Here is a 115,103-nt window from a genome sequence, read left to right as displayed (position 1 = left end):
TCGAAAGGCCCGTGAAACCGATGAAGACACTGATTGTGCTGATCGCCACGCTGCTCGGCGCGCTGGTCGCGATGACCATGGTTTTCGTGCGCCAGGCGTTCTACCGCGGCGTCGAAAGCGCCGAGATCATCGAAAATCTGGGTATGCCGGTCTACGCGTCGCTGCCCCACTCTCGTCAACAGGAGCATCTGGACAAGCGCGACCATGCCGGCAAGGAGTCGAAGTTGCTGAGCATCGCGGCGCCCGCCGAGCTGGCGATTGAATCATTGCGCAGCCTGCGCACAAGCCTGCACTTCGCCATGCTTGAAGCACGCAACAACGTGCTGATGATATCCAGCCCGACACCGGGTGCCGGCAAATCGTTTGTATCGAGCAATCTGGCGACCATCATTGCCCAGACCGGCAAACGGGTCCTGCTGATCGATGCCGACATGCGCAAAGGCTATCTGCATCGCCTCTTCGGGCTACAACCCAAACACGGGCTGTCCGACACACTGGCGGCGCGTTTGCGCTGTACCGAGGTCATCAACACCACCCGTGTCCGGCATCTGGATTTCATCTCCTGTGGTTTCGCCGCGCCCAACCCCTCGGAACTGCTGATGCATGACAACTTCCACAAGATGCTTGCCGAACTGTCGCCGCTGTATGACCTGATTCTGATCGACACCCCGCCCATTCTGGCCGTGACCGACGCGACGCTGGTGGGCCGTCAGGCGGGCACTTGCCTGCTGGTGGCGCGCTTTGGCATGACCACCGTCCAGGAAATCGAAGCCAGCAAACGCCGTCTGGGTCAGAACGGAATCCTGATCAAGGGCGCCATTTTCAACGCGGTGGTGCGCAAGGCCACAACGTCCGACTACGACTGCGCCGCCTACGGCTACAACTACCACCCCGCGCCCCGATAGAAGGGACGCTGCCTGCCGCTGACCGAGCTGTTTCATTTAAAAGGAATTAACCATGTCCCACTCCGACCAGGATGTCCGCTGGTACCTGATCCAGACCAAACCACGGCAGGAAGCCCGCGCCGAAGAACATTTGCGGCGTCAGCAGTTCGAGTGCTATCGACCGTTACAGGCCGATGCAAAAAAAACCGGTACCAGGGTTCAGGCCGGCGAGCCCTTGTTCCCCGGCTATCTGTTCATTCACATGGATCAGGTGCAAGACAACTGGTACCCGATTCGCTCCACCCGCGGCGTCTCGCGCATCGTGACCTTCGGTGGTCATCCGGTGCCGGTTCGGGATCATCTGATCGAGCAGATCCGCCAACGACTGGCCACGCCCGCACCGAAAACTCAGTTTGCCCAAGGCGACACCGTGCTGATTACGCATGCCAGTTGGGGTGACGTCGAGGCCATTTTTCTGAGCAAAGACGGCACGCAGCGGGCGGTTATTCTGCTCAATATGTTGCAGCGCCAGCAAAAAGTGGTGCTTCCCATCAGCAGCCTGTCGCGAATCGAAGCCCGCGCCTAGCACTGGAATCCGCAGAAACCTGCCGCACGACGTGTGCCTGAAAACATGTGTCGCATGCCTACTCCACCAGCCTCGGAACCACACCATGCCGCGCCAGACCACCCTGGTGACGCTCACCTATGGTGACCGTTTCAGCTATTTGCACACCCTGATCAGCCGCTCGCTGGAAAGCCCGCTGATCGGCCGTGTGATCGTTGTCAGCAATGCTTCCACCGCGCCGCTGCAAGCGCTGTGCGATGAGTGGCCTGATCGGGTTGAGGTGATCTGGCTGCCGCACAACACAGGCTCGGCGAATGGCTATTCGGTAGGCATCAAGGCCGCGCTGCAAGCCGGAGACGACTGCATATGGCTGATGGACGATGACAACGCACCGACCGCGCAGGCCATCGAGGTATTGCATCGATCCTTGTGGGAACGACAAACAGTCGAGGGCCAGGACAACTGCGCGGTGCTCGGTTTTCGCCCCACCCACCAAGCCGACATCGCCGCAGGTGTACCGCTGCAATACGCGATCCAGCGGCGCTCAAGCTTCTTCGGTTTTCACATCGCTCAATTGCCGTACAAGATCTGGCGGCGTCTGCCCTGGGGCCAGCCCGACGCGACCCGGCTGATGCCACAGCGCGTGCAACTGCCCTTTGCCACTTACGGTGGGCTGCTCGCCCATCGCAGCCTTTACGAAAAGATCGGCCTGCCACTGGATGCTCTCAAGCTGTACAGCGATGACAGCGAATACACCTGGCGCATCACCGACGGCGGCGGAAAGCTGTTTCTGGTGCCCGACGCGCGGCTGGACGATCTGGAAGACTCCTGGAACATCAAGGCGCGGACCCGCAATGTCTATGAAAGCTACCTGCTGGGCGGATCGGATCTGCGCGCTTACTACGCAGCGCGCAATCAGGCCTGGTTCGACAGGCATGTCTGGGCAGCTTCCACACTCAGCTATCGGCTCAATCGCCGGGTCTTTCTCTGCCTGCTGAACCTGTATGCCTGGCGCTATGGCGCGGCCCAGCGTCTGGACCTGCTCAACGACGCCATTCGCGAGGGCGAAGACGGCAGGCTGGGCCTGAACAGGGCCTACCCGCTATGAAAATCCTTTTCATCAACAGCCTCTACGCACCCGATATCGGCGGCGGCGCAGAAATCATTCTGCAACGCACCGTCGAGGGCTTACAGCAGCGTGGGCACAGCGTCGCGGTACTGGCCACCACCGACCAGCCTGGCTTGCAGCTGGCGGAGGTCAATCGGGTGAAGGTCTATCGGGCCGGCCTGCTCAACCGCTACTGGCACTTCATGGCCCAGCGCCCAGGACGACTGGCGCGGTTTGCCTGGCACTGGCGTGATCGCTACAACGCGGACATGCGCGAGTACGTGGAGCGCGTGATGGAACTGGAGCAGCCGGAACTGGTGGTCTGCCATAACCTGACAGGCTGGTCGGTCTCGGCATGGGACCAGATCACCCAGGCCGATTGCCCGATCGTGCAGGTGCTGCATGACTTCTACCTGCTCTGCCCGGCAAGCACGATGTTCAGAAAAGGCAAAAGCTGTCAGCGCCAGTGCACGACGTGCACACGGTTGCGCAGCCATCATGCACAACAGTCGGAACAGGTCAGCGCGGTGGTCGGTGTCAGCCGCTTCATGCTCGACACGCTGCAGGCGCAGGGTTATTTCAAGGGCGCGAGAGGGTATGTGGTGCATAACGCCAGCCCGTTTACGCCAGCGCCTCGCGAGCAACCCGGAGCGCCTGTCGATACCGCGCCGTTGCGCTTCGGTTACCTGGGCACACTGTCGACCAACAAGGGGCTGGAGTGGCTGATCGAGCAGTTCCAGCGCCTACCGTTCAAAGCCACCCTGCAGATTGCCGGGCGCGGACAGCCATCCGACGAAAAGCGCTTCAGGGCCATGGTCACGTCCCCCGACATCAGCTTCGTCGGTTTTCAGAGACCCGAGCATTTCTATCGCCAGATCGACGTGGCGATTGTGCCTTCCCTGTGGAATGAGCCATTCGGCATGGTCGCGGTCGAGGCGTGCGCGCACTCGCTGCCGGTCATCGCCAGCCGCATGGGCGGGCTCACGGAAATCATTCAGGAACCGCTCAATGGCTTGCTGTGCAGCCCCGATGACCCCGATTCACTGGGGCTGGCGATGCTCAGGCTGCATCAGCAGCCCGAACTGCTGGCACGCCTCGGCAGCCAGGCACGCAGCAGCGTCGCGTCGTTGATGAATCTGGACCTGATGCTGGACCAGTACGAAAGCATCTTCGCCCAGACCTTGCAGGACCGCAGCACGTAGCACCTGGCACAAAACACGGCGAACGGGCGCAATTGCCCCCTTTGACGACATCAAGGACACGGTGTGGCACCCGCCAGCCCACTTTCATCAGCAGGACGCTCAAGATGATTTTCATCAATGCACGGTTTCTTACCCAGGACATCAGTGGTGTACAGCGCTACGCAGAGCAGATGTGCCGAGCGCTGAAGCGACTGCGCGACGATCTGGTATTCGTTGCCCCGCACAACATCAGACTGCATGACTGCGCCAGCGCACTGGAGGCGCACTGCATCGGGCGCTCCATCGGGCATGCGTGGGAGCAGATCGACCTGCCGCTGTACCTGAAACGTCGGGGCAGTCCGCTGCTGATCTCGATCAGCAACACCGGGCCCATGCTGTATGGCAACCAGATTGCGACTCACCACGACATCAACTATGTGCGCTACCCGCAAAGCTACACCCGGCTGTTCCGGCTGGCCTATCGGACCATCACCCCGATCCTGCTGGCGCGCGCCAGAACGCTGATCACCGGCAGCAGCTTCTCGCGCAGAGAAATATCCTCGTTCTATGGCTACGCCGAGGACAAGGTGCTCGTCGTACCGGCTGCGGTCAGCGACGATTTCATACCGGGGCCGACCGCTGTGAATCGTCCAAAATACCTGTTGGCCGTGTCTTCGCCGGCCGTGCACAAGAATTTCAGACGCATGATTCAGGCCTTTCTCAGCCTGCGTGGCCACACGGATCTGCAGCTGCACATTGTCGGCGCAGCCAGCGCGCTGTTCGCCGACCCGAACCTGCAACACCTCGCCTGCCGTGACCCGCGTATCCGTTTTCTGGGGCGCCTCAGTGACGCCGAGCTGATCGCGCAATACCAGGGCGCGACCGCGTTCGTGTTCCCGTCGCTTTACGAGGGCTTCGGCATCCCGCCGCTCGAAGCCCAGGCCTGCGGCTGTCCGGTGCTGGCGGCCAATGCCGCATCGATCCCCGAAGTTCTGCAGGGCAGTGCGCTGTATTTCGACCCGCTGGACGTCAGCCACATGGCCGCAGCCATGCAGCGCATTCTGCTGGATGCGCCCTTGCGCAAGGCGTTGCGCGTCCAGGGCCTGCAAAACGTGCAGCGCTTTTCCTGGGAGCTTTCCGCGCAACGCCTTTCCCAGCGCATCGATACGTTGCTGGCGTCTGACCCCGTGCAGCAAAGCAAGCTGCACGTCGCTGCCGACTCACCCAGCGGCAAACCCTGAACCCACAACAGCAACGCCAGGATGCGCGCCGTCGCGTCCGCAGTAGCGCGGGCCATTACAGCAAGGAACGCCCATGAGAATCGCTATCGTCCACGACTGGCTGGTGAGTTACGCCGGCGCCGAGCGCGTGCTCGCGTCACTGATCAACGTCTGGCCCGCTGCGGACCTGTTTGCGGTCATCGACTTCCTCAGCGATCAGGACCGCGCGCACCTGCATGGCAAGGTCGCCAGAACGACGTTCATCCAGAAGCTGCCCGGCGCGCGCAAACACTATTCGCGCTACCTGCCGCTGATGCCGCTGGCCATCGAGCAACTGGATCTGTCCGGCTATGACCTGATCATCAGCAGCAGCCATGCGGTGGCCAAGGGCGTGCTGTGCGGCCCGGACCAACTGCACATCAGCTATGTGCACTCGCCGATCCGCTATGCCTGGGACTTGCAGCACCAGTACCTCCAGGAATCAGGGCTGAACAAGGGAGCCAAGGGCGGTCTGGCACGCCTGATCCTGCATTACATGCGCCTGTGGGATCAGCGCACATCGACCGGCGTGGACGCCTTCATTGCCAACTCAGGGTTTATCGGCGCGCGCATCACCAAGGCCTATCGTCGCGACTCCACCGTCATCTACCCGCCGGTGGACACGCTCTGCTTCACCGCCCAGGGCGCGCGCGGGGACTTCTATCTCTGTGCCTCGCGAATGGTGCCTTACAAACGCATGCCGATGATCGTCGAAGCCTTTGCCGCCATGCCTGACAAACGCCTGATCATGATCGGCGACGGACCGGACCTGCCCAAGGCGCAGGCCATTGCCAGCCAAGTGAGCAACGTGACGCTGCTGGGTTTTCAGCCAGGCAGCGTGCTGCTCGAGCACATGCGCAGCGCCAGGGCGTTTGTCTTCGCCGCCGAGGAGGATTTCGGCATCAGCCCGGTCGAGGCCCAGGCTTGCGGTACGCCGGTCATCGCCTTCGCCAAGGGCGGCGTCATGGAGACCGTGCGCGGCCTGGATCACCCGCAGCCGACCGGCGTGTTCTACCGACAGCAAACGGTCGCATCACTGATCGCCGCCATCGGCGAATTCGAAGCAGCGCAATCACGCATCTCTCCCGAGGCCTGCCGGGCCAATGCCGAGCGGTTTTCGGTCGCGCGCTTCGAGCAGGAGATCAAAGCCTTCGTCGAGGACCGTCTGGCCCTCTCACACGGGGTTCATCTGGCGCGCCCGCCTCAGTCGCAACGGGTCGCCCAGGCATCACCCGGCCTCGGCAGCGAGCTGCCGAACCGTGTCGTCCCCCTGAAAATCGTCTGAGCGAGCCCTTCCCATGCGTACTTCAGTCCGCGGCATTCTGCGTGCCCACCAGTCAGCGCTTTCGCTCGCCCATCGCTTGCTGGACCTGACCGTCATTGTGCTGATCGGTTACTGGCAAACCGGGCTGACAGTCACCGACAGCACAGAAGCCTGGTCGCACATTTTCCTCGCGGTTCTGGTGTTTCACTGGGTCAGCGAGTATCACCAGTTGTATGGCTCATGGCGCGGCGAGCGCATCCTGCGCGAGCTGACCAAGGTCTTCAGTTACTGGGCGATGACCTTCATCACTCTGCTGTCGCTGAACAGCCTGCTGCTCAACCAGACGCAATTGCCCGATAACGGCCAGATGAGCTGGTTCGCGCTGGCACTTGCCGTGCTATGCGGCTACCGGCTGCTGATCCGTCTGGCCCTGCACACCCTGCGTCGGCGTGGCTTCAACACGCGTCGGGTGGCCATCGTCGGCACCGGGCAGGTCGGCGAGCGGCTGGCCCGGTCCATCGCCCTGGCGCCCTGGATGGGCCTGATCCTGCTCGGCTTCTACGACTCGCACCCGCAGCAGATGAATCTGCAGGCACACAAGCGCCGCCCGCGAGTACTGGGTGACCTGCAGCAGTTGATCGACGATGCCCGCGCAGGCCGCATCGACAAGGTGTACATCACCCTCGCCTTCAGCGCCGAACCGCAACTGCGCGAGTTGATTACCGGCCTGAGCGACACCACCGCCTCGGTGTACCTGATTCCGGATGTGTTCATGTTCGACCTGCTGCATGCGCGCAGCGAAAGCATCAACGGCCTGGCCAGCATCAGCATTTTCGACTCGCCCATGGACGGCGCCTGGAGCCTGGCCAAACGCGCCGAAGACATCGTGCTGTCGAGCCTGATTCTGTTGCTGATCGCTGTGCCGCTGCTGATCATCGCGGCAGCCATCAAGCTCACCTCCGCCGGGCCGGTGCTGTTCCGCCAGCGCCGCTACGGGCTGGACGGTCGCTCGATCATGGTCTGGAAATTCCGCAGCATGAGCGTCCAGGCAAACACCGATGTGGTGCTGCAGGCGACGCGCAACGATACACGGGTAACACCGCTGGGCCGCTTTTTACGCCGGACTTCGCTGGATGAGCTGCCGCAGTTCTTCAACGTGCTGCTCGGCGACATGTCCATCGTCGGCCCACGCCCCCATGCCATTGCCCACAACGAACAGTACCGCAGGCAGGTCAGCGGCTACATGTTGCGCCACAAGGTCAAGCCGGGCATCACCGGCTGGGCGCAGATCAACGGCTGGCGCGGCGAGACCGACACGCTGGACAAGATGCGCATGCGTGTCGAATTCGACCTGGAATACATCGAGCACTGGTCGATCTGGCTGGACCTGAAAATCATTCTGCTGACGCTGCTCAAGGGGTTCGTCAACAAGAACGCCTTCTGATGCCTGCGCTGACCTGAGCACCCACCGAACACCCTCGGTACGCAACACGAAAGGAGCAATGCCATGAAAGGAAAAACGTCATGAATCGAAGCTTTACTGCGTTACTGCTGGTCAGCCTGGCGCTGCAAGGCTGTGCATTCGCGCCGGGGCAACATATGACGCCGGATGACGTCACCCTCGACACGCCGGACGAACCCCGGGCACAGTTGATCGAGGTCACCCCGAAAACCCTGCAGCAACAGCAATTGCGCGCCACCGCCGAGGCCAAAGCCCTGCCGCAGGTGCTGCTCGACTACAGGACTCCGGAATACGTGATCGGTGCTGGCGATACCTTGCTGGTCACCGTGTTCGAACACCCCGAACTGACCGCGCCGGGCTCACAGGACCAGCTGGATGCCAACACCCGGGAAGTGCTCAATGACGGCACGCTCTACTTCCCCTATGTAGGCAGAATCCGCGCGAGTGGCAGAACGGTCAGCGAGGTTCGTGAGCAGTTACGCATGGGCCTGGCGCCGCAATACACCGAGGTCAAGGTCGACGTCAAAGTGCTGCGCTACAACAGCCAGCGAATACTGCTGTCCGGCTCTTTCAAGGTTCCCGGCCCGCAACCGATTACCAATATTCCGTTGAGCCTGGTGCAGGCGGTGAGTGTCGCCGGTGTTGACCTGACCGATGCCAACCTGGCCGGGCTGACCCTGCGCCGCGAGGGCAAGGACTACCTGATCGACATCGACTCGCTGAATCGCCGCGATTCGCAACTGAGCCGGATCTTCCTGAAGGACGGCGATTACCTGCACCTCAACAGCAACTCGCGAAACAAGATCTACGTGCTGGGCGAGGTCCGTAACCCTCAGGTGATCTCGTTCGGCACCACGCGCCTGACCCTGCTCGAAGCGTTGGGAAACTCCGGCGGCCTCAGCCCGGACAGCGCAGACGGCGATGCGGTGTACGTCATACGCGGTGCGGAAAACTTTGCCCAGGCGCCCTCCACCGTCTACCACCTCAATGCCAAAAAGCCCACCGCCTACCTGCTGGCGGGACAGTTCGAACTCAAGGCGCAGGACGTGGTATTCGTCGGCCCCGCCGATATCACCCGCTGGAGCCGCTTCATCAGCCAGTTGCTCGGCTCGGCCAGCGTGATACAGACCGGTGCGGCCTTTCGCAACTGACCCGGGCGGCCATTCGCCGATCTCCCTGCACGCCGTTGTGCAGGGATTTTTTTTGCCCGTCGCACCGCGCCAGACTGTTGTCGGAGCAACAGCGGTTCAACAGTTGACGGCTTTTGCATCAGCGCGGCGAACCCTCTCCTGCGGCATGCAACAGACGCAGGCCCAACGGCTGCGGGCCATAGCCAGACACACAAGAAGGCTGGCACATAAGCTGCTTTGCACATTTACGCTTATCGCAAGGACATCCCATATGCGCGTCGTTTCACTTTCAGGCAGTCCCTCCCCCAAATCCCGTTCCGGCGTTGTGCTGGCCCACGCCGGCCGCTGGCTGCAGAGTCACGGCGTTGAAGTCACCACATTGCGCATACGCGACTTCAATGCAGAGGACCTGCTTTTTGCCCGTTTCGACAGCCCGCAGGTGCTAGAATTGATCGAAGCGGTCAGCCAGGCCGATGGCCTGCTGATTGGTACGCCGGTGTACAAGGCGTCATTTTCCGGCGCGCTGAAAACCTTGCTCGACTTGCTGCCAGAGCGCGCGCTGCATGGCAAAGTGGTCTTGCCGCTGGCCACCGGCGGCAGTATCGCGCACATGCTGGCCGTGGATTACGCGCTCAAACCGGTGCTGTCGGCGCTCAAGTCGCAGGAAGTGCTGCACGGCATCTTCGCTATCGATACCCAGGTCAGCTACGACGACAACGAACTAGGCGGTACGCTGGACGAAATTCTCACCGAGCGCCTGCATGAAGGGCTGGAGCATTTCCATCACGGCCTGCAACGCCGCTTGCAGGCGCGTCACAAGCAGGCTGGCGGACATTTGCAGCTGGCGTTGTAGCCCCGGAATATCCCCGGAATCAATGTTCGATAAACAACGGATACAGCGAGGCCACCAACAGCGCTGCCATGACGCCGTTGAAAATACGTAACCCGAGCGGATCGCGCAGCACATTGCGCAGCAAACTGCCAAAGCCTGCCCAGACGCCCACGCTGGGCAGGTTGATCAGCGCAAACACTGCCGAAATCACCACCACGTTGTAGAAGTAGCCCTGCATGGGGGTGTACGTGCTGATCGCGCCGATCGCCATGATCCAGGCCTTGGGATTGACCCATTGAAAGAGCGCGGCGCTCATGAAACTCAGCGGCTTGCCCTCGCTGTCGAGGCTATCGGAGGCCGGCCCCGAGGTGGCGATTTTCCAGGCCAGGTACAGCAGATAGGCAGCGCCCACGTAGCGCAGGATCGTATAGAGAACCGGCCAGGCCTTGAACACACTGCCCAGACCGAAGCCGACGGCCAGCACCAGAACGAAAAAACCGACACTGATACCCAGCATGTGCGGCAGGGTGCGACTGAAACCGAAATTCACGCCCGAGGCCAGCAGCATCATGTTGTTGGGGCCGGGAGTAATGGAGGTGACGAACGCGAAGAGTGTGAATGCCAGAAGCAAATCGAAAGAGAGAACCATGCTGCCTGTCCGGATCAGTGAGTCAGGTACTCACCCTATCGAAGGCGGTGCAGGAAACACACGGACAGTTGACAGCCAATTACTGCAGTACAGTTTTTACGCAAAGCACTTTTCAATCAGACTGTTAACCTTGTGGCTGCTGACCGGTGACACCCAGATCGACGCTCGTTTCGCCTTTTTCATCGAAGTCCCGCGCCTGCTGGATCTGCGGATCTGCCATCAATTGCGCCTTGCGCGCCTGGTACTCATCAAATGACAGGCCGCGACGGTTGAGGTCTTCAAGGGCCAACTGATGGCTTTCTTCAGCGCTGAACGGCCGCTGCTCGACAGCATGGTGAGTGGAGCAGCCGGAAACCAGCGCAACAGTGAATGTCAGGACAAGCGCAAGGGCAAGCATACGGTTCATCGGGGGCCTCCGGTGGGGGCTTCATTTCAGGAATGAAGCAAGGTTACGCCTGCCCCTGACACAGCAAAAATCATCCGCCGTGATAGTCGCTATCGACTGTTGCGAGCATTCTCGATCAACACCTCGCGCAACGCCTGAGCCGCAGTTGAAAGCTTGTGATCGGCGAGCATCATCAGGCCGATACGCCGCTCGATAAGCGGCTCCACCAGCGCCACGCAGCAGGCCCCCAGTTCCTGCATCTGCCCGATGCACAGTGACGGCACCGCGCTGACGCCCAGGCCATTGGCAACCATGCGCCCGATGGTCGACAACTGATGGCTCTCGAACGCGACCGCCAGCTTGCCGTGGCGCGGCTCGATGGCCTGTTCCAGCAGCAAACGCACTGCCGACGGGCGTTGCAGGGCGATGAAATCTTCACGCAGCAGTTCTGCCCAGGTAACCTCACGCCGCTCGGCCAGCGGCGACTCCCGGGGCACCACGGCGACGAAGCGGTCCATATAGAACGGGGTGAACGACAGGGCACTGTTCGACTCGGGCTCAAAGCCGATACCCAGTTCGACACGGCGATGGCGAACCATTTCCAGCACTTGCTCATTGATCACGTCATGCACCGCCACATTGACGCGCGGGTAGCGCCCGCGAAACACCTTCAAGGCCGCGGGCAGCAGATTGCCGGCAAACGACGGCATGGCGGCCACCGACACCCTGCCCATTTGCAACGTAAAACGCTGGCGCAGCAGTTCTTCGGTATTGTCCCAGTCGGCCAGCAACTGGCGCGCCAGCGGCAACAGGGTTTCGCCCTCGGGCGTCAGACCGACGTTGCGCGTGGTGCGCGTCAACAACTGTCCGCCGAGGTCCTCCTCAAGGCTCTTGATCGTCAGGCTCAAGGCCGGTTGCGACACGTTGAGTCGCTCGCCGGCCTGAGCGAAGCTCAGGTACTGCGCGACGGCCAGAAAAGCACGAAGCTGCTTGACGTTCATATATTTGCTTTTCTTATGAATTGATCAGAAAAACAAAATTAACAAATCAGTCGCACCGAGAGAAGATGCAGGTCACCCGATCCTCCGGCAGCGCGACTGTCGGTCAACAACTATAAAAGGCGGATCATCATGGCTGGACTCGATAAACGAGTAGCGACCTACGAAGAAGCCCTCGCCGGGCTGACCGACGACATGACGGTACTCTGCGGCGGCTTCGGCCTGTGCGGCATCCCGGAAAACCTCATCGCGCAGATCAGGCGCATGGGCATCAAGGGCCTGACCGTGGTCTCCAACAACTGCGGCGTTGACGGCTTCGGACTCGGTATCCTGCTTGAAGACCGGCAGATCCGGAAAATGATTTCGTCCTACGTCGGCGAGAATGCCTTGTTCGAAAAGCAGTTGCTCAGCGGCGAGCTGGAAGTCGAACTCACGCCACAAGGCACTCTGGCGGAGAAACTGCGCGCCGGCGGCGCGGGCATTCCGGCGTTCTATACCGCCACCGGTTACGGAACGCCGGTCGCCGAAGGCAAGGAAACCCGCCAGTTCAACGGCCGCAACGTGATTCTGGAAGAGGCCATCACCGGTGACTTCGCCTTGATCAAGGGCTGGAAAGCCGACCACTTCGGCAATGTCATCTATCGTCATACCGCACAGAACTTCAACCCGGTGGTGGCCACCGCCGGACGGATCACTGTGGTCGAGGTCGAAGAAATCGTCGAGCCCGGCGTGCTGCTGCCGACCCAGATCCACACCCCTGGCATCTACGTCGACCGGGTCATTCAGGGCACTTTCGAAAAGCGCATCGAACAGCGCACCGTCAGAAAATCCTGACAGCGCAGCCTTGGCCCTACAACCATAAAGAGGCTTCAGACGATGGCACTTTCCCGCGAACAAATGGCTCAACGCGTCGCCCGTGAACTCAAGGACGGTTATTACGTGAACCTTGGCATCGGCATTCCGACCCTGGTGGCCAACTATGTACCCGATGACATCGACGTCATGCTCCAGTCGGAAAACGGCCTGCTGGGCATGGGCGCCTTCCCGACCGAAGACACCATCGACGCGGACATGATCAATGCCGGCAAGCAGACGGTCACCGCGCGCATTGGCGCCTCCATTTTCTCGTCGGCCGAATCCTTTGCCATGATCCGCGGCGGCCATGTCGACCTGACAGTGCTCGGCGCCTTCGAGGTGGATATCGAGGGCAACATCGCTTCGTGGATGATCCCCGGCAAGCTGATCAAGGGCATGGGTGGCGCGATGGACCTGGTGGCGGGTGCCGACAACATCATCGTCACCATGACCCATGCGTCGAAGGACGGCGAATCCAAGCTGCTCACCCGTTGCAGCTTGCCACTGACCGGCGCAGGCTGCATCCGAAAGGTGCTGACTGATCTGGCCTACCTGGAAATCGAAAACGGCGCGTTCATCCTCCGCGAACGCGCGCCGGGGGTCAGCGTGGAAGAAATCGTGGCCAAAACCGCAGGCAAGCTGATCGTGCCGGATGACGTGATCGAGATGAGTTTCTGAGTGCGGACATCCTTGATGCGTCTCTCGCTGCCACACGCCCGTGTGGCCTGCGTAACGGTGTGACGCGGAGCGTCACGAACTGCATTCCCACGCGGAGCATGGGAACGATACTCATGGCCAGCCACCATCGTTCCCACGCTCCAGCGTGGTAACGCCGTTCTGGGCGCTCTGCGTCCGCAATAGTCGGCTGTTGAAGTCACTCCCCGATAATAATTACAAAAAGAGGTGCCCCTGATGGCCGCCAACATAGAAGAAAGCCGCTCCGCCCGATTTGCCTTGCGCTGTGCTGCGTGGGCTGAACGCTGGTTTCCCGATTCATGGGTATTTGCCGCACTGGCGGTGGTCATCGTCACGCTGGCGACGCTGGCCATCGGCGCACGTCCGGTCGAGGCCGCCAAGGCGTTCGGTGACGGGTTCTGGAGCCTGATTCCGTTCACCATGCAAATGGCCTTCGTGGTCATCGGCGGTTACGTGGTCGCCAGCTCACCGCCTGCGGTACGCCTGATCGACCGCCTGGCCCGGGTACCGCGCAACGGCCGTTCGGCGGTGGCCTGGGTGGCGCTGATTTCCATGCTCGCTTCGCTGCTCAACTGGGGCCTGTCGCTGGTGTTCGGCGGCCTGCTGGTGCGCGCCCTCGCCCGCCGCACTGACCTGCGCATGGATTACCGTGCAGCTGGCGCCGCGGCCTATCTGGGCCTGGGCGCGGTCTGGGCGCTGGGGCTGTCGTCTTCGGCCGCGCAATTGCAGGCCAACCCGGCCAGTCTGCCACCGTCGATCCTGGCGATCACAGGCGTGATCCCGTTCACCGAAACCATCTTTCTCTGGCAATCCGGGGTCATGCTCGCCGCGCTGGTGGTCATCTCACTGATCGTTGCCTACGCCACCGCGCCTGGCCCGAACAGCGCCCGCGACGCCAAGGCCTGCGGTGTCGACCCGGCCTTCAACCTGCCGCCGCTGCCGCCCCGCACACGGCCCGGGGAATGGCTGGAATACAGCCCGCTGCTGATCATCCTCATGGTGCTGCTGGGGGTTGGCTGGCTGTTCAACGAGTTTTCGAGCAAACCGGCGATCACGGCGATTTCCGGGCTCAATACCTACAACTTCCTGTTCATCATGCTCGGTGCCCTGCTGCACTGGCGGCCGCGCAGTTTTCTCGATGCCGTCGCACGGGCGGTGCCCACCACCACCGGTGTGCTGATTCAATTCCCGCTATACGGCTCGATCGCCGCGCTATTGACCACCGTCAAGGGCGGCGACGCGCAGACCCTGGCGCATTACATCTCGACGTTCTTCACCAGCATTGCCTCCCACGATACTTACGCGATTCTGATGGGGGTCTATTCGGCCATATTGGGCTTTTTCATTCCGTCAGGCGGCGGCAAGTGGATTATTGAAGCGCCCTACGTGATGCAGGTCGCCAACGACCTGCAGTACCACCTCGGCTGGGCAGTACAGATCTACAATGCAGCCGAAGCCTTGCCCAACCTGATAAACCCGTTCTACATGCTGCCGCTGCTGGGTGTGCTGGGCCTGAAGGCGCGTGACCTGATCGGCTTCTCGTTCGTGCAACTGCTGGTCCACACGCCGCTGGTGCTGTTTCTGCTCTGGGCACTGGGCACCACGTTGGCCTATGTGCCACCGGTAATGCCCTGATACCTAGACGTCGAACGCGTAGTCACGCTCGACCCGGCAGATTCGCGTGGTAAACGCCTGATACCAGTGCGCACGTCCCTGCTCGCGGACCTGGGCATGATCGGCTTGCTGTTTCCAGGCGAGAATCGCGGCCTCATCGCTCCAGTAGGACACGGTGATGCCCAGGCCGTCGTCACCGCGCGCCGACTCCACGCCCAGAAAGCCGGGCTGTTGTCGGGCCAGGCTGACCATGCGCTGCGCCGCCTCTGCATACGCCTGATCATCGTCAGGCGTACGCAGCGAGGTAAACACCACGGCGAAGTAAGGCGTGGCAAACCGGGCGGCCATCATGCCGGGTTGCTCATGCAGGCGCGGACAAACGCGGCCACCACAGGCGGCGTCTGGCCCTGCAACGCAGCGCGCTCGGGCTGGAACAGTGTGGCGACGTAGAACGGGTGCCCCTGCAATTCCATACAGCGCACTTCGCCCTCGGGACCGCGCCCACTGACCTTCAGGTGCTCGCCGAACAGCGCCGACTCCAGCTCGCGGCGCAGGCCGTAGCGGCAGTGATAGCGCTCTTCGATATCGAGCCTGCCATAGGCGTGGGCAATCAGCGTGTCGGGGTGCAACTGGATCGCTGCCACCGATTCAACCAGCGAGCAGCTGAGTGGCTCGATAATCACGTTTGCCGCGTCCGGCGCAGTTTCGCCATGCTCGGCGTCTGCCCATCCCAGCCGGTTGCGGGCGTACTCGAGCAACGCGTGCTGAAAGCCCCCGCAAGTCCCCAGAAACGGTACCCGATGCTCGCGGGCGAAACGGATGGCGGTCAGCGCGCCCTGCATGTCCCGATAAGGGCTGGCCGGGACGCACCACAGGCCGTCGAACTCCGCGAGGTGCGCACCGCTGCCGATCTGCGGGGTCGGCAGCCATTCGATATCAACCGCTACCTGCCCCCCCGCCGCCCTGTGCAAGGCCAACGGAATGGCCTGATGCGCGGGGACATCCGCACTGAAGTCCCCGACCAGACCAATCCGTATCCCGTTGCGTGTGTTATCTGCTTTGCCCATGCCCTGCTCCCTGTTTGATGTCGTACAGCCCGGGCGGACTATAAACAGGCAGCAAAACCAGCAGAATGGGCGTTACAGCAACGCCTCGCGTGCAACTGTGCACGGTTGCTCATTCAGTCACAGGCGTCAGCACCGGTTGCCCGGCGAAAAACGCCAGCAGGTTATCGTTGACCCTCTGCACACTGTCTCTCGAAGCCTCGGGAGACAGACCTGCCACGTGCGGTGTCAGCACCACATTGTCCAGCGTCTTGAGCACATCCGGCACAGTCGGTTCATCGTCGAACACGTCCAGCGCAGCACCGGCAATCTGCTCATGCTGCAGTGCACTGACCAACGCCTGGGTATCCACCACGCTGGCGCGGGCAATGTTGACCAGAAACCCCTCAGGGCCCAGTGCTTCAAGCACCCGGGCGTCGATCAGGTGCTGCGTGCCGCTGCCACCGGGCGTGGCGATGACCAGAAAATCCGACGCGGCCGCCAGTGCCTGCGCCGTCGCATGCCAGGTGTAATCGCAGTCGCTGCGCGGCTTGCGGTTGTGGTAACCGATGACGATATCGAAAGCGGCTGCACGCCTGGCAATCGCCAGCCCTACCGCTCCCAGACCGACGATCCCCAGACGCTTGCCTGCCAGTGACGGGCGTACCACCTTGCGCCATTCGCTGCGGCGCACCGAGGCATCGGCCTGCGGAATGTCGCGCACCAAAGACAGCAGCAACGCCAGCGTATGATCGGCCACCGTGGCGGCGTTGACGCCTGCACCATTGGTGACGACGATGCCCCGCGCCTGCGCGGCAGGCAGATCGACCTTCTCGTAACCGGCGCCGCTTACGCAAATGATGCGCAGCTGCGGCAGTGCATCCATTTCCTCGGCGAAAAATCCCAACGGCCCGCGTGTCACTACCGCGCTGATGCGCTGCCCGTGCGTGGCAATCGCCGCGGCGCGCAGTTCGGCCGTCGGGGCGCGAATCAACTGAAAACCGCTGCTTTCAAGAATCGGCAAATACGTGTCCAGGTTTTCCACCAGCACCAATACCGTTGTCATGCGCGCTCCCGTTCGATCAGCAAAACGCTGACCTTAACGCGACTCGACGCGCTTGTGCAGCGTCGCTGACGCCGGAACTGAAAAAAGCCTTCCCGAATACGCCGGGCGTTCATAAAGTGGACGCATTTGCCGGACAGACTCATGAGCAAGCTGACCCGGCAATCACCCAGGTGCGCTATCGTTGCGTGCAGTGACGCAACCAGCGGCTCGGGCTGGCGCGCACGCTGTTCATAAAACAGGCTTTCTCAAAAAAACAAGGAAACACCCGCCCATGCAAGGATTTCCCACCACCCTGTTGAAAAAGACCCTATTGGCTGCGGCTGTGATGTCGGGCCTGATGCTGTCGTCAGGCATGGCAGCGGCGGCGGACGCCCCAGGCAAGGTGCTGAGCGAGAAATACGGCCTGCCCTGGCCGGCCGTGATCGCCCATCGCGGTGCTTCGTTCGACGCACCGGAAGAAACCACCCCGGCCTACACCCTGGCGCGGGACCTGGGCGCGGACTACCTGGAAATGGACATCCAGCGAACCAAGGACGGCGTGCTGATAGCGCTGCACGATGACGTGCTGGAACGCACCACCAACATTGCTCAAGTGTTCCCGACACGGGTGAAAGACCCGGTCAGCACGTTCACTCTGGCGGAGCTCAAGCAACTGGACGCCGGTTCGTGGTTCAACAAGGCTTACCCGGACAGGGCTCGCGACAGTTACAACGGGTTGCAGATCCTGACGCTGGATGAGGTCATCGACATCGCCGAGGGCGGCGCCAACAAGCCGGGGCTGTACATCGAGACCAAGGTGCCGAACAAGTTTCCAGGTGTCGAAGCCGACCTGAAAAAACTGCTGGCCAAACGCGGCTGGCTCGAACAGCGGCCTGCGGCAGCGGCCGGCCATGTCAACGTTGCGCACATGCCAGGACGCGTGGTCCTGCAGACGTTCGAGAAGCAAAGCCTGGAACTGCTGCAGAAAGAAATGCCGAAAGTGCCCAAGGTCATGCTGCTGTGGATTGGCGAAGGCTCGATAGAGCCCAAATCCAGCGTCGCGTTCAAGGACTCGGGGGCCAAGGACAAGGCCAGCTATTACGCGACCCAGGAAGTCAAATCACCGCAGGAGTTCGAGCAGTGGATTGACTGGGCGAAGGCCCACGGCGCCATCGGCACCGGCCCTTCGTCGCAACTGGCCAAGGGTGGCGACCAGAGCTACATGGACCTGGTCAAACCCTGGATGAACAACCTGACCCACGAGAAAGGCATGGTGATCCATCCGTACACGGTGGACGACGCAGAGGACTTCAAGCGGATCAGCCATGATGGCGCGGACGGCTTCTTCACCAACCGCACCGCCGAACTGTTGAAGTTCTACGGGCGGCCAGCGAAAGAAAGCATTGAAACGATTCTGAAGCGCAACGGTTACTGATTCAGCGGCTGGCCGCATCCTGCGATGCGGCCAGTCAATCAGAAGTCGACAGTGCCCGACAGTTTGAGGGTACGCGGCTCGCCCTGAGTCAGGTAACCACCATTGGCTGATGCCCAATAATCCTTGTTCATCAGGTTCTCGACGTTGGCGCGCAGGGTCACGTCCTTCTGCGCGACGTTGAAGGTGTAGCGTGCGCCCAGGTCGAAGCGGTTCCAGGTCGGGATGCTCAGGTTGTTGGCAGCATCGACATATTGCCCGCCGGTGCGCAGCATGCGCGCATTGATGGCCGCGCCTTCGATGCCGGGAATATCCCAATCGGCACCCGCGTTGAACTGGAAGGTCGGCACACCAATGGCCCGATTGCCGTCGTTGCTGCCGCCGGCCGTACCGCTCACCTCGGTGTCCATCAGGGTCAGGCCGGCCAGTAGACGCAGGCCGCTGACTGGCTGGCCAAAGACGTTCATCTCCACGCCGCGGTTGCGCTGCTGACCATCACGGACATAACGCGACCCGGTGCCTTCCAGAACCTGGTAGCCGTCAGCCGGTTGCTCGATGCGGTACACGCCCAGGCTCGCGCCGAACGTGCCCATGTCCAGCTTGACGCCTGCCTCGACCTGCTTGGAGCGCGCCGGCGCAAAGACCTCACCGGGGTTGATGGTCACCGTGTCGGGAGCCGTCGGCCCCTGGGCAAGGCCCTCGATGCGGTTGGCGTAGAACGACACATAGTGCCAGGGCTTGAATACCACCCCGTAGACCGGCGTGGTGATCGCTTCGTCGTACAGCGCATTGCGCGGGCCGCTGCCGTATTCATACCCCTGAACACGCAGTTGCTGGCGACGCAGGCCTGCGGTCAGCAACAGGCGATCATCGAAAAAGCCCAGCGTGTCGGAGAACGCCGCACTGCGCATACGGCTCTTGCCGACAATGCCGGGATCGTTCAGATCGCCTGCGGTGAAACTGTCGAGTGCCGGGCGCTCTTGGGAGACAGGCTCGTAAAGGTTGTTGCTGGAGGTGCCGCCGAACAGATACGCACTGCGCTGTTCGGTCCAGATGCCCGACAGCCCGAAGTTGAGCTTGTGACTGACCGCGCCGGTCTGCAGCTTGCCGTTGATGCCGGCCATGGCCGTCTTGTTGTCTTCATCATGCGGGATAAAGGACGGTGCGGCCGTGGTATTGCCTGCGGCATCGTGGACGGTTGGCGAGCCATATACGCCGACCTCGCGAGTGTGCTTCGCGCCCACTGCGGCATACAGCGTCCAGTCTTCGTTGAGGTCGTACTCGGCGCGGCTCATGCCGAAGGTGTCTTCGGTTTCGGTCCAGGTCCAGTTTGGCGCGTAATTGGTATCCGAGTCCGGAGCATGCGGCACGCTGGTCAGGGCGCTGTCGACAAACACCGTATTGCGGCTCTGGTTGATGCGCTGCTTCTGGTAGGCAAAATCGCCGGACAGACGGAAGTTGTCACCTCGGTAATCAAGCCCCAGCGCGAACAGCTTGCTGCGATGCTCTTCATCCTCGACGCCGGTCTCGCCTTCGCGCTGCGACAGGTTGAGACGCGCGCCAAAGCGATTGCCTTCGCCAAAGCGCTGCCCCAGGTCGAGATGCTCGCCGACCCGACCGTCGCTGCTGATGTCGGTGGTGAAACGACGCGTCGGCGTATCCTGCGCGCGCTTGGGCTGCAGGTTCACGCCGCCGCCAATCCCGGAGCCGGTCGGGGTCACGCCGTTGATGAAGGCGTTGGGACCCTTGAACACTTCAACGCGTTCCAGCGCATCGGTCGATATGATCTGGCGCGGCAGTACGCCGTAGAGACCGTTGTAGGAAATATCGTCGGTGGTCAGCTTGAGGCCGCGAATGACGAAGATGCTCGAGGCGTTGGCATAGCCACTCGACTGACGCACCGATGCATCATTGAGCAATACGTCGCCGACGGTTTCGGCCTGTTGGTCCTCGATCAACTGTTCGGTGTAACTGCTCATGGTGAACGGCACGTCCATGATGTCGGCATTACCCAGAACACCCAGTTGCCCGCCGCGCGCCACCTGCCCGCCAGCATAAACCGGCGGTAGCGCGTGAGGATCGGCCTTGTCGGCACTGATGTCGGTCTCGCCCAACACCACAGGGCCGTCCTGCCGACCGGCAGCCTCTGCAGCGGCCCAGGCCGGAGATCCAATGGAACAGCAAAACGCGAGCAACGTGAGGCGCATCGGGAACGATGGGGAGTTCATCAATAGGTCCTGCAGACAAGTTGAACGAGATCGGAAGCAACCGTCCTGGACATCACCGATCGGGTGGATGCGAAATGATATCAGATGTTACTGGTAATGCTTATCATTTGTTTACGCATGAAAAGTGAGAGGCGAGCAACGCCACGCGGGTCGTTCCCGCGCCCGGCGTTAAAAATCAGCGCGAATGGCGACCCGTGGCGTTCCGCAATGCCTTGAAACAGGTTGGCGACAGCCACAGGAGGGCGACTGTCGTGTAAGCTCACAGGCTATTGGTTTTCCCATCGAGAGGCCTATGCAGTCCACTTTCCGACGCTCGACCCTGGCAGCACTTCGCGGTTTTGCCCTGCAGAGCGATGCAATCTCCATTGTTCCTTCTGCCGCCGACTATCGACGCTGCCTGCTGGAAAAGATCGCTTCGGCCACCCGGCGCATCTACATCATCGCGCTGTACCTGCAACAGGATGAAGCCGGCCAGGAGATTCTCGACGCGCTGTACGCTGCCAAATCCGCGAGGCCGGAGCTGGATGTGGTGGTGCTGGTCGACTGGTTCCGCGCGCAACGCGGCCTGATCGGTGCCGGACGCCAGCCCGGCAACTCGACCTGGTACCAGGCGCAGAACCTCGAATACGATCAAGAAGTGCCGATTTACGGCGTGCCGGTGCAGACCCGCGAACTGTTCGGGGTGTTGCACCTCAAGGGCAGTGTGGTCGACGACTGCGTGATCTACAGCGGCGCCAGCATCAACAACGTCTACCTGCACAAGCTCGATAAATACCGTCTGGACCGTTATCACCTGATCGAAAACGCAGCACTGGCCGACGCTTTCCAGAATCTGGTGCAGCGGGAAATACTCTCCTCGCCGGCCGTGCACCGCCTCGATCTGCAATCGCCGCCCAGCTCACGCAGTTTGCGCAGCGAGATCCGCGCGTTTCGTGGCGACCTGAAACGCGCCGCCTACGACACCTCGGCGGGCGAAAAGGAAAACGGCGACATGCGCGTGATTCCGCTGCTTGGCGTCGGCCCGCGCAACAATCTCAACCGCGCCATCTGCGATCTGATCGCGTCGAGCAAGATTCAGCTGACCATCTGCACGCCATACTTCAACCTGCCGGTGGCCGTCACTCGCGAAATCAATCGGGCGCTCAAGCGCGGCGTGCAGGTCGACATCATCATTGGCGACAAGACCGCCAACGACTTCTTCATCGATCCGGATGAGCCGTTCAAGGTGATCTCGGCCCTGCCCTATCTCTATGAGATCAGCCTGCGGCGCTTTGCCCACAAGCATCAGAAGGCAATCGCCCAGCATCGCCTCAATGTGCACCTGTGGAAACACGGCGATAACACCTTCCACCTCAAGGGCATCTGGGTCGACCAGCGCTACACCCTGCTGACCGGCAACAACCTGAACCCTCGCGCCTTCAATCTGGACCTGGAAAACGCCTTGCTGATCGACGATCCGAAGGGCCAGTGGAGCGAGCCACGGGAAGCGGAAATCGCGCATTTGATGCGCAACACGCAGCGCGTCAACCAGTATGACGAGCTCGACACACTGGCCAACTACCCCGAAGGCGTGCGCAAGTTTCTCAAGCGTGTCAGCCGCGTGCGGGTCGAGCGACTGCTGTACCGGATTCTCTGAGCACTCAACGTGCGGCCGGCATGCGAGCTATGATCAGGCGTGCCGGCCCACGTATCCCCTTGCAAAACCCGGACAGTGGCCTTGCCTCAAGGCCGTTTCGCACCCAGTTGCTTCCACATCTTCTGCGTGATTTTGCGCCGGTTGCTGTAACCGGCCCACGGGTCGTCCTTGAGCCGCTTCAAACGCTGCTCAAGGTTGGTGATGTCCCACTGTGCCGAAGACTTCAGACCCGCCAGCTCATCCAGCGCGATCGGCACCGAGACCGGCAACCCTGGCCGGGCGCGTACTGAGTAGGCGGTTACGGTGCTGCCGCCGCGGCTGTTGCGCAGGTAATCGATGAAGATTTTTCCGACGCGGTTTTTCGGCCCCATGGTGGCGGTGAAGCGTTCCGGCAGCTGACGGCTGGCAAACTCGGCGATGGCCTTGGCGAACGCCTTTACCGTGTCCCAGTCTGCCTGGCGCGCCAACGGCACAATGATGTGCATGCCCTTGCCACCGCTGGTCTTGAGGAAAGCCTCCAGCCCCAGTTCTTCCAGCACGGCGAGCACCATTTGCGTGGCCTCGATCATGCTGCGCCAGGGCAGTGCCGGATCGGGATCAAGGTCCAGCACGAAATGGTCCGGCGTTTCGATTCTGTCACGCGTCGCGCCCCAGGTATGCAGCTCGATGGCGCCCATTTGCGCAGCACCGACCAGTGCCGGCACCGAATCTATTTCCATCAGCGCGGCATGCCCGGGGTCCAGGGCACGATCCAGTTGCCTGATGTGCGGGATCGCCAGATGTTCGGCATGCTTCTGGAAAAACTGCTCACCGTCGATGCCCTCCGGACAGCGCAGCAGAGCCACGGGACGCTTGTTCAGGCAGGGCAGAATCCAGTCGGCGATGGACTGGTAAAACTGCGCCAGTTCGATCTTGCTGGTGCCGGACTTGCTGTCGATGACGCGGTCCGGATGACTGATGCCGGTGCCCGCCACATCAACTTTTCCCTGCGCGGCCTTTTTGCGTGCCTTGGGCGCTGCCGTTGTGGTTGGGGGCTGGCTGGCCACTTTGGCAGGCTGAGCGTCTTCACGCACCACGTCCTTGGCGGGCTTGTCGCTACGCAGCCCGACAAAGGCAGCCTGGCGCACAATGCCTTCGCGGGTCCACTGGGCGAACTCGGCTTCGCAGACCAGTTGCGGCGCCACCCACTGCACGCCACGCGCCTGGGACGCGGAGAGCTTTTTGACCAGCGGTGATTCCTTGCGCTGCAACTTCTTCAGCTGTTTATGCAGTTGCTCAAGGCTCACTTCAGTGAATCCGGTGCCGACCCGCCCGGCATAGATCAACCCGTCCTCACCGGCATTGACCGCAAGCAACAAGGCCCCGAACGCCGATCGGCTGCCCTGAGGCGCCGTGTAGCCGACGACCACGAATTCCTGTCGCAAGCGGCATTTGAGCTTGATCCAGTCGGCATTACGCTTGCTGACGTACGCACTGCCGGCACGCTTGCCGATCACCCCTTCCAGGCCCATTGCCGCAGCACTGGCGACAATGTCCTGATGGCCTGCCTGAAAGGCATCCGAGTAACGCAACAGGCGACTTTTCTGTGCGTCGAGAACTTGTTTCAAGGCATCACGACGCTGCTCAAGCGGCACTTCACGCAGGTCCTCCGCGCTCAGAAACGGCATGTCGAACAGGTAATACAGAATGTCCTTGCTGTTGCCCGCGTCAAAGGCATTCTGCAGGCCCTGGAAGTCGGGCAGCCCCTGCTCATCGAGAACCACCACTTCGCCGTCGAACCAGCTGTCGCGCAGCTTCATGCCCTTGAGCGCCTTGACCAGTTCCGGCAGCCGCTCGGTCCAGTCATGCCCGTTGCGGGTGAACAGCCGCACATCGTCGCCCTGAATACGAGTCAGCATGCGGTAGCCATCGAATTTGATTTCGTACAGCCAGTCACCGGCTGGCGGCGCCTCCACCAGCGTCGCCAGTTGCGGCACAAGCGTGTCCGGGAAAGCCGATTTCGCTTTCCTGCGCGCCGGCTTTGCAGCGGGCGTTGACGCTTTTGCTGCGGCGGGTGTCGCGGCCTTGGCTTTGGCGGCGCTGGCCCCGGACTTTTTCGAGGTGCCGCGTTGCTTGCCGACATGAGCTCCACTGATCACGCTTTGCGGCTGCTCATGGGTGATGTCGTACTCGGCAGCAGGTCGCGCGACGTCATCCTTTTCCTTGATCAGCAGCCACTGTTCCTTGCTGCCGCTGCCCTTGAGCCGGGTACGCACCAGCGCCCAGTCACCGCTGAGTTTCTCGCCGACCAGGGTGAACTTGAGTTTGCCTTCCTCGTAGGTCTTTTGCGGATCACCGTGCGGCTGCCAGACACCCCGGTCCCAGACAATCACATCACCGCCACCGTACTGCCCCTGCGGAATACTGCCCTCGAAGCCGGCATAGTCCAGCGGATGGTCTTCGACATGCACCGCCAGACGCTTTTGCGTGGGGTCCAGGCTCGGACCTTTGGGCACGGCCCAGCTCTTGAGCGTGCCATCGAGTTCCAGTCGAAAGTCGTAGTGCAGGTTCCGTGCGTCATGCTTCTGGATCACGAAACCGAGCGCGCCAGGCTGCGACTTGCCTTTGCCCTTACGCTTGCTCTCCGCAGGCTCGGAGGTGATATCGAAATTGCGCTTGCGGGTGTATTCACTGGCGGGCTTGGCCATCACCGGTCACTCCGTAGGGCTCAAGAGGCTTTGCTGGTTTTCTTGCGCGCGGCGGGCCGCTTGGGCCTGGGGCTGTCCTTGTCGGCCGGTTTTTCCTTCGCCGCAGGCTTGCTCGTCTTGGCTTTACCGGCCCCGCCCTTGCCCGCCAGACTGCGTCGCAGCAGGTCGGTGAGGTCGATGACATCGGCACTCTTGCGTTCTTCCTCGGCCGGATCGGTCTCGACATCCTCGATCTCGCCTTCGTCTGCCTTGGTCTTGACCAAGTGCATGATCTTGTCCTGAAAAGTGTCGCGATACTGCTCAGGCTGCCAGTCAGCGCTCATGTCCTTGACCAGACGCTTGGCCATGTCACGTTCGCTCTTGTTCAACTTGGCGTCGGTCACCGCGTCGCTCAGTTCCAGTGTGTCCAGTTCACGCACGTCGGCAGGCCAGCGCAGGATCACCATCACCAGCGCCGACTCCAGCGGCATGACCGCCGCCAGGTGTTCGCGGGTATGCAGCACGACGTTAGCCAGCGCGACCTTTTTAGTATCGACCAGGGTTTCGCGCAATAACGCATAGACTTTCTCGCCGCGCTTGTCGGGCGTCAGGAAATAAGGCGTGTCGATGTTCTGCAAAGGGATCTGCTGGCTGTCGACGAAGGCGAATATGTCGATGGTCTGCGTCGATTTGGGGTGCGCGGAACGAATTTCCTCCTCGCTGAGTACCACATAGCGATCCTTCTCGTATGCCACGCCCTTGACGATGTTTTCGCTGGTGACTTCCTTGCCGGTGACCTTGTTGATTCGCTTGTAGCCGACCGGGTCCATGCTGCGTTTGTCGAGCCAGTCGAAGTCGACACTGGTCGACGTTGTCGCCGAAACCAACGCGACCGGTATATGCACCAGCCCGAAGCTGATTGCGCCCTTCCAGATTGCCCTTGCCATGGTCTGACTCCTGTTGGTCCTGGAAAGGTGACAGGGCCGGTCGGAGAAAAGTTTCGGCCGCCTGACGAGCGCCGGGAAACCCGCTGTGCTGAACGAGTTTTTTATCCTGAAGAATCAACTGTCAACGTTTTGGCTCCTGATAGCCGGGATAGGGATCCGGGTCGTACCTCCGTCAAAGCCTCGTAGTGCAAGGGCTGCGCGAGGTTATGCAAAGTTGCCCGGCCCTTATATGCATTTAGGGTCTAAAAATATGGTTTAACGTTCTTTTGCGGAATAAAAAAGACGTTCTATAAATGGCCCCACCCCGAACGCTGTTGGTGAGGTGTCTGCCAACCGACAGCGGGTCCCGTCAGCTTTCACCTGGCTGATTACTTCCAAGGATTTGTCATGAACGTTTTCTGGTTTCTTCCGACTCACGGCGACGGCCATTATCTGGGCACGACAAAGGGCGCACGTCCCGTCACCCTCAACTATTTGAAACAGGTGGCGCAGGCCGCCGATGACCTGGGTTATTACGGTGTATTGATCCCCACCGGTCGCTCCTGCGAGGATTCGTGGGTCATCGCCTCGGCGCTGGTGCCGCTGACCGAGCGCCTGAGGTATCTGGTGGCGATCCGCCCCGGGATCATCTCGCCGACCGTCTCGGCACGCATGGCCGCCACGCTGGATCGTCTTTCCGGCGGCCGGCTGCTGATCAACGTGGTGACCGGTGGCGACCCGGACGAAAACCGTGGCGATGGCAGCTTTCTCGACCACAGTGAGCGCTATGAAGTTACCGACGAATTTCTGAAAATCTGGCGCCGGGTCCTGCAGGGCGAAGCGGTCGACTTCGAAGGCAAGCACTTGCGCGTGCAGAACGCCAAGGCGCTTTACCCGCCGATTCAACAACCCTACCCGCCGCTGTACTTCGGTGGCTCCTCCGACGCGGCGCATGACCTTGCGGCCGATCAGGTGGACGTGTACCTGACCTGGGGCGAGCCTCCGGCAGCCGTAGCGCAGAAGCTCGCCGATGTACGTGAACGGGCAGCGCGCAAGGGACGCACCGTGAAGTTCGGCATTCGCCTGCACGTGATCGTGCGCGAAACCAGCGAAGAAGCCTGGAAAGCCGCCAGCACGCTGATCGAACACATCAGCGATGACACCATTGCTGCAGCGCAGAAGTCCTTTTCGCGTTTTGATTCCGAAGGTCAGCGGCGCATGGCCGCGCTGCACGACGGGCGCCGCGACAACCTGGAGATCGCGCCCAACCTGTGGGCCGGTGTCGGCCTGGTGCGCGGCGGTGCAGGCACGGCGCTGGTCGGCAATCCCGAAGAGGTCGCGGCACGCATCAAGGAATATGCCGACCTGGGCATCGAGAGCTTCATTTTCTCGGGTTACCCGCATCTTGAAGAAGCCTACCGCTTCGCCGAACTGGTCTTCCCGCTGCTGCCTGAGCCTTACGCCAGCCTCGCCGGGCGCGGCATCACCAACCTGACGGGCCCGTTCGGCGAAATGATCGCCAACGATCTGCCCCCGCAGGCCAAGTGATGTCCGGGCAACTGCTGACCTTACCCCACTCGCCTGCGCTGGCCACCTCGATCAGGGCCACTGCGCAGGTGTTCGAAGACCCCAAGTCGCGAGCCCTGCTCGCTCACGTACGCCAGGTTGCGCCCAGCGATGCCAGTGTGCTGATCATCGGCGAGACCGGCACCGGCAAGGAACTGGTTGCTCGCCACGTCCACGAACTGAGCGCCCGCCGCGACAAACCGTTCGTGGCGGTCAACTGCGGCGCGTTCTCCGAGAACCTGATCGAGGCGGAGTTGTTCGGCCACGAAAAAGGCGCGTTCACCGGAGCGATCAGCGCCAAGGCCGGCTGGTTTGAAGAGGCCAACGGCGGCACGCTGTTTCTCGATGAGATCGGCGACCTGCCCATGACCTTGCAGGTCAAATTGCTGCGCGTGCTTCAGGAGCGTGAAGTGGTGCGTCTGGGCTCGCGAAAGAGTGTGCCCATTGATGTAAGGGTGCTCGCAGCCACCAACGTGCAACTGGAAAAGGCCATCAACGCCGGGCATTTCCGCGAGGACCTTTACTACCGGCTCGACGTGGTTAATCTGGAATTGAGCCCGCTGCGCGAGCGGCCGGGCGATATCCTGCCCCTGGCCCGGCACTTCATAGAGGTCTACAGCCAGCGGCTGCGGCATGGTCCGGTGCGGATCAGCCCCGAAGCCGAGCACAAGCTCAAGACCTACAGCTGGCCAGGCAATATTCGCGAGCTGGAAAACGTCATCCATCACACCCTGCTGGTGTGCCGTGAAGGTGTCATTCAGCGTGATGACCTGCGCATGTCGAACCTTAGAATCGAGCGTCAGGATGAACACAACCCGCCTGACGAATCCGCCGAGCAACTGCTCAACCGGGCGTTTCAGAAACTGTTTGAAGAACAGGCCGGTGCCTTGCACGAGAAGGTCGAAGATACGTTGCTCAGAACCGCCTATCGCTTCTGCCACCACAACCAGGTGCACACGGCCAGCCTGCTGGGCCTGACCCGCAACGTCACGCGCACACGTCTGATCAAGATTGGCGAACTGGCGGTCAACAAACGCAGGCCGGGTGAAAATGTCCAGGGCGACCGCATGCTGCACCTGTCGGTGTGAAGGCGCAGACCGATGACGCGGAGCGTCACGAACGGCATTCCCACGCTGGAGCGTGAGGAACGATAGCTGTCCGGAAGAACACCATCGTGCCCATGCTCCGCGGCGCTGCGCCAAGAGCTGACGCAGAGCGCCATGAACGGCATTGCCACGCTGGAGCGTGAGGAACGATAGGTGCTCGCGAGAACACTATCGTACCCATGCTCCGCGGCGCTGCGCCAAGAGCTGACGCAGAGCGCCATGAACGGCATTGCCACGCTGGAGCGTGAGGAACGATAGGTGCTCGCGAGAACACTATCGTACCCATGCTCCGCGTGGGTATGCCTTTCCGGACGCTCTGCGTCCTCTTCTGAGCAGGCGGTGCCTTACGACAAATGTATCGCCAGCGCCTTGGCCTGGATCGCCACGTCGGTTACTGCGGTGCTTTCCCACCACATGCCGCGCAATGGCGGGCCCATGGCGAACAGGCGTGCCGAGTACTGACCGTGTGCGTCAAGTACTGCGCCCGCAGCGTCGGCAGCGATGCCGAGTGCCAGCGGGCCGGGCTGGATCAGCCCACGTGCCAGCAACTGCCGGGGCAACGGGCGATCCACGCGTCGCCAGTCGTACTCGATGCCGGTGGAGTTGATCAGCGCATCGCCGGTGATCTGCGTCGGCTGACTCTCACCGCGCCGACGCACGCTGATCTGTACCTGACCTGACGGCAGGCTGGCCACGCCCTGCAACGAGGCCGCGTCAATACTCAACCGCCCTTGCCTGATCAGCCGCGCCAGCAGCGCAGCGCTCGGTGGCGGGGAGCGATGGTGGTGGCTCTCCCACCAAGGCCTTACATGACGGACGAACTGGCGGCGCTGCTGATCGCTGGCCTGATTCCACAGCCGGCCGACGTTGGCGCGCACAGTGTCCAGCGGGGCCTGCCAGTCAATGCCGCTCTCGATGGCCAGCTCGCACTGTTCGCGCACTTTGCGCACCAGTTGCCGAGTGCTGCGGATACTCGGGTCCTGAGCGAGAAAATCAGACCATTCCGGCGGCTGACGCCGGACATGCGGCAACAGGCCGTGCCGGGAAAAGATCTGGATGGGCCCACGATGTCCGGCCGTTTCCAGCGAAACCAGCGCATCGACCATGGTCAGCCCCGAGCCGATGATCAGCACCCTCGACTGCGGATCGAGCTTTCTCATCACCGCCACATCCCAGGGGTCCAGTGCTGCCGTGTTCAGCTCGTTCGAATCACGTCGCGGGGTGCGTGAAGCCGCGTACATGCCGGTCGCCAGCACAGCCCGGCTGCCATGCACCTTACGACCGTCAGCCAGCGAGACACTCACGCCATCTGCATCGACCTGCAGGTCCACTGCCTCGCCGGGCACATGCACGGCGGTCGAGCCAAAGGCTTCACCAGCGCTTCGGGCTTCACGCAGTCGCTGCTGGACATAAAGCCCGAACACACCGCGCGGCGGGAACAGCTCGGCGACCGGGACCCTCTGCTCGGCGGCTTCAGGCCAGCCACCGGCAGCCAGATAGTCAGTCAGCCACTGGGTGAGGTCATCCGGGTTGTCCGGATCGACGCTCATCCGTGCAGCGTTGCCATTGAGTGTATGGCCCGGCTCCGTCGCACTGTAGGCCTCGCCCCTGCCGAGTTCGCTGCGGGTTTCGATGATCAGGATTCGGCGCCGGCCCGGTCTGCGCAGCAGTTGCGCCGCCAGCATGGTCCCGCTCAGACCGCCGCCGATGATCAGAATGTCAGCCGTCTGGTGGGAATCTTCGATCATCGAACAGTGCCTCGCTGGGGTGGCTGTAAAAGAATGGGAAGGTCAGAGCACGACGTTACGCACGAAGCGCAGGGGCACATCGGCGTCGTTGCAGTAGCGGTGCGGCTGATTGCTGGGGAACATGAAGAACTCGCCCGCCCCTACCTGCTGCATGGCCGCAGGGTCGGCAAAGCGCAACGTCAGATGCCCTTCGACGACGTAGACCTGTTCACTCCAGCCATCGGGATCGGCCTCCGAGACATAGGCGTCCCCAGGCTGCAGACAGAATTCCCACAACTCCACCTCGCGCCGGGCAACGGCCCTGGCCAGCAACACCGCTTTGCTGCCCGCGATAGTACCGGCCCATGCCAGCTCGTTGATGCGGCTGTAATCACGATTTTCGGGCGCCTGGATCAGGTCGCTGAACGCCACTTCCAGGGCTTCGGCCACGCGGTCCAGAGTCGCCAGGCTGACGTTTTTCTCGCCGGCCTCGATAGCGACCAGCATGCGTCGGCTGACCCCGGACTTTTCCGCCAGCGCCGTCTGGCTGAGGTCCGCACTGGTACGCAGACGCCGCACGTTCTGGCTGACGTGCTGCAGCACCGGAGGGCGCTGGGAATTTTCTTTGTGCATGCTGGTGCTCACATCAAACCGTTGCGCATTATACTGCCCAGCCCAGGGACACTGTCAGGGTGTTCAGCCTCTCATCGCGCACATGGCAATTAACAGGAATCCGGAGCTGACATGAAGTCTATCAGCCGCATACCCCGCATCAGCAAGGCAGAAGCCGTACTGATTCTGATCACCATGCTCTGGGGAGGCACCTTTCTGCTGGTCCAGCATGCGATGACTGTCAGCGGGCCGATGTTCTTCGTCGGTCTGCGCTTTGCCGCCGCAGCGCTTATCGTAGCGCTGTTTTCAATGCAGGTGCTGCGCGGTCTTACCTTTCTCGAACTCAAGGCCGGTGTCTTCATCGGCACCGCGATCATGCTCGGCTACGGCCTGCAGACGATCGGACTGCAGACCATCCCCAGTAGTCAGTCGGCGTTCATCACGGCACTCTACGTGCCCTGCGTGCCGTTGTTGCAATGGCTGGTATTGGGCCGGCGACCAGGGTTGATGCCGACACTGGGCATCATCCTCGCTTTCACCGGGCTGATGCTGGTAGCCGGGCCGCAGGGAGCGTCTCTGCAACTCAGTTCCGGCGAGATCGTGACACTGATCAGCACGGTGGCCATCGCCGCCGAGATCATCATGATCAGTGCCTATGCCGGTGAGGTCGATGTGCGTCGAGTCACCGTGGTGCAACTGGCCACCGCATCGGCGCTGGCATTTCTGATGATCGTGCCCACCCAGGAACACTTGCCGGAGTTTTCCTGGTTGCTGGTGCTCAGCGCTGTGGGGCTTGGGACCATGAGTGCGGCGATCCAGATCGCCATGAACTGGGCACAGAAAAGTGTTTCGCCGACCCGCGCCACGGTGATTTATGCCGGTGAACCGGTCTGGGCCGGCATTGTCGGAAGACTCGCCGGCGAGCGTTTGCCGGGCATCGCCCTGCTGGGTGCGGCATTGATCGTGGCCGGGGTGATCGTCAGCGAAATGAAACGGCGTTCTGCGCCTGATGAACACAACACTGTCGACGAAGAGGAAGGACAACAAGGCGCGCGCAAAGCTGAATGAACAGCGGGTATTGCCAGCCATGAAACACCTTGTTTCCTCGGAACTGCGTCAACGACCTTTCGCTGCATTAGAAGCAATTATTTACTGAATTAAAAAAGCAGACACTTTTTGTAGGAAATTTCGGAAACCGTCCCTTTGGTATCGGAGTGTCTGGCACGTATGATGCTTGACATTCCCCTGCAGATTAGAAGCCTATGTCCCTGATAGTTCTACTGCTTCTGCCTTTCATCGGCAGCTGTCTGGCGGCCTTTTTGCCGCACAACGCGCGTAACGCGGAATCATTTCTGGCCGGTCTGATCGCTCTCATCGGCGCTGTGCAGATGGCCTTGTGGTTCCCGCAGATCGCCGACGGCGGCGTGATTCGTGAAGAGTATTTCTGGCTGCCAAGCCTGGGCATGAACTTCGTTCTGCGTATCGATGGCTTCGCCTGGCTGTTCTCGATGCTGGTACTGGGCATCGGTGCGCTGGTTTCGCTGTATGCCCGCTATTACATGTCGCCGGACGACCCGGTGCCGCGCTTCTTTGCGTTTTTCCTGGCCTTCATGGGCGCCATGCTCGGTCTGGTGATGTCCGGCAATCTGATTCAGATCGTGTTTTTCTGGGAGCTGACCAGTCTTTTCTCGTTCCTGCTGATCGGCTATTGGCACCATCGGGCCGATGCCCGACGCGGCGCTTACATGGCGCTGATGGTTACCGGCGCGGGCGGTCTGGCGCTGCTGGCAGGCATGATGATCCTCGGCCATGTGGCCGGCAGTTATGATCTTGACCGTGTTCTGGCCTCCGGCGACGCGATTCGTGCGCACGCCCTGTACCCGGTGTTACTGACCCTGATTCTGATCGGCGCACTGACCAAAAGCGCCCAGTTCCCGTTCCATTTCTGGCTGCCGCACGCGATGGCCGCGCCCACGCCGGTGTCGGCGTATCTGCACTCGGCGACCATGGTCAAGGCCGGGGTCTTTCTCATGGCGCGCATGTGGCCGGCGCTGTCCGGCACCGAGCAATGGTTCTGGATCGTCAGTGGCGCGGGTGCCTGCACGCTGATTCTCGGCGCCTACGCGGCCATCTTCCAGAACGATCTCAAGGGGCTGCTCGCCTACTCGACCATCAGCCACCTGGGCCTGATCACCCTGCTGCTCGGCCTCAACAGCCCGCTGGCTGCGGTGGCCGCGGTGTTCCATATTCTCAACCACGCGACCTTCAAGGCGTCGCTGTTCATGGCCGCCGGCATCATCGACCACGAGAGCGGGACCCGCGATATCCGCCGTCTCAGTGGCCTGATAAGGCTGCTGCCCTACACCGCGACGCTGGCGATGGTCGCCAGCGCCTCGATGGCCGGCGTGCCGCTGCTCAACGGCTTTCTGTCCAAGGAAATGTTCTTTGCCGAAACCGTGTTCATTTCCGCCACTGCATGGGTCGAGATTGCCTTGCCGGTGATCGCGACCATCGCCGGGATCTTCAGCGTTGCCTATTCGCTGCGCTTCACCGTCGATGTGTTTTTCGGTCCGGCGGCCAAGGATCTGCCCCACTTGCCCCACGAACCGCCGCGCTGGATGCGTGCGCCGGTCGAACTGCTGGTGCTGACGTGTCTGGTGGTGGGGATTTTCCCGGCGCAATCGGTCGCTCCCCTGCTCGCCGCCGCTGCGCGCCCCGTTGTCGGTGGAACACTGCCCGAGTACAGCCTGGCGATCTGGCACGGCTGGAACCTGCCAATGGTCATGAGCCTGGTGGCGATGGCGGGCGGTATCATTCTGTACCTGTTGCTGCGCAAGCCGCTCAAGCACGAGCGCATCACCGCCCCGCCGCTGGTGGGACGCCTCAATGGCAAGCGCTTTTTCGAGCGCAGTCAGGTGGTGATGATGCACTGGGCACGCCGTTTCGAACGCAAGGTCAGCACTCGCCGCCTGCAGCCACAACTGTTTCTGCTGGTGCTCGCGGCGGTACTGGGCGGTTTCATTCCGATGTATTTCAGCGGCCTGACCTGGGGCGACCGACCGAAGATTCCGGGTTCCGGGGTGTTTGTCACGCTGTGGCTGATCGCGATTGCCTGCGCCATAGGTGCGGCTTGGCAAGGTAAATATCACCGTTTGGCGGCACTGGTCATGGTCAGCGTCTGCGGGCTGATGACCTGCATCACCTTCGTCTGGTTCTCGGCCCCTGATCTGGCGCTGACGCAACTGGTCGTGGAGGTGGTGACCACCGTGCTGATCCTGCTCGGTCTGCGCTGGCTGCCACGACGCAATGAAGACGTCGCCCCGCTCAGCGCACGCCTGCGTGCCCGTACCCGGCGCATACGCGACTTCGGCCTGGCAGTGCTCGTGGGGCTGGGCATGGCGATACTCTCCTACGCCATGCTGACCCGCCAGACGCCCAACGCCATCTCGTCCTTCTACCTGAGTCGCGCGCTGCCCCAGGGCGGCGGCACCAACGTGGTCAACGTGATGCTGGTGGATTTCCGCGGCTTCGATACGTTTGGCGAAATCACCGTGCTGGCGGCGGTCGCCATGACAGTGTTCGCCCTGTTGCGACGCTTCCGCCCACCGAAGGAAAGCATTCTGCTGCCCGCCCAGCAGCGCCTGCTGGCCCGTGATGTGGTGACGGATCTGGTCAACCCGCGCAGCGCCAGCGATACCGCGCTCGGCTTCATGATGGTTCCGGCAGCGCTGGTTCGATTGCTGCTGCCGATTGCCTTCATCATCTCGATGTACCTGTTCGTCCGCGGCCACAACCAGCCCGGCGGCGGGTTTGTCGCCGGGTTGGTGATGTCGGTGGCGTTCATCCTGCAATACATGGTGGCAGGCACCCAGTGGGTCGAGGCGCAAATGAGCCTGCGCCCGCTACGCTGGATGGGCACAGGCCTGTTATGCGCGGTGCTGACCGGCGCGGGCTCGATGCTGCTGGGTTATCCGTTCATGACCACCCACACCGCCCATGTCGATTTGCCGATCCTGAGTGACATTCACATCGCCAGCGCGCTGTTCTTCGATGTCGGCGTGTACGCCGTGGTGGTCGGCTCGACGCTGTTGATTCTTACCGCACTGGCGCACCAGTCGGTGCGCAGCCATCGGCCGACGCAGTTGCCCAAGCCTGTCGCCAACCCGCAAGGAATCCTCTGATGGAAGAAGTCATTGCAATCGCCATCGGCGTGCTGGCCGCCTCGGGCGTCTGGCTGATCCTGCGGCCACGTACCTTTCAGGTGGTCATGGGTCTGTGCCTGCTGTCGTACGGGGTCAACCTGTTCATTTTCAGCATGGGCAGCCTGTTCATCGGCAGAGAGCCGATCATCAAGGACGGCATTCCTCAGGACCTGCTCAATTACACTGACCCGTTGCCACAGGCGCTGGTGCTGACCGCGATTGTCATCAGCTTCGCCATGACCGCGCTGTTTCTGGTGGTCTTGCTCGCCTCCAGAGGCCTGACCGGCACCGACCACGTAGATGGCCGGGAGCCCAAGGCATGAGCTGGATGAACCAACTGATCATCGCGCCCATCCTGCTGCCGCTGCTGACCGCCGGGCTGATGCTCTGGCTGGGTGAAAAGCACCGGCCGCTCAAGGGCCGTATCAATCTGTTTTCCAGCATCCTCGGGCTGGGCATTTCCGTGGTGCTGTTTCTCTGGGTGCAACACAGCGGCAGCAGCGGCTCGATCGGTGTCTACCTGCCGGGCAACTGGGGCGTGCCGTTCGGCATCGTGCTGGTGGTGGACCACCTCTCAGCGATGATGCTGGTGCTGACCGGGATCGTCGGGGTCTGCGCCCTGCTGTTCGCGCTGGCTCGCTGGGACAGGGCCGGTGCCAGCTTCCACGCGCTGTTCCAGATCCAGCTCATGGGGCTGTACGGTGCGTTCCTGACCGCTGACCTGTTCAACCTGTTCGTGTTCTTCGAAGTACTGCTCGCAGCGTCCTACGGCTTGATGTTGCATGGCTCTGGCCGGGCAAGGGTGTCGACGGGGCTGCATTACATTTCGATCAACCTGTTGGCGTCGTCGCTGTTCCTGATCGGCGCTGCGTTGATTTACGGGGTGACCGGCACGCTGAACTTTGCCGATCTGGCCATCAAGATCCCGCAGGTGGCGGAGTCCGATCTGGGCCTGCTGCATGCCGGAGCTGCGATTCTGGCCACGGCGTTCCTGGCCAAGGCTGGCATGTGGCCGCTGAACTTCTGGCTGGTTCCCGCCTACTCGGCAGCCAGCGCGCCGGTAGCGGCAATGTTTGCGATCATGACCAAAGTGGGTGTCTATACCCTGCTGCGCCTGTGGACCCTGCTGTTTTCCGGTCAGGCCGGTGCGTCGGCATTCTTCGGCGGCGACTGGCTGGTCTACGGCGGCATGGCGACGATTTTCACCGCGGCCATCGCCATCATCGCCGCCCAGCGCCTGGAGCGCCTCGCCAGCCTGAGCATACTGGTGTCAGCGGGCATTCTGCTGTCCGCCGTCGGCTTCGCCCAGCCGAGCCTGACCTCGGGCGCGCTGTTCTATATGGTCAGCTCGACGCTGGCGCTGAGTGCCATGTTCCTGCTGGGCGAACTGATCGAACGCTCCCGCTCGGCCAACGAGATCCCTCTGGAATACGACGTGGATCAATTGCCTCGTACCCTGGAATCTCTGCATCCGCCGCCCGGTGCCAACCTGGACGACGAACAGAAGGTCGTGGTCGGTCAGGTCATTCCCATGACCATGGCTTTTCTGGGTCTGAGTTTCATTGCCTGCGCCTTGCTGATCATCGGCATGCCGCCGCTCTCGGGGTTCATCGGCAAGCTCACCTTGATCAGTGCCCTGATGAACCCGCTGGGCCTGGACGTCGCGAAGGATGAGGCGCTTTCCACTCAGGCATGGATGCTGATCGGCCTGCTGATCTTTTCCGGGCTGGCGTCGCTGATCGCTTTTTCAAGGCTCGGCACGCAACGTTTCTGGACGCCACACGAGCGCCCTTCGCCAATGCTGCGTCGCAACGAATGCCTGCCGATCATCATTCTTCTGGGTCTGTGCATCGCGCTGACCTTCAAGGCCGAGCCCTTGTTGCGCTACACCCAGGACACCGCCGCAGCGCTGCATGAGCCCAAACAGTATGTGCAGTCAGTGCTCGCCACACGCCCGATACCCGGCCCCACCAGCCAGCAAGCAGATCCGGAGGAGCAGCCATGAAGCGCCTGTTTCCCGCCCCACTGCTCTCGTTGGCACTCTGGCTGTTGTGGTTGGTATTGAATCTGTCGATCAGCCCCGGTCACCTGCTGCTGGGCGCGGTGCTGGGGTTTCTCGCCCCAATATTGATGGCCCCCTTGCGCCCGCTGCCGGTACGTATTCGCAAACCCGGCACGATCCTGAAGTTTCTGTGGCGGGTGGGACGCGACGTGGTGGTCTCCAACGTGCAGGTCGGCCTGAGCGTCTGGCGGCTCGAAAGCCGTCCGCCACGCTCGGCTTTCGTGCGCATTCCACTGGACCTGCACGACGCCCACGGCCTCGCCGCGCTGGCGATGGTCACCACGGTAGTGCCGGGAACGGTGTGGTCGGAGCTGGCACTGGATCGCAGCGTGCTGCTGATGCATGTCTTCGATCTGGAGGACGAAGCGCACTTCATCGAGCACTTCAAAACCACTTATGAGCGACCGTTGATGGAGATCTTTCAATGAGTGCACTGCTCGACAACGCCATCCTGATCAGCCTGCTGATCTTCGCCCTGGCGATGGTGATCACCCTGCTGCGCCTGCTCAAGGGACCTTCGGCCCAGGACCGGGTACTGGCGCTGGATTATCTGTACATCATTGCCATGCTGATGATGCTGGTGCTTGGCATTCGCTACGCCAGTGACACGTACTTCGAAGCGGCCATGCTGATTGCCCTGTTCGGCTTCGTCGGCTCGTTCGCTCTGGCCAAGTTCCTGCTGCGCGGAGAAGTGATCGAATGATAGGACTGCCGAATACAGTGCCCTTCTGGGTGGAAATACTGACCGCCGGGCTGCTGATCGCCAGCAGCCTGTTCGCCTTGACCGGCGCGCTCGGGCTGCTGCGCCTCAAGGACTTTTTCCAGCGCATGCACCCGCCCGCCCTGGCGTCGACGCTGGGCGCCTGGTGCGTTGCGCTGGCGTCGATCATCTACTTCTCGGCGCTGAAGTCGGAACCGGTGATCCACGCCTGGCTGATCCCGGTATTGCTGGCGATCACGGTACCGGTGACCACCCTGTTGCTGGCGCGCACAGCGCTGTTCCGCAAGCGCATGGCCGGTGACGATGTGCCCGCGGAAATCAGCAGTGGTAACGGCAATGGAGAATCAGCAGGCGGCTGAGTCGATGCCTGGCCAGTGTTACTCGCTGGCCTTGAACGTCAGCTCGCCCTTGCGCCATTTGGCGGCCTTGCCGACGGCGCCTTTGAGAAGCTTGCTCATGCCGATCTGCAGTTGCTCTTTCGCAGCGAAGACCATGAAGACGGTCTGACCTTCCTTGAACACGATACCGTGGCCCTCGGGAATATCGACGAAGGCATATTCACCCAGCCCGTACACGGTGGTCTTGATTTCACGAAATTTCAATTCAAGCTTGCCGCCCTCGCGGCTGGGCAGGACAGACGCGCGAAAATGGTCGCCCACCTTTAGCTCAAGGCGAGGTTTGTCGTCGACGACCAAGGCGCTTTCGGTGTCGATTTCAGCGATATAAATGCCTTCGGCTGATTGCTCGGTGATGTAGACAAAACGGGATTGGAACTGCTTGACCAATTGTGCGCGGAGGTCGCCGAGCACGAACAAGGCGTGGGTATCCAGATTACTTACAGCCAAAGTACAAACCCTCAAACATGAAATGAGGCTGCCTGATGTCAGGGCAGTCGAGAAAGTGATTCATCCATAGACCGCTTCATGTGGCCGGAGATTGTCCGGCATGCTGCACGCAGAAACGCAGACAGCGCCGCCGCACACCTTGTGCAGGCGGGTGGCGGATTCTACCGGCTCATGGCTGCTACGGGATATATACCTTTTGTACACAGCAGTGTCGCGCAAGCGCTGGGGCCCTGAAAATAGCGGCCACCCCGGGCACGGCGCAAAGGCTGGACGGGTTCCAGCCTGCGTTGGGTGCATCCTGCGATAGCGGAAACATAGCATTTATATCCACTGTAGAAAAAGCCATCTTTTCCTGCACAGCTAAATGCATCGAACTCTTGCCCGTACCCACCACTCCCATAAGAACTGATGAATACGGGGATACCCCCCGGCGAGGAGATGACATGGAACAGACTACAACTACCATCAAAGACCTGTTCGAACAGTTGGGGCTTGACTCCGATGATGAGAGCATCGAAAAGTTTATCGCCAGCCATCCTCTGCCCGACGACGTCAAACTGATCGACGCAGAGTTCTGGACGCCGCGTCAGTCTGACTTTCTCAAGGAACAGCTGCACGAAGATGCCGAATGGGCGATGGTGGTCGACGAACTCAACGTGCGCCTTCACAAAAAGCCCGAGTGAGCCACTCGGGCGTTGATACCTATTGCGGATAACCGGGCTGGCCGATATTGGGATGCAATATCCGGCCGCCTGGCTGTGGTGCGTGGACGAAAACAGCGTCGCCAAAAGTACCCACTCTGCCGACGACTGCATTCCAGTGCGCAGACTGATGGATGTAGCGCCAGCGCAGTAATGCCTCTTCATGGCTGTCCAGCAGGTAAGACCCGCCTCGCGCATAATCAATCAACCGGGTAGAAATGTTCTCAAGCTCGGGAGGAAGCTGGAATTCAGGTGCTTGTGGCACCGGGTCGAAAGGCACGCCCTCGTCACACGCCAATGTGTGCATGACCAGTAACGATACCCTCGACAGGTGGCCAAACACCTGACGGCTCATGCCCACTGCGGCAACGACCGTACTCATGCCATTCAAACTTTTCCTGCACGGATAACACTTGCTCTCGCATGCCTGAACCCTCAGCCAGGCCTGGCTATCGAGCGGGTCGATCCAGTGATCGCGATTCATTCGGCTTAATTCAGCCTGTGCCTCCTTCCAGCTCGGTGCCGCCTCGTACGGACTGCCACGGCTGACCACACTGCCGCGAGGGCGCGTGAGCAGTACGTTTTCTTCCATCTGTGGAGGATAACCACCACCGATATCGGAATATGCACCGGGCAGAACAATTTCCCGGGGCCACACGGGCAGGACGCTGTTCAACGCAAAGTTGCGCCGGGATTCATCGCGGGCCACCAGATGCAACACCTGCTGCGCGCACCCCGGAGGCAGGTACAGATTGACCCTCCTGTTGCTCGCATCGCGGGTATTGCCCATATCCTTGAAGCTGCCTATGGCTGCAACGGTGTCGAACAGACCGATAACCTTGAGCCGTACGCTGCCGTTGCTCCAGCTGAAACGGTCGCTCAACCTGACCTTGCGGCTTTCGAGTATCGGCTCGAGCATGCCCGAACGCTGCTTGAGAATTTCATTGACCAGATGCCTGGCCGACGCTGCACCTCGACTGAAGCCGAACACGTCCAGTTCCAGCGCGTCCAGCACACAATCGGGGTTGTCGCGGGGGAACGCCTTCAATACCGACGCCAGCTTTTTGAATGCGTTTTCCACTTTGGAGATCACACCGGTTGCCCCGCGACCGAAACTCTGCCCCGGCCATACCGAATCACGTCCACCGGAAGTAGTGCCGGCCCCGCTTACATAGATCGGGTAATACACCTTCAGGCCGTCACCGTCATTTTCGGCAACAGGTTGCAGGCGGTAGATATCGACCAGTCTGGCTATATTGCTCGGATCATTATTGTAACTACTGCCAGGCTGAACATGACGACCCGCACACGCTTTAATGTGCTGCCCCTCATTGATCTCGATCAATGCCTGGCAGTCGGCCCCGATCTGACTATTGAAGCGATTATTTCCCGTACCGTCGAAGAAAATGCCTACTCGCGCCGTCACGCGCCGCGTGACCACATCTGAAAGGACTGCTGACTGTTGAAAACTCCGTTTATCGCTCATAACTTTTCCGTCCTTAGAGGCAAGCCAAGAAAAGGCCGCACTTAAATCAAAACGTAAATAACGTTGATTTAAACAGCTTGCTTAAAGACAGTGAGCAGTCAAGTCATGTTGCGTCTTTTCAGACAACTCCTACAACATCTGTAGCCATGAATTTATTATTTATGAATAGAAACCTACACACACGCAGCGATAACTTTTTTGATGCGTTCTTGCGTTAAAAAGACCAACTAAAAGGCCAGCTCCCTTGCCGGGCTTACCGACCTGAATGATCGCTTACACATCAGCGGCCTTGCGGCCTGTACCCAAGGCGCAGACCACCCCAGTGTCGCCCGTTGACCATGATCGGCACGGACAGGTCGTGCATCAGTTCGCCGGTGTCTCGCGTGTAGGTTTGCAGCAGGACCGGCTGTTGGTGGCTGCCACAGCGAATGCCGGTGCGATCATCGAACTTGCGCTTGCTTCGATTGCGCGCGTTATCCAACGTCGCGTCGCCCGTCAAGGGCTGACTGAAGGCATTGTTGTGCGTCGGCACATAGCCCTGCTGGGTACAGGCGATGGCAAATACCAGACCTTCATGGCGAGACAGTAGCGGTTCCTGCAGTGCTGGCAATACCTGATCGGTGTAACGGTCGAAACGCGTCGTAAACCGAGTGGGCGACGTATTGGCGACGGGTTTGTAGTTACGATCAAACAGGTCATCAAGGCTGACCCGCCCCTGTTCGATATCGGCCTCGAACTTTTCGCTGATCATTCGCGCGCCTTCACGGGCCAGGTCATAAATGCGCTGGTGGTATTCATCCAGACCAACCTGCGCCAGACGCTGGCTGATGGTCTCGGCCTGCCCCTCCATTTGTACTGCGGACCTGGCCAGTTGCCGGGTCTGCTCATCGCTGACGGCAAGATCACTGCGCATATGCTCGACAGCGTCGAACAGGCTCGCCAACTGATCCTGATTACTCCGCGCGCCCTGAGCGATTTCGCCAACCTGGCTTTCCAGCTCGACCGCAAGCCGGGCGATATTGCCCAGGTGCTCGCCGGTCAGCTCGATCTGCTCGACCCCCATATCCAGATCGGACGACAGCTCGCGAATCTGCTCCACGACCTGGGCGGTGCGCTGCTGAATATCCGCGACCATCTGCCCTACCTCGCCTGTGGCGCTGGCAGTGCGGCCAGCGAGACCACGGACTTCGTCGGCAACCACGGCGAAACCGCGTCCGTGCTCGCCAGCCCGCGCCGCTTCGATGGCGGCATTGAGCGCCAGCAGGTTGGTCTGGCTGGCAATCGACTGAATGACCAGCGTCACACGCTGGATCTCTTCGCTGCGCTGGCTCAGCGCCTCGATCAACTCGCGGCTGCCGACGGCACGCTTGCTCAGGCGGTGCATGCGTTCGATGGACTCATTCAGCACGCCGCTGCCCGATTCGCTGCGCTGCCGCGCCTCGCTGGCGGCAACCAACGCCTGTTGACTCAACTGGGCCGTCTGTTGTTCGGTGGCGATCATCTGCTCGGCACTGCTGACGATCTGTTCGGCAGCACCCAGTTGCGACTGCACCTTGCCAGCCAGGTGCCCGACCGAAAATGCCACCTGGGCCGCGGACAGCGCGTTATGACTGGTAGTGCGCGACAGGTCGCGGGTCAGCAAGGCGATATCGCTGTCAGCCAACGCGCGTTGCGGCAGCGTTGGCCGGCTGCGCACCAGGCGCGGCAACCAGACCACCAGCAAGGCCAGAGGAACGACAACATACAGCGACAGGCCCGCAACACTCATGGCGCCGAACAGCAGGCACAGGACAACGCTTTGCACCGCCGGCACCCACCACCTGGATGCAGCGTCGGGCGTATCGGCCAGCGGCAATCCGGCTGCCATGGATAGGTTCTCGGCCATGTTGCGTCACCCCGTCTGTCATTGTCGTTATGACGCTATTAAACGCCAGATAACGGCCTTGTGCCATGCGCTGTTGGTCGTAGCGACCGAGCGGTGGCGATCAAAGTGTTTTCGACAAATTCCGGGGACAACAAAACCGGGAGGCAATTGCTTGCCTCCCGGTCTGGTCACTCAGTCGCGGCTGCCTGCGTATCAGGCCTGGCGCTGGTGCTTGTCGATCTGCTCGTGGCGCTCTTGCGCCTCGATGCAATACTTGGTGGTCGGGCTGATCAGCAGGCGCTTGAGGCCGATTGGCTCGCCGCTGTCGTCGCACCAGCCGAAGGTGTCATCGGCAATGCGCGAAAGGGCCATTTCCAACTGTGGCAGCATGCGCTGGTCGCGATCGATCACGTTGACCAGCCAGTGACGCTCTTCTTCGACCGAAGCAGCGTCAGCCGGGTCGGCAGGCGTGTCCAGGCTCTCGATCGCAATGCGGCTCTGCTCGATACGCTCGTGGATCTCGACCTTCATGCCCTGCAACAGCTCGACGAAGAAAGCGTGCTGCTCGGCGTTCATGTAGTCATCGGCCGGCATGGCCAGCAACTTTTCCTTTGTCATTTATTTCTCTATAAAAAAACGTGCATTGAGGAGCGGCCTGACGTTGCCGTACAAACCAATAATCTCCAAGCGCCACCTGGCACTCAATTTACGAGGGGCGGCAGTCTAAGGCCGGCTAGCGGGCTCGGCAACACAATTGAAGGGTTTTTGTACAACAATTGCCGTAAAACCCTTGAAATGCGGGCGAAAGACCTGGCCAGCAGGTTGCTTGATGAGGCTCTGACCCATTGACAACGAATCGGTTCCTGCAACATCCAACGCACAAAAGGGCCTGAAAAGGCCCTCTGATGCAGATGATTGAATCAGCGCTTGGTCTTGCGCTTGTTGCGATATTGATCGATTACCACGGCCACGACAATGATCAGGCCTTTGATAATGTCCTGCACATAAGCGTCCACGCCGACAAAGGTGAAGCCGCTGGCCATCACGCCGAGGATCAGCGCACCGATCACTGTACCGGTGATCCGCCCCACCCCACCGGAAAGGCTGGTGCCACCGATGACCGCAGCGGCGATGGCGTCCAGCTCGTAGGACATGCCCATCCCGGCCTGTCCGGTTGCCGCCCGCGCCGAGGCGACCACCCCCGCCAGCCCGGCCAGCAGCCCGGCGATGCTGTAGACAATCACCAGATGGCGCTTGACGTTGATGCCCGAAGTACGTGCAGCCTGCATGTTACCGCCAATGGCGTAGGTGTACTTGCCGTACTTGGTGTAACGCAGGGCGATGTGAAAAATGACCGCCACCACCAGGAAGATGATCACGGGCATCGCGCCCTGGCCGATGGCCGTGTACGAGTCGGAGAGCATGCTGACCGGCTGGCCTTCGGTATAGAAACGTGCCAGACCGCGCGCAGAGACCATCATGCCCAGCGTGGCAATGAAGGGAGGAATGCCGGTTATGGCAATGATGCTGCCGTTGATGGCACCGGCCAGCAGCCCGACCCCGAGACCGACGACGACCGGAATCCATACCGGCAGGTCGGTCAGCGACGGGAACACCGCCCGGGAGAAGTCGGAAGTTTGTGCCAGGCTCGCGGCAATCATCGCTGAAAGCGCAAGCACCGAGCCGGACGAGAGATCAATGCCGGTGGTGATGATCACCTGAGTCACGCCGATGGCCAGCAAGCCGATGATCGACACCTGCAGGATCATCAGTACCAGACGCTGGGAGTTGAGCAGGAAGCTCTGATCGCGGACGATCCAGCCGAACAGCTCAAAGATCAGGCCGATGCCGATCAGTACCAGAAAGATGCTCAGTTCGGTGGGCAGCCGCCGTTTGCTTCTGGTCGGCGTCATGGCTGGTTTATTTTGCAGAATCGCGTCGCTCATGTTCGTTACCCTCTTGTTCTTCTTCTACCGAGCCCTGTAGTGCGAACTCAATGAACCTTGTGGCCGGAGGCCAGATGCATGACTTTTTCCTGGGTCGCTTCGCCACGATCGAGGATGCCCATCATTTCGCCTTCGTGCATGACCATGACCCGGTCACTCATGCCGAGAACCTCCGGCAGCTCCGAGGAAATCATGATGACCGCCATGCCTTCACTGGCCAGCAGGGAGATCAGGCGGTAGATTTCTACCTTGGCGCCCACGTCGATACCGCGTGTGGGCTCATCCAGAATCAGCACCCTGGGGTTGGTCATCAGCCAGCGCGCCAACAGCGCCTTCTGCTGGTTGCCGCCGGATAATGTGTCGATGCACTGCTCCAGCGACGGCGTCTTGACCCGAAGCTTTTTGCACATGTCTTCGCACAGTGCGCGCAAGGCCTTCTGTTGCACGAAACCGTTGCCGGCATAGTTGGCCAACACGGCCATCTCCATGTTTTCCATCACCGACAGGCATGGAAAAAGGCCGGTCAGTTTGCGGTCCTCCGTGAGCAGCGCAAACCCCAGTTCGATGGCCTGATGTGGATCGCCGATGTGCACCGTCTTGCCATCGAAGCGTACCTCGCCGCTGTCGCTGGGAGTTATGCCGAACAGGGTCTCGGCCACATTGGTGCGCCCGGACCCCATCAGCCCGGCAATGCCAAGCACCTCCCCGGCACGCAGGTCGAAGCTCACATCCTTGAAAATGCCGTTCAGGCTCAGCTGGTTGACGGACAGCAGTACGTCGCCTGCCGGTTTTTCCCGCTCGGGAAACAGCTGGGTCAGTTCACGGCCGACCATCATGGTGATCAGGCTGTCGCCGTCCATGCTTTCAGCGCGCTGCAGACCGATGTAGGCGCCGTCGCGGAACACCGCCACTTCGTCGGCGATTTCGAAGACTTCGTTCATCTTGTGGGTGATGTAAATGATGCCTTTGCCCTGGGCACGCAGGTCGCTGATGATCGAAAACAGGTGAGCGACTTCGGTTTCGGTGATCGCCGAGGTCGGTTCGTCCATGATCAGCACGTCCGAGTTGTATGACACGGCCTTGGCGATCTCCACCATCTGCCGCTCGGCAATGCTCAGCGTGCCGACCAGTTCCTCTGGGTCGAGTTTAATGCGCAGGCGCTCCAGCAGTTCGGCAGTGCAGCGGTGCATCTCGCGGTGGTCGACCATGTGCAGGCCGTTGAGCTGCTCGCGACCGATCCAGATGTTTTCGGCAATACTCATGAACGGCATCAGGTTAAGTTCCTGATGAATCATGGCGATACCTGCCTGCAACGCTGAAAGAGGCGTATCGAAGCGGACCGGCTTGCCACGCAGGCGGATTTCGCCTGCGTCCGGCTGATAGATGCCCGCGATGATTTTCATCAGGGTCGATTTTCCGGCTCCGTTCTCACCCATCAGCGCCAGCACGCTGCCAGGGCGAACGCGCAGTTGCACATCATTGAGCGCAATGACGCCAGGAAAGCCCTTGCTGACATGGCTGATTTCCAGCAGATACGGGGCCTGGTCATCAGGCGCCTCACTACCCCCGTCGCCGGACGGCAGATCGCGTTGCGCGGGTGGATTGGCAGTAGCAGAACCGAACATGATCACAACTCCTCAAGCGGCAGGCTGCGGGAGAGCATTTGCAGGCCCTCCCGCGCCTGGCGATCGTTGTTATTTGAAGGTGGCGACGTTTTCAGGCGTGATCAGGCGATAAGGAATGATGATCGCCTGGGGCTCGACCTTTTCCTTCCTGGCCAGTTTCACTGCGGCATCGATCGCCCCGTCGGCCTGTCCTTTCGCATCCTGATAGACCGATACGGCCAGATCGCCCTTGGTCACGGCGTTGAGCCCGTCCGGCGTACCGTCGACACCAGCGACGAAAACACTGCCTTTGCCGACGCCTGCCTGCTTCAGCGCCATCGCCGCGCCAATGGCCATTTCATCGTTATTGGCCAGCACCGCATTGAATTTTCGCCCTTGAGTGAGCCAGTCGTTGGTCAGGTCCATGCCCTTCTGACGCAGCCAGGTACCAGTCTGCTCCTGGTCTATCTTGATGTCCGGGTACTTGGCCAACACCTCCTTGATGCCCTTGGTGCGGTTTTGCGTGGAGTTGTTGGCCAGATCACCCAGCAGAATCATGACGCTGCCCTTGTGGTCCATCTTGTCAGCGATGTATTGCGCCTGAAGTCGACCGGCCTCCATGTCATCCGACGTCACGGTGGCGACGCCTGCAGGCAGTTTCGGATCGTCCGGGCGGCGATTGACGTAGACCAGCGGGATACCGGCGGCGACCGCTTCCTTGGTGATCCGCGCGGTAGCAGCGGTATCGACCGGATTGACGATCAGCGCGTCGACTTTCTTGTTGATCAGGTCCTTGACCTGATCGAGCTGTTTGTTGACGTCCGCGCGGGCATCGACGAACTGCAGGTCCACTTTCTCGGTCGTGGACATGACTTTGGCCTTGGCATTCATGTCGTCACGCAGGTAGGTCAGCCAGGTGTCATCGAACTGCGACATGGCCACACCGATCTTGATATCGGCCAACGCTGCACCGCTGCCCAGCATCAGCGCCATCGCCAACGAGGTCAAAGCAATCTTGGTCTTCATGAGGATCTGTCTCCAAATTCTTGTTGTTGTGTGGATGCAGCGAATCAGCGTGACAGGCGGATCATCCCGGTGGCGCCGGGGATGCAGAACAGTTGCGCGTCCTTGTGGCGCACGCACAGGCCCCGGGCGACGACGGTGAGAAATCGCTCCAGGGTCCGGATCCAGAATGACGAGGTGGCAGAACGCTTGGCGGTGACGCCAGAGGTAGGGGTTTTCATCGACAGTACCTATCTTTTGTTTTGTTTTTGTTGGCTTGCTTCTCGTGATCTGAAAAACCTTCAAAACGCGAGTGATTCGATAGTAGGTAACCTGAAAACGACTCTATTGGAAAATATTTTCCAATTCAACTGATTTTAGAATTTTATTCCATTTCATTTTGTTCAGGCGCAGATGCGAAAAAGCCCGACGCACGGCAGGCGTCAGGCTCTCTTCGCTAACGGGGGCTGGGTGCGCAGCAGCGCGTAATGGCTACAGCACCACAACGCGCCCTTCTCTAGCGCTCAGGCGCGCGGCATCCATGACCTGCGCCGCGGCTATCGCATCGTGTGGATTAACCGGATTGCCGCCCTGTTCGTCAACGGCGCTTTGCAACTGGCGGTAGAACTCAAGCCAGCAACCGCGCTCCGACGGCACACGCTCGCGATGTTCGCCCTGCTCGAACCAGCCCCAGCGCCGATGCTCCTCGACGCCCCAGCGCTCGCCCTCGGACCTTGGCGTCAGCCCGGCAAAGGCGGCCTCTTCCTGGCCGTCCAGCCCGTCGACGCTGTAACAGCCCTTCGCTCCACTGACCCTGAAACGCGGCCTTGCACTGTTTTGCAGGCAACCGCCGGACAGGTGTGAAGTCACGCCGCTGGCATGCCTCAGGGAAACGAAGAACGTGTGATCCAGTTCGTCTTGCGGCGCAGCGTATTGCAGCTCGGCATACACCCGTTCGACCGGGCCGAACAGCACCAGCGCCTGATCCACCAGATGACTGCCCAGGTCACGCAGCATGCCACCACCGCTGGCCTTGCCGACAGAACGTGGCGAATAACGCTCGATGCTGGACTCGAACCGGCTGACCGCGCCCAGCGCCTCACTGTCCAGCAACTTGCGCACGGTGAGGAAGTCCGAATCCCAGCGGCGGTTCTGATAAACGCTAAGCAATACGCCACGTCGCTCGGCCGCGTCCACCAGCTCGCGCGCCTGCGCTGCATCACTGGCGAAAGGCTTGTCGCTGACCACCCCGACACCCAGTTCTATCGCTTCGAGGATCAACGCTCGCCGCGAGGCCAGCGGTGTGGAAATCACCACCACATCAACCCCGGCCGCAACCAGCTCGGCCAGTGTGTCGAAGGTCGCCACGCCGGGATGGTCTGTGGCCACTTCCTGCTTGCGCTCGGGTGAACGGGTCACCACCCCCACAAACGTAGCGCCCGGCAAACTTGAAATCAGCGTCGCATGAAAGTAACGCCCGCCTTTGCCATAGCCCACCAGCCCTGCACGCATGGATATCTCCTGTAGTCCATGAACCTCATGGCCGCAGCCATCGGTCGTGTATTTGATGCCGCCGTATCAACGAAGCAGCTCGCTTTTGACCCGCTCCAGCATGAATCGGCTCGATTCATCTGCGCGCTCCTCCCAGGCAAAGACAGCCACTGTGGCAATACCGTCGAAATTGATATCCCGCAACGTTGAGAAAAATGCTTCCCAGTTCACCTCGCCCTGGCCGATGTCCAGGTGCTGATGCACCGTCGCCGTCACGCCGGGCGGGTTGACGATGTAGCGCAGGTTGGAAGAAGCCCGATGATTATAGGTGTCGGCAATGATCAGATGCGTGAGTTTTTCGCCAGCGTAGCGGAGCATCGAGGCAACATCGCCAACGCCATCATCGTAGAAAAAAGTGTGCGGCGCGGCGTACAGGTAGTTGATCCAGTCGCGATCGAGCCCGCGAATGATATCCACCGACTCATTGTTGCGCTCGCAGAAATCATAGGGATGCGCCTGAATATCGAGCTTTATACCTTCGCGCTCGAAATGCGGCATCAATTCATCCATGGATTTCATGAACTGGTTTTCACAGACCAGCGCATGGTCGGATTGCCCGCTGAACTCGGTATTCATCAGGTCGCAGTCCATTTCAACGGCGACCTGAATGGCGCGTTTCCAGTTGCGAACCGCTGCAATACGCAGGTCTTCATCCGGCGCAGCCCAGTGGTACAGCGGCAGCAACGAGGAGAGTTTCACCCCGGCATCGCTCAGGGCCTTGCGAAACTCCCTGATCCGCGCCCGATCCACCCGTGGGTATTTGTAAAACGGCATGAAATCTTCACGCGGCGACAACTCGATGTAGTCGTAACCCAGCTCCGCGGTTTTATCGACCATCGCCCCCAGTGACAGATGGCGATACATGTAAGGGTCCAGTGCAATACGCATGATGCCTCCCTTTTGTTCCGTTCAAGAGATGTCCTGATTAACCGCAAGATGCTCAGCTATAGAACACCGGACGCATGGCGAGGGTGATCGGCACGACTGCTCCCGTGTTCTGCGCCAGCACACAGGCATCGGCGGCCACGGCAGCGGCATAGCCGTCCCAGGCCGAAGGGCCGTAGAGGGTCCCCGCTTTGACGCCGTCGATGAAGTCCTGCAACTCGACGTCGTAGGCAGCAATGAAGCGGTCCTTCCAGTCCATCAGAATCGCGTTGGACAACTTCGCTTCGCTGCGCAACTGGACCTGAGAGGGCTCCGGCAGTTTGGCAATACCGCTCTCGCCGACCACTTCACACTGGATGTCGTAGCCATACTGGCAGTTGACGAATACTTCGACGTCGATGCGTGTGCCTCTGGCCGTTTCCAGCATCACGATCTGCGGGTCCTTCAGGTGCGCCAGGGCCTTGCTGGTCTTGCGCGGGAATACCACTTGCACCGACACATAGTCATCGTTGAGCAGCCAGCGCAGCACGTTGAGTTCGTGAATGAGCGTATCGGTGATGGCCATGTCGGTCTTGTAATTCTCGCCAACACGCGGGTTGCGGTGCGCGCAGTGGAGCATCAGCGGCTCGCCGATCTGGCCACTGTCGATCACTGCCTTGAGCGCGCGATAGCCCTGATCATAAGGGCGCATGAACCCCACCTGAACCAGACGCCTGCCACTGGCGATCTCGGCTTCGACAATGTGCCGGCAGCCTTCGGCAGTGACTGCCAGCGGCTTTTCGCAGAACACCGGCTTACCTGCGGCAATTGCCGCCAGCACGAACGCTTCATGACTGGGGCCCCAGGAACAGACCAGTACCGCCTCGACGTCCGGCGCGGCGATCAATGCGTGCCCGTCGGCATACACTTCGGCGCTCAGGTCCAGATCGCGCACCACCTTCGCTGCCTGTTCGAGATTGATGTCGGTGACGGCCACCACCTGACTGCCGACCAGCGTCTTGCTGCAGCGCCGGATATGATCCTGACCAATTGCGCCTGTACCGATCACGCCGAGTTTCAATGCCATTTTCATGTTCCTTTTTTGTTATTGGATATACCCGTGAACGGTTCACGAGCGCTGAACGATAAAAGTGATCAGTACTGGCGAGCCTTGGCCAGCTCGCGGTTGAGCTTCTCGTACACCTGAGCGGTGGTGCCGGTGGTCGACACTTCGGCAACCCCGACACGCCACCACGACAGGTATTTGTGGATCATGGTCTTGGGCAGGACCTTGATGTCGATCAGCGTCGACACCGTCTGACGTTGCGCATCGGCCAGTGCGTTGCGCAGTTGGTCGGCCGTACTCACCTTGTAGGTCTTGCAGCCATAGGCAGCAGCACTCATGGCGAAATCCACCGGCACGAAGTCACCGTCGAGCCTGCCGGTTTCCGGATTGCGGAAACGGAACTCAGTGCCGAAGCTGTTCATGCCGTGCTCCATCTGCAGGTTGTTGATGCAGCCGAAGGTCATATTGTCCAGCAACACAACGTTGATCTTGCGCCGCTCCTGGATGGAGGTCGCCAGCTCGGAATGAAGCATCATGTAAGAGCCGTCACCCACCAGTGCAAACACTTCCCGATGCGGCGCCGCAAGCTTCACGCCCAGTGCGGCGTTGACCTCATAACCCATGCACGAATAACCGTATTCGACGTGATAGGTGTCGACTCCGGTACTGCGCCAGGCGCGCTGCAGATCACCCGGCAAGCTGCCCGCTGCTGCAACGATCACCGCATCGGCAGGCAGGCTCTGGTTGAGGATGCCCAACACACCACTCTGAGTCAGGCACGAATCGGTCAGCTCGATAAACTCGCGCAGCACCGCAGGGTCCAGGTGATCGTTGATTTCCGGGACAAAATCCTCGTTCTGGTACTCGACCGCGTACAGGCGATCCACCTCGGCATCCAGTTCGGCACGCGCTACCTGCGGCGCATCGTCCCAGGCCGCCCGATAACCGCTGGCCTGGAGGCTTTCGGTCAGCGCCTGCAATGCCGTCTGCGCATCAGCCAGCACCTGCACACCGTCCAGTTTCTGCACATCGAAGGCACCGACATTGAGGTTGAGAAACTGCACATCCGGGTTCTGGAACAGCCATTTCGACGCGGTGGTGAAATCGCTGTAGCGGGTGCCGACGCCGATGATCAGGTCAGCCTCTTTGGCCAGCCGATTGGCTGCCAGCGTGCCGGTTTCGCCGATGCCGCCCATGTTCAACGGGTGCGCCGAAACGATGGCACTCTTGCCGGCCTGGGTTTCGGCGAACGGGATATCGAAGCGCTCGGCAAAGGCTTGCAAGGCATCGGCTGCACCTGAGTAACGCACCCCGCCGCCACAGATCAGCAGCGGCTTGCGCTTGCCCGTCAGCAGCTGCAACGCGTCTTCGAGCATGGCCTTGCTCGGCGGGCGACGGTCGATACGGTGCACGCGTTTTTGCAGAAAGCTGTCCGGGTAGTCGTAGGCTTCAGCCTGCACATCCTGAGGCATCGCCAGGGTAACGGCGCCCGTATCGGCCGGGTCGGTCAGTACGCGCATGGCATTGAGCGCAGCGCTCATCAACTGCTCGGGACGGTTGATACGGTCCCAGTATTTGCTCACCGCCTTGAACGCATCGTTGGTGCTGATGCTCAGGTCGTGAAACTGCTCAATCTGCTGCAGCACCGGATCGGGCTGGCGGCTGGCGTAGACATCGCCCGGCAACAGCAGCAACGGAATGCGGTTGGCCGAGGCCGTTGCCGCAGCGGTGACCATGTTCGCCGCGCCAGGGCCGACAGATGAACTGCACGCGTAGATCTTGCGACGCAGGTGCTGCTTGGCAAAACCGATGGCGGCGTGGCACATGCCCTGCTCGTTACGGCCCTGATGGACCACCAGGTCGCCGCTGTCCTGCTCCAGCGCCTGCCCAAGCCCCAGCACGTTGCCATGCCCGAAAATGGTGAAGATGCCAGCGACGAATTTGCTCTGTACGCCATCGACTTCGACGTACTGGTTATCGAGAAACTTCACCAGGGCCTGGGCCATGGTCAGTCGGGTTGTACTCATGTTCGCACCTTGTTCTTGTTTGAAGTGGCCAGGGTTTGAGGTGACCTGAAGGCTGAAGTCAGTGGCGCGGCGAAACGGCTCGTGACAAATGCGTCATGCTTGCCGCTATTGCCTGAGGGATATCGTCCAGCGCATGAACGCTTTCGGCAAACGGCTCGAACGACAGATGCCCCTGATAGCCACTGTCCAGCAAGCGCTCGATCTGCGACGCATTGCCCAGAATGTCGCCTTCGCCGACCAGCACGCGATGACCATCGCGAATGCTGTTCAGCGGCGCCTGTGCATCCTCGACGCCGGAGATATGCACCAGCCCGGTCAGTTCCGGGAACAGCTCGACCTCGCCGGCCAGATGGTGATGAAAGGTGTCGTGAACCAGCCGGTAGACATCCAGCCCGCCCACAGCTTTGATCGCATCCACCGCTTGACGCTTGATTCGCAGCGAGCACTCCTCAAAGCCGAGCGGTTCGACCAACCCGAGAATTCCGTGCTCGCGAAGGATGGGGGCCAATGCGGTCAATGCGGTACGCAGCCCCGAGGCGCGCTGCGCGCCGTTGCGCGGGTCGGCGCGGTCATTGAGCGGGCACAGCACCAGACCGCGGGCACCGCAGTCGCGGGCGTACTGCGCCAGCTTCGTCGCCTGGGCAGCGCGCTCTTCATTCCAGACATCGAACGGGTACAGGGCGTTGATGGACAGCACCTGTACCCCCCTGGCAGCACAAAGATCACGAACGACCCCGGGGGCAGTGCCGTTTTCGATCTCGATGCCCTTGAGGTCGTTGCGAATCTCGATGGCATCGGCCCCCAGCTTCACCGCCAGGTCGACGAAACTTTCCAGAGACAGGCGCGGCGCAACCATTCGATTAAGGGCAAAACGCAGAGGTTGGTTCATTGTTTTTGTTCTCCGCAACATTCCATTGATGAAGACTATTTGGCGGTCGGCATACTGAACTCGGGCCCTTTGGCGATGCTGTCCGGCCAGCGCTGCATGACGCTTTTGTAGCGGCTGTAAAAACGCAGGCCTTCTTCGCCGTAGGCGTGATGATCACCGAACAGCGAACGCTTCCAGCCACCAAACGAATGCCAGGCCATGGGCACCGGGATCGGTACGTTGATACCGACCATGCCGACCTTGATGCTGCGAGCGAATGCGCGCGCCACGCCGCCATCGCTGGTGAAACACGACACGCCATTGCCGAACTCGTGGGCGTTGATCAGCGCCACGGCGCTGGCAAAATCCCCGACGTGGACGATACCCAGCACCGGGCCGAAGATTTCCTCCTTGTAGATCTGCATCTGCGGCGTGACGTGGTCGAACAGCGTCGCGCCAACGAAAAAGCCCTGCTCGGCACCCGGCACCTTGAAGTTGCGACCATCAACGAGCAGCCTGGCGCCCTCTTTGACGCCCTGATCGATGAAACCCTCGACCTTGGCCTTGTGCACGGCGGTGACCAGCGGTCCCATGTCCGAATCGGCCTGCATGCCGTTGCCGACCTTGAGCTGGTCGATGCGCGGTAGCAGCTTGTCGACGAGGCGCTGGCCGACATCGCCGACCACCACGGCAATCGAAATCGCCATGCAGCGCTCCCCTGCCGAGCCATAGGCCGCCCCGATCAAGGCGTCGGCGGCCTGATCCAGATCAGCGTCGGGCATCACGATCATATGGTTCTTGGCCCCACCCAGCGCCTGCACGCGCTTGCCGTGGGCCGTGCCTTGCTGATGGATGTATTCAGCGATCGGGGTCGAGCCGACGAAGGAAATGGCCTCGATGTCAGGGTGCTGCAGCAACGCATCGACCGCCACCTTGTCGCCCTGCACCACATTGAAGACGCCATCGGGCAGGCCGGCTTCCTTGAGCAGGCGCGCCATCAGCAGGCTGGCCGACGGATCGCGTTCCGAGGGTTTGAGGATGAAGCAGTTGCCGGTCACCAGCGCCATGGGAATCATCCACAAGGGCACCATGACCGGAAAGTTGAACGGCGTGACCCCGGCGCAGACGCCCAGTGGCTGACGCAGGTTCCAGTTATCGATACCGCCGCCGATGTTGTCGCTGAAATCGCTCTTCAACAGGCTGGGCGCACCGCAGGCAAATTCGACGATCTCGATACCGCGCACCACCTCGCCGCGTGCGTCGGACAACACCTTGCCGTGCTCGCGGCAAATGATCTGCGCCAGTTCATCGTGGTGCTGGTCCAGCAGCTCCTTGAACTTGAACATCACCCGCGCCCGGCGCAACGAGGACTGCTCGGCCCAGGCCGGAAACGCAGCTTTGGCCGCCGCAACCGCTTCATCCACGGTCTTCACGCTGGCCAGCGCAACACGCGCCTGGACCGTGCCGACTGCCGGATTGAAGACATCACTGTAACGCTCGCCCTCGCCATTGTTCAGGTGTCCGTTGATGTAGTGGCCGATCACCGGTGACTCGTTCATCTCATGCCTCCAGAACAAAAATGGGAAATCAGAGATCCAGCAGCCAGCTGTGCTGCGGATCGTTGTGGAACTGCCAGGCGCGCGTCGGGCCAGCCATTACGTTCAGGTACCAGGATTCGTAGCCATAGGGGACGGAGACCGGGTGGTAGCCCTTGGGCACGGTCACCAGGTCGTTGTTTTCCACGGCCATGGCCTGATCGATGCTGCGGTCGTCGGTGTACACCCGCTGGAAAACGAAACCCTGCGGCGGGTTGACCTGGTGGTAGTAGGTTTCTTCGAGGAAGCTCTCGTGCGGCAGGTTGTCCCGGTCGTGCTTGTGCGGCGGGTAACTGGAGGAATGCCCCGAAGGTGTACGCACCTCGACCACCAGCAGCGAATGCGCCGCTTCGCTGTCCGGCAATATGTCGCACACATAGCGGGTATTGGCGCCCTTGCCGCGTACGCTGCGCTTCATGCTGCCCGGCATGATCAGGCGTGCCGGAAAACGTTTGCCGGCATCGCCCGGCGCCGTGCATACGGCAAGCTGCACCGCGCCGCGCGCGACAAACTGCGCCTGGCTATGCGGCGGCAGGTAGACCGCGAATGGCGATTTCTCTTCGAACACCGATTGCCGGTCGCCGATGTTTTCCCAGTTGAAAACGCCCTGCCCCGGCGCTTCACCACTGACGCTGGCGTGCCCGGTCAGCAGGACCACGCACAGCTCGTTTTCTTCTGCGCTCAACGGCAGGCTTTCTCCGGACTCCAGGCGGTAGGCGGCGAAGTTCACGTATTCCAGCGAACCGGGGGCCAGCGCTACGACGTCGCGGCCAGTGGATTTGCTCTTGGTCAGCAGATTCATGTTTCAGTCCTCCTTATCGTGCATCGGCCAGCAGTTGGCGCAACGTGTCATAGCCCTTTTTGGCGTACACATAGCTCGGCGCTACCGCTGGGTCCTGTTCGGCCTCGACCACTAGCCAGCCGCGGTAATCGGCCTGCAGCAGCACCTTGAGCAGCGCCGAGAAGTCGATGTCGCCATCGCCCGGCACCGTGAAGGTGCCGTTGATGATGCAGTCGGGAAAGCTCCACAGATTGTTGCGCGCCAGTTGCACCACCGGCTTGCGCACGTCCTTGAAATGCACATGACAGATACGCTGGATGTGCTTGCTCAACACCTGCAGAGGTTCGCCACCGCCCATGTAGCAATGCCCGGAATCGAACAGCAGGCCGACTTCCTCACCGGTCAGCGCCATCAGCCGGTCGATATCCTGCGGCGACTCGACATAAGCGCCCATGTGGTGGTGATACGCGAGACGCACGCCGCGGGACAGGGTAAAACGTGCCAGCTCGGTGAGTTTTTCGGCGTACTCATGCCAGGCGGCATCGGTGTGAAAACGCGGTCGTTCGACCAGCGGGATACGCTGCCCCTGAATCGAGTCGGCCACTTCGCCATACACCAGCACCGAAGCGCCATTTTCGGCGAGCAGCTGCACATGTGGGGTGATGGCTTCGATTTCCTCGGCCACCGAACGCCGCGCCAGGCGGCTGGAGTACCAGCCGGACACCAACGCCAGATCATGGGGCCGCAATACATCGCCGACGCCCTTGGCATCTTTCGGAAACTTGCCGTTGAGCTCGAAGCCCTCGTAACCAATGGCTTTGCCTTCGCTGAGCGCCGTGCTCAACGGGGTTTCTCCGCCAAGGGCCGGCAAATCATCGTTGCTCCAGGAGATCGGATTGATGCCGATGCGGATTCTGGGTGTGGAAGTCGAAACGGGCATGGCTGCACCTTTTTTGTTGTTATCGCGACGTTCTTGTGGCGTCGAAATCCGAAACGAATCAGGCGCGGCTTTCGCGCCAGGACTCGATCAACCAGTTGAAGGTGCTCTGCACCCGACTGATCAGCGTCGCATCGTCTATTTCTCCGGCCATCCAGGCCCGGCTTGGCTCACGGAATATTGTCCGGCCGACGGCAAAGCCCTGGCAGACGCGGCTGTGGCGTGCTTCGGCAAAGCCGGCGGCGAGGTCTTCGACAGGCGCATTGAGCCCGAGCAGTACCACACCGCGGCAATACGGATCGCGTTGCTGGATCAGTTCGTCCAGTTGCTGCCAGACCTGCGCGCTCTGCGCCTCGATCTTCCACCACGCCGGGTAGATGCCCAGGTTGTACAAACGCTTCAGCGAGCGAAGCATCACGTCCGGATGAGGCGACGGGTGATCCTTGGGCGGAATGATTTCCAGCAGCAACTCATGGCCGCTGACTTTCGAAGCGTCGTAGAGCGCCTTGATCTGCGCTTCCTGCTCCAGGCGCAGCATCGGCTCGTCATCGGGGTGATATTGCACCAGGCACTTGATGATCTGCTCTTGCGGCCAGGCGAGCAGATTGCTACCGATGGAGCGACCGTGCTCGAAGGCCAGCGGCCTTGAGCCCTGTACTTCCACCGGACGCGCTACCCACCAGCCGCGACCGGTTGCGGCGTTGAGAGAATCCTGACCGAAGCGCTGGTCGGCAAGCAGACCGACATCGGCCTCGATACCGCGCTTGCGCAGGTCGGCTTCGACCCGCTCGACCGCTTGCACGAACAACTGCTTGAGCTGGCTGATGCTGCCCAGATCACGCCCGGCCTGTTGCGCCAGTTCGACCAACTGGCCGCGATGATCGAAGGCGAAGATGAACAACTGCCGCCACTGCTTGCGCGGCACGCTGACCTGATGCAGCCGTTGCAGGGCGACATCCTGATCAGGGCGGGTGATGGGTTGCGGGCTGTTGAACAGGTAATCGAGTTCGGCCGGGGTCGGCATCGCAGGCGCGCAGGCGTGACGCGACACCACCAGCCCGCCACAGGCATTGGCCAGCTGGCAGCAGCGTTCGTCACTGGCCTCCTTGAGCCAGCCGCTGAGAAAACCGGACATGAACGCATCGCCCGCACCGAGCACGTTGAGCACTTCGACCTGCACGCCGGGGTAGATAGCGCCCTCTTCCAGCCGCGCAGGAATGGCCCCGTGAATCACCGTGCAGCCTTGCGGGCCGAGTTTGACCACCAGCGTTGCGGCCGTCAGTTCACGCACCCTGCGCAGGGCCGCGAGCAAATCGGTGGCACCGCCGGCAATCTGGAATTCTTCTTCGGTGCCGACGATCAGGTCGAAACGCGGCAGGATGCGCTGTACATGCTGGCTGACCTTCTGATCGGCCACGAACCGGGTCTCGCCATCGGCCTTGCCTGCCAGCCCCCAGAGCACCGGGCGGTAGTCGATGTCCAGCACGCGTTTGACGTCATGCTTCTCGGCATAGTCGAGCGCCTGGCTGCTGGCCTTGAACACCTGATCAGTGGAGAAATGCGTGCCGGTGATCAACAGCGCCTTGCTGGATGCAATCTGCTGTTCGTCGATATCCTCGGCGCGCAGGGCCATGTCAGCGCAGTTTTCACGGTAGAACACCAAGGGGAAGGTTTCACGATCCTTCAGCCCCAGCAGCACCATCGCCGTCAGGCGCTCGGGGTCGCGCTTGATCGCACTGACATCACAGCCTTCGCGGGCCAGGGATTCGACCAGAAAGCGGCCCATATGATCATCGCCGACCCTGCTCAGCATGGCCGACCTGAGCCCGAGCCTGGCGGTGCCGAAGGCAATATTGGCCGACGAGCCGCCCAGGTACTTGGCGAAACTGGAAACGTCTTCCAGCCGCGCCCCCACTTGCTGCGCATAAAGGTCGACGCCCAGGCGTCCGAGGCAAATCAGATCCAACTGACGCCCAGTGGCAAAGCGTGTCTGGCCCATGGTGGCTCCTGTTATTTTTATCAGCCTGCAGCGCTTGCATCATGTGTACACGCTGCTTTGTGAATGCAGCGTAAAACGTCAAGGCACATCAATCAATATTTTTTCTATAATTATTTTTAGTGGAATATTTTTTCCATACCACCACTCAAGTGCTGGCACACTGCGCACGCGGGTAGGATATAGTCGTCGTTCCTGCCGCAAGGCAGCCTCCACCGTCAGGCCCGCAACGGCATTGCCCTGCACGCCGTTGCCCTGAAAAAGAACAAGCAGAAAGGATGTGAATATGACCAGCGCCGATCAGCCCACTCTGCCCGGGACGAGCGTCGACATGCCGCCGAACAGTGCCGAAGGCTTGTTGCGGCTGATCACTGATGAATACGAAGGCCTGCCACGCCAGCTCAAACGGATTGCCAGCTATATGAGCCAGCAGAGCGACCGGATCATGGTTGACCGGATCAGCGACATCGCCCGCGAGTGCGAAGTCCACCCCTCGGCCATCGTGCGATTTTCCCAGCGCTTCGGGTTCAGCGGCTTCAGCGAGATGCAGGCGCTGTTTCGCGAGGCTTATACGCACAAGACCACGCCGGTGCAGAATTACCAGCAGCGTATCCGCAGCCTGATCGCCAATAAGTCACAGAAAGCCAACGCAGGCGATCTGGCACGCGAATGCGTCAGCGCCACCCTCTCCGGCCTGGAACGCCTGAGTGTCGAGCTGGATGACGATGAATTCGAAAAGGCCGTGGACCTGGTGGTCAACGCCGACAACATCTATGTGGTGGGTGTGCGCCGTTCATTCGCGGTGGCTGATTATCTGGTCTACAACCTGCAACACACCAACAAGCGCATTCACCTGATCTCAGGCCTGGGCGGCAGCTATCGCGAGCAAATGCGCAGTGTGCGCGCCAATGATCTGGTGATTGCCATCAGCTTCACGCCCTATGGCAAGGAGACCCAGCACTGCCTGCGCATCGCCCAGCACCATCAGGCCAAGACGCTGATCATCACTGACAGCAACCTGTCGCCGCTGGCCAAGCGCGCCAACTCGGTGTTGCTGGTCAACGAGGGCAGCTCGTTCGCCTTCCGCTCGCTGAGCGCCACGCTATGCCTGTGCCAGGCACTGTTCATCGCCGTGGCCTATCGCCTGGAACTCAAGGTCGACGAAATACACGAGCAGGTCGGCTTTGATGATTGAGGGCCGAGCCCTCAGGACTTGGCTTCCTCGCCCATGCGCTGCTGGTTCTTCTCGCCCATCTTCTTCGCGCGTTTTTCCAGCACCAGATACACCACCAGTGCCAGCAGCAGCGGCAGCAGGAAGTAGATCGCGCGGTAGCCGATCAACGCTGCGAGCAGGCTGCCCTTGGAGAACTGGTGCGCCAGCAAGGTGATGAACACGGTCTCGAGCACGCCGAGGCCCGCTGGAATATGAGTGATCACTCCGGCGATGCTGCTGATCAGCAACACACCGAGAATCGCCGGATAAAACGCCTTGTCCGGCAGCAGGGTGTAAATCACCGCCGCCATCAACGACCAGTTCAGTGCGCCCAGACTGGCCTGCATCAGGGCCTGCTTCATCGACGGCAGATTGAATTCCTGATCGCGGATGGTCCATGAGCGTTTCTTCGAAAACCGGCAGGCCAACAGATAGGCAAAACACACCGCCAACAGCCCGAAGCCGATCAGTTGCAGGGTTGTGGTGCCGATCGACCACTCCTCAGGCAATTCCAGAAAGCGCATCGAAAACACAAAACCGGCCAGCAGCATATAGCCCAGCCAGTTGGTGATCAGGCTCAGGCTGAGAATGCGCGTGATGGTCGAAACGTCCAGCCCCAGTCGCGAATACAAGCGGTAACGCAAGGCAATGCCGCCCACCCAGGAACTGAGATTGAGGTTGAACGCGTAGCAGACAAACGTTACCGGCACGATCTGCTTGATCGCCAATGTGTGCCGGGTGTAATAACGCGCCAACACGTCAAAGCCGCAGTAGGTCGCGTAGCTGGCAAAGGCCACCACCGCCGCGATAGCCAGGGTGCTGGCGTTGTAGGACGCCAACGCCTGTTTCACTTCTTGCCAGTCAAGCTTCTTGACCAGCATAAACAGCAGAACCGGGACGGCGATGAAGAAAAACAGATTGAACGCCCGCTTTGCCCACTTCCACCTGGTTCCCTGCGCACTGTGCGGCGCTGCCTGCGTGGCTTGGGTCATAGGGTTTTCTCCTGATCCATCGGATGGTTGTTCTGCTGCTGTTCGATCACCTTCGCTTCAGGCACTACATCACCGGCACGCAGGGGCTTGAGGCGCACACCGTGAACCGGAAACAAACCGGCAATGGCCGGGAAACGACGCAGGAAAAAGAAACTCAATACGATCATCGGCGCACGCCACCACTGACCACGCGCCGCCCCCTTGAGGCTCATCTGTTTGCTGTGCGCCGCGGCAAGCTCCATCAGATGATTTTGCAGATGCTCATTGAGGGTGCGATCACGAATGAACAGGTTGGCTTCCAGGTTCAGCGCGAGGCTCAGCGGGTCGAGATTGCTGGAACCCACGGTGGACCAGTCCTGGTCGATCAGCGCGACCTTGCCGTGCAATGCACGTTGCTTGTATTCGTGAATGGCCACGCCATCGCGCAGCAGGTAGGTGTAGGTCAGTCGCGAGCAGACCCGCACGAACGGCATGTCGGGCTGGCCTTGCAGGATCAGGGTGACCTTGACGCCCCGCCGTGAGGCGTTGCGCAGCTCACGCAGAAAGCGGTAGCTGGGGTAAAAATACGCATTGGCCAGGGTGATGCGTTGCTTAGCAGCGCGAATCGCCTCCAGGTACTGCTCTTCGATATCGGTGCTGTGCTCGTCATTGTCGCGCTCGGCGAGCAGCATGCTGGCGTCACCGGCGCGGTCCAGCTTGAGTGCAATGGGCGGCAATTTGTCACGAACGACCTTGCTGAGCATATTCAACGCGCTGTGGTGAATGTCGCCGACAATCGGCCCGCGCACCAGAACGGCGTAGTCCTGTTTGGCCGTCAGACCGGTGTCGGTCATATGATCAACGCTGTAGTTGATGCCGCCGATAAAGCCCAGTTCGCCATCGATCACCACGACCTTGCGGTGCAGACGGCGAAACAGATTGGTGCGCATGCCCATGAACCGCGGGCGCGGATCGAACAGCTGAATCTGGATACCGGCGTCGATCATGGTTTTGACAAACGTCGAACTCAGGTCCGAGGTGCCATAGTCATCCACCGTGACGACCACCTTCGCTCCATTCGCGGCGGCTTCGAGCAACGCCTGTTGCAGGCTCTCGCCGATCCGGTCTTCAAAAATGATGAAGGTCTCGATCAGCACTTCTTTGCGCGCGGCACGTATGCATTCGAATACGCGGGCGTAGAAATCCTCGCCATTGATCAGCAACTCTACCGAGTTGCCGTCGCGCCACTGCCCTGTCGTATTGCTCATAAGGTCAACTCCACCGCCAGCGGTGCATGATCGGAAAGGTGCGACCACGGTCGGCTGGACAACACTTTCGGCCGGTGCGACGTCGCATTGCGGACATAGATCCGGTCCAGGCAGAGCAAGGGCCAACGGGCCGGAAAGCTTTTGGCTGGCGCCCCGAAGCGCTCGACGAAAACCTCATGCAGCCCACTGCCCTGCAGCGACGCATCGGCGCGCTGGCGCCAGTCATTGAAGTCACCCGCAACGATGACCGGCTCGCCCTCGGGAATACGTGCCATCAGCTCGTTAAGCAGTTTGAGCTGTTGGCGCCGATGGCTTTCACGCAACCCCAGGTGCACACAGATCGCATGTACCCGGCCCGCATGTGGCACGTCGAGAATGCAGTGCAACAACCCGCGCTGCTCGGTGCCATGAATGGAAATGTCGAGGTTTTCATGCTGGATGATCGGGTATTTGGACAGCAACGCGTTGCCATGATCGCCATCCGGATACACCGCATTGCGGCCGTAGGCAAAATCATTCCACATGCTGTCGGCCAGAAACTCGTACTGCGAAATCGTCGGCCAGTCCTTGACCCTGCGCGCGTGGCTCTGCTGTTCGCCGTGCACTTCCTGAAGAAACACAATATCGGCCGATACAGTGCGCACAGCTTCACGCAACTCCGGCAGAATGAAGCGGCGATTGAAAATGCCAAAGCCCATGTGCATGTTCATGGTCAGTACATTCAATGAAACACTGGCGGACACAGGTGTTGCTGGGCCGACAGGCGGATTGGCACTGGTCAAGACTTGCTCCCGGGCGAATATTCACGGCATATGAAGCCACCCGTGGGCACAGGTTCCGTCGCGTCTCTCACGTGCTGTGTATTTGCCATATTCAATGGCCGGAGATGCACGCGAAAAACTCAGGCCAACATGAAACGCAGGCGCCCGATCGACAGCCTAAGCTGTCTACCAGACCTGCAAAAAAAAGAGACAAGGAATCAAACCGTGGATGTATCGACTTCTCAACGCTACACCGCCCGGGCCAGATGGCTGCACTGGGTCATGGCCATTCTGATCGTGCTCGCCTACACCCTGATTCTGAGCCGCACTCAGTTCGGCAAGGGCTCTGAATACCGCTTGCTGGTTGTGCAGAGTCACTACTGGGTCGGCATTCTGATTCTGATCATGGCGTTTTTCCGTGTCGCCGAGCGTCGACGCCATCGTCCGCCCGGCATCACACCGCCACTTGAGGGGGCGTTGCGCATTGTCGCGACCCTGACCCATTACGCGCTGTATGCGTTTCTGCTTGCCCAGCCTTTACTGGGACTGCTGACGGTGATGGTGGAAAAAGGCGCGCTGCCCATCCCCCTCACCGATCTGCAGATTCCCTGGCCGCTGGCCACCTCGGACCACCTGGCCGAGACGTTCGAAGACCTGCACAAGTTGCTGGGCTCGATCTTCTACTATGTCATCGGTCTGCATGTGATCGCTGCGCTCTGGCACCATCTGGTGCGCAAGGACAATACCCTCAAGCGCATGCTGTAATTCAGGACGCTGACAGAACCCGGGCAAGCGTGGCTTTCACCTTGCCCATTCCGTCGCGCAAGGCCTGTTCGATTTCCGCCATGGTAATGACGGTGGTCGACTTGCCCGCTGCCGGATTGACCACCAGCGCCAGGCAGGCGTACTCAAGCTCCAGCTCACGCGCCAGCGCGGCTTCGGGCATACCGGTCATGCCAACGATGTCGCAGCCATCACGCTCCAGGCGGATGATTTCGGCAACGGTCTCCAGACGCGGTCCCTGGGTGCAGGCATAGACGCCCCGATCGGAGAATGCGCATCCTTCAGTAGCCAGCGCTGCAATCAGCCGGGCACGCAGTGGCTCGCTGTACGGATAACTGAAGTCGATGTGCGTGACCTCTTCCAGGTCATCGGCAAAAAACGTGTGCTGACGACCGCTGGTGTAGTCGACCAGATCATGCGGCACACAGAAATGACCGGTGCCCATGGCCGGATGAATGCCACCAACTGCGTTGACCGCAAGAATCGCTTCGGCACCTGCCTGCTTGAGCGCCCAGATATTGGCCCGGTAGTTAACCTGATGCGGCGGCAGACGGTGCGGGTGGCCGTGGCGCGCCAGAAACATCACTTCGCGACCGGCATAGTCGCCGATCTGGATTTCGCCGGAAGGTGCGCCATAAGGCGTGTTCATCGGCAGGGATTGCCGAATGTTCAGGCCTTCGAGCTGGGTCAGGCCAGTACCGCCAATAATCGCGTAAACAGTCATCGCAAATCCTTAATCGATCAGTTGAGCAGCGCGCAGAGCCTGGAGCGCGGCCTGCCAGCGCGGGTGTTGCCGATAGTCGGTACTGGCCGACGCCTGACCGCGCATACGGGCGATACGTGGCGAAGGCTTGACCTTCAGGCGCTGCGCAGCGCCCAGCGCAAGCTCTGCGGCCGCGCGGTCGTTGCACACCAGGCCCATGTCGCATCCGGCTGTCAGCGCTGCCTCGATACGGCTGGCCGCATCCCCGACGACATGAGCGCCGGCCATCGACAGGTCGTCACTGAAAATAACACCGTCAAATTGCAGTTCGTCGCGCAGAATGTCCTGCAGCCAGCGCCTTGAAAAGCCAGCGGGCTGCGAATCGACTTTCGGGTAGATGACATGCGCCGGCATCACTGCAGCCAGCTGCTGACTCAGGCGTGCAAACGGCACCAGATCATTGGCGCGGATCTCTTCCAGGCTGCGCTCGTCATTCGGGATAGCCACATGAGAATCGGCTTCAGCCCAGCCGTGACCGGGAAAATGCTTGCCGGTGGCAGCCATACCGGCGGCGTTCATCCCACGAATGAACGCCCCTGCCAGCAACGCCGCGCGCTGCGGATCGCCTTCGAACGAACGCGTGCCGACCACAGCGCTGCGCTGGTAGTCGAGGTCCAGCACCGGGGCGAAGCTCAGGTCCAGTCCGACCGCCAGCACTTCGGTCGCCATCAGCCAGCCACAGTGTTCAGCCAGAAGCTCGGCGTCAGGCTTGTCGGCGATGGCGCGCATCGGCGGCAGGCGTACGAAGCCCTCACGCAGGCGCTGTACCCTGCCGCCCTCCTGATCGACGGCCAGCAGCAGGTCCGGGCGCACGGCACGAATCGCGGCGCTCAATTCACGAACCTGACGGGGATGCTCGATGTTTCGGGCAAAGATGATCAAACCGCCCACTTCGGGCTGACGCAAAAACTGACGGTCTTCGCTGGTCAGCCAGGTGCCGGCGACATCGACCATCAGGGAGCCTTGCAGGCCAGAACTCATAGAAAAACCCTTACACACCAGTGCTCGTTCACAATCCGGGCATGGTGCTTGATCCTGAAGCCCGACGCAATGCGACACGCCAGTACAGCCTGATTCAGGGCAGAGGTTGATTCAAGGCAGAGGCTTCAGGCCTTGGCGACCGCAGGTGTACTGGTGCTGCTCTTGGTCCGCGGCCTGAGCTGGGCGGCGATCATCGCAGGATCGCTGACGCCGGTGTCGGCGCGCATGCCGGCGGCCAGAAAAGGCACCATCAGGCGCATGACCTGCTCGATGGAGGTATTGACGCCGAAATCGGTCTCGGCAATGGCGCGCAGGGCCTTGATCCCGGACATGCTGAACGCCGCAGCGCCGAGCATGAAGTGCACGCGCCAGAACAGCTCGATGGGCGGAATGCGCGGCGCGGCTTCGTTGACCAGCGTCATGTAGCGACGGAACACCTTGCCATACATGTCTTCGAGGTAGCGCCGCAGGTGGCCCTGGCTCTGACTGAAGGCAAGCCCCAGCAGGCGCATGAAGATCGACAGGTCGTTACCGCTGCGCGGCTGCACCACAAGCGCCTGCTCGACGAGAATCTCCAGCAGTTCCTCAAGGCTTGGCTTGTGTTCGGGTTTCGCCTGGCGGCGTTCCAGTTCGCGATCGAGACTGATGCAGAACGGTCCCAGAAAACGCGAGAACACGGCCTGAATCAACGCCTTCTTCGAGCCGAAGTGATAATTCACCGCAGCCAGATTGACCGACGCCTTGCTGGTGATAAGACGCAAGGACGTTTCGGCAAAGCCTTTCTCTGCGAACAACTGCTCTGCAGCATCAAGAATGCGTTCAACGGTTTCCGACTGGGCCATGGCTCTCTGCCTAACAAACGAACGTTTGAAACATACGTATCAAACGCCTCGATTGTCAAGCCGGACCGTTCATTTTGTGGCCGAACAGTCACGGTAAAGGATGTTAAATGACAAAAGACAGGCATTGCCGAGGTTTTTGACCAGAGGCTCCGACCGGGTTGAACACCGCCTGGCGGCGAAAATGAAATGGATGATTGCCAACGCGCCTTCACTGTATATAATCCCAGTCACTGTATAAAAAGCCAGAGCGCCCCTCATGATCAAACTGACGCCACGCCAGGCTGAAATCCTGGGTTTCATCAAACGCTGCCTGGAAGACAACGGGTTCCCGCCGACACGTGCGGAGATCGCTCAGGAGCTGGGCTTCAAATCGCCCAACGCTGCGGAAGAGCACCTCAAGGCCCTGGCCCGCAAAGGCGCTATCGAAATGACTCCGGGTGCTTCACGCGGCATTCGCATCCCCGGCTTCGAAGCGCGGCAGGACGACAGCAGCCTGCCCGTCATCGGCCGCGTTGCAGCAGGTGCACCGATCCTGGCGCAGCAACACATCGAAGAGTCCTGCAACATCAACCCCTCCTTCTTCCACCCCAGCGCCAACTACCTGTTGCGCGTTCATGGCATGAGCATGAAGGACGTCGGCATTCTGGACGGTGATCTGCTCGCCGTGCACACCACGCGTGAGGCTCGCAACGGCCAGATCGTGGTTGCCCGGATAGGCGATGAAGTGACCGTCAAGCGTTTCAAGCGTGAAGGCAGCAAGGTCTGGCTGCTGGCGGAAAACCCTGATTTCGCACCCATCGAGGTCGATCTCAAGGATCAGGAACTGGTGATCGAAGGTTTGAGCGTCGGCATCATTCGCCGCTAAGGAGACGTTATGCAGTTCCATCAAGCACCGCATTCGCAATTGCCGCTGTTCGAGGCGTTTCTGGCCCAGCCCATCGCCCCGCTGCTCACAAATGCAGTCGAAACGCCTTGGGGCGATGAGCCAGAGCCCTTCAGTGAGCTGTCATTGCGCGGCGCCGCCGGGAACTGCCTCAACCTGCTGGCACCCATCCTTCGGGAGCTGAGCGAGGAACTGGATGCGCGCTGGCTCACACTGATCGCCCCGCCATCCAGCCTGACGCAGACATGGCTGCGCGACGCGGGACTCAACAGGGAGCGGATTCTGCTGCTGCAGCCACGCGGTATACAAAGCGTACTGGAGCTGACGCGCGAAGCACTTCGACTGGGCCGTAGTCATACGGTGGTGAGCTGGATCAACCCGCTGGGCGCCATAGCGCGTCAGCAATTGATCAGTGCAGCAAAAATCGGGGAAGCACAGAGCCTGAACATCCGGCTGGGCTGAGGCCCGGTCGTCGATCAGTGCAGAACGTGGGGTACATCGTCCTTTTCGATTTCGCCTTCAGCCAGGCGGCCTGCCATCTGTACACCCACACTCAACATGGCTTTGGCGACTTCGACATGCTGACCTTGCATGAACGCTTTGGCATCCGCAGAGAAATCAAGCGTTACCAGAGAACCCTCGTCATCGGCACGACGCAGCTCGATACGTCCGTCAGGCAGTTCGACAATTTCCAGGAAAGAGGTAGGCATTGGTACAGTTACTCCGCGATAAGCCGGCATTGTAACAGCCTGCCAGCCCTTACTTCATTGGTTTTCAGCACTCGCTCAGGCCTTCACGAAAACGGATGGCCAACCCTTTGAGTTGTTGACGCCAATTTTCGAGCTCTTCACGTGAGAGTTCAGACTCCGGCTCGGCGTCCAGGTTCACTGCCTGTATCATCGGCTGCGTGACATCACCCTTGAGCTTTTTCGGCGCACGCGGTGGCTCATACAATGCGTTGTAGGCCGCCAGTAGTTGCGCAAGCCATGTCTGGCGATTCTGGGCGAGTTCTACCAGCTCGGCCATTTCGGGAATGGCGATGGCGTTCAGCACTTCCTGCGTCAACAATTCTTCCGCACGACGCGCGCCGGCCTGCGGCAAACGGTAGTAGCCAGCGATCTCGTGGCACAGGCCCAGCAGCGCACCATACAGATGAAACAGCGCGGACTCACGCTCTGCCTGCAACAACGCAGGAGAGTTCACCGCCTGCCCCTTCTCCGCCCTGCCCAACGCTTCGAGCGAGAGCCCTGCGAAATAGATTTTCTGGTTGGTACGGGTATAGAGCTCATGAGCCATGGCGACACTCTCCACAACGATGGGATAGAAAACAGCATAGCCTGTGACGCCTGGACAGTCCGGCGAAACAGGCGGATGCCTGTCGAAAACAGCGCCCGACTCCCTTGAGCCGGACATTTGCGATCAACGCTTGTCTTCAACCTTCCAGGCGCTGCCGTCGTAGAACGCACGCCAGCCGGTAGGCTTGCCTTCTACTTCGGTCTGGACGTATTGCTCTTTGGTCTTGCGACTGTAGCGGATCACGGCTGGACGACCGTCCGGATCCTTCTTCGGCGCTTCGCAAAGGAAGTGATACTTGGGATCGATTTCGTCCTTGTGCGGGGCGATTTCGATGACCAGCGGCGCGCGGGTTTCGCGATTCTTCGGGAACTGGCTGGCGGCCAGGAACAGACCCGAAGCCCCGTCACGCAGGATGTAAGTATCGTCAACCTTGTCGCACTTGAGCTCCGGCATTTTCACCGGGTCCATCTTCGGCGGCGCCGCGTCGCCGCTTTTCAGCAGTTTACGGGTGTTCTTGCAGTCCGGATTGGTGCAGCCGAAAAACTTGCCGAAACGGCCGGTCTTGAGCTGCATCTCGCTGCCGCACTTGTCACATTCCAGGCTCGGACCTTCATAGCCTTTGATGCGATAAGTGCCTTCCTCGATCTCGTAACCGGTGCAATCAGGGTTGTTGCCGCAGATATGCAGCTTGTGCTTCTCGTCCAGCAGGTAGGCGTCCATCGCCGTGCTGCAGATCGGGCAGCGATGCTTGCCGCGCAGAACCCGCGACTCGGACTCACCCTCATCATCGTCGGCAATTTCGTCGCCGGGGGTCAGATTGACGGTCGCCTTGCAGCGTTCCTTGGGTGGCAGGCTGTAGCCGGAGCAACCCAGGAAAACGCCCGTCGAGGCAGTACGGATCTGCATTGGACGACCGCACACCTTGCACGGGATATCCGTCATCACCGGCTGGTTGGCGCGCATGCCGCCATCAGCGGCCTCGGCCACCTCGAGTTTTTTACGGAAATCGCCGTAGAACTCGTCCAGCACGTTCTTCCAGTCACGCTCACCCTGCGCCACGTCGTCGAGGTTCTCTTCCATCCCGGCGGTAAAGCCATAGTCCATCAGGTTGGAAAAGCTTTCGGACAGACGTCCAGTGACGATGTCGCCCATCTTTTCCGAGTAGAAGCGGCGGTTATGCAACGCCACGTAGCCACGGTCCTGAATGGTCGAGATGATCGCAGCGTAGGTCGACGGGCGGCCGATGCCACGCTTTTCCATCTCCTTGACCAGGCTCGCTTCCGAGTAACGCGCAGGCGGCTTGGTGAAGTGCTGGCTTGGGTCGAGCTTGTTCAGTTTCAGCGTTTCGCCCTGCGCCATGTCCGGCAGAACATCGTCATCGCCCGGCTTGGCCATCTGCGGCAGTGCACGGGTGTAACCGTCGAACTTGAGGATGCGGCCCTTGGCGCGCAGCTCGAAATCGCTCGCGGCGACCGTGACGGTGGTCGACAGGTATTGCGCAGGCAGCATCTGGCAGGCCACGAACTGACGCCAGATCAACTCGTAAAGCCGCTCGGCGTCACGCTCCATCCCGGTCAGTTTGCTCGGGTGAGTGTTGACGTCGGAAGGACGAATCGCTTCGTGCGCTTCTTGCGCGCCTTCCTTGCTGCTGTAGACGTTAGGCGACTCCGGCAGGTACTTCTTGCCGAATTCGGTTTCGATGTAGTCACGCGCCATGCTGACGGCATCAGCCGACAGGTTGGTCGAGTCGGTACGCATGTAAGTGATGTAGCCCGCTTCGTACAAGCGCTGAGCCATCATCATGGTCTTCTTCACGCCGAAGCCCAGACGATTGCTCGCCGCCTGCTGCAGGGTCGAGGTGATGAACGGCGCCGATGGCTTGCTGCTGGTCGGCTTGTCTTCACGCTTGACGATGCTGTAGCTGGACGCCTTGAGCTTTTCAAGGGCAGCCATGGCCTGGGTTTCATTCAGCGGCTTGAACGCTTCGCCGTTTTCACGCGCCACTTCGAAACGCACATTGGCGCCCTTGGCGGTGCCCAGATCGGCGTGGATCTCCCAGTATTCCTCAGGGTTGAACGCACGGATTTCACGTTCGCGTTCGACCACCAGTTTTACTGCGACCGACTGCACACGTCCGGCGGACAAGCCGCGGGCGACCTTCTGCCAGAGCAGTGGCGAGACCATGTAGCCAACGACGCGGTCGAGGAAGCGACGCGCCTGCTGGGCGTTGACCCGGGCAATATCCAGTTCGCCTGGCTTGGAGAACGCTTCCTGAATGGCTTTCTTGGTGATTTCGTTGAACACCACGCGCTTGTAACGGCTGTCATCCCCACCGATGGCTTCGCGCAGGTGCCAGGCAATGGCTTCCCCTTCGCGGTCCAAGTCCGTCGCGAGATAGATGATGTCGGCATCCTTGGCGAGCTTGCGCAGCTCTTCGATGACCTTTTCCTTGCCGGGAAGGATCTCGTACTTGGCTTTCCAGCCGTGTTCCGGATCGACTCCCATGCGCGAGACCAACTGGCGTTGCGCCTTTTCTTTCGGCGTCAGTACCGGGCCTTCGCCCGCAGCAGCCTTGCCACGCTTGGCGGCAGGATCTTTGGCGGCACTCGCCGAACCGCTGGTGGGCAGGTCTCGGATATGGCCGATACTCGACTTCACCACGTACTGGTTGCCCAAATACTTGTTGATGGTCTTGGCCTTAGCCGGGGATTCCACGATGACCAGCGATTTGCCCATGGATCAGAAAATTCCTGAATACTAGATGAAAGACAGTGAGGAGCTTGTAAAGGCCACGCTATATATAGTGGCTACAAGGTGAGGTCAAGCACAGCCTGTTGTGCAATCGCCTCTCACGTTCGGGAAAACAGGCTGGGTTCAGCCTCAACCAGAGCAAAGCGCGGGACGTGCTCGCCGTCAACCTCGACCGACTCCAGAAACATGCTCAAGGGACGTACCCACATGCCGAAATCGCCGTACAAAGCCTGATAAAACACGACTTCCTCTTCGGTTTCGGAATGTTTTGCAACGCTGAAAACCCGGTAGTGCGGGCCCTTGTAATGGCGATAGAGCCCTGGTTGCAGTTGCATGTCGCGGTCCCCTTGTAACACGTCCAAAAAATTTGCCTGAAACCATTTTTTCAAAAAACAAAAGCCGGGGCACCAAGCCCCGGCTCGCATCACACTCGGGAATCAGACGCGTTCGAAAACGGTCGCGATGCCCTGACCCAGACCAATACACATGGTCGACACACCGAAGGTGCCGCCATTTTGCTTCATGACATTGAGCAAAGTGCCGGAGATGCGTGCACCGGAACACCCGAAAGGATGCCCCAGAGCGATGGCGCCGCCGTGCAGGTTAACCTTCTCGTTCATCTTGTCGAGCACTTTCAAATCTTTCAACACCGGCAAGGCCTGTGCAGCGAAGGCTTCGTTGAGCTCGAAGAAGTCGATATCGGCAATACTCAGACCGGCGCGCTTGAGCGCTTTCTGGGTGGCCGGAACCGGACCATAGCCCATGATTGCGGGGTCGACACCGGCCACTGCCATCGAACGGATCACCGCCAGCGGCTGGATACCGAGGTCCTGGGCACGCTGGGCCGACATGACGATCATGCACGACGCACCATCAGTGATCTGCGAGGACGTACCGGCAGTCACGGTGCCACCTTTTGGATTGAAGGCAGGCTTGAGTGCCGCCAGACTTTCCAGGGTGGTGTCCGGACGGATGGTTTCATCGTAGTCGAAGACCTTGAGGAAACCGTTCTCGTCATAGCCCTGCATGGGGATGATTTCGTCCTTGAACTTGCCTTCCAGCGTCGCCTTGTGCGCCAGCTGGTGGGAACGCAGACCGAACGCGTCCTGCTGCTCGCGGGTGATGCCGTGCATTTTCCCGAGCATTTCGGCGGTCAGGCCCATCATGCCGGAGGCCTTGGCAGCGTGCAGGGACATGTGCGGGTTCGGGTCAACGCCGTGCATCATGCTGACATGGCCCATGTGCTCGACACCGCCGATAACGAACACATCACCGTTGTTGGTCATGATTGCCTGAGCAGCCGTGTGCAGCGCGCTCATGGACGAACCACAAAGACGGCTTACCGTCTGGGCGGCCGAGGTGTGCGGGATCTGGGTCAGCAATGACGCCATGCGCGCGATGTTCCAGCCCTGCTCCAGGGTCTGGTTGACGCAGCCCCAGATCACGTCTTCGACTTCAGCCGGGTCGACCTTGTTGTTGCGCTCGAGCAATTTGCTGATCAGGTGCGCGGACATATCTTCAGCGCGGGTGTTGCGGTGCATGCCGCCCTTGGAGCGGCCCATCGGGGTGCGACCGAAGTCGACAATCACGACGTCTCTTGGATTAAGGCTCATTGGTTCATTCCTCGGAACACGCTTGACCGAAGAAGCTCTGGCCTTTGGCGGCCATCTCACGCAGCTTCGCGGTCGGTTGATACAGGGCACCCAGTTCGGCGTATTGGTCAGCCAGGGCAACGAATTCGGCAACACCGATGGAATCGATGTAGCGCAGCGCGCCGCCACGGAACGGAGGGAAACCGATACCGTAGATCAGGCCCATGTCAGCCTCGGCAGCGGTTTCGACAATGCCGTCTTCCAGGCAGCGGACCGTTTCCAGGCACAGCGGGATCATCATCCAGTTGACGATGTCTTCATCGCTGACTTCGCGCTGCTCGTAGACAATCGGCTTGAGCACGTCCAGCACTGCCGGGTCATTGACCTTCTTGGGCTTGCCCTTCTTGTCGGTCTCGTACGCGTAGAAACCCTTGCCGTTCTTCTGCCCGAGGCGCTTGGCGTCGTACAGAGCGTCGATCGCAGAGCGACGATCATCTTTCATACGATCAGGGAAACCTTCGGCCATGACGTCACGACCGTGGTGGCCTGTGTCGATACCGACCACGTCCATCAGGTAGGCAGGGCCCATCGGCCAGCCGAATTTCTCCATGACCTTGTCGATGCGCACAAAATCCACGCCTGCACTGACCAGTCTGGCGAAACCACCGAAATACGGGAACAGCACACGGTTGACCAGAAAGCCCGGGCAGTCGTTGACCACGATCGGGTTCTTGCCCATTTTCTTGGCGTAGGCAACGGTCGTGGCGACCGCTTCTTCACTGGATTTCTCGCCACGGATCACTTCCACCAGCGGCATCATGTGCACCGGGTTGAAGAAGTGCATGCCGACGAAATTTTCCGGGCGCTTGAGGGCCTGGGCCAGCAGGCTGATCGAGATGGTCGAGGTGTTGGACGCCAGAATGGTGTTTTCACCCACGTTGGCTTCGACTTCGGCCAGTACCGCCTGCTTGACCTTGGGGTTCTCGACGACTGCTTCCACGACCAGATCGACATTGCCGAAATCGCCGTAGGACAGCGTAGGACGAATGGCGTTAAGCGCTTCGGCCATCTTCGCTGCGGTCAGACGACCTTTCTCCAGGCGACCGCCAAGCAGTTTGGACGCTTCGTTCAGACCCAGTTGAATGGCTTCTTCGCGGATATCCTTCATCAGGATCGGCGTGCCTTTGACTGCCGACTGGTAGGCAATGCCGCCGCCCATGATCCCGGCGCCCAACACGGCCGCCTGCTTCACGTCCTTGGCAATCTTGTCGTAGCCCTTGGCTTTCTTTTTCAGTTCCTGGTCGTTCAGGAACAGGCCAATCAGACTCTGCGCAGCAGCAGTCTTGGCCATTTTCACGAAACCGGCGGCTTCGATCTCCAGCGCCTTGTCACGACCGAAATTGGCGGCCTTCTGGATAGTCTTGATAGCTTCGACCGGGGCCGGATAGTTCGGGCCGGCCTGACCGGCGACGAAGCCCTTGGCGGTTTCGAATGCCATCATCTGTTCGATGGCATTGAGCTTGAGCTTGTCCAGCTTCGGCTGACGCTTGGCCTTGTAATCGAACTCGCCGGAAATGGCGCGCTGGATCAAATCAAGGGCGGCGGCCTGCAGCTTGTCGGGCGCTACCACTGCGTCCACGGCACCCACCTTGAGAGCGTCTTCCGCGGCGTTTTCCTTGCCCGAGGCAATCCACTCGATCGCGTTGTCGGCACCGATGATGCGTGGCAGACGCACGGTGCCGCCGAAACCCGGGTACAGGCCCAGCTTGACCTCGGGCAGACCGACGCGAGCGCTGCTGGCGATGACTCGATAGTCTGCGGCCAGGCACATTTCCAGACCGCCGCCCAACGCGATACCGTTGATTGCCACGACAGTCGGCACGTTCAGGTCTTCGAAATCACTGAAAATCCTGTTGGCTTCCAGATTGCCGGCGACCAGCTCAGCTTCCGGCAACTTGAAGTTGTCGACGAATTCGGTGATATCGGCGCCGACAATGAATGAATCTTTGCCACTGGTGACAATCACGCCCTTGACCGATGCGTCGGCCTTGACCGCATCGACTGCCTGACGGAACTCATTGAGGGTGAGACGGTTGAACTTGTTGACGGACTCACCCTTGAGGTCGAAATTCAATTCGACGATGCCACTTTCAAGAGCCTTAACCGTGATGGCTTTACCTTCGTAAATCATCAACTGATCTCCACAATATGGAAGCTGAACAATACCCGCCGGACCTCAATGTCCGACGGGGCTACGACGTCGCCGTCGATGAACACGCCAAATCACACGCTTACCGCCGCGACGTGGTAGTCGGGATTCTGTCAGAGCCCTCTGACGACCAAACGCTCATTTCATACGCCCGTTTGATTTGGGTACGCACACCATCAGGCATAACCACAGGATTGTCAATTCGACAAAACGCCTGAAAATCCACGTTTTAACAGGAGCATGCCCAAGGCCATAATGCCCACGAAGACCTGCGATCCTCCATCATTCGCAGTAATGATAGTGGCCATTCGAATGCCCTGCAGCTGCCGCATCTGGCACGCAATGATACGCCGCAACGCCAGGGATGCCGGGCTATGCATGACGATAGCCACGCCGCGTGACATTCGATAGGTACAGGGAAAAATCAGCCAGGAACGCACCGCACGAGGGCACGCGCAAAAAATATTTGCAGGAATCGCGACAAAAAGGAGCAAAAGGTCTAGAGTCGCAGCACTGCGCCACAAGAGGCTCGCAATGCAGCTGATTTGCGGGTGCGCAACAGCGAAAGCCGACATGGCGGCGAAAGCCTGTCGGCACGCGACGAATTATCGGCCTGCCTGGCCAACCCCGGCCCGATGTTGTTATCGGGCTTTTTAATGCCTGCGATTCAGGGTCAGGCCAGCGCCTTGAGCAGCGCATCAATACGCTGTAACACTTCTGCCTCGCCCCGCTCCGCCCAGTACACCGCAACCAGCTGCCCGTCAGCCTCGACCTTGTAGGCATCCACGGGCAATGTTTGCAGATAAGGCAGCAGCTTCGCGTCTTCGCAAGGTTCGCGCCAGCGATTGCGCCACTCGCCCGGCTCGCTTTGCCAGTACACCCAGGCATCTGCATGCGAGCCCCGACGCGGACGATGGTACTGCGCACAAGGGCTGGGCGGCTGCTTGCTCAACCAGTGCGGCCACTCCTGCGGTGTCAGTTGCATGCCCATACCCAGACGCCGCGCCTGCATGCGCAACGCCATCCTGCCGCTCTGCTGGCGCGAGGGGCGTAACCACACCAGCGGACTCAGCATCACACCAATGATTGACAGGACTATCCAGACCGTCATATTTCTTGCCCCCAGCCGATTTCAGGCTCTTTACAACACTCTTGAAAACAATGACTTGCACATGGGCCTGCCCAGATGCCAACGAAAGAGCCATACTCCCATCACTGCAATTCTCCCGGAGGACACCCTCATGCCATACAAACACATTCTGGTTGCCATCGACCTCACCGATGAGTGTGACCCGGTCATCCGTCGCGCCAGCCTGCTGGCCAAGGCCAGCGAGGCAAAATTGTCGGTCGTGCACATCGTCGAACCGATCGCGATGGCGTTCGGCGGCGACGTGCCGATGGACCTTTCACAGCTGCAACAGCAACAGATCGATCAGGCCAGGGAGAAGCTCGGCAAGCTGAAGCTCAAGTATCCGCAACTGGAACACAGCGAAAGCCACATGGTGTTCGGTCAGCCACGCCAGGAAATCCACAAGCTGGCCAAGAGCGAAGCGTGCGATCTGATCGTTGTCGGCAGCCATGGCCGTCACGGCCTGGCTCTACTGCTCGGCTCGACAGCCAACGACGTTCTGCACGGCGCACCCTGTGATGTACTGGCAGTGAGCCTCAAGAAGCCCGAGTGAGCTGACCCGCTACAGCGAAAAGCCCGGTTAACCCGGGCTTTTTTTGCATCTCAGGAACGCGCCGGACGATCACTCGTCCAGTTCGGCCCAACGCTCCAGCAGCTTGTCCAGCTCGGCCTGCAGGCTTTCCAGCTGCGCCAGCACCGCTGCAGTCTGCTCGGACGAGCGCTGGTAGAAGCCCGGCTCGGCCATTTCCGCGTTCAGCGCGGCCATCTTGCCTTCGACTTCATCGATCTGCGCAGGCAACGCTTCCAGTTCGCGCTGAAGCTTGTAGCTGAGCTTCTTCTTCGCCACCGGCATGTCCTGCGCAGCGACCGGTGCGGCCTGCACCACAGCGCTGGCCAGCTCGGCCTTCCCAGACTTGGTGTCGGCGACGCCCAGCAGACGCGGCGAACCGCCCTGACGCAGCCAGTCCTGATAACCACCCACGTACTCGCGAACCTTGCCCTCGCCTTCGAACACCAGGGTACTGGTGACGACGTTGTCGAGGAATGCCCGGTCGTGACTGACCATCAGCACGGTGCCCTTGAAGGTCAGCAGAACCTCTTCGAGCAGCTCCAGGGTTTCGACGTCCAGGTCGTTGGTGGGTTCGTCGAGCACCAGCAGGTTGGCTGGCTTGCTGAACAGCTTGGCCAGCAAAAGACGGGCACGCTCGCCACCGGACAGCGCCTTGACCGGCGTGCGGGCACGTTGCGGGCTGAACAGGAAGTCGCCGAGGTAGCTCAGCACATGACGGCTCTGGCCGTCGATATCGATGAAATCACGCCCCTCGGCAACGTTGTCGATTACGGTCTTTTCCAGATCGAGCTGGTGACGCAACTGGTCGAAATAGGCCACGTCCAGACGCGTACCGACTTCAACCTTGCCGCCGGTCGGCTGCAGGTTGTCGAGCATCAGCTTGAGCAGCGTGGTCTTGCCGGTACCGTTGGCGCCGAGCAGACCGATACGGTCCTCGCGCTGCAGGACCATGGAGAAATCCTTGATCAGTGTCGGCCCGCCAGGGTGGGCGAAGCTGACGTTATCGAGGACCATGACCTGCTTGCCGGATTTCTCGGCAGTGTCGAGCTGAATGTTGGCCTTGCCGGTACGCTCACGACGCTCGCTGCGTTCTACACGCAGCTCCTTGAGCGCACGCACGCGACCTTCGTTACGGGTACGACGCGCCTTGATGCCCTGACGGATCCAGACTTCTTCCTGGGCCAGACGTTTGTCGAACAGTGCGTTGGCGGTTTCTTCGGCGGCCAGCGCGGCTTCCTTGTGGACCAGGAAACTGGCGTAGTCGCCGTCCCAGTCGATCAGGCCGCCGCGGTCCAGCTCAAGGATGCGGGTCGCAAGGTTTTGCAGGAATGCCCGGTCGTGCGTGATGAACAGCACTGCACCCTGGAAATCCTTGAGGGCTTCTTCAAGCCAGGCGATGGCGCCGATATCCAGGTGGTTGGTCGGCTCATCGAGCAACAGCAGGTCCGGCTCGGACACCAGAGCCTGAGCCAGCAGAACACGGCGACGCCAGCCACCGGACAGTTCGGCCAGGGTCTTGTCGGCAGGCAGCTGCAAGCGGCTGAGGGTGCTCTCGACCAGTTGCTGCAGGCGCCAGCCATCACGGGCTTCGAGGTCCTGCTGAACATGCATCAGCTTGTTCAGGTCTTCCTCGGTGACGCAGTTCTGCGCAAGGTGGTGGTACTCGGCCAGCAAGGCACCGACGCCATCCAGACCTTCGGCAACCACGTCGAACACCGTCCGTCCGTCGGCTACCGGCAATTCCTGCGGCAATTCACCGATCTTGAGGCCGGGCGCACGCCAGACAGCCCCTTCATCAGGCTTCTGAACGCCTTTTACCAGCTTCAACATGCTGGATTTGCCTGTGCCGTTACGGCCGATGATGCACACCCGCTCGCCACGGGCGATCTGCCAGGACACCTTGTCCAATAACGGCATGGCGCCGAAAGCAAGGGACACATCGCTGAATTTGAGCAGGGTCATGAGCTTCTCCAAAAACCGGGCGCGCATTCTACCTGAGATAGCAGGCAGATGTCGGCATTCGTGGCACCGCCCCGCGCCTCGACAAGACTTTATGACCGCCAATTATTTCCATATGAGACAAGCTCGTCGGCAATGCTTTCACCAAGAGCTGGCAAAAGGCTAAGCTAGCAATACTTTTCACCGACTCATCTGCTCGGAAGTCTCATGCGCAGTCGTTTGTTCAGCCTTTTATCGTGCCTGCTCCTCTCCGCCACCGCCGTCCAGACTGCTCATGCGGTAGACCTCAACCAACAACGCAAGTATTACGACGAAGCAAAGCGCGCACTGGCCAAAGGCGATTCCGGCCCCTACCAGATGTACGCCACGGCCCTGGCCGACTATCCGCTGGAGCCTTACCTCGAATACGACGAACTGACGACACGCCTGAAAACGGCAAGCAATCCCGAAATCGAGAAGTTTCTTGCCGAGCACGGCGACCTGCCGCAAGCCAACTGGATGAAGCTGCGCTGGTTGCGCTGGCTGGCCGAGCGTGGCGACTGGCAAACCTTCGTCAAGTATTACGACCCGAAGATGAAGTTCGTCGAGCTGGATTGCCTGTACGGGCAGTATCAGCTGAACAGCAACAAGCGCGCCGAAGGCTTTGCCAGTGCCGAAAAGCTGTGGATGACCGGCAAGACATTACCCGCGGCCTGTGACGGTTTCTTTGCCCAGTGGGCGGCCGCCGGCCAGTTGACCGAACAGAAGCGCTGGCAGCGCGCCAAGCTGGCGGCACAGACGCGCAATTACAGTCTGGCCAGCACGCTGGTGGACAGCCTCAACTCGCTGGCACCGCAAGGCCGTCTGCTGCTGGCGGTCGCGCAGAAACCGGAGATGGTCAGCAACCCGTCGCAATTTGCCCCGGTAGACGAGGCGATGTCCGATGTGGTCGGTCTCGGCCTGCGCCGGCTCGCCAAGCAGGACCCGCAGAAAGCCCTGTCGATGCTCGATGGCTATGCCGCGACCATGCATTTCTCCCGCGAAGAGCAGGTCGAGATTGCCAAGGAAATCGGCCTGACCCTGGCACGTCGTTATGACGACCGCGCACTGGAGGTCATGACCAGATACGACCCTGAATTGCGTGACGACACCGTGACCGAATGGCGCCTGCGCCTGCTGCTGCGCCTGGGTCGCTGGGAAGACGCCTACGAGCTGGCGCGCCGACTGCCCAAGGATCTGGCAGCGACCAATCGCTGGCGTTACTGGGAAGCGCGCTCTCTGGAACTGGCACAACCCAACAGCCCGCTGATTGCCGCGCTGTACAAGGATGTCGCCAAGGAGCGTGATTTCTACGGGTTTCTGGCTGCCGACCGCACTCAAAGCCCCTACCAGCTCAACAACAAGCCGCTGGTGCTGAGCCAGGCACTGATCAACAAGGTACGCAACACGCCGGGCGTGCGTCGCGCACTGGAGTTTCACGATCGCGGCGAGATCGTCAACGGCCGACGCGAGTGGTATCACGTGAGCCGCCTGTTCAATCGTGACGAGATGGTTGCCCAGGCCAAGCTGGCCTATGACATGCAATGGTATTTCCCGGCAATCCGTACCATCAGCCAGGCGCAATACTGGGACGATCTGGATATTCGTTTCCCGATGGCGCACCGCGACACGCTGGTGCGCGAAGCCAAGGTGCGCGGCCTGCATTCGAGCTGGGTGTTCGCCATCACGCGCCAGGAAAGCGCCTTCATGGACGATGCCCGCTCGGGCGTCGGCGCCAGCGGGCTGATGCAACTGATGCCTGCCACCGCCAAGGAGACTGCGCGCAAATACAGCATCCCGCTGGCCTCGCCTCAGCAGGTGCTGGATCCGGACACCAACATCCAGCTGGGCGCCGCCTACCTGAGCTCGGTGCATGCGCAGTTCAACGGTAATCGGGTGCTCGCTTCAGCGGCCTACAACGCAGGTCCCGGGCGCGTGCGCCAATGGCTCAAAGGTGCCAACCATCTGGCCTTCGATGTCTGGGTAGAGAGCATTCCATTCGATGAGACCCGTCAGTACGTGCAGAACGTGTTGTCGTACTCGGTGATCTACGGCCAGAAACTCAACTCGCCGCAGCCTCTGGTGGACTGGCACGAGCGGTTTTTCGACGACCAGTGACCGGTCGGCAGGAGTGCTGCGTTAAGCACTCCTGCCAGACAACGGCGGCGCCTGCCCCTACTCCAGCACTTCGACTGACATCCCCACTTCAAGCTCGCCCAAACCCTCGTTGACCACGTTCTGACCGAACAGCACGCTGCCTTCCACTTCCCGATAAGTCTTGAGCGTAGCGAACGGTTCGCGATCTGCACTGCGCTCGCCGGTTGCCGGGTCGACGGTGGTGAGGATGCAGCGCGCACAAGGCGTGAGCAGCTGGAACTCGATGTCGCCGATGCGGATACGTTTCCAGCCATCCTCGGCAAAGGCCTCGGCCCCTTCGATCACCAGATTGGGTCTGAAGCGCAGCATTTCCATCGGCCTGCCCATGCGCGCTGACAGGTCATCGAGCGAGCCCTGGCCGATCAGCAGCAATGGAAAACCATCGGCAAAGCTCACCCGGTCGTTGACCGTCTGATAGCCGCCAGGGATCCAGCGTGCACGCTCTGCCGGCAGATAGACCATACGCGTGGGCTTGCCGATAAACCGGCTGACCCATTCGGCTGCCTCATCGCCCGCGTCCGGCACCTGCAACGAGTCACGCCAGACGGTCACACCCCGCAGGTTCAAGTCGATATCCGGCGGAACCGCGACATCCAGAGGCTCGAAGCCGGGTGCCGAAAGCGTTACACCGCCGCTGGCGTTCCACAACACCGACAGTTGGGACATGTGCGGCAGCGCGCGCTGAGTGAAGAACCTGCCATTGCCGGCGTCGACCAGCATCCAGCGTCGATCACCCGCCAACCCCAACGCATCGAACGATGCGCGCTGCATCAACTCGGCCTTGCAGGATTTGAGCGGGAAACGATAGAGCGAGCTGAGACGTAACATGGGCGCCGATTCCTTTGAGGGCTGGATAAGCTTTGCTGCAGACAGCAAAGCTTATCCGATGCCGGAGCCGGCGGCACTCGCGATGTAGAATCGAGCGCGGTGTCAGACAATCATCAGAAGACGTTCGCGCACAACCTCGACCAGCTTGTCGGGCTGGAATTTGGAAAGGAAGTTGTCACAGCCGACCTTCTTGACCATCGATTCGTTGAAGCTGCCGGACAACGAGGTATGCAGGACGATGTACAAACCGCGCAGGCGTGCATCGTTACGAATCTCGGTGGTCAGACGATAGCCGTCCATTTCCGGCATTTCCGCATCGGTGAACACCATCAGCAGCTTCTCATGCACGTTCTCGCCTGCATCCGCCCAGGCCTTGAGCATGTTCAGCGCCTTGAGGCCATCGCTGGCGACGTGCAGCTTGAGGCCCAACTGAGACAGCGTGTCGCGCAGCTGCGCCAGCGCGACCTTGGAGTCGTCGACCAGCAACACTTCGCGGCCACGGGCATTTTCCAGCACCGGGTCTTCAAGCTTCTCGCGGGACACCTTGGCGTTGTAAGGCACGATCTCGGCGAGTACTTTTTCAACGTCGATGATTTCTACCAGTTGATCATCGACCTTGCTGATCGCGGTCAGGTAATGCTGACGACCGGCGCTGACCGGCGGCGGCATGATGGCATCCCAGTTCATGTTGACGATGCGGTCGACGCCGCCAACCAGGAACGCCTGAACCGATCGGTTGTATTCGGTGACGATGATCGTGCTGCCTGGACCCGGCACCAGCGGACGCATGCCGATGGCCTGGGAGAGGTCGATGACCGGAAGGGTCTGGCCGCGCAGGTTGACCACGCCACACACAAACGAGTGACGTTGCGGCATGAGGGTCAGCTTGGGTAGCTGCAATACTTCCTGGACCTTGAACACGTTGATCGCAAACAACTGCCGACCGGCAAGGCGAAACATGAGGATTTCCAGGCGATTCTCGCCCACCAGTTGTGTGCGCTGATCTACTGTGTCGAGAATGCCTGCCATTATTAGCTCCTGAAGCGATGGTCGCGTTGATTCTGTTGAGCCTGTATCGGCTGAAATCAGCCGGACCTTAATGGCGATGAACGGCCACTCTCAAGCATTGATGTCATTTTAGCATCATGCTTTACTGGTGTCGCTTTCAAGACACGTAAATCCAGCCACAAACCAGCACCGGAAATGCCTCGGTGGCCCTTTGCGGCCAAAGCCGAATCAAAGACCTGCGAAAAGTCAATCAGGGATAACCTGATATGATCGACATCTAATTGCCACTATTGTGACGGCATTCTCACTAAATGAATGGCATCCGATTTGTGTCCGCGTCCCAATCCTTGCAATCGAGCGACGCTGGCAACATTCAGAAACGCCCTACATACTTTTGTTTGAAATCGACATTAACTGTCAGCCATTCGCCGCGGGCGGAAGTTCGCTATCCATGATCAGTGGAGACAAAGGATGCTGAGCCACAACGATTGGCAGCACAAGCACGACGAGTTCCTGAACCTGTCTCAGGCACTTTTGCACAAGTCGGAAGAATGTCTTTCGCATCTGGAGCTGATCCCCAACGATGAGGACGCTACCGGCTGCCTGCTGACAACCCTGCGCAAGCTGGCGCAGGAGGCAGAAGCCGTTCCTGTGCCGTGCATTGCCGATTTTTCCCGCCAGTTGTGTCAACTGTTGAAAACCGGCAGCCAGGCCAGCGAGCTTTCCCAGGAAGCCGTGCTGGCAGTCAAGAACTGCCTGACACTGATGTACTGGCAAGTCGAACTTCTCGATCCGCACACCGGCGAGTTGACGATGGACGACCACGAACAGCTCGAGCTGCTGGAAAAACTGGCCAGCGTCTCCGCGCAATCGGCCTCGCCGAAAGATGCGACCCGCCAATAACACTCGATAACGCCCGGCCGTTGAGCATCGCATCGCGATGTCATTGAGGCAGCGTTGTCACGTCAGCATTTTCCGTTCATTGTCTTCACTGCCGCTAACATCGTCTTCAAGCATGACCGGAGACTGCACACGCGCTTGAGCGGCCCCATTTGCACAAGAAATCACAATGACCTGCAATCTGTTACTGGTCGACGACCACTCCCTTATCAGAGCCGGCGTGCGAGCGCTGGTTGCAGACATGCCTGGATACACCATCCTGGGCGAAACGGCTGACGGCGCGCAGCTGGCGGGTCTTGCGCAGCAGCTCAAGCCCGACATCATCCTGTTCGACATCTGCATGAAAAGTGTCGACGGCCTGGATGCACTCGAGCAGCTGCTGAAGGTGCAACCGCACTGCAAGGTGTTGATCCTGTCGATGCAGAACGATCCGGACATGATCATGCGTGCGCTCGACATTGGCGCGCAGGGCTACCTGCTCAAGGACACTACGGCTGCGGAACTCGAACAGGCACTGGGGGCGCTGCGTGGCAACGAGCGCTACCTGAGCCCGGCCATTGCCCACACCGTCATCGAGCGCGCCCTGCGTGGCAAGCGATCCGACAGGGCCCGGTCGGCAAAGGAACGGTATCACCTGACCGCTCGGCAACTTGAAATCCTGCGCCTGATCGTGCGCGGCAAGTCCACACGCGAGATCGCCGATGGCCTGGGACTGAGCGTCAAGACCATCGAGACTCACCGCGCCCAGGTCATGAAGCGCCTGCAGATATTCGACGTGGCCGGATTGGTGCTGTTCTGCGTTCGCGAACGGATTATCAGTCTGGACGATTGAGCTTCGGTGCGCCGCCCAGTAACGGCGAGTCCGCTGGCAGGTGCACGTGAAGCGCGCCTGGCCGGGCCTCGAAACGCAGGTCCTCGCCCGACAGCGGCTCACCGTCCAGATTGATATCCAGACCCTGGGTGGACTTGAGTTCTACCCACGGCAAACGCGCACGAATGAACATATTATCGATACCCAGCCCGCCCTCCAGGAGGCTCCTCAGCGTGCCGACCACTTCCTGAGGCGCCGGCAGGATACTGATGTCGAGCAGACCATCATCGGCCAGTGCGGTCGGGCACAGCTCGTGTCCACCGCCCGCCTGCCGACCATTGCCGATACCCAGGGCGAGCAGATCGCCGCGCCAGTGGAAATCCGGTCCGGTGAGCTCGCCATGCGCCGAATGCAGCTCGCTGAATCGGGTCAGGCCGGTAAACAGATAGGCGGCACCCCCCAGCACCTTCTTGAGGTCCTCGGACGTGTTCGCCGTGACCTGGCTGCCAAACCCGCCGGTCGCCATGTTGAGGAACAGCTTGCCACCGACCTCACCCAGATCGACGGCACGCGGGGCCACGTCCATCAGTTGCAGGGCTTTGGAGACCTCCAGCGGCACGCCGGCCGCACGGGCAAAGTCGTTGGCAGTCCCCAGCGGCAGAATAGTCAGGCTGGCACTGGTTTCGGCCAGTGCCAGGGCTTCGGCGATATCGCGCAAGGTGCCGTCGCCACCACCTGCGACGATGTGCCGATGGCCGGCCGCCAGGGCTTCGCTGACCAGGCGCTGGGCATCGCCAGCTTCCCAGGTGAGTCGCACGTCCAGTTCCCAGCCCTGCTTGCGCTTGTCTGCCACAGCGTCACGCACGTCTTCATTGAGCGCCTGTTTACCGTGAAGAATGAGCATTGCCCTGCGTTGTGTCATGACACCTCCTCTGCCGAACCCTACCAATTGAAGCCTGCGAGCGATGCTCTTTGTATAATCGGCGCCCGCCTACATTTCGCACGACGCATGACTGTGACCCCGGGCAGTCGGAAAAAGCCCATCCATTTCGGAAAAATTTTTCACCCCCGCAACAGCTCGTCTGCCCCTGCCGGCACTGGGGAAAACCACGCAACGGGCTGTCAGGATCAACGCCTGCATCAAGGCTGAAGCACTTTTGTCCTGTCGCTATTCGTTTCATGAGCTTTACTGACAGCATTACCCTCACTTGAGGGAAATTTCCTTCACAAATGATTGAAAAGGCTTAAATAAAATCCGCTAAGGGACGACATATATAAAGTGATATCTACAAAAGACGATCCGGATTCCTCATACGCACGACGCGTAACTGGCTACGCTTGGACACTGTCCACGTAGAAACGCCTTCGGGTGTTGCAGGCAGACAATAGAAAGACGTCCAGGATCAGCAGAATTCAGATGCATACAGGGAGTAAGGGATTTCTATGAGGTTGCAACCCGTTGACAGTCTTTCGCTGACCCGCACCAGCCTGGTCGAATACTTTCTTTTTGGCATCCGCCTGGCTCACGGTATCGCCTGCATTTTGCCGGGCCTCCTGATCATGCTGCTGATCAAGGATGGCAGCCCGGAAACACAGAAGAGCTACATGGCCATGCTGCTGTTTTTCGGCTTTGTCGGGCTGCTGGTGTTTCAGGCCATGGGCGTCTATTCCGAAGCACTGTTCAGCAACGACCTGCGCATGGGCGCAATGGCGCTGGCCTGGACTGCCGCCTTCGGACTGTTGCTGTTCATGCAGCAGGCGATGGGCCTGTTCGGCTACCTTCCCCCCGAAGAACTGCTGATCTGGTACCTGACCAGCCTTGCGCTGTTCGGCATCATTCGCCTGCTGTTGCTGATGCTGTTCAAACATCAGATGCGCAAGGGCGTCTTCCTGCAGCATGCCGTGATCCTCGGCGCGACGGAAAACGGCCAGCGTCTGGCCGAATACCTGCTTGAACATCAGGACATTCGTTCGGGGGTGACCGGCTTTATCGACGACCGTATCGGGCGCATGCCAAAGACCGTCGCCAACCTGCCACTGCTGGGCAATACCAACGACCTGGAACGGCTGATCCGTGAAGAGAAAGTGACTCAGGTGCTGGTCGCCCTGCCCTGGACGGCAGAAAACCGCATGGACTACATCATCCGCGAATTGCGCAGGCTACCGGTCAATGTGTTGCTGGTGCCGGACATGATCGCCTTTCGACACACTCACAACCGCATCACCGAAGTCGCCCGACTGCCGATGTTCAATGCCTCGGACCTGCCGCTCAGTGGCTGGTCGCCGTTCATCAAACGCGCTGAAGACATCGTGCTGTCATCGCTGGCATTGCTGGCGCTGTCCCCCTTGATGCTGCTGGTCGCACTGGCGATCAAGCTCGATTCGCCAGGCCCGGTGTTTTTCCGTCAGAAGCGCTATGGGTACAACAATCGCCTGATCGAAGTGTTCAAGTTCCGCTCCATGCATCAGCACCAGGCCGATGCGACGGCCGAGCGGCAAACCACCCGCGGCGACGCCAGAATCACCCGGGTCGGACGCTTCATTCGCAAGACCAGCCTGGATGAACTGCCACAGCTGTTCAACGTGGTGGCGGGCAGCATGTCGATGGTCGGGCCGCGCCCGCATGCCACGGCGACCAAGGCTGCCGGGATTCTGTTCGAGCAGGCAGTGAAGGAATACACCTCGCGGCATCGCGTCAAACCAGGCATTACCGGGCTGGCGCAGATCAACGGCTATCGGGGTGAAACCGACACCGTTGAAAAAATCGAAAAACGCGTCGAGTTCGACCTTGAGTACATAGAAAACTGGTCCGTCTGGTTCGACCTCTACATCCTTATGCGCACTGTGCCTGCAGTGCTATTCACCCGTGAGGCTTACTGATGAGCACGCTCATTCCCTGCATCATTGCCGGCGGCTCCGGCACACGCCTGTGGCCGGTTTCGCGTGAAGCCATGCCCAAGCCGTTCATGCGCCTGCCAGACGGCCAGAGCCTGCTGCAGAAGACCTTTCTGCGTGCAGTCGGCCTGCCAGGCGTCGAGCGTCTGCTGACGGTGACCAACCGGGAAGTGTATTTCCGCACGGTGGACGACTACCGCCAGTTGAACAAGGGCAATGCACGCCTGGATTTCATCCTTGAGCCTTTCGGCCGTAATACGGCAGCTGCGGTTGCCGCTGCGGCACTGCATGTCAGCCAGCTGTATGGCGACGAGGCGCAACTGCTGGTGTTGCCTGCCGATCACCTGATTACCGACGTGGCGGAATTCTCCCGAGCAGTGACAGCTGCACAGAAGCTGGCCGCAGAGGGCTGGCTGGTGACGTTCGGCATCCTGCCGACCGCGCCGGAAACCGGTTTTGGCTACATCGAGAAAGGCCCGGTACTCAATGCCGACGCCTGTCAGGTCGCCCGTTTTGTCGAAAAACCGGACGCGATCACTGCCCAGGGCTATCTGGACAGTGGTCAGCATTTCTGGAATGCCGGCATGTTCTGCATGCGCGCCGACGCCGTGCTGCGCGAGTTGCGCACGCATGCGCCGGACGTCCTGAGCGCCGTCAGCGCGTGCCTGGAATCGAGCCCGCGCAAGGAAGGCAACCGTGAGCTGCAGGTCGAGCTGGACAGTGAGTCGTTTGCCCTGACACCGGACATTTCCATCGACTACGCGCTGATGGAACGCTCCGACAAAGTCGCCGTGGTGCCTTGCCAGCTTGGCTGGAGTGATATCGGCTCATGGCAGGCGGTGCGTGAACTGTCTCCGGTCGATGCTCAAGGCAACTACTGCAATGGCGAAACCGTGCTGCACGACGTCAGCAATTGCTACATCGATTCCCCCAAGCGTCTGGTGGGCGCGATCGGCCTCGACAATCTGATCATCATCGACACCCCCGACGCCTTGCTGATCGCCGACGGCGGCCGCAGTCAGGACGTCAAGATCATCGCTCAGGAGCTCAAGCGTCAGGGCCATGATGCCTATCGCCTGCACCGCACCGTTACACGCCCCTGGGGCACCTACACCGTCCTCGAAGAAGGCAAGCGTTTCAAGATCAAGCGCATCGTGGTTCGCCCGCAGGCGTCACTGTCGTTGCAGATGCACCATCACCGCAGCGAACACTGGATCGTGGTCAGCGGCATGGCCCGCGTCACCAACGGCGAGCGCGAGTTCATGCTGGATACCAATGAATCGACCTTCATCAAACCGGGCCACACACACCGTCTGGTCAACCCCGGCGTCATCGATCTGGTGATGATCGAGGTGCAAAGCGGCGAGTACCTGGGCGAAGACGACATCGTGCGTTTTACCGACATTTATGGACGTGTACCCGACAAGGCCATGAAGAGCTGATCGGCGCAGCAACACGCGCCGCTTGATTCAAGCGGCACGCAATCGACAGCACCCGGAACAGGCATGACCCGCCAACATGAATTTATTACCCGCGAGGGAGCCGTATTTGTGCATGACAGGAGTTCAGGAACAATGAAAAGCATGATGCTGATCGCCAGCTTATTGCTGTTGAGTGCGTGCAATACCCCTTCCAGGGTGGGCCTGCCCGATGACCGTGCGCAAATCGAGGCCGGCCAGGCTGCGGGCCGCGCACTGGCTGGCAAGCCACTGCCGCCGGAGCGAATCCGCCCCGGTGACACGCTGCGCATCGTGCGCAACAGTGGCGAGGCGCCGTCGATTTCAGCGTTTACCGCCAACTCCATCTATGAACTGACCCTGTTTCAGGTACTCAACGACGGCACCTTTTCCTACCCTTATATCGGCACCGTCAAGGCTGCGGGCCTGACCCTTCAACAGTTGAACGACCTGCTGGAAAGCAAACTGCAGAGCGTCTACCGCGAGACCGCGCTGACCATCAACATTTCCCAGTCACCGGGTAACACGGTGTTTGTCGGCGGCGCAGTACGCAACTCGGTCACCTTGCCGGTCAACGTCGCCACCAACCTCGACCAGGCCATCGTCGGCGCGGGCGGCGTGGCGCTCGATGCCGATGCCGGTCAGGTCGCGCTGCTGCGTCAGGAAGAAAACGGGCTCTACAAGACCTACTTCTTCGATTACAGCAAATTCCTCTGGGCAGGCGGCGCCGGTGGCCCTACCGCCCCGGTCCTGTTGAAACGCGGCGATATCGTGTTCGTTCCCAAATCATCGGTCGGCAACAAGGTTGACGGCGTATCCCTGTATTTCAACCAGTTGATCCCCTTCGCGAAGTCGATCGGCCTGGGCCTGAACTACGAGCTGCGCAACAACAATTAATTGTCAGGGAAACAGACATGATCAACATCCGCTCATTCCGCGACTTGCTGCGCCTGCTGTTCATCTTCCTGCGCGAAGTCAGGATTACCGTGCTGGCGACGTTCGTCATCATTCTTCTGGGCGCGTTTCTGCTCCCTAACCGCTATGAGTCCACCGCCCTGTTGCTGGTCAAGCCAGGCCGCGACAGCAGCACTGTGCCAATCGAGTTGTCCGACCGACAGGCCATCGTGATACCGAGCGGCCTGCGCGATCCGCTGCTCGACGAGGAGCGCATGCTCAGCGGGCGGCCGATCATGCGTGCGGTGTCCGAGAAATACCTCGCCGAGCTGTCCATGGTGCCGCCTGAAACCGGCGTTCTGGCCTCGGTAAAGAACGGCATCAAGACCGTCGTCGGAGCGCTGGTCAACGGCGTGCGCAGCGTTCTGCAATTCATCGGGCTGGTGGAACACCGCTCCCAGGCCGAACGTCTGGCCGAGGATCTGGAGAAAAACTTCAAGGTCAGCCATGAGCCTGGCTCATCAGTGATGGAGCTGAGGTTTACCTGGAGCGACCCGGAAGTCGCGCAGACCGTGCTCAGGACCTGGATCACCGAGTACCAGACGCAGCGCACCAAGACACTGGGCCGGGTCAGCCTGTACGCGTTCTACGAAGCGGAAGTTAAGACGACCGGTGCGAACATCATCGAGTACAAGAAGCAGATCCAGAACTACCTGAACCAGTTGAGCGCGGTAAGTATTTCCCAGCGTCTGGCCGACACCTCGCAGGCGCTCAACGATCTGCGCACCGAGCGCAACAACACCACCCGCTCGATTGCCTCGACCAAGGCAGGTCTGGACCTGCTGAAGAAACAACTGGCAGAGCAGCCAAAGACCGTCTCGGCAGGCCGCGAACTGGCCCTCAACCCCAACCGCCAGGACTTGCAGAACCGCATCAACGGCAAGGAAGTGGAGCGTCAGGAAATGCTTCGCTCATTCAAGGACGAGGCGCCGCCGATTCGTGCGATCAACGCGGAAGTCAGTAACCTCAAAAAGCTGCTCAAGGAACAGGACGCCACCGTACAGCGTTCCGAAAGCATCACGCCCAACCCGATCTACAACCGCATGCAGAACGTGTACGCCGACCAGCAGACCAGCTACGCGCGCCTGCAAACCCAGTTCATCCAGCAGAACGAGCAAATCGCGCAACTGGAACGCGACCGCCAGCAGGCACTGAATCTGGAGCCGGAACTGTCACGCCTGCAGAACGAGCTGGATGCGGCAGAAAAAAGCTATGCACTGTACAAAAACAGCCTTGAAAAATCGCGTATCGACCGTGAACTGGACAACAGCCAGATCAGTAATATCGCGACCATCGAGGAGGCGACCTTCAACCCCAGCCGGGTATTCCCGAAAAGCCTGATGATGCTGTTTCTGGCGTTCCCGCTGAGCGTCGTGGTCGGTGCCGTGGCACTGTACTTCTTCTACCTGCTGGACCAGCGCATTCATGACGGCGACAAGATCGAAAGCAGCTTCGGTGTTCCGGTCTGGACCAGCCTCCCCGACCTGGAACGTGCCCAGGAACGCAGTGCAGCCCTCACCTCGAACCTGCATCGGGTGTACGGCATTCTGCCGCTGGACCAGGTAGAAGAGCGCGGGCTTACCATCGGTTTTACTTCGGTCAAGTACGGGGCCGGCGTGTCGTTCGTGATCGCGCGCTTGAGCGCGCTGCTGATCGAACAGGGCCATCGGGTACGCACCGAAGGCCGCAGTCCGGCCATTCCGGGCGAAATTGTGCTGATCAACGCTTCGGCGCTGTCGGCGAACCAGGATGCCTTCGTGCTGTTGCGCAAGGCTGACCTGATCGTGCTGGTGGTTCGCGCCCAGGACACCACGGTGCCGATGCTGGAAGACACGCTGAACAACCTCAACACCGCGTTCAAGAAAGTCGACGGCATCATCATCAACCGTCGTCGCTTCGAAGTGCCTGAAAAGGTCCTGAGTTTTCTCAAGCGGATCGGGAGCCGAGGCTGATGCGAATAGCGTTGCTTGCGCCGCTGCCACCCGAACAGAACGGCATCGCCGATTACGCCGGACATCTGCGGCATGCGCTTGAAGGCCTGGGTCTGCAGATCAGTACACCGCTGCAAGGCGTCGGCAACGATCCACGCGCTGCAGAACAGCGCGTGGCTAAAACGGACTGGAGCGGCATCGATCTGGTCCACGCCGAACTGGGCGGTGGGCGACTGGCGGAGTTTCAAGCGCTGCGCGCACTGCGTCGGCGCTTCCCGAGGCTGCCATTGACCGCGACCGTGCACGATCCCGAGCGGCTGGTCTGGCGGCGCGAGAAACTGCCCTGGCCGTTGTCGGTGGTCAGCGGCATGCGCTCGCCGCTGCCGGAGATCGCCACGGTACTGGCCGATCCGCTGTGCCTGCATGAAGAACGGCAACTGGCGCGGCACATGACCCGTCTGGTGACCCTGACCCAGGCGGGCAGCCAGAGCCTGCGCCAGCGCATGGGTCTGACAGCGGCGCAGATGGCCGTCATCAATCACGGCAACCTGGACATCGCCCCCGCGCCGTTGCCGCCATTGAACCCTCTGCGCCTGCTGTATTTCGGCTTCATTTATCGCGGCAAGGGTATCGAAGACCTGCTCGATGCGCTGTCCAGCGTATTCATTGCTCAGCCTGCACTGCGCTCGAGCGTGCGCCTGACCCTGGCCGGCGGCAGCGAGCCGGAAATGGCCTTCGGCCCATCCGGCAGTTATCTGGAACAACTGCGACTGCGCATCCGCCAACTGGGCCTTGTCGACCTGATCGACTGGCAACTGGACCTGCCTGCCGAGCAGATCCCGCAGGTGATCCAGGCCCACCACGTCATGGTTCTGCCCTATCGCGAATCGAGCAAACTGAAGATTCTCGGCAAGCTGCGCGGCACCAGTGGCGCGCTGTCGTGGGCGGTGGCCTGTGGCAGAGGCGTAATCACTTCGGATGCACGCTCGTTTGCCGAAGAGGTCTCGCATGGCAACGGCACGATCTACCCGCAAGGCGATGTCGAGGGGCTGGCACGAGCCCTGGCGCGTGCCTGCGCAACACCGGATCTGGTCAGGCTATGGGCCGACAACGCCGCGCAGATGGGCAAGGCCAGGGTCTGGAGCCATACCGCAGAACATTTTCAGGATGTATTTCGCCAGGCCTGCCAGGAGAAGTGACATGCAGCGTCCATCCAGATTCGGGCAACTCGTCACCCGCATACTGCTCGGCGCAACGCTGAGCTGTGCCGCGCAGGCGTCAACGGTCCTCAAGGCTCCGCGTGAAGTGGTCTGGGCGGACTTTCTGGGCGTCAACGTACAGTTTCAGTATTTTGCTCCGGACATCTATCAGCAGCAGATGAGCCGTCTGGACGAACTGGGCCTGAACTGGGTAAGACTGACCATTCACTGGCCAGTGATCGAGCCGCAAAAGGATCGCTACGCCCTGACCGAACTGGACGCCGCCATGACTGCGATCAAGGCGCACAATTACAACACTGTCGCGTACCTGGTCGGGTCGGCGCCTTTCGCCAGCAGCGCGCCGGCCGACGCAAAGGGCCGCGATCAATATCCGCCGACGGATTTCAACGTGTTTGCCGCACGCATGACGGCCCTGGCCCAGCGCTATCCGCAAGTGAACAACTGGCAGATCTGGAACGAGCCGAACATCGTCTGGCTGCCCAAAGAGGATCCGGCTGCCTATGGCCGCTTGTTGACCACCACTGCCAACGCGATTCGCGCCGCCCTGCCGGACAAGACGATCGTTACCGCTGGCATGGCTTATTACAGTCAGATGCACAGCACCTCCGGCTACATGCTGCAGACCCTGCTCGATAACGGCCTTGGCCAGCAGAATATCGTCGCGGCCTATCACCCCTATTCCGAGTACCCGGAAGGCGATTCCACACCGGATCGCGATTTTCTGGTGCGCGCCAATGCCATGAACCAGTTGTTGCACAGCAATGGCGTCAAGCAGGTGTGGGCCACTGAATGGGGCTGGTCGAGCTATGCAGGCCCGGTGGAGATGCAGCACCTGATTGGCACCTCCGGCCAGGCTGATTACACCCTGCGACGTCTGGCGCTGATGAGCGCCATGGATTTCCAGCGCATCTTCCTGTTCAACCTCAGCGATCTGGACGAGCGCGCCTCGGCCCGCGATCAGGGCTACGGACTGCTTGACCTGCAAGCCAGTCCCAAACCGGTCTATACCGCGCTGCAGAACTTTCTGAAAATCACCGGCCCGCGCCTGCAACCTGCCGAACCGCCAGCCGTGAGCAGCGTACCGGACGACCTGTATGCCGTTCCGTGGACGCGTGCAGACGGCACGCATTTGCTGATGTTCTGGAGTGCGGCGGGCACGTCATTGAATTTCCCGGCGATCACCGACGCGGTGGTTCACGACCCCTTGACCGGTAGCCGTACCCCGCTGTCCGGCAGCCAGGGCGTCACCCTGCTGCTGAAGCCGACTCTGCAAATTCTGGAATGGAAGCCCTGAGCCATGCGAATCCTGTGGACACTCCCCTACCTGCCCTGGCCCACCACCAGTGGTGGCAAGACCCGGGAATACCATTTGTTGCGCAACCTGGCTGGGCGCGGTCATCGCATCACGCTGCTGGTGCAGTCCAAGAACCCGCTGGACGACGACGCGCGCGCGGCAATGGAGCCTTGGCTGGAACGCCTGATCGTGATCGAACGCCGCCCGCTGCTCAGCCTGCGTACGCTGCTGGCTGTGGCCTTTGCAGCGCCACCGATGCTGGCCAGCGTGAACGGCTACGCGCCACAACTGGAAAAAGCCTTCGAGCAGTTGCTGAAGGAGGACTGGGACATTATCCAGTTGCAGCACACTTATGCCTTTCAGCCCTTCGAGCGCGCGCTCAAGCGCTCTGGCAAGCCCTTTGTGCTGACCGAGCACAATGTCGAATCGGACCTGGGTGCCGCCAGCTACGACCGTCTGCCGCGCTGGGCCAATGCCTTCGCGGTCTATGACCGCTGGCGCTACCGGCGCTGGGAAACCCGCGTGTTTCGCCAGACCGGCGAGTTGATCGCGGTCACCGAGGACGATGCCAAGGTACTTTCGCGCCTGAGCGGCAGGGCCACGTCCTATGTCGTCAACAGTGTCGACTGCGATTACTACGCCAGCGTCCATGCGGACCGTCACAGCCATCGCCTGCTGTTCATCGGCAACTATGAATATGGCCCCAATGTCGACGCCATCGAATGGGCGCTGGACGAGATCATGCCGCAGGTCTGGGCTCAGGCACCCCATGTACGGTTTGCGATCGGCGGCTTCGGTATGCCTCAGACCTGGCGCGAGCGCTGGCCTGACCCACGCATTGAATGGCTGGGTTTCGTACCTGACCTGCGTGCCTTGCAGGCCACTGCCTCGATGTTCTTCGCGCCCCTGCGCCAGGGTGGCGGCTCCAAGCTCAAGACGCTGGAAGCCATGGCTGCCGGCCTGCCGGTGGTGACCACCGCGCAGGGGGTTTCCGGGCTGACGGTGCGGCATGGCGAACATTACCTGGGCAGCGAGGATGCCTCCGGGCTGGCGACGCTGATCGCTGAATACACTGACAAACCGCTGCAGCTCGAGCAGATTGGCGAAGCCGGCCGCGTTTATGTTCGCGCGCGGCACGACTGGTCTGTTTCGGCCGCTCAGCTGGAAGTGATCTACACCCGCTTTTCGTTCTCCAAGCAAGGATTGCGCTCATGCGTATAGGACTCGACTACCGCGCGGCAGCCGGTTACCCCATCAGCGGCATCGGACGCCAGAACCTGGCACTGGAACAGGCGTTTCGTGAACATCCGGATGTGCAATTGCAGCTGTTCGGCGTGGCCCCCTACGATCATCCGGTACGCCGCGTAATGCATGCCCCGCGCTGGGCCGCCCCCTTGAATTCGGTGCATCGGCTGCCGGATCGCCTGCGCTTCGAAGGCCAGTTCCTGCCTGCAGCATTGCGCGACGCCGGTATCCAGATCTACGTGGCCAATATCAACATGGGCCTGCCGCTGGGGCGCAAACCGGCCGATATACGCTACGTATTGCAACTGCACGATCTGTTTCAGCTCACGCAGCACAACAGTCACGGTTCGCGACTCAAAGCCAGGATCTACCGGATGACCGACTACCTGTCGATTGCCTGGTCGCTGAAGGTTGCCGACCAGATCTGGGTGCCTTCGCAATTCACGGCAAACGAAGCTGCTCGTATGTTCCCCAGGATCAAGGCCAAGCTGCGCGTCATACCGCTGCTGGTGGAGGCGTTCAAGGGTGAGCCGGCCGACATCGCGCAACTGCACCTGCCGCTGCGTTACTGGCTGTGCGTGGGCACGCGGGAACCGCGCAAGAACATCAAATGGTTCGTGGATGCCTGGCAGACCGCGCGCATGCAATTCGTCGATACCCCGGAACTGGTACTGGTGGGTGGCGACGATCCGCTGACCGAGGCCCAGCGCCAGTTACCGGGTCTGCATGTGCTCAGCGGCCTGAGCGACGCCGAACTGCATGCGCTCTACAAGAATGCCGAACGGCTCTGGCAACCCTCCACAAGCGAAGGCTTCGGGCTGCCGGTGATTGAAGCGCTGAATAGCGGCACACCGGTTGCGGTGGCCACGGGCTCGTCGCTGGATGAAGTCGCCCCGCCCGACAGCCCGCGCTTTTCACCGCTCGATAGCGGCAATCTGATCAGGTTGATGGGCACCCTGTCGCAGGCCCCCGAAGAAGATCCGGCAATTGCCACAGAATGGACGCAGCGCTATCAGTTGAAAGCCTTTTGCGAGCGCGTGCACGCGGCGCTGGAGGAATTGCGCTGATGCCACTGGCCTTGCCTCTGGGGCTGTTGTTCAGCCTGCTATTCGGCGTGATGATCTGGATGCTGCCCGCGCCTTTGGTGGTGGCGGCAGCGATCGGTATCGTGGCGGTTGCCACGATCATGCGTCGGCCGGTACGCGGGCTGCTGCTGTTCTGCCTGATCGGAACCTTCCTGCCCTACTCGACGGTTCAAATCGGCATTCGTACCACGGTGTCCGAAGCGCTGATCATGCTGACCTGGGCCAGCTACCTGCTGCATGGAGTCTTCCAGGAACGCCAGCGTTTGCCCAGCATGCTGCGCCCCGAACGGCTGCTGGTGGCATTGATGCTGTTCAGTGCGTTCCCGTTTCTGGTCGGCCAGTTAACCGTCGTCGCCGAGGGCAACGGCCCGATCAACTGGATACGCTGGCTGTTCAACCTGTCGATCCTGTTTCTGGTGCCGCGCCTGCTGACCGACCTCAAGACGCTGGAAGACGCGGTCAGTGCGCTGCTCGGCGGGACGCTGCTGCTGCTGGTGCTGTCGATTGCGGTCTACGTCACCAAAGGCTCGGCTACGGCAATCATCCCAATCCTCGGCAGCTTGGGCTACAGCGGTGCCGACGTATTGAGCCAGAGCCTGCTTTCGCTCGCCAGTCGCATGGGCTCACCGTGGATGCACCCCAACGTGGCGGGGGGGGCGCTGGCGATGCTGCTGCCGCTGGCCTTCTGCTTCGGCATGACGCGCAGCGGCGCGGCTCGCAAGCTGGGCCTGACGGTGGCCGCACTGGGCGCGGTCGGCCTGTTGCTGACCGGCTCACGCGGTGCACTGTTGAGCCTGATCGCGATGATGCTGCTGATGGCACGGCGACGCATTCCGCACTTGGGGCGGTTGCTGATGGGCGGATTGGTGGCCGGGATTCTTCTGCTGATGTTCTACCCGCCTCTGCAAGACCGCCTGATGGGGCTGTTTAGCGATGACGACGCCAGCACCGCGATTCGCTTTCTGGAATACAGCCATTTCCCCGATGCAGTTGCCACGTTCCCGTTCGGCATCGGTTTCAAGACCGACCCACCGGTACTGGGCTATACAGAGTTCGGCATTTCCAACCTGTGGCTGAACTACATTTACAAGATTGGCATACCCGGCATGCTGCTGTTCATCGCCATCACCGTCAGTTGGTGGAAGGAAGTGCGCCCCGGAAGCGGGCGGGTCGTGCTGACTCGCGAAAACGCCATTGCGCTGGGCTGTACGACCGGTGTGCTGGCTGCGCTGTTCAGCGGTCTGTTCGACCATTACTTCAGTTTCACCAGTGTGCTGGTCGCATTGTTCTGGCTATTGGTCGGCATCAGCCTGCACGAAACCAGACGCCTGCGCGCCAGGACCGACACCCCATCCAGACACCTTGACGCCTCACCCGAGCCGGGAGCCTCCTCATGAAACACCGCATGATGCATTCTCATAATCTCAGAGAGGCACTGCCCGATTACGCGCGCAAGATGGCGGTGCCGCTCGACGAGCTGGAAGCCGCCTACCAGTGGATGCTGGACAACGAAGTGTGCTTTGAAACACGTATCAAGGATCGCACCCTGTCGTTCATCTGCTACCTCAATATCGAGCCCAGAATCGAACACCCGCTGGCGCGACGCTTCTACAAGCTGCTGGCCATCGAAACCAAAGGCGCGCTTATCCCGCTGTACGGGATCAACTGGCCGACCCTGCGCGACCGCATGTTGCGGACCTGGGAGCAGGCTTACAACATCCTGATCTGCAAGATCCCCAGCCACACCCTGCGCCTGCTGTGGTTGCGCATCGGCGGCGCGAAGATCGGCAAGGGCTCGACGGTCTGGCGCAACACCGAGGTGCTCGGCGTCGACAGCCTGCGCATCGGAAATGACAGCACGGTGGGCTGGCATTGCCAGCTTGACGCGCGCGGCGGGCTGGTGATCGGCGATCACGTCACCATCGCTTCGCATGTGCTGATCATCGCTGGCGGCCACGATCTCAACGAACCCGAATTCTGGGCAGTAGGCGGGCCGGTGTTCATCGGCGACTATGCATGGATCTGCAGCCGCGCGCTGCTTTCGTTCGGGGCAGACATCGGCGAAGGTGCAGTGGTGGGCGGTAACAGCGTGGTCTCCAAACCGGTTCCGCCCTATGCCATCGTCAGTGGCCCGAATGCGGAAATCAAGGGCGAGCGTGCTCGTGGCCTCAACTACAAGGTGGGCGGCAAAGGCCTGTTCACCTTGTTTCACTGATCAGAAGCACAGACGATGCTGGGTTCGACACTTTGGCTGACACTGGCCACCCTCACCGGTCTGGCTGCCGGATTTGCCCGCGAATGGCTGTTGGTGGCGGCCTGGGGTGCCGGAGGCCAGAGCGACGCATTTCTGGTTTCGATGTTCCTGCCCGAGGCGCTGCGCATGTCACTGGCGGCGGGCTTGCTTAGCGCCGCCGCCCTGCCCCTTTATCAGCAGCGTACCGCTGAACGGCAACAGCGCTGGCTGGGAGGCATGGCACCGCGTCTGTTACTGACCGGGCTGGCAGTGAGCGTCGTTCTGCTGTCGGGCGCCGGTGGGCTGGTGCGCCTGATCGGTCCGGGGCTGGATGCCGACGGCTACGCGCAGGCCGCCAGCGGCCTGCGCTGGCTGGCCTGGTGCGCACCAGGCTTCATGCTGCATGCGCTGTTTTGCGTACCGCTGCAGGCTCGCTCGCGCTTCGTGCTGGCCGGGCTCGGCTCGCTGCTGTTCAACCTGCCGCCGGTCATCTACCTCGCCGCGTTCAGCCATGCCTCGACGTCGACCGGGCTGGCCAGCGCATGCGTACTGGGTAGCGTGCTGATGCCGGGTGTATTGCTGCCAGCCCTGTATCGTTCTGGCTGGCGGCCCTGGCAGTGGCAATCGGAAGCCGGCGCAATGCGTGAGCTGTTGCAGCGCATCGGCCCGCTGCTGAGCAGCAACCTGGCCAGCCAGGGTCTCGCTCTGCTGGAGCGTATGGTGGCCTCGCTGCTCGGCGAAGGCGCGGTGACCTGGGTCAACCTGGCGCGCAAACTGATCAACCTGCCGCTGATTGCCTTGATGAGCCTGAATCAGGTGCTGCTCGGGCTGATGAGCGGCAGTGCCGGCGATCAGCGCCTGTCGCTGCTCAAGCGCGGACTGGGCAGCGCGACCTTGCTGACCTTGCCGGCGGTGGCCGGTCTGATCGGCGCGGCTGGCGCTCTGGTGACACTGTTGCTGCCCAATCAGACCCAGGGCGGGCCGCTGCCGGAACTGCTGGCCTGGTTTGCCGCACCGCTGATGTTCGGTGCCTGGAATGCCTTGCTGGCGCGCTATGCCTACGCCGCCGGTGACACACGCCTACCGCTCAACTGTGAGCTGATCGGCAGCCTGTGCAATGCGCTGCTGCTCGGCGCGCTGCCTTTTGCCTTCGGCCTGACCGGCATTGCACTCGCCGCGCTGGGCGGCGCACTGGTCACTGGCGTGCTGCTGATGCGCCGCCAGTCATTGCTGGATGTCTTGCCGTGGCGCAGCCACTGGTTGCTGGCCAGCCTGCTTATGGCTATCGCCGCCTTGTCGCTGCATCCATTGCACGACACCTGGCTGCAACTGGGCTTGAGCTGTGTTTACGGCGCGCTGCTGCTGGTCGGGCTGGCGTTATGGCTCAAACCGTGGCGCAACGTATCGGCCTGATCGGCCGCCTGGCGGCAGGCTTCCCTGAAGCGTTCCAGGCTCGGCGAGATGAACTTGTCGCGGTGCCTGATCATGAAGAACCGGCGATTGAGCGGCGGCAGCGGGCTGGCGAGCGTGCGCAACTGCCCGCTGGCCAGCAGGTCGGCGACCACACGACGGGACAGGCAACTGATGCCGATGCCTTGCGCGAGGGTGCGCATGATTGCTTCCGAGCTGCCTACCTGACGCATGTCCTGCAGGTCATGCAAATGCCTGAGCAGCAAGTGTTCGACCTCTTCGCGCGTCCCCGAACCCTGCTCACGCAGCAGCCACTCCGCGCTCTGCAGTTGGCCCAGTGACACGTGTTCCTGCCCGGCCAGCGGATGGGCGCAACCGGCAACGATGACCATTTCATCCACCAGCCATGGCTCGGCGATCAATTCCGGCAGATGACAGGGTGCCTCGATCAGCCCCATGTCGATTTCAAACTGCGCGACCTTGCGAGCAATCAGCGCGCTGTTGCCGATGTCCACATCGATGCGCAATTGAGGCGTCGAGCCGCGCAGTGCCCCGACGATCTGTGGCACAACGTAATTGCCGATGGTGCTGCTACTGCCGATACGCAGGCGAGCATTCAACGCCGCGTCGGGCAACAGAAAACTGTCCTCGATCTGCTGGGCGTTTTCCAGCATCTTCATGGCACGCGGCAGCAGTGCCTGCCCACTGTCATTGAGCACCAGCCGCTTGCCCACGCGGTCGAACAAACGCGTACCCAACGCGCTTTCCAGCTCGTTCAATGCCGCGCTGGTGGCTGACTGGGACAGCGCCAGAGCGCTGCCTGCGCTGGTGGTGCTGCCACAACGGGTGATCGCGCAAAAAATCTGTAATTGCCGCAGGTTGATTCTCAAGAGCGCCTTCTCTCGCCGAACAGATCTACCTGATAAACAGGTAGCGATGAGAGAGATTACCCGTTTAGAAGATTGACTGTCGATCCGTAGACTGATGGCACGTCCCGAAATCACCAGCAGGAGACTGTCATGAGCAGGCTCGCAATCCTCATCAAGGGCAACGCCCCCCTCGCCGCACTGACCAGCCCGCTGGAGGCGATTCGACAATTCACCCCCAACTGGTTCGCCGTGACCATGGGCACCGGGATTCTATCGCTGGCGCTGGCTCAACTGCCGGGTGGCCCTGCTCCGTTGCGCGCGGTGGGCGAAGCGTTGTGGTTCCTGAATATCGCCCTGTTCACGCTGTTCAGCGTGATGTACGCCAGCCGCTGGTTGCTGTTTTTCGATGAGGCACGTCAGGTCTTCGGGCACTCCACCGTGTCGATGTTCTTCGGCACCATCCCCATGGGCCTGGCCACCATCATCAACGGCCTGCTGGTGTTCGGGCCGGCACGCTGGGGCAGTGCCATTGTCCCGGTTGCCGAAGCCTTGTGGTGGCTGGACGTGGCGATGGCCATGGCGTGTGGGGTGCTGATCCCTTTCATGATGTTCACCCGTCAGGAGCACAGTATCGAGAAGATGACCGCTGTCTGGTTGTTACCGGTGGTGGCGGCCGAAGTTGCAGCGGCCTGCGGGGGATCGCTGACGACGCATCTTGCAGCCGCTGACTCGCAGTTCACGGTGCTGATCACCAGCTACGTACTGTGGGCTTATTCGGTGCCTGTGGCGCTGAGCATTCTGGTGATTCTGCTGTTGCGCCTGGCGCTGCACAAACTGCCCCACGAAAGCATGGCGGCGTCCAGTTGGCTGGCACTCGGTCCCATCGGTACGGGCGCATTGGGCATGCTGGTAATGGGCAGCGACGCCCCGGCGATCTTTGCCGCCCACGGCCTGGCATCCATCGGCACGGTGGCCGCCGGCATCGGTGTGGTGGTCGGTATGCTGTTCTGGGGGCTGGGTCTGTGGTGGATGGCGCTGGCCGTGCTGATTACGCTGCGCTACGTGAAACAGGGTATCGGCTTCAATCTGGGCTGGTGGGCATTCACCTTCCCGCTCGGGGTGTATGCGCTGGCGACGCTCAAACTCGGTGCTACCCTGCATCTGGGCTTCTTCGATGTCTTTGGCACGTGGCTCGTCGCGCTGCTGGCACTGATGTGGTCGGTCGTGTCAGTACGTACGCTGGCCGGCGCCTATCGGGGTTACCTGTTCGTCTCGCCCTGCATCGCAGCACAAGGATGTGTCCGCCGGTAAGTTCCCTTGAACTTACCTCTGCGACACGGCGCCTGAGAAGAATATCTTCATGACAGAGAGCCTTCATGCCCACCTCAGCATTTTCCGCCAGTAACTTTTCCGGCAACCACGCAGCTCGCGACGAAAACATCGTCATCAATTCCTACACCACCGTGCTGCGCAGGACGGGCGTTCCCCATGAGCTGTTCGCGACCTACTGGCGCGACGTTCATGGCCCGCTGTGCGCCAGGCTTGAAGGCCTGGGCTGGTATGTTCAGCATCACCTGACGCGGGAAAAGGACGGCCACCTGTGGCCGGTCATCGAAGGCGTTACGGCATTGCCGGGCTACGTGCTGGACGGTGGCGTGGAGATCGGTTTTCTGTCCGCCGAAGCGCAGAAACAATTCAAGGATGCCAGCGCCCTGCTGTTCTCCGACGAGCAGAACATGTTCGAAGAAACCATCGCCTATGACGTGCCGGATGGCTCCAGCACACTGGTGGATCGTCTGCCTGACCCGATTCCCAACGAAACCGCCACACAGGACAAGATGCATCTGCACTTTCATCTGGCCAGTGATAACCTGCCTGCGGCCCGCAAGGCCATTGAGCAGCTCGCCCGTGACATGGCCGCTTCCGATGCGGTGCTGAAACTGCGCCTGCACCTCGCGCAACCTTACGATAACGCCAAGCCTGCACCGCCTGCGCCGGATGTTAATCATGAGGTCGAAGAGTCGCGCTTGAATATCGTCATGATGGAGTTGGTGTTCGAATCGGCCTGGACGCGCAGGACCTATTACGCCAGTGAACACTTCAAGGCGATCACCCAAGGCCTCAGCGAGCATGTCCGCTACATCACGCCGTTCGGTGTCAGCGGTGTCTACACCTATGTGCGCGATGCGCTGATGACCACCGCGGGCGTGCGTGGCAGCAGGCAGGCCGAGCTGATCCGTCAGTTGGGCGCGATCAACCAGACCCGGTCCGAGATCGAAAGCCTGTTTGGTGCGCCATCGACTTTTTGAAACACATGTGACCCGCACGTCTGCTTTAACCGGCACGATTCGGAATCGTGCTTTACTCAGCAAAATGGATTTGGGTGACGCCTGTGAAAGCTCTGACGACTCGTGAGGTGTATCAGCAACTGCGGGATGCTGCGATGGGTACACGGTCGCTGAAACTTATCGGTACACCCTCCGGTTCCGGGCTGCAACAGGTCGAGATCGATGGCTGGCTAATGTCGCTGGAAATCACTGAAGGCAGCCCGACCCGCTGTCGGGCATGTCGCTGTCCGTTGGGTCGGGAGGGCTCGTTCGAAAGCTGGCTGCGCACTGATCCGGTGAGTTTGCTCAGTGGCTGGGAGCACGCGCAGATCGAGCGGTTGCTGGGTGAGGCGGCAGCCGGGCAGCCTGGGCTCGATCAGGTTCCGGGGCAGTCACCTGAATCTCAATGAGCGGTGCTTAATGTTCCAGATTGCGTTTGGCCAGGGCACCTCATGTTCCGCATGGTAATGCCTTTCGTGATGCTCCGCGTCACACGGCGGCTCTGCGACTTCAGGTGGATTGGGGCTCGACACAGACTCTCGTTCCCACGCTCCGCGTGGTAATGCAGTTCGTGACGCTCCGCGTCACACAGCGGTTCTGTGACATCAGGTAGATTAGAGTTCGACTCAGGCCACCTTTTCGCCCCTCGGCGACTCACTTTGAGGGACCAAAGTGAGCAAAGTCCTTAGCTCCGTTTCCGGCCCGACTTCGTCGGGTTCCTTCGTCCTGTCACTGATCCGGGGGTCGCCGCAACGGGCCCTCCATGGCCCGGTGCGGCTAGCCTGGCGTCCTGCCAGGCTACCCCCGAATCAGCGCCAGGACTCAGCCGTCACTTACGTCGCACTCTGCGTCGTCAGTGCCATCGTGGTTGAAAAGCGCTTTTGCGGCAGTGGCTGCGGGCAGCGCATGACTATCGTTCCTCACGCTCCGCGTGGGAATGCAGTTCGTGACGCTCTGCGTCACACAGCGGTTCTGCGATTTCAGGTGGACTGGGGTTCGACTCAGGCCTCCTTTTCGACCATCAGCGAGTGATTTTGATGAGGCTAAAGTAACCTCACACTCTGTGCCGTCAGTGCCATTGTGATTGAAAAGCGCTTTGCCTGGGCTCAGCCCATTGCTGAATCGTTTAACTCGGCGTTAAATGGCCACTCAGACGATAGGCAACACCATAATTCCAATAATTACAGAAGGACCACCACCATGAAATCCCTTCCTCTGCTCGTAGGCCTCGGCGCCCTTACAGCCGCTTCCAGTGTGTTTGCCTGGGATTACGTGCTGCTCGACACCGACAAGGCTGCGCAGAATCAGCAGATCACCAGTCAGCAACTGGGCGTCAAGACCGACAAGCCGTTCACTGTCACGATGCGTACGCTGCATGGCGGTCGTCAGGAAGGCGTGAGCATCATCGATATCGACAACGGTACGATGAAGCTGTCGGTCGTCCCGACCCGCGGCATGAACGTGCTGCAGGCATCAGTCGGCGATGTGCGTATGGGCTGGGATTCGCCGGTCAAGGACGTGGTCAATCCGGCCTTCATCGAGCTCAATGGCCGCGGCGGATTGGGCTGGCTGGAAGGTTTCAACGAGCTGGTAACCCGCTGCGGCTACGAGTGGGTGGGCCATCCGGGGATGGACAACGGCGAGCTGCTGACCCTGCACGGCCGTGCAGCCAATATTCCGGCGAGCAAGGTGACACTGCAGATCGACGAAAAACCGCCGTACGCGATCCGCCTCAAGGGTGAATTGAAGGAGCAGGCGTTCAAGAAGGTCGACTTCTCGGTGCAGACCGAACTGGTCACCGAGCCCGGCAGCACGAGCTTTTCGCTCAACGATACGCTGACCAACAATGGCGACTATCCGAAAGAATACCAGGCGCTGTACCACAGCAATTTCAGCACGCCGTTCCTCGAGCAAGGGGCGCGTTTCGAAGCGCCGGTCAAGCAGGTTTCGCCGTTCAACGACAAAGCCAAGGGTGATCTCGGCGACTGGCAGACCTACCGCGCGCCGACGCCGGATTACGACGAGACGGTCTACAACATCGTGCCTTACGGTGATGCCAAGGGTGACACGCTGACCGTACTGCACAACAAGGCTGGCAGCCTGGGCGTGTCGGTCGGTTTCAATACCAGGCAGTTGCCGGTGTTCTCGCTGTGGAAAAACACCGACACCAAAGGCCAGGGCTACGTCACCGGACTGGAACCGGGGACCAGCTTCTCCTATAACCGCCGCTTCCAGCGCCCGCTGAACCTGGTACCAACCATTGCCCCGAAAGAGCAACGTCAGTTCCAGATCAGCTACAGCCTGCTGGCTGACAAAGGCGCGGTCGACAAAGCCCTTGGGCAGGTCAAGAGCATTCAGGACGGTCGCGAGACCGAAGTGCGCAAAGAGCCGCTGGTGGACCTGAGCAAAGAGCAATGATCGTTATCTGACGATTTTTCAACGCCGCGCTGAAACAGGGCCGGGTGTCGACGCAAGCCATTACGTCGACATCCGGCCCTGCTCGTTTCGGTGGTAAAAAATTCTCACAACACTTGAGGTTTTCGCCTGTCTACACCCTCTCAACCCTTCGAAGACGAGCATGCACATGAAAATCCTGATGGTTTTGACATCCCATGACCAACTGGGCGACACCGGCAAGAAAACCGGTTTCTGGCTCGAAGAGTTCGTCGCGCCGTATTACGCGTTCAAAGAGGCCGGTGCCGACGTTACGCTGGTTTCTCCGAAAGGCGGTCAACCACCGCTGGACCCGAAGAGCGATGAGCCCGACGCGCAGACCGAAGACACCAAGCGTTTCTCCAAAGATGCAGATGCGCAGAAAGCACTCGCTAACACCGGCCTTCTGTCTGGCGTCAATGCTGCCGATTTCGATGCCGTGTTCTACCCGGGCGGTCACGGCCCGCTGTGGGACCTGGCTGAAGACAAGCACTCCATCGCTCTGATCGAGGCATTTGCCAAGGCAGACAAGCCACACGCAATGGTCTGCCATGCACCTGGCGTATTGCGTCACGTCAAAGCAGCGGACGGCCAGCCACTGGTCAAGGGCCGCCGCGTCACAGGCTTCACCAACAGTGAAGAAGAAGCGGTCGGCCTGACCAATGTCGTACCTTTTCTGGTCGAAGACACGCTCAAGCAACTGGGCGGTGACTACTCCAAGGGCGACGACTGGGGCGTTTACGTATTGACCGATGGCAAGCTGGTAACTGGCCAGAACCCGGCCAGTTCGGCGCAGGCAGCCAAAGACCTGATCACGCTGCTGAGCTGATCGATGTGTGCGGTTCGGCGTCCGACGCGATCAGCATCGGGCAACGGACCGCGCGTCATTTAAATCGAATCTTGCACACGCCACACTGACCAATAACCACACCCCTCGACAATAAGGAATACGGTCATGGCTGATGAATCCAAACGCGAAGACCTCGATCACAAGCCGGAAAACGCCGGCAAAGTGGGCGAGAAGAACAAACAGCTCAATCAGCAGGGTGAACAGGCCCGACCTGCCACCTCTCCCGACCCGCAGAAAGACAAGTCAGGCAACTGACGCCGCGTCAGAGCAAGCCGCGCTCGGCACACACCTTCACGACTTGTTCACGCAGCCAGCCACTGGCTTCGTCTCGATCCGCCTGGGCGCTCCACAGCATGTCCAGACTGAAGCCGGGCAAGTCAGGTGGCAGTTCGAATACGCAAATCCACGGCTCATTGCCCAGCAGCGTCTGAATACGGCGTGGCAGAACCAGAATGAAATCGGTGCCTTCCAGCAATTGCAAAGCCGCCCGGTAGCTGTTGGCGCGCGCGACGATGTGGCGCTCAAGCCCCTGGCGCTGCAGCCAGCCATCCACCATGTTGGTGTCGGACGTCCACGGCGTCGGGTAGACATGACGGTGCCGGATGAAGGTTTGCAGGTCGATCAGGGCGCTGCGCGGCGCGAACCGGGAGTCCATGATGCAAACCAGATCATCCTCCATCAACACCTGCGAAATCAGGCTGTCCGGGACTCGGTGAAAGCCAGGCCCGAAGCACAGGGCGAGGTCAAACAGACCGTCGTTCAATTGCTCGGCAGGCAACTGCTTCTCCAGCTTTTGCACATTGACCGTCACCGAGAAGCCGGCTGCAACGAAGTCACGCAGCAAATGCGGCAATACCAGCAGCTCGAAATACTCAGGCGCGCAGACCGTGAAGGTGGTCTGTGCGCGAGTCGGGTCGAACAGATCGAGACCGTCATGACACAGGTTGACCGAGCGGAGAATCTGCTGCACATGGTCATGCATGGCCAACGCCTTGCGGGTCGGACGCATGCCGTTGCGGGTGCAGATGAACAGATCGTCCTCGAAGTTGGCACGCAGCTTTTTCAGGCAGTAACTGACCGTCGACTGGCTGACATGCAACGCTTCCGCGACCAGGGTCAGGTTGCGCTGCTCATACACCGAGACAAAGACCATGAGGTCCTGCATGTCCAGCTTTCTCAGGGCATTACTGTTAAGCATCAAGGCATCTCGCTGGCGCAATGACCGGGCGGTCAGGTCAACGCGCACAAGATAGCATCAAAATGCAATCATTCAGCCTGTCTGCCAGTGATGACAGGTCCGCCGAGTGCGTCGCGCAGATGATCAGCATAACGTCGAGGGTCGAGTCGCACCACCATCAACAGCATGATCACGACCAACGCCATCAGTGACCACCATGCACCCGCAAAGCTGCCCGTCAGGTCACGAATCACTCCGGCAAGCAGCGGCGACAGGCTGGCGATCAGATAACCCACGCCCTGCACGAATGCCGTCAGGCTGCCCGCCTGCTGCGGATCATCGCAATGATCCATGGACACGATCAGGCTCATCGGAAAAAGACCGCCAATCCCCAAGCCCAGCAGGCATGCCCACAGCAGGCCCAACTGCTGCGGCATCAAAATCAGCCCGGCAAAGCCGGTCATCATCAATATCAGCAGCACAACCAGCGCCACGCGCTTATCGCGACTGCGGTTGGCCAGCGCCGGAACCAGCAGACCCGATACGACCTCCATCAGGGTCAGAAAGCCCAGCAGTAACCCTGCACCCTGCTCACCCCAGCCGTTTTCCAGATAATAGGGCGCCAGCCAGGCCAACACACAGGTATAGGACGCAGTGCCAAGACCGAAGAAAATCCCCAGCATCCAGGCCCGAGGCATGTGGAAGAAGGTCTGCCGGTGCCCTGCAGCGATTGACGCGTCGGACTGCAACACGTGCCGCTGGGCAAACCAGAAGCACATTGCCAGAAGAGCCAGTAGCGACCAGACCGCCAGGCCGACGCGCCAACTGCCACTGCTGCTCATTAGCAGAGGGCTGAATGAGGCGGCCAGCGCGGCCCCGCCCATAATCGCGGTCACGTACAGCCCCATGTACAAGGAGACGTCGGCCTTGAAGCGCGATTTGATCAACGCGGGCATCAGCGCCTGAATCAAGGCAATACCCAGACCCGCCAGCACAGCGCTGAAAATCAGTTCGGCAGCAGAATCGAGAAACAGACGCGCCAGGGTTGCCAGACCGATAAGCGCCAGTGAAAGCATGATGCTGCGATACGAACCCAGGTAACGAGCAATGCCCATGCCGAAAAACATGGCCAGTCCCATGGCCATGACCGGCAGCATGGTCAGCAACGACGCCGTCCCGAAACCCAGCGGGACGTCCAGACGAATCGCCACCAGCAATGGACCGACCGCGGCCATCGACGGGCGCAGGTTCAGCGCCACCAACAGGACACTGATCATCAACCCCATATTCTGAACCGCCGAGCCACGCATCTGCATACCGTCACCATCGCTATTGATGGTCATGATTAGGCCGGGCGCGTGCTCAGGTGACAAATCAAAATCTGGGCCGTGCTATCTAAAAATCAGTTCACCCATGCCACAGGCAGATTTCAGGCATTCTGCCGACGGCAGCCGCAGGATTCTGCACCCTCGGTCTGTGCGGTTTCAGGCTCAACCACCTCATCCACGCCCAGCCACCAGGTCAGACCGCGACACGGGTATTGCACATAGAACGGCTGGCCCATCATCGGCGTGGCGATCGAGACATTCTGCTCCCAGGCCAGGGCCAGAATGCGATCGAACGGTTCGTGCCAGGCATGCATCGACAGGTCGAAGGTGCCGTTGTGGATCGGCAGCAACCAGCGACCGCGCAGGTCCAGGTGCGCCTGCAGCGTCTGCTCGGGCTGCATGTGCACATCGGGCCACTCGACGTTGTAGGCGCCGGTTTCCATCAGGGTCAGGTCAAATGGTCCGTATTGCTCGCCAATGGTTTTGAAACCATCGAAGTAACCGCTGTCGCCACTGAAGAAGATCCGTTGATCGCCATCGATCATCACCCAGGACGCCCACAAGGTGCGGTTGCTGTCGAGCAGCGTACGCCCCGAGAAATGCTGCGAGGGCGTGGCGACGAACTCGATGCCCGCCACCTCGGTCGACTGCCACCAGTCCAGCTGACGCACCTTGTGCGCAGGCACGCCCCACTCGATCAACGTATCGCCCACGCCAAGCGGCGCCAGAAAGTGCTCGGTCTTTTCGGTCAGCGCCTTGATGGCCATGCGATCGAGGTGATCGTAATGGTTGTGCGAAAGAATCACCGCCTTGATCGGCGGCAACTCTTCGAGGCTGATCGGCGGCTGATGAAAGCGCTGCGGGCCAGCCCACTGCACGGGCGAGGCACGCTCGGCAAACACGGGGTCGGTCAGCCAGAACTGGTCGCGCAGTTTGAGCAGAACGGTCGAATGCCCCAGGCGGTAAACAGTGTTGTTCGGCGCTGCCAGCAACTGTTGACGCGACAGCGGCTGTACCGGAATGTCGCCTGCCGGGCGTGTGTCCTTGGGCTTGTTGAACACCTGATCCCAGAAAATCCCGAGCGTGCGCAGCAGACTCGACGGCTTCATGGCCGCATGATTGCGGTATCGCCCTGCGTGGCGGGACAAGACAGGCAGTGAAGAAGCGTACTTTTTCTGATGTGTCGAGGCCATGGTTCGCTGACTCCTGGGGGCAGGTTGAGGCTCCAGCCGTGCATTCTTCGTACGTGATCCTGTTGCAGGATGTCCGAGGGAAAATATGTAACAGTGTTTTACACTACACGGTGTAGTTTTAAGCTTGCATGATCCTTGGCGACAAGTAAACTGCTGAGTGTAATTTTCTCTAAACGCACGTTTGAAGCGAACCTAATGACCGAACCCATGCGCCTTACCGATCAGAAACGCGAATCCATCGTCCAGGCGGCTATTGCCGAATTCGGCGATCGTGGCTTCGAGATCACCAGCATGGACCGGATCGCCGCGCGGGCCAAGGTTTCCAAGCGTACGGTCTATAACCATTTCCCCAGCAAGGAAGAACTGTTCGCCGAGATGCTGCAGCGCCTCTGGAGCTGCGCCCCGCCGCAGGCTGAGGTGGTTTTTCGCCCGCAAATCGGGCTGCGCGAGCAGTTGCGGGAATTGCTGTGGGGCAAGATGCGCAATCTGACCAACAGCCACTTTATCGACCTGGCCCGCGTGGTGGTCGGCGCCACCATTCACTCACCCGAACGGGCTCAGGTGTGGATGGCGCGTATCAATGAACGAGAAGAAACCTTCAGTGCCTGGATTCGCGCCGCGCAGAAGGACGGCCGCCTGAAGCCGGTTGACCCGGCCTTTGCCGCGACGCAAATGCATGCATTGCTCAAGTCGTTCGCGTTCTGGCCGCAGGTGACGTTCAGTGCTGCATTGCTTACCCCCGAGGAGCAGCACACGGTGGTCGAATCGACGCTGGACATGTTTCTCGGCTGGTACGAAATAACCCGCTGACGCTGAAGCGGTCAGTCCAGCACAACGCCCCGGCACTCACCGAAGCCAATCGAGATGTGCCCTTCGCGATGACAACGGGCACGCAGAAACACCTCGTCGCCACTTTGCAGGAACATGCGCACTTCGCCATTGGGTAATGTGACCGGTTGTTTGCCGCCTGCGGTCATCTCCAGCAGGCTGCCGTACTGACCTTCCTGGGGGCCGGACAACGTACCGGTGCCGAGCAGGTCACCCGGCTGCAATTTGCAGCCGTTAACGCTGTGATGCGCAACCATCTGCGCCACTGTCCAGTACATGTTCAGCGAGTTGCTCAGACCCAGCCTGTGAGGCGCCAGGCCGTCGGCTTTCATCTGTGCAGTCCGCAATAGCACTTCCAGCTCGATATCCAGCGCCCCGCCCTGCTGATCGTGGTCATCGAGCAGATACGACAGCGGTTGCGGATCGCCGTCCGGACGTGGCGGTTGGGCACGACGAAACGGTTCAAGCGCTTCGGCAGTCACCACCCAGGGCGAAATCGTCGTGGCAAAACTCTTGGACAGAAACGGTCCCAACGGCTGGTATTCCCATGCCTGTATGTCACGCGCCGACCAATCGTTGAGCAGGCAGAACCCGGCAATATGCTCGGCGGCCCGATCGATCCCGATGGACTCGCCCTGGGCATTCCCCGGCCCGATCCAGACCCCCAGTTCCAGTTCGTAATCCAGGCGTTGGCAGGGACCGAAAGCAGGAGCGTTCTGACCTGCCGCCAGGGTTTGTCCGCTGGGGCGCCGCACAGCCGTACCCGAGGGACACAAGGTCGACGCTCTGCCGTGATAGCCGATCGGCACGTATTTGTAGTTGGGCAGCAGCGGGTTGTCCGGGCGGAACAGCTTGCCGACATTCAGCGCGTGATGAATACCGACGTAGAAGTCCGAGTAATCACCCACCCGAGCGGGCATGTGCAACGTGCACTCACTCATCGGCAACAACAAACCGGCAACGCCCTGCAGCCTGTCGCGCTGCGGGCTGTCTTCATCGAGCAACTGCAACAAGGCGGCGCGCAATGCCTGGCGGGCAGCGGCACCCAGTGCAAGAAAATCATTGAGCTGGTCGCGGCTGGCAACCTCGGCAACATCGGCGGCCGGTCCCTGAAACACCCCGGCCTCTGTTGCTGCGCGCAGATCGAAAATCCTGTCGCCTATGGCCACTCCGCCACGCGGGCAGGTCTGGCCATGGCTGAACACGCCCAACGGCAGGTTCTGCAGCGGGAAATCGGCATGCCCGTTGGCAGATTCGACCCAGCTACGACGATTGAGCGCGGTAGTCATCAGCGTGGCTCCTGGGTGAACGTCCTGGCCATATCCTTCCAGCAGGCATCGTAATCGGTTTGCAGTTGCGGACAGTCGAGCGCGTGACGACTGGGGCGCAATACCTTGCCGGTTTCGAACATGAAGGCCATGGTGTTGTCGATCCTGTGCGGTTTCAGCTCGGCAGCAATGGCCTTTTCGGCGGTGACATTATCCGGGCCGTGCGCACTCATGCAGTTGTGCAGCGAAGCGCCACCGGGCATGAAGCCTTCGGCCTTGGCGTCGTACGCGCCGTCGATCAGGCCCATGAATTCGTTCATCAGGTTGCGGTGGAACCACGGCGGACGGAAGGTGTTTTCCGCCACCATCCAGCGCGGCGGGAAGATCACGAAATCGATATTAGCCTGGCCATGAATAGCCCCCGGTGAGGTCAGCACGGTGAAAATCGATGGGTCCGGGTGATCGTAGCTGACCGTACCGATCGTGTTGAAACGCCGCAGGTCGTACTTGTACGGAACGTTGTTGCCGTGCCAGCCCACCACGTCAAAGGGTGAGTGCTCCAGTTGCGTCGACCACAGCTCACCGAGGAACTTCTGCACCAGTTGCATCGGCTGGCGACTGTCTTCAAACCAGGCAACCGGGGTCAGAAAATCACGTGAGTTGGCCAGCCCGTTGCTGCCGATCGGGCCCAGTTCCGGGAGGCGCAAGGCGCAGCCGTGATTCTCGCAGAGGTAACCACGGGCGCTGCTGTCGAGCAGGTGCACGCTGAACTTCAAACCTCGCGGCAAGACGGCGATTTCCAGGGGCTCGATGTCCAGCAGGCCCAGTTCGGTAACGATTCTGAGCCGGCCCTGCTGGGGCACCACCAGCCATTCGCCATCCGCGCTAAAGAACGCTCGCTGCATGGAGGTGTTGGCGGTGTACAGGTAAACGCTGACACCCTCGGCCTGCTCTGCCGCCGAGGTGCTGGCGAGGGGGATGAGACCGTCAATGAAATCGGTCGGTGCCGCGGGGATATCGAAGGCATTCCAGCGCAACCGGTTGGGGTTGATCGGCCCCGGCTCCTGACCGGCCATCTGCCGATCCATGCGCTGGTAACGCGAATGGGCTGCCGATGGCTTGATCCGATACAGCCAGGTACGTCGGGCTTCGCTGCGCGCGACCGTAAATGCGGTGCCCGAAAACTGCTCGGCATACAGACCCAGAGGATGCTTTTGCGGCGAATTCTGGCCAACGGGCAGCGCGTCGGGCAGCGCCTCGCTGCTGAACTGGTTGCCAAAGCCCGACTGATAAACCAATGCGTCGGAACTGGAGTGGATAGCCATCTGGACCTCTTGTTGTCATGGGGTCGGGCAGAGACAGGACGAAACATTATTTTACGTAAAGCGATTACGCATAACGTAATTTGAGTTTGCCAGCCGGTCAAGCTATAAAGCTGCCTTTCCCGATCGGCGCACAGCACCCCCATGACCCAGGAAACCGAAAGCCCCGCAGGCGGACGCCAGCAGAAGGTCCAGGCCGCTGAAGTCGGGCTGGGCGTGCTCAAGGCACTTGCCGAACTCGCCCCTGCCACGTCCCTTTCGAGACTGGCCGAACACCTGGGCATGCCCGCCAGCAAGGTTCATCGTTATCTGCAGGCGCTGATTGCCAGTGGCTTTGCCGAACAGGATGCTGTCAACAATCACTACGGGCTGGGGCGCGAGGCGTTGCAGGTGGGGCTGGCCTCGCTCGGCAAGCTGGATGTCCTCAAGGTGTCGGCCCCCTGGCTGGCCAGCCTGCGCGATGAGCTGAATCAGACCTGCTTTCTGGCGGTATGGGGCAACAAGGGGCCGACCGTGGTGTATGTCGAACCCTCGATGGGTGCGGTGACGCTGGTCACGCAGATCGGCTCGGTGCTGCCGCTGCTTGGCTCGTCCACCGGTTTGGTGTTCGACAGCTTTCTGAACGGGCGCGAAACCGCTGCGCTTCGCGAGCAGGAAGTGCCGTTGCTGAGCGCCGCACAGGTGCGTGAGGTCGAGCAGCATGTCGAGCAGATTCGTACCGCCGGCGTGCACCAGATTCAGGGCTTGCTGATGCCGGGTATCAACGCAGCCTCCTCACCGCTGTTCGCCATGGGTGACAAGCTGGTGGGCGTGATCACCGTGGTCGGGCCGGGGTCGGTGTTGAACGACGCGACACAGGATCTGGCGGCCACGCGGCTTTTGCAAACGGCGGTGGCGATCAGCGAGCGCATGGGCGGTAGCCGTCCGTCAGACTGAATCAGGGGGAAGCGCTGGATACCCTGGCAAAATGGCTATCTGCTTGCCACCCTTGAATCGAGCGACCTTCGACGCGGTTACGCCCTTTGGTTTTGGCCAGGTAAAGAAGTCGATCCGCTTCCTTCAGCGCAGCGGTGTGCGCATCCTTCTTCTCTGCTGCGTTGATC

104 protein-coding genes (2 of these 104 running past the window's edge) are annotated in these 115,103 nt (G+C 60.6%); 51 read left to right on the top strand and 53 right to left on the bottom strand.

Annotated features, from left to right (window positions below; genetic code table 11):
- From KBY08_RS04835 to ssuE, 9 genes are all read left to right on the top strand, one after another.
- Positions 1–905 carry the 3' portion of a polysaccharide biosynthesis tyrosine autokinase gene (locus tag KBY08_RS04835; RefSeq protein WP_060406676.1) on the top strand. Its footprint begins 1,303 nt before the window's first position, so 905 of the gene's 2,208 nt are visible here — the last part of the coding sequence; its start codon lies off the left edge, out of view; it ends in the stop codon at positions 903–905.
- 52 nt (positions 906–957) lie between these two features.
- A complete protein-coding gene (gene rfaH, locus KBY08_RS04830; protein ID WP_060400933.1) occupies positions 958–1,470 on the top strand; it encodes a transcription/translation regulatory transformer protein RfaH in 513 nt (170 codons plus the stop codon).
- Positions 1,471–1,555: 85 nt separating this feature from the next.
- Positions 1,556–2,557 carry a glycosyltransferase gene (locus KBY08_RS04825; RefSeq protein WP_024642982.1) on the top strand — a complete coding sequence of 334 codons (1,002 nt, stop codon included), beginning with the start codon at positions 1,556–1,558 and terminating at the stop codon, positions 2,555–2,557.
- The gene (locus tag KBY08_RS04820) at positions 2,554–3,759 is read left to right on the top strand and encodes a glycosyltransferase family 4 protein (protein WP_096135315.1); all 1,206 of its coding nucleotides are present in this window, start codon (positions 2,554–2,556) and stop codon (positions 3,757–3,759) included. Before KBY08_RS04825 ends, KBY08_RS04820 begins: the two co-directional genes overlap by 4 nt.
- Before the next feature lie 104 nt (positions 3,760–3,863).
- Positions 3,864–4,979, top strand: a complete 1,116-nt coding sequence (locus KBY08_RS04815; RefSeq protein WP_111522260.1) for a glycosyltransferase family 4 protein — start codon at positions 3,864–3,866, stop codon at positions 4,977–4,979.
- A gap of 73 nt (positions 4,980–5,052) precedes the next feature.
- Complete coding sequence (locus KBY08_RS04810; protein WP_024660858.1) at positions 5,053–6,282, top strand: glycosyltransferase family 4 protein; 1,230 nt, start codon at positions 5,053–5,055, stop codon at positions 6,280–6,282.
- Between the two features lie 13 nt (positions 6,283–6,295).
- Positions 6,296–7,705, top strand: a complete 1,410-nt coding sequence (locus KBY08_RS04805) for an undecaprenyl-phosphate glucose phosphotransferase (protein ID WP_024660857.1) — start codon at positions 6,296–6,298, stop codon at positions 7,703–7,705.
- Between the two features lie 80 nt (positions 7,706–7,785).
- On the top strand, positions 7,786–8,874 hold the full coding sequence (locus KBY08_RS04800) for a polysaccharide biosynthesis/export family protein (RefSeq protein ID WP_024652160.1): 1,089 nt from the start codon (positions 7,786–7,788) through the stop codon (positions 8,872–8,874).
- A gap of 250 nt (positions 8,875–9,124) precedes the next feature.
- Complete coding sequence (gene ssuE / locus KBY08_RS04795) at positions 9,125–9,706, top strand: NADPH-dependent FMN reductase (RefSeq protein ID WP_011268297.1); 582 nt, start codon at positions 9,125–9,127, stop codon at positions 9,704–9,706.
- Between the two features lie 19 nt (positions 9,707–9,725).
- On the opposite strand, the gene KBY08_RS04790 is transcribed toward ssuE, so the two are convergent.
- The 3 genes from KBY08_RS04790 to KBY08_RS04780 all read right to left on the bottom strand — a co-directional run bounded on the left by KBY08_RS04790 (position 9,726) and on the right by KBY08_RS04780 (position 11,720).
- On the bottom strand, positions 9,726–10,334 hold the full coding sequence (locus tag KBY08_RS04790; protein ID WP_011268298.1) for a LysE family translocator: 609 nt from the start codon (positions 10,332–10,334) through the stop codon (positions 9,726–9,728).
- Positions 10,335–10,458: 124 nt separating this feature from the next.
- A complete protein-coding gene (locus KBY08_RS04785) occupies positions 10,459–10,740 on the bottom strand; it encodes a hypothetical protein (protein ID WP_024652159.1) in 282 nt (93 codons plus the stop codon).
- 89 nt (positions 10,741–10,829) lie between these two features.
- On the bottom strand, positions 10,830–11,720 hold the full coding sequence (locus KBY08_RS04780) for a LysR family transcriptional regulator (protein ID WP_003407625.1): 891 nt from the start codon (positions 11,718–11,720) through the stop codon (positions 10,830–10,832).
- 129 nt (positions 11,721–11,849) lie between these two features.
- On the opposite strand from KBY08_RS04780, the gene KBY08_RS04775 reads away from it, so the two are divergent.
- From KBY08_RS04775 to KBY08_RS04765, 3 genes are all read left to right on the top strand, one after another.
- Positions 11,850–12,551, top strand: a complete 702-nt coding sequence (locus tag KBY08_RS04775) for a CoA transferase subunit A (protein ID WP_003407626.1) — start codon at positions 11,850–11,852, stop codon at positions 12,549–12,551.
- A gap of 42 nt (positions 12,552–12,593) precedes the next feature.
- Positions 12,594–13,250 (top strand): CoA transferase subunit B, encoded by a 657-nt coding sequence (locus KBY08_RS04770; protein ID WP_003315741.1) that lies wholly within the window; start codon positions 12,594–12,596, stop codon positions 13,248–13,250.
- Positions 13,251–13,484: 234 nt separating this feature from the next.
- The gene (locus tag KBY08_RS04765; RefSeq protein ID WP_024641828.1) at positions 13,485–14,903 is read left to right on the top strand and encodes a short-chain fatty acid transporter; all 1,419 of its coding nucleotides are present in this window, start codon (positions 13,485–13,487) and stop codon (positions 14,901–14,903) included.
- Positions 14,904–14,906: 3 nt separating this feature from the next.
- Here the strand turns inward: KBY08_RS04765 and KBY08_RS04760 are convergent, their stop codons facing one another.
- From KBY08_RS04760 to KBY08_RS04750, 3 genes are all read right to left on the bottom strand, one after another.
- Entirely contained in the window at positions 14,907–15,233 is a 327-nt protein-coding gene (locus tag KBY08_RS04760; RefSeq protein ID WP_024641827.1) for an antibiotic biosynthesis monooxygenase family protein, read from the bottom strand.
- Positions 15,230–15,949 carry a CTP synthase gene (locus KBY08_RS04755; RefSeq protein ID WP_111522259.1) on the bottom strand — a complete coding sequence of 240 codons (720 nt, stop codon included), beginning with the start codon at positions 15,947–15,949 and terminating at the stop codon, positions 15,230–15,232. Before KBY08_RS04755 ends, KBY08_RS04760 begins: the two co-directional genes overlap by 4 nt.
- A 109-nt stretch (positions 15,950–16,058) precedes the next feature.
- The gene (locus KBY08_RS04750; RefSeq protein WP_060406679.1) at positions 16,059–16,991 is read right to left on the bottom strand and encodes a 2-hydroxyacid dehydrogenase; all 933 of its coding nucleotides are present in this window, start codon (positions 16,989–16,991) and stop codon (positions 16,059–16,061) included.
- A gap of 271 nt (positions 16,992–17,262) precedes the next feature.
- Between KBY08_RS04750 and KBY08_RS04745 the strand changes: the two genes are divergently transcribed.
- Complete coding sequence (locus tag KBY08_RS04745; protein ID WP_003407635.1) at positions 17,263–18,405, top strand: glycerophosphodiester phosphodiesterase; 1,143 nt, start codon at positions 17,263–17,265, stop codon at positions 18,403–18,405.
- Between the two features lie 38 nt (positions 18,406–18,443).
- On the opposite strand, the gene KBY08_RS04740 is transcribed toward KBY08_RS04745, so the two are convergent.
- Entirely contained in the window at positions 18,444–20,630 is a 2,187-nt protein-coding gene (locus KBY08_RS04740) for a TonB-dependent receptor (RefSeq protein ID WP_024659634.1), read from the bottom strand.
- Between the two features lie 292 nt (positions 20,631–20,922).
- Here KBY08_RS04740 and pssA point away from each other — a divergent pair, with 292 nt between their 5' ends.
- Positions 20,923–22,266, top strand: a complete 1,344-nt coding sequence (pssA, locus tag KBY08_RS04735) for a CDP-diacylglycerol--serine O-phosphatidyltransferase (RefSeq protein WP_024652155.1) — start codon at positions 20,923–20,925, stop codon at positions 22,264–22,266.
- Between the two features lie 86 nt (positions 22,267–22,352).
- Here pssA and ligD read toward each other — a convergent pair whose 3' ends face one another.
- Both ligD and KBY08_RS04725 read right to left on the bottom strand, forming a co-directional pair.
- Positions 22,353–24,953, bottom strand: coding sequence for a DNA ligase D (gene ligD, locus KBY08_RS04730; RefSeq protein ID WP_060408943.1), 2,601 nt, complete (start codon positions 24,951–24,953; stop codon positions 22,353–22,355).
- A 20-nt stretch (positions 24,954–24,973) separates the two neighbouring features.
- Entirely contained in the window at positions 24,974–25,879 is a 906-nt protein-coding gene (locus KBY08_RS04725) for a Ku protein (protein WP_003407644.1), read from the bottom strand.
- A gap of 387 nt (positions 25,880–26,266) precedes the next feature.
- Between KBY08_RS04725 and ssuD the strand changes: the two genes are divergently transcribed.
- Both ssuD and KBY08_RS04715 read left to right on the top strand, forming a co-directional pair.
- The gene (gene ssuD / locus KBY08_RS04720) at positions 26,267–27,406 is read left to right on the top strand and encodes an FMNH2-dependent alkanesulfonate monooxygenase (protein WP_011268305.1); all 1,140 of its coding nucleotides are present in this window, start codon (positions 26,267–26,269) and stop codon (positions 27,404–27,406) included.
- Complete coding sequence (locus tag KBY08_RS04715; protein ID WP_003407646.1) at positions 27,406–28,512, top strand: sigma-54 interaction domain-containing protein; 1,107 nt, start codon at positions 27,406–27,408, stop codon at positions 28,510–28,512. Before ssuD ends, KBY08_RS04715 begins: the two co-directional genes overlap by 1 nt.
- 362 nt (positions 28,513–28,874) lie before the next feature.
- Here the strand turns inward: KBY08_RS04715 and KBY08_RS04710 are convergent, their stop codons facing one another.
- The gene (locus tag KBY08_RS04710) at positions 28,875–30,278 is read right to left on the bottom strand and encodes an FAD/NAD(P)-binding protein (RefSeq protein WP_060408942.1); all 1,404 of its coding nucleotides are present in this window, start codon (positions 30,276–30,278) and stop codon (positions 28,875–28,877) included.
- 42 nt (positions 30,279–30,320) lie between these two features.
- A complete protein-coding gene (locus tag KBY08_RS04705; RefSeq protein ID WP_024661205.1) occupies positions 30,321–30,890 on the bottom strand; it encodes a helix-turn-helix domain-containing protein in 570 nt (189 codons plus the stop codon).
- Positions 30,891–31,001: 111 nt separating this feature from the next.
- Between KBY08_RS04705 and KBY08_RS04700 the strand changes: the two genes are divergently transcribed.
- The 7 genes from KBY08_RS04700 to KBY08_RS04670 all read left to right on the top strand — a co-directional run bounded on the left by KBY08_RS04700 (position 31,002) and on the right by KBY08_RS04670 (position 38,213).
- Complete coding sequence (locus tag KBY08_RS04700; RefSeq protein WP_024641110.1) at positions 31,002–31,937, top strand: DMT family transporter; 936 nt, start codon at positions 31,002–31,004, stop codon at positions 31,935–31,937.
- A 194-nt stretch (positions 31,938–32,131) separates the two neighbouring features.
- Positions 32,132–35,050, top strand: a complete 2,919-nt coding sequence (locus KBY08_RS04695) for a monovalent cation/H+ antiporter subunit A (protein ID WP_060408941.1) — start codon at positions 32,132–32,134, stop codon at positions 35,048–35,050.
- Positions 35,050–35,394, top strand: a complete 345-nt coding sequence (locus tag KBY08_RS04690; protein ID WP_002554068.1) for a Na+/H+ antiporter subunit C — start codon at positions 35,050–35,052, stop codon at positions 35,392–35,394. The genes KBY08_RS04695 and KBY08_RS04690 overlap by 1 nt, the downstream gene beginning before the upstream one ends.
- Positions 35,391–37,076 carry a monovalent cation/H+ antiporter subunit D gene (locus tag KBY08_RS04685; protein WP_060408940.1) on the top strand — a complete coding sequence of 562 codons (1,686 nt, stop codon included), beginning with the start codon at positions 35,391–35,393 and terminating at the stop codon, positions 37,074–37,076. The genes KBY08_RS04690 and KBY08_RS04685 overlap by 4 nt, the downstream gene beginning before the upstream one ends.
- Complete coding sequence (locus KBY08_RS04680) at positions 37,073–37,561, top strand: Na+/H+ antiporter subunit E (RefSeq protein WP_024650949.1); 489 nt, start codon at positions 37,073–37,075, stop codon at positions 37,559–37,561. The genes KBY08_RS04685 and KBY08_RS04680 overlap by 4 nt, the downstream gene beginning before the upstream one ends.
- Complete coding sequence (locus KBY08_RS04675; RefSeq protein ID WP_002554071.1) at positions 37,558–37,836, top strand: K+/H+ antiporter subunit F; 279 nt, start codon at positions 37,558–37,560, stop codon at positions 37,834–37,836. The genes KBY08_RS04680 and KBY08_RS04675 overlap by 4 nt, the downstream gene beginning before the upstream one ends.
- The gene (locus tag KBY08_RS04670; RefSeq protein ID WP_111522258.1) at positions 37,833–38,213 is read left to right on the top strand and encodes a Na+/H+ antiporter subunit G; all 381 of its coding nucleotides are present in this window, start codon (positions 37,833–37,835) and stop codon (positions 38,211–38,213) included. The genes KBY08_RS04675 and KBY08_RS04670 overlap by 4 nt, the downstream gene beginning before the upstream one ends.
- Before the next feature lie 18 nt (positions 38,214–38,231).
- On the opposite strand, the gene KBY08_RS04665 is transcribed toward KBY08_RS04670, so the two are convergent.
- Positions 38,232–38,699, bottom strand: coding sequence for a hypothetical protein (locus KBY08_RS04665; protein WP_003412111.1), 468 nt, complete (start codon positions 38,697–38,699; stop codon positions 38,232–38,234).
- A gap of 443 nt (positions 38,700–39,142) precedes the next feature.
- On the opposite strand from KBY08_RS04665, the gene KBY08_RS04660 reads away from it, so the two are divergent.
- Positions 39,143–39,382, top strand: a complete 240-nt coding sequence (locus KBY08_RS04660) for a DUF2789 domain-containing protein (protein ID WP_003397146.1) — start codon at positions 39,143–39,145, stop codon at positions 39,380–39,382.
- Between the two features lie 19 nt (positions 39,383–39,401).
- Here KBY08_RS04660 and KBY08_RS04655 read toward each other — a convergent pair whose 3' ends face one another.
- The 17 genes from KBY08_RS04655 to KBY08_RS04575 form a co-directional block, all read right to left on the bottom strand.
- Complete coding sequence (locus KBY08_RS04655) at positions 39,402–40,886, bottom strand: T6SS phospholipase effector Tle1-like catalytic domain-containing protein (protein ID WP_225651086.1); 1,485 nt, start codon at positions 40,884–40,886, stop codon at positions 39,402–39,404.
- Positions 40,887–41,166: 280 nt separating this feature from the next.
- Positions 41,167–42,387: a methyl-accepting chemotaxis protein gene (locus KBY08_RS04650; protein ID WP_412548556.1), complete on the bottom strand. Its 1,221-nt coding sequence runs from the start codon at positions 42,385–42,387 to the stop codon at positions 41,167–41,169.
- A 576-nt stretch (positions 42,388–42,963) separates the two neighbouring features.
- Positions 42,964–43,368, bottom strand: a complete 405-nt coding sequence (locus tag KBY08_RS04645; protein ID WP_002554078.1) for a TraR/DksA family transcriptional regulator — start codon at positions 43,366–43,368, stop codon at positions 42,964–42,966.
- 302 nt (positions 43,369–43,670) lie between these two features.
- Positions 43,671–44,696, bottom strand: a complete 1,026-nt coding sequence (locus tag KBY08_RS04640; protein ID WP_003370536.1) for an ABC transporter permease — start codon at positions 44,694–44,696, stop codon at positions 43,671–43,673.
- Between the two features lie 47 nt (positions 44,697–44,743).
- The gene (locus KBY08_RS04635) at positions 44,744–46,321 is read right to left on the bottom strand and encodes a sugar ABC transporter ATP-binding protein (RefSeq protein ID WP_024638396.1); all 1,578 of its coding nucleotides are present in this window, start codon (positions 46,319–46,321) and stop codon (positions 44,744–44,746) included.
- Between the two features lie 69 nt (positions 46,322–46,390).
- A complete protein-coding gene (locus tag KBY08_RS04630) occupies positions 46,391–47,326 on the bottom strand; it encodes a sugar ABC transporter substrate-binding protein (RefSeq protein ID WP_004417204.1) in 936 nt (311 codons plus the stop codon).
- 44 nt (positions 47,327–47,370) lie between these two features.
- Positions 47,371–47,544, bottom strand: a complete 174-nt coding sequence (locus tag KBY08_RS04625; RefSeq protein WP_158527651.1) for a hypothetical protein — start codon at positions 47,542–47,544, stop codon at positions 47,371–47,373.
- A gap of 250 nt (positions 47,545–47,794) precedes the next feature.
- A complete protein-coding gene (locus tag KBY08_RS04620; RefSeq protein ID WP_024641778.1) occupies positions 47,795–48,814 on the bottom strand; it encodes a Gfo/Idh/MocA family protein in 1,020 nt (339 codons plus the stop codon).
- A 66-nt stretch (positions 48,815–48,880) separates the two neighbouring features.
- The gene (locus KBY08_RS04615) at positions 48,881–49,741 is read right to left on the bottom strand and encodes a sugar phosphate isomerase/epimerase family protein (RefSeq protein ID WP_024641779.1); all 861 of its coding nucleotides are present in this window, start codon (positions 49,739–49,741) and stop codon (positions 48,881–48,883) included.
- Between the two features lie 52 nt (positions 49,742–49,793).
- Positions 49,794–50,804, bottom strand: a complete 1,011-nt coding sequence (locus KBY08_RS04610; RefSeq protein ID WP_024641780.1) for a Gfo/Idh/MocA family protein — start codon at positions 50,802–50,804, stop codon at positions 49,794–49,796.
- Positions 50,805–50,872: 68 nt separating this feature from the next.
- Entirely contained in the window at positions 50,873–52,810 is a 1,938-nt protein-coding gene (gene iolD / locus KBY08_RS04605; protein WP_060400927.1) for a 3D-(3,5/4)-trihydroxycyclohexane-1,2-dione acylhydrolase (decyclizing), read from the bottom strand.
- Positions 52,811–52,868: 58 nt separating this feature from the next.
- Entirely contained in the window at positions 52,869–53,699 is an 831-nt protein-coding gene (locus KBY08_RS04600) for a TIM barrel protein (RefSeq protein ID WP_111522257.1), read from the bottom strand.
- A gap of 35 nt (positions 53,700–53,734) precedes the next feature.
- Complete coding sequence (locus KBY08_RS04595) at positions 53,735–55,237, bottom strand: CoA-acylating methylmalonate-semialdehyde dehydrogenase (protein ID WP_111522256.1); 1,503 nt, start codon at positions 55,235–55,237, stop codon at positions 53,735–53,737.
- A gap of 28 nt (positions 55,238–55,265) precedes the next feature.
- The gene (gene iolB, locus KBY08_RS04590; RefSeq protein ID WP_058822194.1) at positions 55,266–56,075 is read right to left on the bottom strand and encodes a 5-deoxy-glucuronate isomerase; all 810 of its coding nucleotides are present in this window, start codon (positions 56,073–56,075) and stop codon (positions 55,266–55,268) included.
- Between the two features lie 13 nt (positions 56,076–56,088).
- Complete coding sequence (gene iolE, locus KBY08_RS04585) at positions 56,089–56,994, bottom strand: myo-inosose-2 dehydratase (protein WP_011268323.1); 906 nt, start codon at positions 56,992–56,994, stop codon at positions 56,089–56,091.
- 58 nt (positions 56,995–57,052) lie between these two features.
- A complete protein-coding gene (locus tag KBY08_RS04580; RefSeq protein WP_058822195.1) occupies positions 57,053–58,990 on the bottom strand; it encodes a bifunctional 5-dehydro-2-deoxygluconokinase/5-dehydro-2-deoxyphosphogluconate aldolase in 1,938 nt (645 codons plus the stop codon).
- Between the two features lie 78 nt (positions 58,991–59,068).
- On the bottom strand, positions 59,069–59,233 hold the full coding sequence (locus tag KBY08_RS04575) for a hypothetical protein (RefSeq protein ID WP_154583728.1): 165 nt from the start codon (positions 59,231–59,233) through the stop codon (positions 59,069–59,071).
- A gap of 40 nt (positions 59,234–59,273) precedes the next feature.
- Between KBY08_RS04575 and KBY08_RS04570 the strand changes: the two genes are divergently transcribed.
- Complete coding sequence (locus KBY08_RS04570; RefSeq protein WP_003315787.1) at positions 59,274–60,182, top strand: MurR/RpiR family transcriptional regulator; 909 nt, start codon at positions 59,274–59,276, stop codon at positions 60,180–60,182.
- Between the two features lie 11 nt (positions 60,183–60,193).
- On the opposite strand, the gene KBY08_RS04565 is transcribed toward KBY08_RS04570, so the two are convergent.
- Genes KBY08_RS04565 through KBY08_RS04555 form a run of 3 tightly spaced genes read right to left on the bottom strand, consistent with a single transcriptional unit; the run spans position 60,194 to position 63,221 of the window.
- Positions 60,194–61,192 carry a lysylphosphatidylglycerol synthase domain-containing protein gene (locus KBY08_RS04565; RefSeq protein WP_024641785.1) on the bottom strand — a complete coding sequence of 333 codons (999 nt, stop codon included), beginning with the start codon at positions 61,190–61,192 and terminating at the stop codon, positions 60,194–60,196.
- Complete coding sequence (gene clsB / locus KBY08_RS04560; RefSeq protein WP_003403681.1) at positions 61,189–62,439, bottom strand: cardiolipin synthase ClsB; 1,251 nt, start codon at positions 62,437–62,439, stop codon at positions 61,189–61,191. Before clsB ends, KBY08_RS04565 begins: the two co-directional genes overlap by 4 nt.
- Positions 62,436–63,221 (bottom strand): endonuclease/exonuclease/phosphatase family protein, encoded by a 786-nt coding sequence (locus tag KBY08_RS04555; RefSeq protein ID WP_011268327.1) that lies wholly within the window; start codon positions 63,219–63,221, stop codon positions 62,436–62,438. The genes clsB and KBY08_RS04555 overlap by 4 nt, the downstream gene beginning before the upstream one ends.
- Before the next feature lie 204 nt (positions 63,222–63,425).
- Between KBY08_RS04555 and KBY08_RS04550 the strand changes: the two genes are divergently transcribed.
- Entirely contained in the window at positions 63,426–63,965 is a 540-nt protein-coding gene (locus KBY08_RS04550; RefSeq protein ID WP_011268328.1) for a cytochrome b, read from the top strand.
- A 1-nt stretch (position 63,966) separates the two neighbouring features.
- Here the strand turns inward: KBY08_RS04550 and KBY08_RS04545 are convergent, their stop codons facing one another.
- From KBY08_RS04545 to psrA, 3 genes are all read right to left on the bottom strand, one after another.
- The gene (locus KBY08_RS04545; protein WP_011268329.1) at positions 63,967–64,707 is read right to left on the bottom strand and encodes an S-methyl-5'-thioinosine phosphorylase; all 741 of its coding nucleotides are present in this window, start codon (positions 64,705–64,707) and stop codon (positions 63,967–63,969) included.
- 9 nt (positions 64,708–64,716) lie between these two features.
- Positions 64,717–65,727 carry a beta-N-acetylhexosaminidase gene (nagZ, locus tag KBY08_RS04540; protein WP_024641786.1) on the bottom strand — a complete coding sequence of 337 codons (1,011 nt, stop codon included), beginning with the start codon at positions 65,725–65,727 and terminating at the stop codon, positions 64,717–64,719.
- Positions 65,728–65,852: 125 nt separating this feature from the next.
- Positions 65,853–66,569: a transcriptional regulator PsrA gene (psrA, locus tag KBY08_RS04535; RefSeq protein WP_003403692.1), complete on the bottom strand. Its 717-nt coding sequence runs from the start codon at positions 66,567–66,569 to the stop codon at positions 65,853–65,855.
- Positions 66,570–66,825: 256 nt separating this feature from the next.
- Between psrA and lexA the strand changes: the two genes are divergently transcribed.
- Together lexA and sulA are read left to right on the top strand one after the other, a co-directional pair.
- Positions 66,826–67,434 carry a transcriptional repressor LexA gene (lexA, locus tag KBY08_RS04530; protein ID WP_024661213.1) on the top strand — a complete coding sequence of 203 codons (609 nt, stop codon included), beginning with the start codon at positions 66,826–66,828 and terminating at the stop codon, positions 67,432–67,434.
- Positions 67,435–67,443: 9 nt separating this feature from the next.
- Positions 67,444–67,914, top strand: a complete 471-nt coding sequence (sulA, locus tag KBY08_RS04525) for an SOS-induced cell division inhibitor SulA (RefSeq protein WP_003403697.1) — start codon at positions 67,444–67,446, stop codon at positions 67,912–67,914.
- A 14-nt stretch (positions 67,915–67,928) separates the two neighbouring features.
- On the opposite strand, the gene KBY08_RS04520 is transcribed toward sulA, so the two are convergent.
- From KBY08_RS04520 to KBY08_RS04490, 7 genes are all read right to left on the bottom strand, one after another.
- Positions 67,929–68,162 carry a hypothetical protein gene (locus KBY08_RS04520; protein ID WP_003315798.1) on the bottom strand — a complete coding sequence of 78 codons (234 nt, stop codon included), beginning with the start codon at positions 68,160–68,162 and terminating at the stop codon, positions 67,929–67,931.
- A gap of 64 nt (positions 68,163–68,226) precedes the next feature.
- The gene (locus KBY08_RS04515; RefSeq protein WP_024638388.1) at positions 68,227–68,748 is read right to left on the bottom strand and encodes a DUF6586 family protein; all 522 of its coding nucleotides are present in this window, start codon (positions 68,746–68,748) and stop codon (positions 68,227–68,229) included.
- Positions 68,749–68,871: 123 nt separating this feature from the next.
- Positions 68,872–71,484, bottom strand: a complete 2,613-nt coding sequence (gene topA / locus KBY08_RS04510) for a type I DNA topoisomerase (protein WP_024641788.1) — start codon at positions 71,482–71,484, stop codon at positions 68,872–68,874.
- 113 nt (positions 71,485–71,597) lie between these two features.
- Positions 71,598–71,834 carry a DUF1653 domain-containing protein gene (locus KBY08_RS04505; protein ID WP_003315802.1) on the bottom strand — a complete coding sequence of 79 codons (237 nt, stop codon included), beginning with the start codon at positions 71,832–71,834 and terminating at the stop codon, positions 71,598–71,600.
- Positions 71,835–71,936: 102 nt separating this feature from the next.
- Positions 71,937–73,112, bottom strand: coding sequence for an acetyl-CoA C-acyltransferase FadA (fadA, locus tag KBY08_RS04500; RefSeq protein ID WP_003417674.1), 1,176 nt, complete (start codon positions 73,110–73,112; stop codon positions 71,937–71,939).
- A 4-nt stretch (positions 73,113–73,116) separates the two neighbouring features.
- Positions 73,117–75,282 (bottom strand): fatty acid oxidation complex subunit alpha FadB, encoded by a 2,166-nt coding sequence (gene fadB, locus KBY08_RS04495; protein ID WP_024661214.1) that lies wholly within the window; start codon positions 75,280–75,282, stop codon positions 73,117–73,119.
- Between the two features lie 691 nt (positions 75,283–75,973).
- The gene (locus tag KBY08_RS04490) at positions 75,974–76,411 is read right to left on the bottom strand and encodes a hypothetical protein (protein WP_024638385.1); all 438 of its coding nucleotides are present in this window, start codon (positions 76,409–76,411) and stop codon (positions 75,974–75,976) included.
- 130 nt (positions 76,412–76,541) lie between these two features.
- Here KBY08_RS04490 and KBY08_RS04485 point away from each other — a divergent pair, with 130 nt between their 5' ends.
- Entirely contained in the window at positions 76,542–76,982 is a 441-nt protein-coding gene (locus KBY08_RS04485) for a universal stress protein (protein ID WP_011268338.1), read from the top strand.
- Between the two features lie 69 nt (positions 76,983–77,051).
- Here KBY08_RS04485 and KBY08_RS04480 read toward each other — a convergent pair whose 3' ends face one another.
- On the bottom strand, positions 77,052–78,962 hold the full coding sequence (locus KBY08_RS04480; protein WP_024638384.1) for an ATP-binding cassette domain-containing protein: 1,911 nt from the start codon (positions 78,960–78,962) through the stop codon (positions 77,052–77,054).
- Between the two features lie 204 nt (positions 78,963–79,166).
- On the opposite strand from KBY08_RS04480, the gene KBY08_RS04475 reads away from it, so the two are divergent.
- Positions 79,167–81,095: a transglycosylase SLT domain-containing protein gene (locus tag KBY08_RS04475; RefSeq protein WP_024638383.1), complete on the top strand. Its 1,929-nt coding sequence runs from the start codon at positions 79,167–79,169 to the stop codon at positions 81,093–81,095.
- A 57-nt stretch (positions 81,096–81,152) separates the two neighbouring features.
- Here KBY08_RS04475 and KBY08_RS04470 read toward each other — a convergent pair whose 3' ends face one another.
- Both KBY08_RS04470 and KBY08_RS04465 read right to left on the bottom strand, forming a co-directional pair.
- Positions 81,153–81,962: an MOSC domain-containing protein gene (locus tag KBY08_RS04470; protein ID WP_024641793.1), complete on the bottom strand. Its 810-nt coding sequence runs from the start codon at positions 81,960–81,962 to the stop codon at positions 81,153–81,155.
- Between the two features lie 102 nt (positions 81,963–82,064).
- Positions 82,065–82,991, bottom strand: a complete 927-nt coding sequence (locus KBY08_RS04465) for a chemotaxis protein CheV (RefSeq protein ID WP_003315817.1) — start codon at positions 82,989–82,991, stop codon at positions 82,065–82,067.
- A gap of 450 nt (positions 82,992–83,441) precedes the next feature.
- Between KBY08_RS04465 and KBY08_RS04460 the strand changes: the two genes are divergently transcribed.
- Positions 83,442–83,873 carry a hypothetical protein gene (locus KBY08_RS04460; protein ID WP_003403718.1) on the top strand — a complete coding sequence of 144 codons (432 nt, stop codon included), beginning with the start codon at positions 83,442–83,444 and terminating at the stop codon, positions 83,871–83,873.
- A gap of 166 nt (positions 83,874–84,039) precedes the next feature.
- Positions 84,040–84,702, top strand: coding sequence for a response regulator (locus KBY08_RS04455; protein ID WP_003403720.1), 663 nt, complete (start codon positions 84,040–84,042; stop codon positions 84,700–84,702).
- Here KBY08_RS04455 and yegS read toward each other — a convergent pair.
- Positions 84,686–85,603 carry a lipid kinase YegS gene (gene yegS / locus KBY08_RS04450; RefSeq protein WP_011268343.1) on the bottom strand — a complete coding sequence of 306 codons (918 nt, stop codon included), beginning with the start codon at positions 85,601–85,603 and terminating at the stop codon, positions 84,686–84,688. The two genes, KBY08_RS04455 and yegS, sit on opposite strands and share 17 nt — an antisense overlap.
- Positions 85,604–86,124: 521 nt before the next feature.
- Between yegS and KBY08_RS04445 the strand changes: the two genes are divergently transcribed.
- From KBY08_RS04445 to KBY08_RS04395, 11 genes are all read left to right on the top strand, one after another.
- Entirely contained in the window at positions 86,125–87,561 is a 1,437-nt protein-coding gene (locus tag KBY08_RS04445; protein WP_024641794.1) for an undecaprenyl-phosphate glucose phosphotransferase, read from the top strand.
- Positions 87,561–89,018 (top strand): mannose-1-phosphate guanylyltransferase/mannose-6-phosphate isomerase, encoded by a 1,458-nt coding sequence (locus tag KBY08_RS04440; RefSeq protein ID WP_024661215.1) that lies wholly within the window; start codon positions 87,561–87,563, stop codon positions 89,016–89,018. Before KBY08_RS04445 ends, KBY08_RS04440 begins: the two co-directional genes overlap by 1 nt.
- 132 nt (positions 89,019–89,150) lie before the next feature.
- The gene (locus tag KBY08_RS04435) at positions 89,151–89,930 is read left to right on the top strand and encodes a polysaccharide biosynthesis/export family protein (RefSeq protein WP_003403729.1); all 780 of its coding nucleotides are present in this window, start codon (positions 89,151–89,153) and stop codon (positions 89,928–89,930) included.
- A gap of 17 nt (positions 89,931–89,947) precedes the next feature.
- The gene (locus KBY08_RS04430) at positions 89,948–91,939 is read left to right on the top strand and encodes a GumC family protein (protein ID WP_003403730.1); all 1,992 of its coding nucleotides are present in this window, start codon (positions 89,948–89,950) and stop codon (positions 91,937–91,939) included.
- Positions 91,939–93,117 carry a glycosyltransferase gene (locus KBY08_RS04425; RefSeq protein WP_024661216.1) on the top strand — a complete coding sequence of 393 codons (1,179 nt, stop codon included), beginning with the start codon at positions 91,939–91,941 and terminating at the stop codon, positions 93,115–93,117. Before KBY08_RS04430 ends, KBY08_RS04425 begins: the two co-directional genes overlap by 1 nt.
- A gap of 1 nt (position 93,118) precedes the next feature.
- The gene (locus KBY08_RS04420) at positions 93,119–94,432 is read left to right on the top strand and encodes a cellulase family glycosylhydrolase (protein WP_011268347.1); all 1,314 of its coding nucleotides are present in this window, start codon (positions 93,119–93,121) and stop codon (positions 94,430–94,432) included.
- A 3-nt stretch (positions 94,433–94,435) separates the two neighbouring features.
- Positions 94,436–95,653, top strand: a complete 1,218-nt coding sequence (locus KBY08_RS04415; RefSeq protein ID WP_058398471.1) for a glycosyltransferase family 4 protein — start codon at positions 94,436–94,438, stop codon at positions 95,651–95,653.
- Entirely contained in the window at positions 95,644–96,744 is a 1,101-nt protein-coding gene (locus tag KBY08_RS04410) for a glycosyltransferase family 4 protein (RefSeq protein ID WP_024661218.1), read from the top strand. Before KBY08_RS04415 ends, KBY08_RS04410 begins: the two co-directional genes overlap by 10 nt.
- Positions 96,744–98,159: an O-antigen ligase family protein gene (locus KBY08_RS04405; protein ID WP_024661219.1), complete on the top strand. Its 1,416-nt coding sequence runs from the start codon at positions 96,744–96,746 to the stop codon at positions 98,157–98,159. Before KBY08_RS04410 ends, KBY08_RS04405 begins: the two co-directional genes overlap by 1 nt.
- Complete coding sequence (locus tag KBY08_RS04400) at positions 98,156–98,977, top strand: acyltransferase (protein WP_011268350.1); 822 nt, start codon at positions 98,156–98,158, stop codon at positions 98,975–98,977. The genes KBY08_RS04405 and KBY08_RS04400 overlap by 4 nt, the downstream gene beginning before the upstream one ends.
- A gap of 15 nt (positions 98,978–98,992) precedes the next feature.
- Entirely contained in the window at positions 98,993–100,408 is a 1,416-nt protein-coding gene (locus KBY08_RS04395; protein WP_024661220.1) for a lipid II flippase MurJ, read from the top strand.
- Here the strand turns inward: KBY08_RS04395 and KBY08_RS04390 are convergent.
- Positions 100,342–101,295 (bottom strand): LysR family transcriptional regulator, encoded by a 954-nt coding sequence (locus KBY08_RS04390; protein WP_111522255.1) that lies wholly within the window; start codon positions 101,293–101,295, stop codon positions 100,342–100,344. The two genes, KBY08_RS04395 and KBY08_RS04390, sit on opposite strands and share 67 nt — an antisense overlap.
- A gap of 129 nt (positions 101,296–101,424) precedes the next feature.
- Here KBY08_RS04390 and KBY08_RS04385 point away from each other — a divergent pair, with 129 nt between their 5' ends.
- The 6 genes from KBY08_RS04385 (at position 101,425) to KBY08_RS04360 (ending at position 107,139) form a co-directional block, all read left to right on the top strand.
- A complete protein-coding gene (locus KBY08_RS04385) occupies positions 101,425–102,585 on the top strand; it encodes a TDT family transporter (RefSeq protein ID WP_024641749.1) in 1,161 nt (386 codons plus the stop codon).
- Between the two features lie 65 nt (positions 102,586–102,650).
- The gene (locus tag KBY08_RS04380) at positions 102,651–103,583 is read left to right on the top strand and encodes a hypothetical protein (protein ID WP_024641750.1); all 933 of its coding nucleotides are present in this window, start codon (positions 102,651–102,653) and stop codon (positions 103,581–103,583) included.
- Between the two features lie 83 nt (positions 103,584–103,666).
- Positions 103,667–104,011, top strand: a complete 345-nt coding sequence (locus KBY08_RS04375) for a hypothetical protein (protein ID WP_024641751.1) — start codon at positions 103,667–103,669, stop codon at positions 104,009–104,011.
- 790 nt (positions 104,012–104,801) lie between these two features.
- Positions 104,802–106,019, top strand: coding sequence for an aldose 1-epimerase family protein (locus KBY08_RS04370; protein ID WP_003403753.1), 1,218 nt, complete (start codon positions 104,802–104,804; stop codon positions 106,017–106,019).
- Between the two features lie 166 nt (positions 106,020–106,185).
- The gene (locus KBY08_RS04365; protein WP_024642312.1) at positions 106,186–106,863 is read left to right on the top strand and encodes a type 1 glutamine amidotransferase domain-containing protein; all 678 of its coding nucleotides are present in this window, start codon (positions 106,186–106,188) and stop codon (positions 106,861–106,863) included.
- A gap of 126 nt (positions 106,864–106,989) precedes the next feature.
- Complete coding sequence (locus KBY08_RS04360; RefSeq protein ID WP_002554136.1) at positions 106,990–107,139, top strand: hypothetical protein; 150 nt, start codon at positions 106,990–106,992, stop codon at positions 107,137–107,139.
- Between the two features lie 7 nt (positions 107,140–107,146).
- Here the strand turns inward: KBY08_RS04360 and KBY08_RS04355 are convergent, their stop codons facing one another.
- The 3 genes from KBY08_RS04355 to KBY08_RS04345 form a co-directional block, all read right to left on the bottom strand.
- Positions 107,147–108,082, bottom strand: a complete 936-nt coding sequence (locus KBY08_RS04355; protein WP_024642313.1) for a LysR family transcriptional regulator — start codon at positions 108,080–108,082, stop codon at positions 107,147–107,149.
- 68 nt (positions 108,083–108,150) lie between these two features.
- Positions 108,151–109,377: a cyanate transporter gene (locus KBY08_RS04350; RefSeq protein WP_111522262.1), complete on the bottom strand. Its 1,227-nt coding sequence runs from the start codon at positions 109,375–109,377 to the stop codon at positions 108,151–108,153.
- Between the two features lie 113 nt (positions 109,378–109,490).
- Positions 109,491–110,582 (bottom strand): MBL fold metallo-hydrolase, encoded by a 1,092-nt coding sequence (locus tag KBY08_RS04345; protein WP_011268359.1) that lies wholly within the window; start codon positions 110,580–110,582, stop codon positions 109,491–109,493.
- Between the two features lie 195 nt (positions 110,583–110,777).
- Between KBY08_RS04345 and KBY08_RS04340 the strand changes: the two genes are divergently transcribed.
- Positions 110,778–111,392: a TetR/AcrR family transcriptional regulator gene (locus tag KBY08_RS04340; protein WP_003403760.1), complete on the top strand. Its 615-nt coding sequence runs from the start codon at positions 110,778–110,780 to the stop codon at positions 111,390–111,392.
- Between the two features lie 11 nt (positions 111,393–111,403).
- Here KBY08_RS04340 and fahA read toward each other — a convergent pair whose 3' ends face one another.
- Both fahA and hmgA read right to left on the bottom strand, forming a co-directional pair.
- Positions 111,404–112,699 carry a fumarylacetoacetase gene (gene fahA / locus KBY08_RS04335; protein ID WP_024661117.1) on the bottom strand — a complete coding sequence of 432 codons (1,296 nt, stop codon included), beginning with the start codon at positions 112,697–112,699 and terminating at the stop codon, positions 111,404–111,406.
- Positions 112,699–114,003, bottom strand: a complete 1,305-nt coding sequence (gene hmgA, locus KBY08_RS04330) for a homogentisate 1,2-dioxygenase (protein WP_024661116.1) — start codon at positions 114,001–114,003, stop codon at positions 112,699–112,701. Before hmgA ends, fahA begins: the two co-directional genes overlap by 1 nt.
- 141 nt (positions 114,004–114,144) lie before the next feature.
- Between hmgA and KBY08_RS04325 the strand changes: the two genes are divergently transcribed.
- Positions 114,145–114,936 (top strand): IclR family transcriptional regulator, encoded by a 792-nt coding sequence (locus KBY08_RS04325; protein WP_003403763.1) that lies wholly within the window; start codon positions 114,145–114,147, stop codon positions 114,934–114,936.
- Between the two features lies 1 nt (position 114,937).
- On the opposite strand, the gene KBY08_RS04320 is transcribed toward KBY08_RS04325, so the two are convergent.
- Positions 114,938–115,103, bottom strand: the 3' portion of a protein-coding gene (locus KBY08_RS04320; RefSeq protein WP_024651386.1) for a sensor domain-containing diguanylate cyclase. The gene runs 1,409 nt beyond the window's last position; the window shows 166 of its 1,575 coding nt (coding positions 1,410–1,575); its start codon lies off the right edge, out of view; its stop codon occupies positions 114,938–114,940.

Source organism: Pseudomonas sp. P135 (assembly GCF_020312125.1).
GTDB lineage: Bacteria > Pseudomonadota > Gammaproteobacteria > Pseudomonadales > Pseudomonadaceae > Aquipseudomonas > Aquipseudomonas fragariae.
This window is presented reverse-complemented; position numbering and strand designations above follow the sequence as displayed.

Bases quoted from the DNA above. Each gene is read 5' to 3' on its own strand.
- KBY08_RS04670 (WP_111522258.1), top strand. From the start codon at position 37,833: ATGATAGGACTGCCGAATACAGTGCCCTTCTGGGTGGAAATACTGACC.
- KBY08_RS04405 (WP_024661219.1), top strand. From the start codon at position 96,744: ATGCCACTGGCCTTGCCTCTGGGGCTGTTGTTCAGCCTGCTATTCGGC.
- KBY08_RS04425 (WP_024661216.1), top strand. From the start codon at position 91,939: ATGCGAATAGCGTTGCTTGCGCCGCTGCCACCCGAACAGAACGGCATC.
- clsB (WP_003403681.1), bottom strand. From the start codon at position 62,439: ATGAGCAATACGACAGGGCAGTGGCGCGACGGCAACTCGGTAGAGTTG.
- KBY08_RS04610 (WP_024641780.1), bottom strand. From the start codon at position 50,804: ATGGCATTGAAACTCGGCGTGATCGGTACAGGCGCAATTGGTCAGGAT.
- KBY08_RS04700 (WP_024641110.1), top strand. From the start codon at position 31,002: ATGAAGTCTATCAGCCGCATACCCCGCATCAGCAAGGCAGAAGCCGTA.
- KBY08_RS04515 (WP_024638388.1), bottom strand. From the start codon at position 68,748: ATGGCTCATGAGCTCTATACCCGTACCAACCAGAAAATCTATTTCGCA.
- KBY08_RS04810 (WP_024660858.1), top strand. From the start codon at position 5,053: ATGAGAATCGCTATCGTCCACGACTGGCTGGTGAGTTACGCCGGCGCC.
- KBY08_RS04355 (WP_024642313.1), bottom strand. From the start codon at position 108,082: ATGCTTAACAGTAATGCCCTGAGAAAGCTGGACATGCAGGACCTCATG.
- KBY08_RS04340 (WP_003403760.1), top strand. From the start codon at position 110,778: ATGACCGAACCCATGCGCCTTACCGATCAGAAACGCGAATCCATCGTC.
- KBY08_RS04400 (WP_011268350.1), top strand. From the start codon at position 98,156: ATGAAACACCGCATGATGCATTCTCATAATCTCAGAGAGGCACTGCCC.
- KBY08_RS04385 (WP_024641749.1), top strand. From the start codon at position 101,425: ATGAGCAGGCTCGCAATCCTCATCAAGGGCAACGCCCCCCTCGCCGCA.
- KBY08_RS04445 (WP_024641794.1), top strand. From the start codon at position 86,125: ATGAGGTTGCAACCCGTTGACAGTCTTTCGCTGACCCGCACCAGCCTG.
- KBY08_RS04740 (WP_024659634.1), bottom strand. From the start codon at position 20,630: ATGAACTCCCCATCGTTCCCGATGCGCCTCACGTTGCTCGCGTTTTGC.
- KBY08_RS04455 (WP_003403720.1), top strand. From the start codon at position 84,040: ATGACCTGCAATCTGTTACTGGTCGACGACCACTCCCTTATCAGAGCC.
- KBY08_RS04825 (WP_024642982.1), top strand. From the start codon at position 1,556: ATGCCGCGCCAGACCACCCTGGTGACGCTCACCTATGGTGACCGTTTC.
- KBY08_RS04420 (WP_011268347.1), top strand. From the start codon at position 93,119: ATGCAGCGTCCATCCAGATTCGGGCAACTCGTCACCCGCATACTGCTC.
- KBY08_RS04360 (WP_002554136.1), top strand. From the start codon at position 106,990: ATGGCTGATGAATCCAAACGCGAAGACCTCGATCACAAGCCGGAAAAC.
- KBY08_RS04430 (WP_003403730.1), top strand. From the start codon at position 89,948: ATGATCAACATCCGCTCATTCCGCGACTTGCTGCGCCTGCTGTTCATC.
- KBY08_RS04345 (WP_011268359.1), bottom strand. From the start codon at position 110,582: ATGGCCTCGACACATCAGAAAAAGTACGCTTCTTCACTGCCTGTCTTG.
- rfaH (WP_060400933.1), top strand. From the start codon at position 958: ATGTCCCACTCCGACCAGGATGTCCGCTGGTACCTGATCCAGACCAAA.
- KBY08_RS04790 (WP_011268298.1), bottom strand. From the start codon at position 10,334: ATGGTTCTCTCTTTCGATTTGCTTCTGGCATTCACACTCTTCGCGTTC.
- KBY08_RS04660 (WP_003397146.1), top strand. From the start codon at position 39,143: ATGGAACAGACTACAACTACCATCAAAGACCTGTTCGAACAGTTGGGG.
- KBY08_RS04715 (WP_003407646.1), top strand. From the start codon at position 27,406: ATGTCCGGGCAACTGCTGACCTTACCCCACTCGCCTGCGCTGGCCACC.
- KBY08_RS04745 (WP_003407635.1), top strand. From the start codon at position 17,263: ATGCAAGGATTTCCCACCACCCTGTTGAAAAAGACCCTATTGGCTGCG.
- KBY08_RS04415 (WP_058398471.1), top strand. From the start codon at position 94,436: ATGCGAATCCTGTGGACACTCCCCTACCTGCCCTGGCCCACCACCAGT.
- KBY08_RS04785 (WP_024652159.1), bottom strand. From the start codon at position 10,740: ATGAACCGTATGCTTGCCCTTGCGCTTGTCCTGACATTCACTGTTGCG.
- KBY08_RS04690 (WP_002554068.1), top strand. From the start codon at position 35,050: ATGGAAGAAGTCATTGCAATCGCCATCGGCGTGCTGGCCGCCTCGGGC.
- hmgA (WP_024661116.1), bottom strand. From the start codon at position 114,003: ATGGCTATCCACTCCAGTTCCGACGCATTGGTTTATCAGTCGGGCTTT.
- KBY08_RS04395 (WP_024661220.1), top strand. From the start codon at position 98,993: ATGCTGGGTTCGACACTTTGGCTGACACTGGCCACCCTCACCGGTCTG.
- iolB (WP_058822194.1), bottom strand. From the start codon at position 56,075: ATGAATCTGCTGACCAAGAGCAAATCCACTGGCCGCGACGTCGTAGCG.
- KBY08_RS04655 (WP_225651086.1), bottom strand. From the start codon at position 40,886: ATGAGCGATAAACGGAGTTTTCAACAGTCAGCAGTCCTTTCAGATGTG.
- KBY08_RS04505 (WP_003315802.1), bottom strand. From the start codon at position 71,834: ATGCAACTGCAACCAGGGCTCTATCGCCATTACAAGGGCCCGCACTAC.
- topA (WP_024641788.1), bottom strand. From the start codon at position 71,484: ATGGGCAAATCGCTGGTCATCGTGGAATCCCCGGCTAAGGCCAAGACC.
- fahA (WP_024661117.1), bottom strand. From the start codon at position 112,699: ATGACTACCGCGCTCAATCGTCGTAGCTGGGTCGAATCTGCCAACGGG.
- KBY08_RS04370 (WP_003403753.1), top strand. From the start codon at position 104,802: ATGAAATCCCTTCCTCTGCTCGTAGGCCTCGGCGCCCTTACAGCCGCT.
- KBY08_RS04325 (WP_003403763.1), top strand. From the start codon at position 114,145: ATGACCCAGGAAACCGAAAGCCCCGCAGGCGGACGCCAGCAGAAGGTC.
- KBY08_RS04460 (WP_003403718.1), top strand. From the start codon at position 83,442: ATGCTGAGCCACAACGATTGGCAGCACAAGCACGACGAGTTCCTGAAC.
- pssA (WP_024652155.1), top strand. From the start codon at position 20,923: ATGCAGTCCACTTTCCGACGCTCGACCCTGGCAGCACTTCGCGGTTTT.
- ligD (WP_060408943.1), bottom strand. From the start codon at position 24,953: ATGGCCAAGCCCGCCAGTGAATACACCCGCAAGCGCAATTTCGATATC.
- KBY08_RS04755 (WP_111522259.1), bottom strand. From the start codon at position 15,949: ATGGGCAAAGCAGATAACACACGCAACGGGATACGGATTGGTCTGGTC.
- KBY08_RS04630 (WP_004417204.1), bottom strand. From the start codon at position 47,326: ATGAAGACCAAGATTGCTTTGACCTCGTTGGCGATGGCGCTGATGCTG.
- ssuD (WP_011268305.1), top strand. From the start codon at position 26,267: ATGAACGTTTTCTGGTTTCTTCCGACTCACGGCGACGGCCATTATCTG.
- lexA (WP_024661213.1), top strand. From the start codon at position 66,826: ATGATCAAACTGACGCCACGCCAGGCTGAAATCCTGGGTTTCATCAAA.
- KBY08_RS04520 (WP_003315798.1), bottom strand. From the start codon at position 68,162: ATGCCTACCTCTTTCCTGGAAATTGTCGAACTGCCTGACGGACGTATC.
- KBY08_RS04600 (WP_111522257.1), bottom strand. From the start codon at position 53,699: ATGAACCAACCTCTGCGTTTTGCCCTTAATCGAATGGTTGCGCCGCGC.
- iolE (WP_011268323.1), bottom strand. From the start codon at position 56,994: ATGCCCGTTTCGACTTCCACACCCAGAATCCGCATCGGCATCAATCCG.
- KBY08_RS04765 (WP_024641828.1), top strand. From the start codon at position 13,485: ATGGCCGCCAACATAGAAGAAAGCCGCTCCGCCCGATTTGCCTTGCGC.
- KBY08_RS04565 (WP_024641785.1), bottom strand. From the start codon at position 61,192: ATGACCCAAGCCACGCAGGCAGCGCCGCACAGTGCGCAGGGAACCAGG.
- sulA (WP_003403697.1), top strand. From the start codon at position 67,444: ATGCAGTTCCATCAAGCACCGCATTCGCAATTGCCGCTGTTCGAGGCG.
- KBY08_RS04350 (WP_111522262.1), bottom strand. From the start codon at position 109,377: ATGCAGATGCGTGGCTCGGCGGTTCAGAATATGGGGTTGATGATCAGT.
- ssuE (WP_011268297.1), top strand. From the start codon at position 9,125: ATGCGCGTCGTTTCACTTTCAGGCAGTCCCTCCCCCAAATCCCGTTCC.
- KBY08_RS04410 (WP_024661218.1), top strand. From the start codon at position 95,644: ATGCGTATAGGACTCGACTACCGCGCGGCAGCCGGTTACCCCATCAGC.
- KBY08_RS04490 (WP_024638385.1), bottom strand. From the start codon at position 76,411: ATGACGGTCTGGATAGTCCTGTCAATCATTGGTGTGATGCTGAGTCCG.
- KBY08_RS04800 (WP_024652160.1), top strand. From the start codon at position 7,786: ATGAATCGAAGCTTTACTGCGTTACTGCTGGTCAGCCTGGCGCTGCAA.
- KBY08_RS04625 (WP_158527651.1), bottom strand. From the start codon at position 47,544: ATGAAAACCCCTACCTCTGGCGTCACCGCCAAGCGTTCTGCCACCTCG.
- KBY08_RS04725 (WP_003407644.1), bottom strand. From the start codon at position 25,879: ATGGCAAGGGCAATCTGGAAGGGCGCAATCAGCTTCGGGCTGGTGCAT.
- KBY08_RS04770 (WP_003315741.1), top strand. From the start codon at position 12,594: ATGGCACTTTCCCGCGAACAAATGGCTCAACGCGTCGCCCGTGAACTC.
- KBY08_RS04475 (WP_024638383.1), top strand. From the start codon at position 79,167: ATGCGCAGTCGTTTGTTCAGCCTTTTATCGTGCCTGCTCCTCTCCGCC.
- KBY08_RS04820 (WP_096135315.1), top strand. From the start codon at position 2,554: ATGAAAATCCTTTTCATCAACAGCCTCTACGCACCCGATATCGGCGGC.
- KBY08_RS04750 (WP_060406679.1), bottom strand. From the start codon at position 16,991: ATGACAACGGTATTGGTGCTGGTGGAAAACCTGGACACGTATTTGCCG.
- KBY08_RS04640 (WP_003370536.1), bottom strand. From the start codon at position 44,696: ATGAGCGACGCGATTCTGCAAAATAAACCAGCCATGACGCCGACCAGA.
- KBY08_RS04465 (WP_003315817.1), bottom strand. From the start codon at position 82,991: ATGGCAGGCATTCTCGACACAGTAGATCAGCGCACACAACTGGTGGGC.
- KBY08_RS04365 (WP_024642312.1), top strand. From the start codon at position 106,186: ATGAAAATCCTGATGGTTTTGACATCCCATGACCAACTGGGCGACACC.
- KBY08_RS04545 (WP_011268329.1), bottom strand. From the start codon at position 64,707: ATGACTGTTTACGCGATTATTGGCGGTACTGGCCTGACCCAGCTCGAA.
- KBY08_RS04470 (WP_024641793.1), bottom strand. From the start codon at position 81,962: ATGTTACGTCTCAGCTCGCTCTATCGTTTCCCGCTCAAATCCTGCAAG.
- KBY08_RS04805 (WP_024660857.1), top strand. From the start codon at position 6,296: ATGCGTACTTCAGTCCGCGGCATTCTGCGTGCCCACCAGTCAGCGCTT.
- KBY08_RS04775 (WP_003407626.1), top strand. From the start codon at position 11,850: ATGGCTGGACTCGATAAACGAGTAGCGACCTACGAAGAAGCCCTCGCC.
- KBY08_RS04685 (WP_060408940.1), top strand. From the start codon at position 35,391: ATGAGCTGGATGAACCAACTGATCATCGCGCCCATCCTGCTGCCGCTG.
- KBY08_RS04635 (WP_024638396.1), bottom strand. From the start codon at position 46,321: ATGTTCGGTTCTGCTACTGCCAATCCACCCGCGCAACGCGATCTGCCG.
- KBY08_RS04570 (WP_003315787.1), top strand. From the start codon at position 59,274: ATGACCAGCGCCGATCAGCCCACTCTGCCCGGGACGAGCGTCGACATG.
- iolD (WP_060400927.1), bottom strand. From the start codon at position 52,810: ATGAGTACAACCCGACTGACCATGGCCCAGGCCCTGGTGAAGTTTCTC.
- KBY08_RS04705 (WP_024661205.1), bottom strand. From the start codon at position 30,890: ATGCACAAAGAAAATTCCCAGCGCCCTCCGGTGCTGCAGCACGTCAGC.
- KBY08_RS04620 (WP_024641778.1), bottom strand. From the start codon at position 48,814: ATGCGTGCAGGGCTGGTGGGCTATGGCAAAGGCGGGCGTTACTTTCAT.
- KBY08_RS04380 (WP_024641750.1), top strand. From the start codon at position 102,651: ATGCCCACCTCAGCATTTTCCGCCAGTAACTTTTCCGGCAACCACGCA.
- KBY08_RS04780 (WP_003407625.1), bottom strand. From the start codon at position 11,720: ATGAACGTCAAGCAGCTTCGTGCTTTTCTGGCCGTCGCGCAGTACCTG.
- KBY08_RS04645 (WP_002554078.1), bottom strand. From the start codon at position 43,368: ATGACAAAGGAAAAGTTGCTGGCCATGCCGGCCGATGACTACATGAAC.
- nagZ (WP_024641786.1), bottom strand. From the start codon at position 65,727: ATGAGTTCTGGCCTGCAAGGCTCCCTGATGGTCGATGTCGCCGGCACC.
- KBY08_RS04680 (WP_024650949.1), top strand. From the start codon at position 37,073: ATGAAGCGCCTGTTTCCCGCCCCACTGCTCTCGTTGGCACTCTGGCTG.
- fadA (WP_003417674.1), bottom strand. From the start codon at position 73,112: ATGAGCCTTAATCCAAGAGACGTCGTGATTGTCGACTTCGGTCGCACC.
- KBY08_RS04675 (WP_002554071.1), top strand. From the start codon at position 37,558: ATGAGTGCACTGCTCGACAACGCCATCCTGATCAGCCTGCTGATCTTC.
- KBY08_RS04440 (WP_024661215.1), top strand. From the start codon at position 87,561: ATGAGCACGCTCATTCCCTGCATCATTGCCGGCGGCTCCGGCACACGC.
- KBY08_RS04615 (WP_024641779.1), bottom strand. From the start codon at position 49,741: ATGCGTATTGCACTGGACCCTTACATGTATCGCCATCTGTCACTGGGG.
- KBY08_RS04760 (WP_024641827.1), bottom strand. From the start codon at position 15,233: ATGATGGCCGCCCGGTTTGCCACGCCTTACTTCGCCGTGGTGTTTACC.
- KBY08_RS04435 (WP_003403729.1), top strand. From the start codon at position 89,151: ATGAAAAGCATGATGCTGATCGCCAGCTTATTGCTGTTGAGTGCGTGC.
- KBY08_RS04595 (WP_111522256.1), bottom strand. From the start codon at position 55,237: ATGAACGAGTCACCGGTGATCGGCCACTACATCAACGGACACCTGAAC.
- KBY08_RS04485 (WP_011268338.1), top strand. From the start codon at position 76,542: ATGCCATACAAACACATTCTGGTTGCCATCGACCTCACCGATGAGTGT.
- KBY08_RS04580 (WP_058822195.1), bottom strand. From the start codon at position 58,990: ATGGGCCAGACACGCTTTGCCACTGGGCGTCAGTTGGATCTGATTTGC.
- fadB (WP_024661214.1), bottom strand. From the start codon at position 75,282: ATGATTTACGAAGGTAAAGCCATCACGGTTAAGGCTCTTGAAAGTGGC.
- KBY08_RS04695 (WP_060408941.1), top strand. From the start codon at position 32,132: ATGTCCCTGATAGTTCTACTGCTTCTGCCTTTCATCGGCAGCTGTCTG.
- yegS (WP_011268343.1), bottom strand. From the start codon at position 85,603: ATGACACAACGCAGGGCAATGCTCATTCTTCACGGTAAACAGGCGCTC.
- KBY08_RS04710 (WP_060408942.1), bottom strand. From the start codon at position 30,278: ATGATCGAAGATTCCCACCAGACGGCTGACATTCTGATCATCGGCGGC.
- KBY08_RS04650 (WP_412548556.1), bottom strand. From the start codon at position 42,387: ATGATCGCCACCGAACAACAGACGGCCCAGTTGAGTCAACAGGCGTTG.
- KBY08_RS04480 (WP_024638384.1), bottom strand. From the start codon at position 78,962: ATGACCCTGCTCAAATTCAGCGATGTGTCCCTTGCTTTCGGCGCCATG.
- KBY08_RS04815 (WP_111522260.1), top strand. From the start codon at position 3,864: ATGATTTTCATCAATGCACGGTTTCTTACCCAGGACATCAGTGGTGTA.
- psrA (WP_003403692.1), bottom strand. From the start codon at position 66,569: ATGGCCCAGTCGGAAACCGTTGAACGCATTCTTGATGCTGCAGAGCAG.